Consider the following 115,343-nt stretch of genomic DNA (forward strand, 5'->3'; position numbering starts at 1 on the left):
GGACGGTCCGCGAGGTGAGGTGCCGGTGCAGCCTCACCAGCTGACCCACCTCCCGGCGCATGGTGGACGCGGTGGCGCGTACGTCCGGGAGCAGGTCCGGGCCGGGCTCCTGATCGGTCCTCGGCGCGCCGGCGCGGGCCTCGCGGCGGGTCGTCTCGACCCAGCAGGCGATGGCGACGAGACGTTGCCGGTCGGTCTCCCCCACGGCGTGCTCCGCGGCGTCGCGGAGCAGAGCGGGCGTCGCCCAGCCGTCGTGCAGGTAGGTGATGCTGTCGCGGATCTCGACGACCCGCTGGTGCAGCAATTCCCAGGCGTTGCCGCGGCCGGCGAGGTCGGCCGTCCGCGACACCGGCTCGTGCAGGACGAGGTCGGGCGTCGACTCCCTCAGCAGCGACCACAGGCCGTACAGCCGCTGCCGGCGTCCCCAGTACACGATGGCCTTTCTCATCGGTTCGAGGGCGGCGACGGAGCAGGCGAGGGCGACCACGACGAAGCGGGCGAAGGAGCACCAGAAACCGGCCACCGCGAGCTCCGCGGGGGTGCCCGGAACGAACCACCGGATGGCGCGGATCACCAGGTACGGCAGTTCGGCGCCGACGCCGACCGTCAGGGCGAGCATGCTGTAGCGCAGGAGCGGGCCGCGAATCGACCGGGCGGTACGCCAGAAGATGGCCGAGGCGGCGGTCGCGGTCACCGTCCCGTACGCGATCCAGGCGATGGCGTAGGCGATCCACCAGCCGTGGGCTTCCTTGCCGAACCGGTCGGCCTCGGGGGTGACGACGAACAGCAGGACGGCGGCCGTGGCCATCGCCCCGGCGGCCAGCAGCGGCGCCCAGCGGGCCGGGCCGGGGTGGGTGTCGCGGCGCAGATGCAGGGCGAACCACCACACGGCCGCGAAGTCGGTGAGCGCGACCAGGGACACGACCAGGTCGCTCAGGTGCGCCACCCCGGTCACGCCGTCGATCCACTGTGCGACGCCGGCCTGGATCACGACCGATCCGGTCGCCAGGCACAGCAGCACGATCCAGGCGGGCCGCTGTCGGCGCCGCAGGATCGCCGGGATCCGCAGGATCAGGACGGCCCAGACGACGACGAAAATGACGCCGCGGAGGTCTTCGACCCAGCTCGGCACGTCACGCACGGGAGGCTCCGAACAATTCCCCTGCTCGCCGTTCCGTCACGCTCAGGTCGCGCGGGGGCCGCTGGCCCGCCGCCCTCAACACCATCGAGGCGAAGGTCTCGGCGACCTCCTCTTCGATGCTGTCGCAGAGCCGGGCCCTGCCCTGCTCCGCGCGGCCCGCGGCGCCCGTCCGGGTCATCTCGGCCACCACCGCCGGTCGGGGCACGCCGTGTCCGGCGAGGATGTGGCACAGCTCGTGCAGGATGATGTGGTCCCGGTAGTAGCCGGTGGCCGAGGCACGGTGGATGATCCGGTCGCTGACGCCGTCGTCGTACCAGAGGCCCGATGGCAGGCCCCGCAGGGTGACCGCGTGCACGCTCAGCGGCCGGCCCCGCATCCGCGCCGCGTCCCGGCAGAGCGCCTCGATGCTCCAGGGCTCGGGCAACTCCGGAAGGCTGGCGACGAGCCTGCCGGCGATGGCGCGCGTGTACTTGGACGTCAAGATCCTCTCCGTTTCCCGCCCCGGAGGGCATCGCCGGCTCACCCTTGGTCGTTGCTGTCGCGCGCGTCCTTGACCATGTGGATGGCTTTTTCGATCGCCGCGAGTTCCTCCGGCCGCAGGGAGGAGAAACGCATCGCGAGAGTTTCGGCGGACGGCGTGCCAGCCGGCACCGGCTCCGACGAGGGCATGAGTGCGGTGGGAGGCACGCCGAGGAACCGGGCGAGGACGGCCCTCGTCCGGTCGGTGATGTTGACAGCGCCACCGCTGAGGATGTTGTGCATGTGACCGTGCGAGATGGTGTCGCCCTCGTTGGCGTCCCGGATGTGCCGGGACAGGACCCGCACGGACGGGACGCGGCCCCGGCCGTACCGGTCTTCCAGCAGCCTGAGGACCGTGCCGGCCAGCCAGAATCCTGACGTGTCGCCGGCGGGCGTGCTGCTCATGTGGTCACCTCGTCAGGTCGGATCGGCGCGGATGCCGGCGAACAGGTCCTGCTCGGGAAGCGATGCCCCGCTGCGATCCCAGGTGCGGATGTAGGTCTCGCGGCCGAGGACCGGCGGCAACTCCCCGGTGAAGAGCCGCTCGATCCAGGTGCCCCGGATCTGGCTGGCGTGGGCGAGGATGGCGGCCTGCTTGCGCGCCAGCACCGTCGTGACGTCGACGGTCGTGGTGACGCGCTCGTCCACCCGCAGCGTCTCGGCGCTGATCTCGGGCTCGGCGGAGGCGTCGCGGATTCCCGCCCGCACCGCCGCCTGGTGGATCTCGGTCCAGTACGACGCGCCGAGGGCCACCGCGTAGACCTTCCGCGGGATGCCGGTGCGCTCCACCGCCCGGTGGGTCGCCACGGCGGCGTGGGTGTGGTCGGGGTGAAAATGGACCTCGGGGTCGTAGGTCACCACCACCTGCGGGCGGTGCCGCTCGATGAGGGCGCCGACGCGGTCGGCGACGGTCTCGACGGGCACGTCGCGGAACGCCCCGGAGCGCGGCGATCCCTCGTCGTTCGTCCCGGAATCGCGGTAGCCGAGCAGTTCGAGGTGGTGCACGCCGAGGTGCCCGCACGCGTCGCGCAGCTCCGCGAGACGGACCTCGGCCACCGCCGACGGATCATGGTCCGGTTCGCCGGGCCGGGCGCCCGACGGGTCGGTGCCGAGCTCCCCGCCGGTGCAGGTGACCAGCACGACCCGCACGCCCTCGCGGGCGTAGTGCGCGAGAATGCCGCCGGTATTGGTGGACTCCGGCCCGGGGTGGGCGTGCACCACCATCAGCACCAACTCTTGCGGGGAGGCCATCGCCGGAACGGTCCTTTCGTAGGCGGACGCCACGGGGTGGTGTCAGTGTACGGTCCCGTCGATCCCATTCGGAGATCGACTACCTCGTATTCCACAACGGACAGAACGACGAGGCTGGTGGCGAAGGCCCCAGCCGCCGTCCACTGTGTCGTCTTTTGTACTTGACACTGCCGCGACGGCCTCCCTAGGCTCGATCGGGTCACCGGAATCGGGTCGCGATCACGATTTCGAAAATGACATTCTCGCTACATTCCTGTGACATTTCGCCATCGACACCGGTCACATCCACTTGTCGCCCTGGGCGCCACGGCGATCATCGGGGGCGTCGCGCTCAGGACGTCGAGTCGCGGCCGGTCGGACACCGCCTCAGGAGGTCTTCCCATGGCCAGACAAGTCATCACCGTGCTGACCGACGACCTTGACGGCGGCAGCGCCGACCGTACGGTCGAGTTCGGCATCGACGGCGTGAGCTACACCATCGACCTGTCCGACTCGAACGCCGGGCGGCTGCGGACGGCACTGGGGCCGTTCGTCACCGCCGCGACCCGCGTCGGCCACCGCGGCACCGACGGTCGCCGATCCGACCACCACGCCCCGGAGCCCCGGCACCGGAGCGGCCGTGACCTGAACCAGGCGATCCGCGAATGGGCCTGCCGGCACGGCTACACGGTCTCCGGTCGGGGCCGGATGCCCCTTTCGGTGGTGGAGGTCTTCCACCACGCGCACTGACGGCCGGTGCTCAGCCGCCGTACTCCTCGATGATCTGCGCCTCCGGCCCGTCGTCCCAGTACGCCGTGATGACCGAAGTGTGCGAAGGGCCGGTCAGCCGCACGACGACCACCGTGTCACTGTCGCGGCTCACGCTCGCCACGTACCCGAAGCTGGGCTCGGTGTCGATCACGTCGATCCGGGTCGACGAGTAGGCGACGATCGCGTCGCCGCCGTCGGCGGGGACGCGGTAGCGCGGGCGAGTGTCAGGCGTCGGGGATCGCGACGGGGTCACCGACGGGGTCGCCGTGGCCGGGCGGGACGTCGGCGGCGCGGCCCGGGTGGGGGTCGACGACGGCGTCCGGGTGGGCCGCGCCGACGAACGGCTGGGCTTCGGCTTGGTCGGAGCGGGGGTGACCGTGGGATCGGCCGGCCCGAAACGGACCTCCGTGTACCGTCTGTTCACATCGATGGCCACCGGCGCCTCGGCGGTGATCGCGGGGGCGATGCCGACCCGGACCCCGAGCCAGGACACCGTGACGGCCGCGCTCGCCGCCACCAGCCACGCAACGACGAATCTCCAGCTCCGGCCCATGATTACATTCTGCCTCAGCGATGAGAAGATTGTGAGCATGGCTCAGGTGCTGGTGATCGAGGACGACCGGGACATTCGGGAAGCCATCGACCGCTTACTGTCGGTGACCGGGCATGTCGTGCGGCTGTGCGCCGCCGCCCTCGACGGGCTGCGTGAGCTGGCCAGTTGGGAGCCCGACGTCGTGGTTCTCGACCTCAACCTGCCCGACCTCGACGGCGCGACGGTGCTGCGCCGCATCCGGGCCACCTCCGCGGTGCCGGTCGTCGTCGCGACCGCCCGCGGCGCGGAGAGCGAGATGATCCGCCTGCTCCGCGCGGGAGCGGACGACTACGTGGTCAAGCCGTACTCCGCCGAGCAACTCGAGGCGCGGATCGCGGCGGTGCTGCGGCGCGGGGCGGCGCCCGAGGCGTCCACGTTGACGCTGGGCGGCCTCGAGCTCGATCCGGAGGCGCGTACGGCCTCGCTCGACGGCGCTCCGCTGCAGCTCTCCCGGCTCGAGTTCGACCTGCTGGCCTATCTCATGCAGCGGGCCGGCAAGGTGGTGACCCGCCGCCAACTTCTCGACGAGGTCTGGTGCTCGGAGAGCCGGTCCCTCGAGACGGTCGACGTCCACGTCACCTGGCTGCGGCGCAAGCTGGGCGAGCGGGCCGCGGCGCCGCGATACCTGCACACCGTACGCGGGGTGGGCATCAGACTGTCCGCGCCGAGCGACGCGGCCTGAGCTACCGCCGGGCGTGCACCCCGGGCCTCGCGCCGCCGAGGCGGGACCACCACCGGCGCGGTCGCGGCGGTGCCGGCGCCTCCTCGGCGGCCATGCCGAGGGTCAGCACGACGCGGGCACCACCGAGATCGCCGCGGCCGACGGTGAGCCGGCCCCCGGTGTCGGCCGCGAGACGTCGGGCGATGTCCAGGCCCAGTCCGGTCGAGTCGGCGTCGCTGGCGCCGCGCGACACGGCCGCCTCGGGATCGCGGAAGCCGGGCCCGGCGTCCTCTACCGTCACCGAGGCCCCGTCGGGGTCGCGCCGCACGGACACCCGACACGCGGCCGAATCCGGCGTGTGGTGGAAGACGTTGCCCAACAGGACGTCCAGGGCCTCGGCGATGACCGAGAACGCCGCCGGCACGATGATGCCGCTCTCGGGCGGATCGGCCTGCCACGGCCGGCCTTGGTCCTCGGCCAGCGCGCCCCAGAATTCCGTCCGGTCGGCCACCACGGCGCCCAGGTCACACCGCAGCCGGGGCCGCGCCGCCAGGGGCCGGGCGGCCTCCACGATGACCGCGTTGATCTCGTTCTCCAACCGGTCGACCATCCGCACGTGACGGTCCCGGTCGGGGCCGGCGGGCAGCGTCTCGGTGTTCAGCCGCAGCGCCGTCAGCGGCACCCGCAGCCGGTGCGACAGGTTGGCCGCCAGCGCCCGCTCCGTCGCCAGCAGCTCGACGAAACGCTCGGCGAGGACGTTGAGCGCGCCGCCGACCTCCTCGATCTCCTGCGGTCCACTCGGCCGCACCCGGGCGTGCAGGCTGCCGCCGCCCAGGCTGGCGGCGGTCCGGGCGAGATCGCGGCTCGCGCGCACCACCCGCGCGGCGAGCCGGTCCGCGAGGAAGGTCGACACCCCCACCAGCACGATCGCCTCGCCGAGGAGCACCAGCCAGGCCAGGCCGACCCCCGAGCGGAGCGAGGCCGCCGGCACGTACACCTCGATCACCGCGATGAGCCCCTCGGGCAGGGCCACCGGCCGCAGATACGCCCGGCCCCCGTCCACCTCGACGGTCCCGGCGATCTGCTGCTGCCGGACCTGCGCGACGGTCGCGGAATCGACCCGCGAGGCGCCCACGGCGCCCAACGCCGGCAGGTGCGCGGCGAGCCGGCCATCGTGACCTGCCTGCGTGCTTTCGATGGAATTGAGGACGAGGTCGCGGTCCTTGGCGACCACCACGACGGCCGACAGGCCGAGCGCCTGCCGTTCCGCCTCGCGCATCGCGCGGTCCTGCGCCGCGGTGTAGACGAGCATGGCGAGGGGGATGACGAACGCCAGCGCCACCAGCGTCGTCACCGCGAGAGCGACGCGAACGTAACTACGTCTCATTCCAGAAGTACCGCCGGTCGAAAGATCAGGCGCCGACCATAGCGGTTGGGGGCGGCCCGTGCCCACCACGGTCCGCCCCCAACCTGTGCCCCTGACCTAGAAGGTCAGGCCCCAGGAACGCAATGTGCCGGTGTCACCCGAGAACAGGTCGCGCACCCGCAGCTTCCAGGTGCCGCTCGCCTGCTCCGCCGACGCGTCGACGGTCTGGCTGAGCTTGACGTCGTCGGCCCGGTCGAACCGGCTCGCCTTCTTGATCAGGTATGCCGTGCCGTCCGGCGCCACCAGGTGGATCTCCAGGTCACCCCGGAAGGGGTGTGCGATGTCGACGTCCACCGTCAGGGCGGCCGGCGCCGAACCCTGCCGCCGCACCGTGATCGGGGACTCGACGGCCGCCCGGTCACGGATTCCGAAATCCGCCTCGTTCGCGACCCGGGTGCCGGCCGGCTCCACCGGCGCCCGCACCCCGGTCAGCTTCCACGCGGCGTACGCGGCCACGTCGGTGTGGGTGTCCAGCGCGGCGGCGCCGACGTTGTCGAGCGTGTCGCAGTCCTTGTGGTAGCAGGGGTCGAACGGCTGCCCCGCCTTGCCGCCCCACCGCTGCGCCTGGGCCTGGCTCATCGACGGCGCGAGGCTCAGCGTCGCGGTGCCGCCGCTGGGGATGCCCGCCGCCATGAAGGAGGCGTGGTCCGACCGGCCGCGCAGGCCGACGCCCTCGGACTCGATGCTCTCTGCCGCGAAGCCCTCCTCGAAGGCCTCGGTGATGAACCCGCCCTTGGCGTCATCGTTGTAGACGAAGTAGCCCGGATTGGGCGAACCGATCATGTCGAAGTTGAGGTAGGCGGTGACCTTGGCCTTCTCGGCGGCGGACAGCGAGGCCACGTACGCCTTGGATCCGACCAGGCCCTCCTCCTCCGCACCCCACCAGCCGAAGCGGATGGCCTTGTCGCCCTTGGCGCCGGAGGCGGCGTAGGTCAGGGCGACCTCCAGGACGCCGGCGGAGCCGCTGCCGTTGTCGTTGATGCCGGGGCCCTCGTCGACGCTGTCCAGGTGCGCACCGAGCATCACGACCTGGTTCGGGTCTCCGCGATCGGGCAGGTCGGCGATCAGGTTGAAGCCGGTCTTGCCGCCGGAGGTGAACTGGTGGATCCGGGTCGTGTAGCCCGCGGCGTCCAGCTTCTGCTTGACGTAGTCGAGCGACGCCTTGTAGCCGGCGGTGCCGTGCGCCCGGTTGCCGCCGTTGTCCTCGGCGATGCGGGCGAACTCCCGCAGGTGCGCCTCGACCTTGGCGCCGTCGACGTCGGGCGCCGCGACACTCTCGTCGCCGGTCGTCGTGGGCGTCGAGGGCTTCGGAGCCGGGGTGGACGCGGACGGCGTGGGCTTCGGCGCGGGGTTGGTCGGCGGCGTGCACGTGGGGTCGTTCCGCGACGGAACGCTCACCGCGTCCCAGGCGGCCTTGACGGCGTCGAACTCGACGCAGCCGTTCGGGTGCAGCTCCCGGGTGGCGTCCAGGGTCGCCTTGCGGACCTGGGAGTACGTCCAGCCGGAGGTCTTACGCAGCAGCGCGTGGTAGTAGATCTCGCCCGCCTGCCAGAGGCCGATGCCGGTGACCGACTTGCCGTCGCAGGTGGGGCTGGCCGGCTTGCCCGCGGGCTTGGAACCCTCCGCGGCCAGGTAGAACCAGTGGTTCAGCGGTCCGGCCGCCGAGTGCACCTCGGTGCGCGGGATGGCCGTGGACCAGCAGTTCGGGTCGCCGCTCTTGGACGGGTCGAACATGGTACGAATCGGGCCGTCGCCGACCAGATCGACCTTCTCGCCGACGAGGTAGTCGGCCGGGTCGTTCGGGTTGGCGGCGAAGTGCTCGGCGAGCGTGCCGAAGATGTCGCCGGTCCCCTCGTTGATGCCGCCGGTCTCGTTCGACGTGCCCCGGCTGCCGCCCGGAGTGTGGCAGAACACGCCGTGGCCCAGCTCGTGCGCCACCACGTCGATCGAGTTGACCTGCCGGGCGTTGTCCTCCGTGTGCCCGTACTTGGTCTGGTCGCGGCTGGCGTCGCCGTTGCCGGCGCAGCTGTAGAACGCGTTGACGTCGTCCAGGCCGACGAACATGGTGGCGGTCCGCCCCTTGCCGTCGATGCCGTCCCGGTCGAACTTGCTCTTCAGCATGTCCCACATCGTGGCGCCGGCGAACTGGGTGTCGACCGCGCCGGTCACGAGGTCGGTGGCGCGGCCGTTGCCCCAGGTGTCGTCGGCGTCGGTGAAGGCCCGCCCACCGGACTCGTTCACGGTGCGCATGTTGCCGCGCGCCGGGTCGCGCATCTCGAACTGGCCGCCGCTGCCGGCCGTACCGATCTGCACCTTGCCGTTGTAGTGGCCGTTGCCGGTGCCCCCGGCGATCTCGTCCCAGGACCCGACGTAGGAGCCGGTCCGGGCGTCGACGAACGCGTGCACCCGGCTCGGACCGTGGTCGGCGTGGCCGTCGACGACGACCTCCCACACCAGCCGGCCGCCCTCCTCCGCGATCACCCCGAGCTTCGGGGCGCCACTGACGGCACCGGGGTGCTTACGCAGCGCGGTGGCGCTCGCCTTCTTCGCGGTCACCTTGGCCTTGGTGGACACCTTCAGCGGGCCGGCCCCGGCGGCGCTCCCCCGGACGATGCCGTCGCGGTCGGTGACCACGACGGCGTCACCACCGACGAAAACCGGCAGATCTTTATAGGTACGGGCGTAGCTGACGTAGTTCAGGCCGCGCCCGGTGGAGGTCACCTGCTGGCGGCTGAACTTCTCCTCCGCACCCTTCGTGAAACCTGTCGAGGCACCGGTGACGTACTGGTCGGCGGCGGCCATGCTGACGGCCAGCCGGTCAGCCGCATCCGGCGGCGCCGCCCCGGAGCTGAGCGTGTAGCCGGCGGTGACGACCGCACCCGCGCCGAGGACGGCGAGCGTGACGCCACCGAAGACGGTCGCACGGAGCGCCGCTCTGCTCTTCCTCGCATGTTTCACGAGTGTTCCTCCCCAGGCCCGAATCGATCATCGTGACGCTGGGAGTTTGGGCGGCGGCGCCTTAAGGGCACCGGAAGGTTCGCTATCGGAGCGGTAACGGCGCTACCGCTTCACGCCCCTGTCACCGATAGCTCACATAGGGTATCGACGGATCGCCGATCCTTGTTCGCGTCGTGGGCCCCGGTGTCGAACCGGGCCGTCCACCCTTATGAGGGGTGGCTGAGCAGCCAACGCTCTCCCACGTCCCACACTCTCCAGTGGATGGCGGTGCAGAGGCCTCGCCCGGAGTCGAACCGGAAGGGTCACCCGCTTTGCAGGCGGGGCGCTCCACCCGGAACGCCACGAGGCCGTCATTCACAGCGGAGGGTGCAGGGATCGAACCTGCGCAGGACGATCAGCCCTGTCGACGGCGTAGCAAGCCGCAGCCTTCCCACTCGGCCAACCCTCCAAAGTGCGTGCGTGGTACCCGAGACGCGATTCGAACGCGCACTGTGCTGGTTCTAAGCCAGCCGCCTCCTACCATTTGGGCTACCCGGGCGTGCGTGCCCTCGGCGCGATTCGAACGCGCACTGGACGGTCCCTCAGACCGTTGCCTCTGCCGTTGGGCTACGAGGGCGGGTGAGCTGCGAGCGGAGGATTCGAACCCCCAATCTCCCGGTTCAGAGCCGGGCGTGCTGCCGGTTGCACCAGCTCGCATCGACCGGCCGGCGGGGGTAGCGGTCCCGCCGGCCGGCCCGTCAGCGCTCGGTGAACGCGGCCCAGCCGGGAACCCAGGGAGAGGTCCGCAGCGCCATCCCGGCCTCGGCCGGGGTCCGGTCACCCTTGCGCTGATTGCAGCGACCACAGGCCGCCACGGTGTTCAGCCAGGAATTCGCCCCGCCGCGCGAACGCGGCAGAACGTGATCGATGGTGGCGGCCGCCTTGCCGCAGTAAGCGCAGTGCCGACCGTCGCGAGTCAACACGCCGGCCCGCGACCACGCCGGGCCACGACCATGCCGCCAGCGGGTCACCACGTACGCGACCAACCGCACGACCCTCGGCATCGGGTAGACACCGATCAGCCGGTCGGGCTCGGCATCATGAATCTCGGCGACCCGGCGGCACAACATCCGGATCGCGTGCTTGAGGCTGACCCGGTGCAACGGGCCGAGGTCGGCGTTCACCACGAGGACCGCGGTCACCGGGTCCACCTCCTTCCTATGTCATCGTCATCAATGCTGGACACGAGCGGCTACGGGGAGTCGAACCCCGGTCTCCGCCATGGCAAGGCGGCGCACTGACCGTTGTGCTACAGCCACAGATCGCACCTGAACGGCGCGAGGTTTCGGGTCAAGCCCGCCCGAACCGGGCGGTGCCTGCCACGTGGACCTGGACGGAATCGAACCGCCGACCCCCGGTCTGCCGAACCGGTGCGCTACCGCTGCGCCACAAGCCCCTTACGCCCGGCGGCCCTGTGAGAAAGAGCCGCCGGATATACCTGCCATCCACTGTTGAGTTGATAGAGAACAATTCCACTGAACCTATTCAGGGCACGCACGGGCGGCAGGATTCGAACCCGCAACCATCGGTGTTGGAAACCGGTGCTCTATACCGTTGAGCTACACCCGTAAGACAATTCCGGGCAACGAAAAAGCCGCCCGTTCCTCGAGGTCGGAGGTGGGCGGCGTAGGCGCAGACGCTGCTGCCCTATCCGCTCCACCGCTTCAGACCAAGACTGGGTTCGCCGCCTCGGAGCTGCGGCTTGACCGCCATGAGGGGCATGGCAAACCCACACGCCGCCCACGGCTGGGCGATGGCGCAACTCGGCTGCCACGACATGACGGTTCAACTCCCCTCGAGGTTTGCGGTGCGGTGCCGCCGTCAATGATGGCCGACGCCGCTGTTTCGGTCAACGCTTTTGTGAGCTGAATTTCATGCCCCGTCGGCGTTGGTGGATAGTCTGCCCAATGGGCCTGGCCCACGCCAACTATTTACCGCGGCAATCCGGAATGCCCGCCGGGCAAAGTTGCGTGCCGGGAAACTTCGGTGCCGATCTGACCCGCGGGCGGCTCTCGTGCGTACCGATGGGTGGCACCGACAGGCAGGGAGGCCACCGGAATGCAGGAGAGTCCACACACCGGAGACCACGCCGGCGAGTCCCCCGACCAGCCGGCACCACGACCGCCCGCTCCTTCGCAGGAGGCCGGCGGTCGGCTGGCCTCCTGGATGGCGACCGTCGAACACGCCAGCCCGCCCATCCTCGGCGACGTCCCCGCCGACCCGCCCGCGAGCTGTCCCGACGCGCCGTTGCCGGGCGACGAGCCCACAGTCGAGTGGCCCGTCATCACCGACTTCACCTCCGAGGACGACGACCCGCCCAGGGATGCCGCGCGCGAAGCTACGGCGCCCGAAACCAGTCCAGATGACGTGGGGACGGCATTGGTCGGCCGCCCGCGCGACCGGGCGCCGGGGCGACGCAGGCTGGTCGGGGCCGGCCTCGCCACCGCCGCCCTGCTGCTCATCGGCGTGAGCGTCACCCTGCTCGCCCGCGACACCGACGCCCCCGGCGGCGTCGGCGGCCGCCGCGGCCCGGTCGCCGCTGCCCCGGCTGACTCAGGCGCCCCGGCCCCCGCCCAACCCGACGAACCCCCCGTCGCGGACCGCCCCGCGCCGGGCCGTAGCACGACGGCGCCGCTGGACGGCCGCACGGCGGCGGGCTTCGAGGTGGTCGACGGCGCAACGGCCGTCACGCTGCGCACGACCGACCTCGGCGACCGCCTCTACACAGTCAGCACGCCACCGGACAGTGCCGTCGTGCCGCGCGCCGCCGAGCAGGACGGCCGGGTCCGGCTGTTCCTCGACCGGGCCGGAGGCCACCGCCCGGCAACGGTCGACATCGCACTGACCTCACGGGTGCGCTGGGACCTGCGGGTGGCGGGCGGCGCCAGCCTCAACACCATCGACCTGAGCGACGGCGGAGTCAGCGGGGTGGACCTGACCGGCGGCGCGAGCCGAATCAACCTGATCCTGCCGCGCCCCGACGGCACCCTCAGCGTGCGGATGACCGGCGGCGTCAGCCTCTTCGACGTCCGCACGGCCGACCGGGTCCCCGTGCGGGTACGCGTCGGCGGCGGCGCCGACCAGGTCGTGCTGAACGGCCACAGCCACTCACGGGTCGCCGCGGGGTCGCTGTTCACCCCGGCGAGCTGGGCCAGGGCCGCCGACCGCATCGACGTGGACGCGGCCGCCGGCATGTCCGCGCTCACCCTCGCCACCACGGAGCGGCCCTGACCGACGAAGGCCGATCACGACTCCCCGGCCTACGCTGACCGCATGGATCTTCTCGTGGTGGGCGGCAGCGGCTTCCTGGGCCGGGAGGTCGTCCGACAGGCTCGAGAGACCGGAGCCCGAGTCACGGCGACCTTCCACAGCCGAGCGTCGCCGATCTCCGACGTCGACTGGCGAGCACTCGACATCCGGCATCGCGACGAGGTGACCGCGCTGGTCACGCGCCTCCGCCCCGCCACGATCATCAACGCCGCGTACCGGCAGGCGGACTGGGCGACCACCGCCGACGGCGGCATGCACGTCGCGGTGGCGGCAGCGGCGGCCGACGCCCGGCTCGTGCACGTGTCCAGCGACGCGATCTTCTCCGGCCGGGCGGGCCGCTACGACGAGACGTCCCCGCCCGACCCCACCACGCCGTACGGCGCCGCCAAAGCCGCGGCCGAGACGGCGGTCAAGGGCATCGACCCCGCCGCCGTCATCGCGCGGACCTCACTCATCATCGGAGACGGCGACTCGGTGCACGAACAGTTGGTGCACGCGCTCGCGTCCGGCACTTCGACGGGCGTCCTGTTCACCGACGACATCCGGTGCCCGGTCCACGTCGGCGACCTCGCCTCGGCGCTGCTGGAGTTGGCCGCCTCCGCACACTCCGGCATCCACCACGTCGCGGGCACCGACGCCCTCAGCCGCCACCAACTCGGCGGCCTCATCGCCCGGCGCGACGGCCTCGACGAGGCCGCGCTACCCACCGGCCAGCGCGCCACGAACGGCCCACCCGGACCCCTCGACGTCCGCCTGGACTGCACCACGACCCAGTCCCGCCTCACCACCCGCCTCCGCGGCGCCCACGAATTCCTCAATCCGGCGCGTCGTGGCTAGTCATGCGGCTACTTGCAATACGCACAGTTGACGCTTCGCTATCTCACGCCTACCTAAAGTCCGGCTGTGATCGATGATCCAGCGACGGACAAGGCGAACCCTCGAATCCGGCGTGGATTCGTCGCACCAAGGCGGGCACCGTACGCGGCCTCCGTCGAGGACTTCCACGATGCCACCCGGCCCGGCACGCGGGACGCTCTCGTGGAGAGGCTGGCCGGCGGTGTCGAGCCGGGCAGGCGACGTGACATCGGCCAGCTCGGCGCCTGGACGGCCAGCCTGCCGGCACTGGCCGATGTCCTGGTCAAGGCGGGTCTGCAACGCTTGTGGGTCGGGTTGGAGTACCGGCCGTACCAGGCTGGCAACAAGCGGGCCGACGCCATTGTCGCGGGATTCTCTCCGGACGGGCGGCCGGCCTACCTGATCGTCGAGCTCAAGCAGTGGCAGCGGGCCGCCTGGGATGCCGTCGGCGAGCAGGTCACCGGGGCGATCGTGAGCAACGAACGGGTGAAGCATCCCTACGATCAGGCGCACGACTACGGTCAGTTCATCCGCAATTTCACCAGCGGGATGCACGACGAGGACGGCGTCACCATCGCTGCCGCCGCATATCTGCACAACGCCACCGAGAGCTCTGTCGAATCGCTGCGCACCGCGGGCATGCCACAGGCCCGAGGCACCTTCAGCGGAGATCCGGACGGGCGTGAGCGCTTCATCGAACTCCTCACCACGACGTTCGACGCCGGCCGGGACGGCTCACCGGCGTGGGACGCCCTGGCGTCGGCGGACTACCAGCAGGGTCCGACGCTTCTCGAAGCCGCGGCTCGGATCTTCGCCGACCGGGAACGGTACCCGCTGACTGACGAGCAGTATGACGTCTTCGGCCGGATCCAGAACGCCGTCTCGGACGCCATCAATCCGGCCGCCGATCGCGAGCAGGCCATCATCGTGGTGAAGGGTGGTCCCGGCACCGGAAAGACCTGGATCGCCCTCCATCTGCTCGGTGCGAACGCGCACGCCGGCCGCCAGGTTAGTTACTGCACCAACTCCGGATCGTTGCGGAACGCACTCCAGACGTCGGCCGGATTCAACAAACTCCTCGGTGGCGAGCGCGCCAAAAGGCTCATCACCTCGGCCCGCACCTATCACGACTTCCTGGAGAGACGCACCAAGCTCGACCTGCTGATCATCGACGAGGCGCAACGGCTCGAGCAATGGACCGTCCTCAGCGGGCACCACAACTCCCGCGCCCGGCAGGACCATCTCGAGGCCAACAACATCACCCAGCTCTTCGAGCTGAAGAAGTCCGCGAAGGTGCTCGTGTTGTTCATCGACGAAGACCAGGCAGCGACCTCCAAGGACTTCGTCACGATCGCGCGCGCCCGGGAGATCGCCCACCGCACCGGGGCGTCTCTCGAGGTCCTGGAGCTGACCGAGCAACACCGTAGCGGCGGTTCGCAGGCGTACGAGGCCTGGGTGGACGCCCTGGTCGACGGAGAACCGGCGATCTGGCACGACGAGGACACCTTCACCGTCAGCGTGGCCGACACCCCCACTGAGCTCGAAAGGACGGTCTTCGCCGGGTTCCCCCTGGGCGAGGCCCGGCTCGTAGCGGGCTTCTGCTGGGACTGGCGGAAGCCCACGGTTGACAGCATCCACCAGCTTCCGTTCGACATCGACATCGACGGCTGGAAGAAGCACTGGAACCTGCACAAGGCTCTCGACGGATACCCCAAGGACACCGACTGGGCCCGTACGCCGAGCGGCGCCAAGCAGGTGGGATCCGTCTTCACCGCACAGGGTTTCGAATTCCCTCAGGTCGGCGTCATCATCGGCCCCGATCTGGTGTGGGATGACACCGCCGGCCGCATGACCGTGCGGATGGAGGCGTCCCGCTACGCCAAGCTCGTCCAGTTGCACAACAGGAGTCCCCACGAGGACGTCCGCATCCGTAACCAGTACAGGGTGCTGCTCACCCGCGCCATGCGCGGCGTCGTCCTGTATTCCACCGATCCGGCGACGCGCGCCCTGCTCAGAAGAATCGTCAATCCCGCGTGAGATGGTGACGCAATGGATCTGGAGGACCTCCGCGACGAGGTGAAGGCCTTCGCCGTGCAACGGGACTGGCAGCAGTTCCACACGCCCAAGAATCTGGCCATGGCGCTGGCAGGGGAGGTCGGCGAGCTCCTCGCCGAGATGCAGTGGCTCACCCCGGAGCAGTCGAGTGCCCTCCAGGGCAGCGAGACCGGGGACCGGGTCCGCGCCGAGCTGGGCGACGTCATGATCTACCTCGTCCGGCTCGCCGACGTCCTCGGCATCGACCTGATCGCCGCGGCGACGGAGAAGCTGGCCGATTCCGCGCGAAGGTATCCCGTCGAGCGGGTACGCGGATCCGCCGTCAAGGCCCGCCGACCCGACGATCGCTGATCGACGAGACGGCACCCGCGCGGCGGACCTTGGGAATGATCAGGGGGGTGCCGCTCTCCGGGTCCTCGATCACCCGGCAGGCCAGCCCGTAGACCTCCCGCACGAGCTCGGCCGACATGATCTGCTCCGGCGGACCCTCAGCCACGACCCGCCCGTCCTTCAGGACGATCAGATGAGTGGCGTAGCGGCACGCGTGGTTCAGGTCGTGGAGCACGGCCACCAACGTCCGGCCCGCTTCGGCGTGCAGGTCGGCGCACAGGTCCAGGACCTCGATCTGGTGGGCGATGTCGAGGAACGTGGTCGGCTCGTCCAGCAGCAGCACCGGGGTCTGCTGGGCGAGCGCCATCGCCAGCCACACGCGCTGCCGTTGGCCGCCGGAGAGTTCGTCGACGTAGCGGGTGGCGAGGGTTTCGACGCCGGTGGCTCGTAGGGATTCGGCGACGATGTCGGCGTCTCGGGTGGACCACTGGCGGAGCATGGTCTGGTGGGGGTAGCGGCCGCGCGCGACGAGGTCGGCGACGGTGATGCCCTCCGGGGTTACCGCCGACTGGGGCAGGAGGCCCACTCGACGGGCGACTTCCTTCGAGGGCAGGGTGCGGATGAGCTGCCCGTCGAGGTGGACGGCGCCGTGGGACGGTTTCAGGAGTCTTGACAGTGCTCGCAGGAGGGTGGATTTGCCGCAGGCGTTGGGGCCGGCGATCACCGTGAAGGAGTGGTCGGGGATGCGGACGTTCAGGTGTTCGGCGACGACGCGGCCGTCGTAGCCGATCGTGACGTCCCTGGCTTCGAGGCGGCTCATGATCGGCCCTTTCGCGTGGTGACCAGCAGCAGCCAGCCCAGGTAGATGCCGCCCACGCCGGCGGTGATCACGCCGACCGGGAGTTCGCTGGGCGCGGCCATCCGTCGGGCGAGGAGGTCGCTGGCGACGAGCAGGGTGGCGCCCATCAGGCCGGCCGCGGTGAGCCCGGCGCCGGGCGAGCGGGTCAGTCGCCGGGCCAGTTGGGGCGCCGCGAGGGCGACGAAGGCGATCGGTCCGGTGGAGGCCGTCGCGACCGCGGTCAGGCCGACCGCGACGACGACGAGGCCGAGCCGGGCCTTTTCGAGGGGTACGCCGAGGGCTCCCGCCGCGTCGTCGCCGAGTTCGAGCAGCGGCAGGTAGCGGGCCAGCAGCACGGTCAGCGGCACCAGCACCAGCAGGCCGCCGCCGACGAGGTGGACGTCGCCCCAGCGGCGCTCGAAGAGGCTGCCGACGATCCATACGGTCGCCGCGCGGGCGTCGCGCAGGTCCGCGCGGCTGACGAGGTAGTTGATGATGGCGATGAGCACCGCGCTGACGCCGATGCCGACCAGCACGAGCCGCAGGCCGTTCACGCCGCCGCGGTAGGCGAGCAGGTAGACGGCGAAGGCGGCGATCAGGCCACCGGCGAGCGCGCCGCCGGCGACGCGGGTGGTGCCGCCGCCGAGGAACAGGATCACCATGATCGCGCCCGCGGACGCCCCGTAGCCGAAGCCGATGACGTCCGGGCTGCCCAGCGGGTTGTGGGTGAGCCGTTGGAAGATGGCGCCGCTGATCCCGAACGCGATGCCGGCGATCACCGCGACGAGGGCCCGGGGCAGTCGCCGCTGCATGACGAAGAGGTCGGCGAGCCGGCCACCCTCGCCGCGGAGTGCCGCCAGCACCTCGGGGAACGGCACCTCGTAGTCGCCGACGCTGAGCGAGACCAGCAGCAGCGCGGCGGTGGTCAGGACCAGCACGGCGCAGACCACTATGGTGCGGGGCTCGACGCGGAAGCTGAGCCGCTCGGAGGCGAGCCGGATGTCCCTCACAGCTGGGGCACCCGGCGACGGCGGACCAGGGCGATGAAGACCGGCGCGCCGACGAGCGCGGTGACGATGCCCGCCTCCAGTTCGCTGGGCGTGACCACGACCCGGCCGACGACGTCCGCGCCGAGCAGCAGCGCCGGCGCGAGCAGCATCGCGTACGGGAGCACCCAGCGCAGGTCGGCGCCGGTGATGGCCCGGGCGGCGTGCGGCACGGCCAGGCCGACGAACGAGAACGGTCCCGCCGCCGCCGTGGCCGCCCCGCAGAGCAGGGTCACGGCGGCGGCCGAGGCGAGTCGCGTACCGGCGAGGCTGACGCCGATCGCGCGGCCGGCGTCCTCCCCGAGGGCGACCGCGTTCAGCGGCCGGCCCAGCAGCAGCGCGACGACGATGCCCACGACGAGGAACGGCAGCACGTCGAGCAGCACCGACACGTCCCGTCCGGCGAGCCCGCCGACGATCCAGAACCGGAACTGGTCGAGCGCCTTCGCGTCGAGCATCTGCACCCCGTACGTGTAGGCGACCAGGGCGGCGCCGATGGACGTTCCGGCGAGGGCGAGCCGGACCGGACCGCCGGGGCCCCGCCCGCCCGACCCCAGCGTGTAGACGATGACCACGGCGATGGCCGATCCGCCGAACGCGAACCAGACGTAGCCGGACGCGGTCGTGATGCCGAGGAAGCTGATCGCCGACACGACGGCCGCCGCGGCACCCGAGTTGACGCCGAGCAGTCCGGGGTCGGCGAGCGGGTTGCGGGTCAGCGCCTGCATCACCGCCCCGGCCAGGCCGAGTGCCATGCCGACCCCCACGCCGAGCACCGTCCGCGGGACGCGTTGGCTGGTCACGACCACGGCGTCGGCGGAGCCGTCCGAGTGCCACAGCGCCTCGACGACGAGGCCGAACGGGATGTGGCGGGCGCCGATGGCCAGGCTGAGCAGCACGGCGAGCAGCAGCAGGACGGCACAGGCCAGCAGGCCGAGGAGCCGGCGGGGCGGGGAGGTCAGCACGCAGCCCGTGCCTCAGGCCTTGCCGAGGGTCTTCGTGAGGTCGTCCAGCACGATGCCGGCCGCGATCGGGCCGCCCCGGGAGGTCCACGGCACGCCGTCGACGGCGACGACCTTGTTGGCCTTGACCGCGGCGAGCTGGTTCCAGGAGGCGTTCTTCTTGGCCTGCTCCAGCGCCGCGGTGCCGTCGTTGTTGAGGGTGCCGAGGAAGATGTAGTCGCCGTCGAGAGTGTCGAGCTTCTCCAGGCTGACGGGCTTCGACGGGCCGGTGCCGTCGGTCTGCTGGGCCTGGGGGCGCTTCAGGCCGAGCTCCGCGACGATGGTGCTGGCGAAGTGCTGCTTCTGCAGGTACGTCGGGCCCTGCGGGTTCCACCGCACGAGGCTCACGCTGGCGCTGCCGTTCGCGGCGATCGCGGTCTTCGTCGCGGCGACCTTCTGGTCGTACGCGGTCAGCACCTCGGTGGCCTTCGCGTCCAGGTTCAGCGCGTTCGCCACGCCCTTGAGGCTGGCCTTCCAGTCGCTGGCGACCAGGCTGGTGACGACCGTCGGCGCGATCGCGTTGAGGTCCTTGAGCTGCGCCGGGTTCGGGTCGAGGAAGTGTCCGTAGAGGATCACGTCGGGCTTGGGGTTCAGCGAGGCGATCGCCTCGATGTTCGGCTCGGTGATCTCGCCGACCAGCTTGACCTGGGGCAGCTTCCCGGCGAGGTAGCCGGCCACCGTGTTGCCCTGACGTGCCTTGCTGGCGCCGACTGGGGTGACGCCGAGCGCGAGGGCCGCGTCCAGATCGGTCTCGGCGAGGGCCACGACGTTCTTCGGTGCGATGGGGACGGTCACCGAGGCGCCGGAGGCGTCGGTGATCGTGCGGGTGCCGGCCGCGGCGGGCGCGGCCTTGTCACCGGCGGCGGAGGTCGAGCAGGCGGCCAGGGCGAGCGCGGCCATCGCCGCGGCCATCAAGGCACCGGTGCGCTGTGTGAGGAGGCGGGACATCATGTTCTCCCGGGGCAGTCGGAATCGAGCGGCGGTGCCGCGCAGAAGTTCTATCACATCAGGTTAGGCTTACCTAAGGTGAGACGGACGCCGAGGTCGCCACCACTGTGGATTCCGTGGGGCCGTACGTGTTGAACAGTCGAGCCCCCGGCGCGATCCGCCGCCACGCGGCCACCCGGTCCGGCAGGGCCGCCTCCCCGCCGATGATCACCGTCCGCACCGACGGCGGGACGCTGAGGTTCCCACTGGTCATGGCGTGGACGAGTTCGTGCCAGAAGGCGGTCGGCAGGTCGAGCACGGTCAGCCGCAACTCGGCACACGCCCGCAGGAACGCCTCCGCCGAGGCGTGCATCTCCGCCGCCCGCAGGACGAGGGTTCCGCCCGTGGTCAGAGTGCCGAAGATCTCTTCCACGCTCGCGTCGAAGTGGAGCGCGGCGAACTGCAGCACCCGGTCGGTGTCGGTCAGTGCGTACCGCCGCGTCGCGGCCGCCACGAAATTCGCCAGCGCCCGGCGGCTGATCTCCACGCCGTTCGGGCGGCCCGTCGAGCCGGAGGTGTAGATGACGTAGGCGAGCGCGTCGTCGGGGGCGCCGCACCGCACCGTGCCAGCGCCGGGGGCGACCCGGTCGACGGTGAGGACCGGCCGGGCGTCGTCGAGCACCGCCTGGGTGCGTCCGATCGGGCCGTCCGGATCGACCGGCAGGTACGCCGCCCCGGCGAGCAGCACGCCCAGGATCGCGACGATCGCGTCCGGCTCGCGGCGCATGCGCACGGCGACCAGGGTGTCCACTCCGGCGCCCCGGTCGACCAGGTCCGCGGCCACCGCGCACGCGCGGCTCCACAGTTGGGCGTACGTGTAGCGCACCGCACCCTGTTCGACGGCGACCGCGGCCGGCGCGTGGTCGACCCACGCCGCGATCCGGTCGAGCACCGGGGTGGCCGGACGGCGCTCCGCCGGGCGCCGCGGCGCCGTCGGCGGGCCCAGCGGCAACCGGCCGAGCGCGACATCCGGCCGGTCCAACAGCCGCAGCCACCGGTCCAGGTGGGCGGCCAGGTCGGATTCGGCGTAGCGGGCCGGGTTGCCGTCGACCTCGAGGTGCATGCCGGTGCCGTCGCCGTGGTCCCGGATGCCCAGCGCCAGGTCCTCCACCGGACCGGCGGAGATGTTGTGCATCGTGCCGCGGGCCGCACCGAACCGCAGATCGTTGTCGAACGGCATGGCGTTCACCACCGGTCCGAACAGGCGCCTGTCGCTGCCGACCAGGCCGAGGTCGCGCCGAATCTGCTCGTGCCGGTAGCGGTGATGCGGCCGGGTCCGGCGGATCTCCGCGGTGATCCGCCGCGCCAGCTCGGGCACGCTCCGATCGGCCCGCACGCCGATCCGCAGCGGCACGATGTTCATGACGATCGCCGGGACCCTCAGCAGCGGGGTGCCGAGCCGGCCCATCACCGGCAGGCCCAGCACCACCTCGTCGGCGCCGGTCATCCGGTGCAGGTAGCCGGCGGTGGCGGCGACCATCAACTCCGGCCACCCCACCCCGAGCGCCTTCAGCTCGGCGGCGCGGTCCGGTCCGATCCTGGTGACCGAGCGTACGGTGTGGTCGGCGACCGGCGCGGGAGCGGCCAGAGCGGCGGGCTCCGGCATCCCGTCCAGATAGAACCGCCAGAAATCCCGGTCGGCGGCGTACTTCGGTGAGTCCGCGTACGCCGTCGCCACCTCGAGCACGGTGGGGAACGGGGCGAACGGGCGGCCCGCACCCGTGGTGTACAGCTCCGCGACCCGGCGGGCCAGCATCGAGAAGCCGAACCCGTCGATCGCGATGTGGTGGATCCGCTGATGCCACAGGTAGGTCTCGGGGCCGGTCTGGAACAACGCCTGCGCGAACAGCGGCCCCTCGGCCAGGTTCACCGGGGTACGGACGTCGGCGCGCATCCAGCTCAGCGCCTCCTGAGGCGCGCACGCCCGCACCGGGAACGGCCAGGGGCGCTCGTCGATCACCTGAAAAGGCCCGGCGTCGTCCGAGGAGTAGCGGGTGTGCAGCGACTGCGCCTCACCCACCGCCCGCCGCACCGCGGCCTCGAAGGCGGCGACGTCCAGCGGACCCTCGATCCGCACGTAGTCGGCGGTGTTGTAGGCCGGGCTGGCCGGGTCGAGCTGGTGGGCGTACCAGAGTGGCAGTTGGGCCGGTGACAGCCGCAGGGGTGAGTCGGTCATCGGTTCTCCCAGGTGCGGGCGAGTTCGGGGCCGATCAGGCCGAGCGCGGCCTGGTCGGTCATCTCGTCGTGGGTGGAGGGCACGGGCACGACCCGCACGGTGCCCGCGTGCGCCGCCCAGTCGCTCGCGCGGAACGCCGGGTCGTCCGGCTCCGCGTCCGCGGTGAACATCAGCAGTTCTCCGTCGAAGAAGCCGAGGTCCGCGCCGTGCAACTGGGCGCCGGCGGCGACCAGGTTGCTCTCGATCGCCTCCAGCGCCGGCCGGCCGATCCCGGCCAGGACGCCGGAGGTGTCGAGGGCGGAGAAAGCGGCGTCCCGGTCCGCGGGCAGCTCGCTCAGGCCGGCCAGATCCCGCAGGAATCCGAGGCCGTCGGCGGGTGCCGGGCCCGGATCCCGATGCGATGGGTACGCGTCCAGCACCGCGAGCCGCACCACGGCGCCGGTCCGGCGCAGCTCCGTCGCCATCACATGCGCGACCGTCCCACCCAGCGAATATCCGACGAGATGGTACGGACCCGTCGGCTGCACCTCGCGGACCAGCGCGAGATAGTCGGCCGCCATCTCGGCGACGGTCGGCGTGGGTCCGGGCTCGGTCAGGCTGCGCGCCTGCAGCGCGTAGAGCGGGCGCGGGGTGTGCCGGGCGAGCCCGGCGAACGACCAGCCCAGCCCGCCCGCCGGGTGCACGCAGAACAGCGGCTCGCCCCGGCCTTCGACCCGCAACGGCAGCAGGGGGCGCAGCGCGGCACCCGGCTCGGCGCCGGAGTCGAGCAGGCGGGCCAGGGCCGCCGGCGTCGGGTGGGCGATGATGTCCGGCACCGTGAGGCCCCGCAGGGCAGCCTGCACCCGGACCACCAGCAGTGAGTGCCCGCCCAGGTCGAAGAAGCTGTCCCGGACCCCGACCGCGCTCAGGCCGAGCACCTCGGCGAACGCGCCACAGACCAGATTCTCCGCCGGGGTACGCGGGCGGTCCCCGCTGCCGGGTGCGTGGTCCGGCGCGGGCAGGGCCTTGCGGTCCAGCTTCGCGTTCGGCGTCAGCGGCAGCGCGTCCAGCTCGACCACCGCCGCCGGCACCAGGTGTTCGGGCAGCGTGGCGGCGAGCCGGTCGCGCAGGTCGCCGGCCGGCCGGTCGAGCACCACGTAGCCGACGAGGCGTTGGAGACCGTTGTCGGTGCGCAGGACGACGGCGGCCTGGCGCACCTCGGGCTGCGCGGTCAGTGCCGCCTCGATCTCGCCGAGCTCGACGCGGAAGCCGCGGAGCTGGATCTGGTCGTCGGAGCGCCCGAAGAAGTCGATGTCGCCGTCGGGTCGCCAGCAGACCACGTCGCCGGTGCGATACATCCGTTCACCGGTCAGCCACGGGTTCGCGACGAACCGCTGCGCGGTCAGCGCCGCCTGGCCGGCGTACCCCCGGGCGAGACCGGGACCGCCCAGGTAGAGCTCGCCCTTCACCCCGACCGGGACCGGCCGCAGCGCCGAGTCCAGGATGTACGCCGTCGTGCCCGGGTCGGGCCGCCCGATCGGGACGCGGACCCCCTCCCACCCGGGCCGGTACTCCCACAGCGTGGAATTGACCGTCGCCTCGGTCGGCCCGTACGCGTCGAAGAACCGCATGCGCGCGCCCCACCGGCGGGCCAGTTCCGGGGTGACCGCCTCGGTGCCGCAGAGCAGCGTCGCCCCGGAAGGCAGTTCGAGGTCGGGTGGCAACGCCCCGAGCACCGCCGGCGGCAGCGCCAGATGGGTGACGCCGTTCGCCGCGATGTAGTCGGTCAGCGCCCGGTCGGCGACCCGCCGCCCGGCGGGCACGATGACCGACCGGGCGCCGGTGAGCAGGCCCATCGCCAGCTCGAAGAACGCCAGGTCGAAGCTGATCGACGCGAACTGCAGCACCCGGGACCGCGCGGTGACGCCGAACGACTCCCGGGCCGTGGCGAGCAACGCGGCCACACCCTCATGGGTGACGACGACGCCCTTCGGCAGGCCGGTCGAGCCGGACGTGTAGATGACGTACGCCGGGTTCCGCGGGTCGACGCGCACGTCGAGCGGACTGTCGTCGTGCTCCTCGATCTCCTCGATGAGCAGTGCGTCGACGCCGGGCAGCAGGGCCGCCGTCGCGGCGGTGGCGAGAACCACGACCGGCCGGCCGTCGGCGAGCATGTGCGCGATCCGGGCCGCCGGGTACGCCGGGTCGATCGGCAGGTACGCCGCCCCCGCCTTCGCCACGGCGAGAACCGCCACGGCCAGGTCGACGTCGCGCGGCAGCGCCAGGGCGACCGTCCGCTCCGGACCGGCTCCGTGCCGCCGCAGGACCCGGGCCAGCCGGTTCGAGGCGGCGTCCAGTTCCGCGTACGTGAGGGCGCGGTCCTCGCAGACCACGGCGATCTCCCATGGCCGCTGGTGTACGGCGAACAACTCACCGATGGTCTGAGGCGGGTAGCCGCCGGCGCGCCCCGTGAACGTGGCGAGCTGGGCGGTCTCCGCCTCGGTCAGCGTGCGGAGCCGGCCGAGTCGGAGGTCGGCGGCGTCGGGTATCGCCTCGCACAGGGCGCGCAGCCGATCGCCCAGCACTTGCGCCTCGGCGGCGGTGAACAGGTCGGGCCGGTACCGCACCTGGAGGACCAGCCTCTCGCCCGGGTGCGCCGCCAGGGCGAGCGGGTAGTGGGTGGCGTCCTCGCCGGCCACCCCGGTGATCGTCAGCCCGGCGACCGTCTGGCGGGCCCGGTCCGGGTCGATCGGATAGTTCTCGAACACGACAAGCGTGTCGAACAACTCCCGCACGCCGGCGGCCCGTTGGATCTCGGCCAGCCCGAGGTGCTGGTGGTCGAGCAGCCCGGCCTGGTCCCGCTGCACCGCCTGGAGGAACTCGGCGACGGTCCGGGCCGGGTCGATCCGGATCCGGACGGGCACGGTGTTGATGAACAGTCCGATCATCGCCTCGACGCCGGGCAGCCCGCCCGGCCGTCCGGACACGGTGGCGCCGAACACGACGTCGCCCGCGCCGGTGAGCTGGCTGAGCAGCAGGGCCCAGGCGCCCTGCACCACGGTGTTCAGGGTGACGCCGAGCCGCCGGGCGGTGGCGGTGAGCCGGTCACCGTCGGCGGCCACCTCGACGGTGGCGGGCAGCACGGTCGGCCTGGCGTTGGCGGGTCCGGCGACCAGAGTGGGGGTGACGTCGGCGAGCGCGGACCGCCAGGCCGCCCGGGACTCGTCGGAGTCGGTCGTGGCGAGCCAGCGCAGGTACTCGCGGTACTGCGGGGCGGCGGGCAGCTCCCGGCCCCGGTAGAGGTCGAACAACTCTCCGAGCAGGACCGGGGTGGACCAGCCGTCGAGCAGCACGTGGTGGTTGCTGAACAGCAGCCGGTGCTGCTCGGCGCCCTGCCGCAGCAGCGCGAAGCGGGCGAGCGGGGCGCTGGTGATGTCGAACCGGCGGGCCCGGTCGCGTTCCTCGTACCGCTCGTCATAGTCGGTCTCCCGCCACGGCACGTCCACGGTGGCCGGGATCGCGGCGACGGTCCGGCCGTCCTCGGTACGCGGGAAGGCGGCCCGCAGGTTCGCATGCCGGTCAAACAGCGTGTCCACGGCCCGGCGCAGCGCGGCCACGTCGAGCGGCCCGGTCAGGTCGAGGGCGAGCTGGCTGAAGTAGACGTCCGGCGCTTCCGCGTCGAGCTCGGAGTGGAACAGCAGGCCTTCCTGCAGCGGCGACAGCGGGTACACGTCGACCAGCCCGGGACCGAGCGCTTCGAGCTCGGCCTGCGTGACGTCGGCGGTGACGTCCGACGGGGTCAGCCCTCCCCCGGTCAGCGCGGCGAGCGCGGTCAGTTCGGCGAACCAGGCCTCGGCCAGCGCGCGGACGTCGCGTTCGGTGCAGATCCCGTCCGCCCAGGTCCACACCGCGGTGAGCGCGCCGCCCACGGTCGCGGCGTTCACTTCCACGGGATGCGGCAGGGGCATTTTCGGCGCGCCACCGCCGGCGGCGCGTTCCGGCGCGATCGCGAAGTCGGTGTCCTCGCCGGCGGACATCCGCCCGAGGTAGTTGAAGCCGACCTGGGGCGTCGCCGTGTCGGTCAGCTCGCCGCGCAGCCAGCGCAGCACGCCGTACCCGATCCCGTTGCCGGGCACGGCCCGCAGCTGTTCCTTGACGGCCTTGAGGCTCGCCGTCAGGTCTCCGGCGGCGGTCAGCCGGATCGGATAGACGGTGGTGAACCAGCCGACGGTGGCGTCGAGCCCGTCCGCCTCACGACCGTGGCCCTCGAGGTCGATGAGCGCGTCCGCGGTGCCCCGCCAGGCCTGCAACGCCCGGGCCAGGCCGGTGAGCAGCACGTCATTGGGGCCGGCGTAAAACGCCGAGGCGACGCCGAACAGCGGGCCGGTGACCTCGGCGGGCAGGGTCAGTGTGAGCTCGCGGGCGGTCGCGGTGGTGTCGAGCTCCGGATCGAGCGGCCGGGCGCCGAGCACGGGTTCGGCACCGTCCAGCACGGACCGCCAGTACGGCAGCTCGGCGGACCGGTCCTCGGCGGCCTGGGCCCGCGCGAACCGGCGGAACGACGTGCCGGAGCGCGGCAGGGGCGCACCGGCGTGCGCGGCCCGCAGGTCGTCCAGGATGATCCGCCAGGAGACGCCGTCCACGACGAGGTGGTGGATCACCAGGATCAGTCGGCCGGGTGCGGCACCGCCGTCGAGGTGGACGGCGCGGAGCAGTCGTCCGCCGGCCGGGTCGAGCCGGCCGGTCGCGGCGGCCGACTCGGCCTCGACCTGCGCGGCCACGTCGTCGCGCAGGTCGACCGTGGTGAACCAGTCGGTGGGCAGCTCGGCCGGCACGGTGAGGGCGTCGCCGTCGAGCCGGGCCCGGAGCAGATCATGGCGCCGCAGCACGGCGGTCAGCGCCGCCTCGAGGTCGGCGTGCGGCGGCGTGCGCAGCACCACGGACTGGTGGTAGCCGGCCGTGACCGGGCCGAGGGACGCCAGCCACGCCGACATCGGGGTCGCCGGCACGTCGCCGAGGGCATCGGCGGCGGACTCGACCGGGGCACCGCCGAGTTCACGGGCGACGGCGGCCAGGGCACGCGGCGTCTGGTGGGTGAACACGTCGCGCGGCGTCACCACGAGGCCGGCGCCACGGGCGCGGCTCACCAGCTGGATCGACGAGATGCTGTCGCCGCCCAGGTCGAAGAAGCCGTCGGTGACGCCGATGTCGGGTACGCCGAGCACGTCGGCGAAGAGACCCGCCAGGGTGGCCTCGGCGGCGTTGGCGGCGGCCGCGCTCTCCACGCTGAGGCGGGGGGCGGGCAGGGCGGCGCGGTCCAGCTTGTCGTTCGCGGTGCGCGGCAGCGCGTCCAGCACGACGACGGCGACGGGCACCATGTAGTCGGGCAGCCGTTGCGCCGCGTACGCCTTCAGCTCGGCGGGCTCCGCGACGCCCACCACGTACGCGACGAGCTGCCGGCCCCGTTCTTCCCGGACGATCACGGCGGCCTGCGACACCGCCGGGTGGCTGAGCAGCACGGCCTCGATCTCGGCGGGCTCCACCCGGAAACCGCGGATCTTCACCTGGTCGTCGGCCCGGCCGAGGATCCGCAGGACGCCGACGGAGTCGACGCGGGCCAGGTCGCCCGTGCGATACATCCGGCCGCCGCCGTACGGGTCGGCCACGAAGCGGGTCGCGGTCGACGCCGGGTCGCCGAGGTAACCGCGGGCCAGGGACGCGCCCGCGACGTACAACTCGCCGGTCACGCCCGCCGGCACGGGCCGCAATGCGCCGTCCAGCACGTACACCGCGCTGCCCGCGACGGGTGCGGCGCCGCCGTTCCACCAGGCGTAGGCGTCGACAGTGGTCTCGGTGGGGCCGTACTGGTTGACGGCGAGCAGGCCCGGCTGGGCGGTCAACCGGTCCCACAGCGCGGCCGGCACCGCCTCGCCGCCGACCGTGATGACGCTCGGGTGATCGCCGTCGAGCAGGCCCTCCTCGACGAGCTGCGCCAGATACGACGGGGTGAAGTCGAGGTAGTCGACGCGCTCGGTCCGCAGCAGAGCCAGCAACGCCGCCGGGTCCCGGTAGACGTCGTCGGCGATGACGTGCAGCGTGTTGCCGGCGGCCATCCAGAGGATCGGGTCCCACGACGCGTCGAACGTGAACGGCGCGGTGTGCGCGATCCGCAGCCCCGGTGCGGGGATCAGCCGCTCGGCGTGCGAGGCGTACAGCGCGCCGAGGCTGCCATGGGTGACCACGACGCCCTTGGGGATTCCGGTGGAACCCGACGTGAAGATCACGTATGCGGCACTGGCCGGATCCGGGAACGGCGGGGCGTCGCCGGGGCCGTCCAGCGACGGCAGCGCGTCGAGGGTGAGCAGCGGGGCGGCGGCCGCCGTCATCGTCGCGACGCGGTCGGCGGGGTAGGTCGGGTCGAGCGGGAGCGCGGCCGCGCCCGAGCGCAGCACGCCGAGCAGGGCGACGACGGCGTCCGTGCCGCGCGGCAACCGCAGCCCGACGATGGTCTCCGGGCCGGCTCCCCGCCCGCGCAGCCACGCCGCGAGCCGGCACACGGCGGCGTCGAGCTCGGCGAAAGTCAGCGGGTGAGCGCCGTCCGTGACGGCGGGCCGGTCCGGGGTGAACCGGGCCCGCGCCGCGAGGACCGCCGGCAGGGTCGGCGCGGTGCCGACGGCGGCGGGCACCGGTCGCTCGGCCGGGAGCAGGATGTCGAGCTCACCGATGGGGCGGTCCGGGTCGGCGACGGCCGCGGCGAGCAGCCGGGTGAACCGCTCGGCGAGCGCGGCCACGGTCGCCGGGTCGAACAGGTCGGTGCGGTATTCGAGGTAGCCGGCGAGACCGTCCACCCCGGGGGTCTCGGCGACGCTGACGGTCAGCTCGAACTTGGCGATCTGCGGCTCGGCGTACGCGATCGCCGTGGTCAGGCCGGGCAGGTCCGGCGCCCGCTGCATGCCGTTCTGATACGACAGCATCACCTGGAACAGCGGGCTGTGCGAGGCGGACCGGCGCGGGTTGACCGCCTCGACGACCCGGTCGAACGGCAGGTCGGCGTGGTCGTAGGCGGCGAGATCCCCGGCGCGGACCCGGGCCAGCAGCTCCCGGAACCCGGGGTCGCCCGACGTGTCGGTGCGCAGCACCACGGTGTTGACGAAGAACCCGACCAGCCGGTCCAGGGCGGCGTCGGCGCGGCCCGCGACCGGGACGCCGATCGGCAGGTCCGTGCCGGCGCCGAGCCGGGTGAGAAGCGCCCCCAGCCCGGCCTGCAGCACCATGAACAGGCTGGTGCCGGTGTGGTGGGCCAGGTCGCGCAGGCCACGGTGCAGGTCGGCCGGGATGCCGAACGCGTGCAGCCGGCCCGCGGCGGACGCGACGGCCGGGCGGGGCCGGTCGGTGGGCAGCTCGAGCGCCTCGGGTGCGCCGTCGAGCGCGGCCGTCCAGTAGGCGGTCTGCTCGGCGCCGACGCGGTCGAGCAGGTCGGCGTGCCAGAGCGTGTAGTCGGCGTACTGCACGGGCAGCGGATGGAACGCGGGAGCGCTGCCGGCGACCCGGGCGGTGTAGGCGGCGGCCAGGTCGGTGCAGAGCGGGTCGAGGGACCACTCGTCGCCGGCGACGTGGTGCAGCAGCAGGAGGAGCCGGTGCTCGTCCGGCCCGTCGGCGACCAGGGCGGCGCGCAGCGGCGGCTCCTCGGCGAGCCGGAACGGAGTGGCGACGGCGTCGGCGAGTCGGTCGGGGCTCAGCAGGGGCAGGTCCACCGGGGACGGCGGCAGGATTTCCTGGTAGGGCTCGCCGTCGGAGGTCCGCAGCACGGTGCGCAGGATCTCGTGCCGGATGGTCAGGTCGGTGACCGCCGCGGAAAGGGCGGTGACGTCGACCGGACCGGTCAGTTTCAGCAGCAGCGGCAGGTGGTAGGTGGCGCTCGGGCCGTCGAGCCGGTCCAGGAACCACAGGCGGCGCTGCGCGGCGGAGACGGGGAGCCGCTCCGGACGTACCCGGGAAGTCAGCGCGGGACGGTCCGGGCCCGGCGCGGTCAGGCGCGGCGCGAGCGCGGCGGGCGTCGGGGCCTCGAAGACGGCCCGCAGCGGGATCTCGGCGCCCAGGTCCAGGCGGACCCGGCTGACCAGGCGGGTGGCCAGCAGCGAGTGGCCGCCGAGGGCGAAGAAGTCGTCGTCGGCGCCGACCGTGGCGTGGCCGAGCAGGTCGGCCCAGATCGCGCACAGGGCGCGTTCCTGTGCGGTCTCGGGTGCCCGGCCGGTCGAGGTCAGCGCGGGCGCGGGCAGGGCACGCCGGTCGAGCTTGCCGTTGGGCGACAGCGGCAGCGCGTCGAGCACGACCATGACGGACGGCACCAGGTACGCGGGCAGCACCCGCCGCAGCGGCTCCGGGTCCACCGGCGTGACGGTGTAGCCGACCAGCACGTCGTTGCGCACGGCGACCGCCGCCGGACCGCCGGACACGGCGGTGAGCGCCGCCTCGACCTCGCCGGGTTCGATCCGCAGACCGCGCAGTTTGATCTGGTCGTCGGTGCGGCCGAGGTATTCGACGGACCCGTCGCGCCGCCACCGGGCGCGGTCCCCGGTGCGATACATCCGGCCGCCGTCGCGGGCAAAGGGGTCCGCGACGAAGCGTTCGGCGGTCAGAGCGGCCCGGCCCAGATAGCCGTACGCGAGCTGGACACCGGCCAGGTACAGCTCCCCCGGCACGCCCGGCGGGACGGGCCGCAGCGCGTCGTCGAGCACGTAGAGGCGGGTGTTCCAGAGGGGACGACCGATCGGGACGACCGCGTCGCCGGGCCCGCAGGCCCAGGAGGTGACGTCGACCGTGGCCTCGGTGGGGCCGTACAGGTTGTGCAGCTCGGCGGGGAGCAGGACCTGGCAGTCGGCGGCGAGGGACGCGGGCAACGCCTCGCCTGAGCAGATGATGCGGCGCAGCCCGGTGCAGGCCGCGGCCGTCGGCTCGGCGAGGAAGGCCCGGAGCATCGAGGGGACGAAGTGGACGGTCGTGATCCGCTCGTCATGGATCAGTCCGGCCAGGTACCTGGGGTCGCGGTGCCCGTCCGGCCGGGCGACCACGAGTGTCGCTCCCACCAGCAATGGCCAGAAGAACTCCCACACCGACACGTCGAAGCTGGCCGGGGTCTTCTGGAGCACCCGCTCGCCGGGGACGAGCCCGTACGCGTCCTGCATCCAGCGCAGCCGGTTGACGACGGCCACGTGCGGGACGAGCACGCCCTTCGGCCGCCCGGTCGACCCGGACGTGTAGATCAGGTACGCGGCGTCGTCGGGCCCGACCTCCGGAAGCGCGACGTCGGCGGGGTCGAGGTCGGTGTCGGTCAGCACGACGGCCGGGTCGGAGTCGGCGAGCATGAACGCGATCCGCTCGGCGGGCAGGTCCGGGTCGATCGGCAGGTATGCCCCGCCGGCCCGCTGCACCGCGTGCAACGCCACCACCAGGTCCAGGGAGCGGGGCATCCGCACGGCGACCACCCGGCCCCGGGCACCCCGGGCGACCAGACCGCGGGCGAGCGCCTCGACCCGGTCCCCGAATTCGGCATAGCTGAGCGTGTGGCCCTCGTAGGTCACGGCGGGCGCGTCCGGCGTCGCGGCGATCTGGGCCGCCACCAGAGTGGGAAGGGTGGCACGCTCGACCGGCCGGGCGGTGTCGTTCCACCGGTGCAGCACGGCGACGCGTTCGTCGTCGGTCAGCAGGTCGAGCGCGCCGATCGGCCGGTCGGGGGCCGCCACGGCCGCGGCGAGCAGGCGGGTGAACCGGTCGGCGAACGATTCCATCGTGGCGCGGTCGTAGAGCGCGGTGCGAAACTCCAGGCCGCCGCGCATGGGCTGGCCCGCGCCGCCGTCCACGACGCTGACCGTCAGGTCGAACTTGGCCTGCCCGGCGGGCGTCAGCGTGACGTCGGCGTGCAGGCCGGGCAGGTCGAGCGTCTCGCCGAGGCCCGCCCGATACACCAGCAGCAGCTGGAACAGCGGGTGGTGTGCCAGGGACCGGGTCGGGTTGAGCTCCTCGACGAGCCGTTCGAAGGGCAGGTCGACGTGGTCGAACGCGGCGACGTCGGCGCGGCGTACCCGGTCCAGCACCTCGGCGAACGTGGGGTCGCCGGACAGATCGGCGCGCAGCGCGAGCATGTTGACGAAGAAGCCGACCAGATCGTCCAGATCGGTGTCGCCGCGTCCCGCGACCGGCGTGCCGATGACGACGTCGGTGCCCGCGCCGAGGCGGGTGAGCAGCGCGGCGAGGGCCGCGTGCAGCACCATGAACACGCTTGACCCGGTGGCGGCCGCGCGCACCTGCTCGGCGAGGCCGGCGCTCAGCGCGAAGGAGACGGTCGCGCCCGCGTCGATGGCGACGGCGGGGCGTGGCCGGTCTGCGGGCAGCTCCAGGACATCCGGCGCGCCGGCCAGCGTGTCGCGCCAGAACGCGAGCTGGTCACGCTCGACGGCGGCGAGAAGGTCGCGCTGCCAGAGTGCGTAGTCGGCATACCGTACGGGCAGAGCGGTCCACTCCGGAGCGTGCCCGGCCCGACGGGCCCGGTACGCGGTGGCCAGGTCGGACATCAGCGGCTTCATCGACCACTCGTCGCCCGCGATGTGGTGCAGCAGCAGCACGAGATCGTGGGTGGTGTCGTCGACGCGGCCCAGCGCCACCCGCAGGGGCAGGTCCAGGGTCAGGTCGAACGGTTCGGAGATCGTCGCGGCGGCGTCGTCGGTCCGCGTGACGACCGGGCGCTCGGCGAGCACCCGCTGGTGGGGCACCCCGTCGGGCCCGACCGGGAACACCGTCCGCAGGGCCTCGTGCCGCTCGACCAGGTCACCCACGGCCGCGTCCAGCGCCGCCCGGTCGAGCGTGCCGGTAAGCCGCACGACCAGCGGCAGGTGGTAGGCGGTGGCGTCGGAGTCGAGCCGGCTCAGGAACCACAACCGCTGCTGCGCGTAGGACAGCGGCACCGTCGCGGGCAGCTCGCGGCGGACCAGCGCGGGACGGCTCGGCGCCGTGGACGCGCCGGCCACCCCGGCGGGCGTCGGGGCGGCGAACAGGTCCCGCAGGCTGACCTCCCGGCCGAGGTCGGCGCGCAACCGCCCGATCAGGCGGGTGGCGAGCAGCGAGTGGCCGCCGAGGGCGAAGAAGTCGTCGTCGGCGCCGACCGTGTCGAGGCCGAGGACCTCGGCGAACAGGGCGCAGAGGTCGCGCTCCAGCGGGGTCGCCGGGGCGCGGCCCACGACCACGGGCAGCTCGGCGGCGGGAAGGGCGCGCTTGTCCACTTTGCCGTTCGAGGTGAGCGGCAACCGGTCCAGCCGGACGATCACGGCGGGAACGAGGTAGTCGGGCAGGGTGGCGGCCAGGTCGGCGCGCAGGGCGACCGGCTCGACGTCACCGGCGACGTAGCCGACGAGGCGTCCCTCGACGGCGATGACGGCGGCCGCGGCCACGCCGGGCCGGGCCGAGAGGGCGGCTTCGATCTCGCCGGGCTCGACCCGGAAGCCGCGAATCTTGACCTGGTGGTCGGCGCGGCCGACGTACTCGAACTCGCCGTCGGGCCGGACGCGGACGAGGTCGCCGGTGCGGTACATCCGGTCGCCGGCCTCGCCGTACGGGTCGGCGACGAACCGCTGGGCGGTCAGCGCAGGCCGGCCCCGGTAGCCGCGGGCCAGCGAGTGTCCGGTGAGGTAGAGCTCACCGACCACTCCGGACGGCACCGGCTGGAGGCCGGCGTCGAGGACGTACGCACCGGTGTTGTCCAACGGGATCCCGATCGAGACGGCGGCGGACTCCCGAAGGTCAGTCATGTCGTGGCGCTCCCAGTCGACGCGGATATTAGGTGAGGCTAACCTACATTCTGCCCACCTCCACCTCCACCCGTAAGGAGATGCCGATGCGCCTCGGTGACCTCGTCATCGACGTGACGCCGCTCAGGGCGAGCCGGGACTTCCGCTTCCTGTTCGCCGCGCGTCTGGTGTCCGTCCTGGGCCTCGGCCTCACCCTGGTGGCGCTGCCCCTGCAGGTGTGGCAGCTCACCCGCTCGTCCTGGCAGGTCGGCCTGATCGGCGTGGTGAACATGGTGCCGATGCTGGTGGGCACGCTCGCCGGGGGCGTCCTGGCCGACCGGATGGACCGACGCCGGCTGATCCTGCTGGCCCGCGGCGGCGCGGTCGTCGTGTTCGCCGCCCTGGCGCTCAACGCCATGGTCGACACCCCGTACCTGTGGGTCATCTACGTGTGCGCGGCCGTCAACAGCATCCTCAATGGACTGAGCGTGACGGCCCTGATGGCCGCCACTCCCGCCCTCGTCGGTCGCGCCCACCTGAGTGCCGCGGGCGCTCTCATGGCCCTCACCGCCCAGTTGGGCGCGATCATCGGTCCCTCCGTCGCGGGCGGCCTCACCGAGCTCGCCGGTCTGCCGTGGAACTACGGGCTGACCGCCGCCGCCACGTTGGTGACGACCTGCCTGATCGCGTTCATCCGGCCGCTGCCCCGGACCGGCGGCAGGCCGCACGAGAGCCCGCTGCAGTCGATCGCGGGCGGCCTGCGGTTCGTGGCGGGAAACCGGCTGATCGCCGGGCTCCTGCTCATCGACGTGTGCGTGGCGGTGTTCGCCATGCCGTTCGTCATCTTCCCGGAGCTGACCGAGCGGGTGTACGGCGACGGCGGCACCATCCTCGGCCTGTTCTACGCGGCACCCGGCGTCGGCGCGATGGTGGCCGCCCTGACCAGCGGCTGGACCGGCACCGTGCGGCACACCGGCCGCTACCTGGCGATAGCCACCGCGGGCTGCGGCGTGGCCGTCGCCGGCCTCGGTCTCACCTCGGCCCACCTGTGGCCGGCGCTGTTCTTCCTGGCCGCGCTGGGCGCCGCCGACACGACCTCGGAGATCCTGCGCCGGTCGCTGCTGCAACACCACACCCCGGACCACCTGCAGGGCCGGATCAGCAGCCTGTGGCTGGCCCAGACCAACATCTCCCCCGCCGTCGGCGGCATCGAAGTGGGCCTGGCCGCTCGCGTGGCCGGCCCGGCGACCGCGTTGGTCGCCGGCGGCGTGCTCTGCGTCGTCGGGTCGTTGGCCGTCGCCGGGACGTTCCGGGACCTGCGCGACGCGAGCCTGCGCGACCCGAACGCCGAGCAGGTGCGGGCCGGCCGGCCCGCACCTGCCGGGGATGGTCAGTCCTCGTCGGGGGCGTGATGGTCGAGGTTCTCCACGCCGCGCTTCCAGTAGCCGTCGACGTCGACAGTCTCCGGGTGCAGTCCTAGACCGCGCAGGTGGCGCCGGATCGGCTTGAGCGTGGTGGCTTCCCCGGCGACCCAGGCGAACCCGTCGCCCGACGGCAGTTCGGCGGCCGCGATCGCGTCGAACAGCAGCGAGGTGGTGCCGGGCTCCGCACCGTCGCGGTGCAGCCAGGTCAGGCTCACGTCCGCGGCGTACGCGAGCTCCTGCTCCTCGGCGGCGTCCGCGACCTCGATGTACGCGAGGACGCGACACCCGGCCGGAAGCTGCTCCAACCAGCGCGCGATCGCGGGCAGCGCGGTCTCGTCCCCGGCGATCAGATACCAGTCGAGGTCCCGGGGCACCAGCACGGATCCTCGCGGCCCGAGCACCCCGACGCTCTGGCCCGGTGAAGCCCGCTCGGCCCAGGTGCTAGCCGGACCCTCACCGTGGATGACGAAGTCGAGGTCGATCTCGTCGTCCTCGGGGCGGTGGGCGCGGATCGTGTAGTCCCGGTAGACCGGCCGTGGCGACCCGGCGGGCGGCGGGACGAGGCCGTCCGGGCCCAGCGTCGGCATCAACGGCAGGTCGGCGTCCCCGATCGGGAAGAAGACCTTGACGTGGTCGGCCGGGGCGGGCCCCTGGAACCCAGCCAGGGCCGCGCCGCCGAGAGTCACCCGGACCAGGTTCGGGGTGACCCGCCGCGCGGCGCGCACCTGGAGCAGGCGCGGTGTCAGGTCGTATCGGACGATGGTGGGCGCGCCGGTGGGGCTGCTCACGTGGTGCTCTCCTCGGGTCGTCATGTCAGGCGTGCATGGCGCGGATCAGGCTGGCCGGTCGCATGTCCGTCCAGTTGTTCTCGATGTAGTCGAGGCAGTTCGCGCGGCTGTCCTCGGGGTGTGCGACGGTCCAGCCGGTCGGCACCTCGGCGAAGACCGGCCACAGGGAGTGCTGGCCCTCGTCGTTGACGAGGACGAGGTAGGTGGCGTCGTCGTCCTCGAACGGGTTCGTACTCATCGGATCAGGTCCTCCTTCTGCGAGGTCATCAGGGACCACCAGCCGTTCACGGTGGGCTGCTCGGCAAGGTCGATGAAGCCGACCCGCAATCCCCCGGCACGCCACCGCTCCACGAGGGTCATCAACCGGATCGAGTCGAGCCCGACGTCGAGCAGGTCGTCGTCGGGACCGAAACTGTCGGCGGGCTCGCCGAGCACCTCGGCGATCTGCGCCTGGAGCGCGGCGGCGGACGAGGGCAAACCGGTGGTCATGTGAGGTCTCCGGAGGTGACGAGGGTCCACGGCTCCGCGGCCGGGACGGGATGGCGGTCGGCCAGGTCGGCGGCGACGGAGGCGACGATCTCGCCGGAGCGCACCGCCACCGCGGACAGCAGCGTGGACGTGATGCCGTGGGCGTGCTCGGTTCCGCCCTGCAGGTAGACGCCCGCGTGCAGCGTCGGGTCGGTGACCACCCGGTAGTCGCGGCCGATCCGCAGCAGGCCTTCGGCGTCGCGCTGACAATGTGGCGCGGTGGCGCCCAGCAGCCGGGCCGCGTCAACCGGGCGATATCCGGTGGCGAACACGATGGCGTCGGCGGTCAGCGCGGTCAGCTCACCGGTCGGCAGGTGCTCGACCGTGAGCTCGACGCCGTCGGATCGCGGGCGCAGGTCGCTGACCCGCGAGGCGTTGAGCATCCGCAGCCGCGCACGACCCCCGAGCCGCTCCGCGTACGCCCGCCGGTACAGGTCCGTGATCAGTTCTCCGTCGACGACGGAGTAGTTGGTGTTGCGGTGGTAGTCGAACAGCATGCGCTTCACGTCGGCCGGGGCGTCGTAGTAGAGGTCGACGGCGGCCGGGTCGAAGATGCCGTTGGCGAAGTTGCTGTCGTCGGCCGGGCTGTATCCGTACCGGAAGAAGACCGAGCAGACCTCCGCGCCCGGGTAGCGCTCGTGCAGGAAGGCGACCGACTCGGCGGCGCTCTGTCCAGCACCGACCACGACGAAGCGCCGCGGCTCGGCGACGTCGAACGCGGCGGCCCGGTGCAGGATGTCGAGGTTGTGCCAGACCCGCTCGCTGGGCGTGACCCCGGGCGGCAGGCTGGACTCCAGGCCGACCGCGACGACCACGTTGCGGGCCCGCACCACCCGGGTGCCGCCCGCGTGGCGGGTGATCACGTCGACCGCCCAGGCCTCGCCGTCGACGGCGACGACCGGGACGACGTCGGTCACCGTGTGGCCGTACGCGACGCTGCCGCGCAGGCGGTCGGCGGCCCAGCCGAGGTAGTCGTGGAATTCGATCCGCAGCGGATACATCGACTTGTAGTTGATGAAGTCCGCCAGCCGGTCCCGCGCGTGCAGGTAGGAGACGAAGCTGAAGTCGCTGGTCGGGTTGCGCATGGTGACCAGGTCCTTCAGGAAGGACACCTGCATCGTGGCGTTGGCGAACAGCATCCCGCGATGCCAGCCGAAATCGTCCTGCTTCTCCAGGAAGACGGCCTCGACGCGGTCCTCGACACGCTCGCACCCGGCGTTGTGCTCCTCGACGGCGATGGCGAGGGCCAGGTTGGACGGTCCGAAACCGATGCCGACCAGGTCGTACACACCCGCGTCCGAGGGGATCACGACAGACCCTTTCGCGGGTACGCCATCAGCGCGGCGCTCTTGTGGCCCAGGTCGACCTCGGCGATCGGGTCGAAGCCGGCGGCGGCGAACATCCGGCGGGCCCTGTCGTGTCGCACGTCGGGATCGGCGAGCACCCGCTCGCAGCGCGGATCCGCGGCGAACAGGCCGGCGGCGACCGCCCGCATCAGCTCACGGCCGAGTCCCCGCCCGGTGGCCGGCAACGGCCCGACGGCGACATGCACGCCGAGGTCGTGGGGTGCGGCCGGATAGTGGCGGCCGACCACGTCGCGCGGCGTCCGGTAGACCTCCAGATAGGCGAGGTCGACACCGTCACGCGCGGCGATCAACGGCCGAGTGCAGGCGCCGGCGAGCTGCCGCCGCAGGACCGCCGCCCAGCGCTCGGCGGGCCAGGCCTGCTCCCAGAAGAGGTCCACATGCGGCTGAGCCATCCAGTCCGCGATCAGGCCGGCGTCGCCGGCCTCCGGGTCGGCGATCCTGACCCGCCACGGTTCACCCAGTTCGGGCACGGGCGGCGCGCCGAGCGCGAGCACCACGGGATCGAGGTCATCCAGCTGCTCGCGAAACGACTCCGGCGACCAGGCTTCCGCGCTCATGTGGCTACTGAGGACGGTGCGTCGACATAGACAGGCATCATAGAATTACCCTTACGTGTTAGGTTCGCCTAACCTAAAAGATGGCGCTGGGCGCCACCTCTCGGGGGGCTACGAGCACTGCGTCCCATCATCCTGTACAGTCCGCCTTGTTAGGCAAGCCTAACCTAACAATGGCATGGACGGGAGCAGTGTCGTGACTTCGGACGGCATCGCCGGCAGGACCGCACTGGTGACTGGCGCGGCGCACGGCATCGGGGCAGCCGTAGCGGCCGCCCTCACCGCCCACGGCGCCCGGGTGGCACTGACCGACCTGGACGGTGCGGCCGTCGCCCGGCGGGCCGCGACGCTGGCCGACGCCCGCGGCTACGCCCTCGACGTGACCGACGCCGCCGCGGTCGAGCGGGTCTTCACCCTCGCCGAGCAGGAGCTGGGCACAGTGGAGATCTGCGTCTCGGTGGCCGGCATCCTGCGGCCCGGCCGGATCCTCGAGACCACCGACGAGGACTGGCGGGCCACCTTCGACGTCAACACCTCGGGCGTGTTCCACGTGCTGCGCTGCGCCGGCCGTCGGATGGCCGGGCGTGGCCGCGGCGCGGTCGTCACGGTCAGCTCCAACGCGGCCGGCGTCCCCCGCGCCGGGATGGCCGCGTACGCCGCGTCCAAGGCCGCCACCACCATGCTGACCAAGTGCCTCGGCCTGGAGCTGGCCCAGCACGGCGTGCGGTGCAACGTGGTCGCACCCGGCTCCACCGACACCGCCATGCAGCGGTCGCTGTGGGACGGCGCCGACGGGGCCGACGCGGTGATCGCCGGTTCGCCGGAGAACTTCCGGACCGGCATCCCCCTGGGCCGCATCGCCGAGCCCGCCGACGTCGCCGACGCCGTCGTCTTCCTCGCCTCCGACCGGGCCCGACACATCACCATGCACGACCTGTACGTCGACGGCGGCGCGACGCTGCGCGCCTGAGAACCCTGGAGACCGCCGATGACCACCGCACAGTCCGACGCGGCGTATGACGCCCTCGCTCTGCTCGCCGAGTACCGCCCGAAGTCACCCTTCTTCTTCGCCTCGCCGCGCGGCACGATCGCCACCGAGGGCGAGTACTTCGCCGTGCCCAGCGCGGCCGACCTCCCCGCGGCGTTGCAAGGCGTCCTGGACCTGTGCCGCGACGACGGACACGAGGACCCGATCGTGGTCGGTGCCGTCCCGTTCGACAGCTCCGCGCCGCCTCGGCTGACCGTTCCCGTCCGTACGCACCGCGCCGGGCGGCTTCCCATGCGACTCGCGCCGCCCGCCGCCACGGCCGCCGCCGACGCCCGTACCGTCGAGGTGCCCAGCGGGGCCGCGTACGCCGAAGGGGTTCGCCGGGCGGTCGCCCGGCTGCGGGCCGGAGAGCTGGACAAGGTCGTGCTCGCCCGGGCCCTCGACGTCACCACCGAGACGGCCGTCGACATCGGACTGCTGCTGCGCCGGCTCGCCGCCCGCGACCCGTCCGGCTACACCTTCGCCGTCGACCTCGGCGCGGGCACCCTCGTCGGCAGCAGCCCGGAACTGCTCGTCTCGCGGCACGGCGACGTCGTCACCGCGAACCCGCTCGCCGGCTCGCTGCCGCGCAACCCGGACCCGATCGAGGACTTCGGGCAGGCCCGCGCCCTGCTCTCCTCCCGCAAGGACCGCCGGGAACACGCCCTGGTCGCCGAGGCGGTGGCCGAGTCGCTGCGCCCGTACTGCCGCGAACTGCGGGTGCCGGCCGAGCCGTCGCTGGTCCGGACCCACGCCATGTGGCACCTCTCCACGGTCGTCACCGGGCGCGTCGTCGACCCCGCCGTCAGCTCGCTGACCCTCGGCACCGCCCTGCACCCGACCCCGGCCGTGTGCGGCACCCCCACCGGCGACGCCCGGGCCGCGATCGCCGAGTACGAGGACTTCGACCGCGGCTTCTACACCGGCGTGGTCGGCTGGGAGAACGACGCCGGAGACGGCGAATGGGTGGTGGCGCTGCGCTGCGCGGTCGTCGAGGGCAACAGCGCCCGGCTGTACGCCGGGGCCGGCATCGTCGCCGACAGCGATCCCGACGCCGAACTGGCCGAGACCACCGCCAAGTTCCGCACGATGCTGGCGGGGCTGGGCCTGTGACCGACCTGACGCCGTGGCCGCGCGAATTCGCCGAGCGCTACCGGGCCGCCGGCTACTGGCAGGGCCGATCGTTCAGCGCGGCCCTGCGCGACTGGTCCGCGAGGTACGGCCCCCGCACCGCGGTGGTCGACGGCGACCTGCGACGCTCCTATGCCGACCTGGACGAGCGCGCCTCCGAGTTCGCGGCCGGTTTCGCGGCCCGCGGCCTGCGCGCCGGCGACCGGGTCGTGGTCCAGCTGCCGAACACCGCCGACTTCTTCGACATCGTGTTCGGCCTGTTCCGGCTCGGCGCGGTGCCGGTGTTCGCGCTGCCCGCCCACCGCGAGAGCGAACTGGGCTACTTCTGCCGGCACTCCGAAGCCGTCGCGATCGTGCTGCCCGGCGTCCACGAGGGCTTCGACCATCAGGGCCTCGTCCCCTCGATCCGTGCCGCCGCCCCCGCTCTGCGGCAGGTCTTCCAGGTCGGCGACGACCTCGGCGCGGACCCGACCGACCTGAGCGACCCGGGCGCGGACACCCTCGCCTTTCTCCAGCTCTCCGGCGGCAGCACCGGCCTGCCCAAGCTGATCCCCCGGACGGCCGACGACTATCTCTACAGCGTGCGGGAGAGCGCGAGGATCTGCGGCCTGTCGACCGCGTCCGTCTACCTGTGCGCCCTGCCGGTGGCGCACAACTTCACGCTCAGCTCCCCGGGTGTCCTCGGCGTCCTGCACGCCGGCGGCACCGTGGTGATGTCCCCCCGCCCCAGCCCGGAGGTGGCGTTCCCGCTGATCGCCACCGAACGGGTCACGATCACCGCCCTCGTGCCGCCGCTGGCGCTGGTCTGGTTGACCGCCGCCGAACGACCGGACCACGACCTGTCCAGCCTGGAGCTCCTCCAGGTGGGCGGCGCCAAGTTGTCCGCCGACGCCGCGCGCCGCGTCGGTCCCGTGCTCGGCTGCGCGGTCCAACAGGTCTTCGGCATGGCGGAGGGACTGGTGAACTACACCCGGCTCGGCGACCCGGCCGCGCTCGTCGAGCAGACCCAGGGCAGGCCCATCTCTCCCGACGACGAGCTGCTGATCGTCGACGACACGGGCGCGCCGGTGGCACCCGGCGAGACCGGGCAGTTGCTCACGCGGGGGCCGTACACGATCCGCGGCTACTTCCGGGCCGACGAGCACAACGCCGTCGCCTTCACGCCCGACGGGTTCTACCGCACCGGCGACCTGGTCCGGCTCACCCCGGAGGGCTACCTGGTCGTCACCGGTCGCGCCAAGGACCAGATCAACCGGGGCGGCGAGAAGATCGCCGTCGAGGAGATCGAGAACCACCTGCTCGCCCACCCCGCCGTGCACGACGCCGCGGTCGTCGCCGTGCCGGACGCCTACCTCGGCGAACGCACCTGCGCCTTCGTGACGTTGCGGGCGGGCGACCAGCCGCCGACCGCGCCCCAACTGCGTGCGTTCGTCCGCTCCCGCGGCCTGGCCGCCTACAAGGTGCCGGACAAGGTCCGTATCGTCGACGCTTTCCCGGTCACCGGCGTCGGCAAGGTCAGCCGTACCGATCTGCGCGCGGCCCTGCGCGCCCTGTTCACCGAGGAGTCCTGAGCCGGTGTCCCTTCCCCAGATTCCCTCCTACCGGTTGCCCGGCGAGAACGACCTGCCCGCCAACCGGGCCGACTGGCGCCCGGACCCCGCCCGGGCCGTGCTCCTGATCCACGACATGCAGCGCTACTTCACCGCCGCGTTCGCCGGCGCCGAGCCGCTCGCCGGCGCCGCGGCCACCATGGCCGGCCTGCGCAAGGTCTGCGCCGACCAGGGCATCCCGGTGATCTTCACCCGCCAGCCCGGCGGCCAGAGCCGCGCCGACCGCGGCCTGCTCCTGGACATGTGGGGCTGGGGCCCACCCGCCGACGAGTCGGCGATCGCCTTCCACGAGGACCTGATCCCCGGCGAGGGCGACACGGTGCTGGAGAAGCGGCGTTACAGCGCCTTCGTGGACAGCCCGCTCGCCGACCTGCTCCAGGGACGCGACCAGCTCATCGTCACCGGCATCTACGCACACATCGGCGTCGTCGCGACGGCCTGCGACGCCTTCATGCGCGGCGTCCAACCGTTCGTCGTGGCCGACGCCACCGCCGACTTCAGCCGCGCCGACCACCTGGGCGCGCTGGGATACGTGGCGAAGAGGTGCGGAATGGTGCTCAGCGCCGCCCAGCTGCGCACCGCGCTGAGCTGAGCCGACCCCGCTCAGGTGGTGAACCTGGCCACGATGTTACGGAGCCGTTCCGCGGTGTGCGTGAGCTCCTGCGCCGACCGGGCCGTCGAGTCGGCGCCGGCGGTGGTGCGGTTGGCCTCCTCGGTGACCGAGCCGACGCCGGCGGTGATCCGCTCGGCGCCGGCCGCCACCTCGTTGAGTCCGTAGGTCATCTCCGACGTCGTGGCCGACTGCTCCTCGACGGCGGCGGCGATGGTGGACTGGAACTCGTTCACCCGGCTGATGACGTCACTGATCTGCTGGATGGCGTTGACGGCGTCCAGCGCGTCGGCCTGGATGGCCTCGATCCGGGCCGCGATGTCCTGGGTGGCCTGTCCGGTCTCCTGCGCCAACTCCTTGACCTCACCCGCGACGACCGCGAACCCCTTGCCGGACTCTCCCGCGCGGGCCGCCTCGATGGTCGCGTTGAGGGCGAGCAGGTTCGTCTGGGTCGCGATCCCGGCGATGACCTTCAGCACCTCGCCGATCTGCGCGGAGCTCGAGCTGAGCCGGCCGATCGTGTCCTCGGTGTTGCGGGCCGCGGTGACCGCCTCGGTGGCCACCATCGCGGCCTGGCTCGCGCCCTGCGAGATCTCGCTGATCGACGCGGACATCTCCTCGGCACCGGCCGAGACCGCGGTGAGATGGTTGGACACGGAGTCGGCGACCGCGCCAGCCTGCCCCGCCTTGGTGGCCGTCAACTCGGCGGTGGCCCGCATGTCCTCGCTGACCTCGGACAGCTTGGTGGAGGTGCCGGCGACCTCGTCGGCGTCGGCGCGTAACGCGTGGATGGCCTCGCGGACCCGGGTGAGAGCGTCGTTGAAGGCGGTGCTCATCTGCGCGACCTCGTCGCGGGTGTCGACCCGCACCTGCTGGGTGAGGTCGCCCTCGGACAGGGCCCGCAACGCGGTCACGATCCGCCGCATGGGCACCGTCGCGGAGAGGTAGAAACCCACCAGGAGGTAGCCGACCAACAGCAGGGCACCGAAGGCCGCCGCCTCGACGATATAGGCTTTTGTCTTGAATCCCGCGATTCTGGTCGTCAGTAGCGCGTCCAGCTGCGGAATGAGTCCGTCCGCCAGCTTGACCACGGTGGCCCAGGCCGCTTCCCCCGCCGCGGGGGTGATATCGGCCAGACGCCCCGACGCGACAGCACTGTCGACCTGGGTCAGCAGCGCGGTGAGGGCCTGATGCTCGGCCTCGATCAGCGGCCGCATTTCGGCCAGCTCCGGCCGAGCGGTCTTGGCGAGGGAGGTGGCCATCCCGGTGTCGACCGCCTGCTGGGTGCTCGCCAGCGCACCGGCGGCCCTGGACAGCCGAAGCTGGGTGGCGTGAACCACGGCCGGCGGGCGCCCCGCCGCCAGGATCGACTCGTCGACGGTCTGGCCGGCCTGGTCGAGCAGCCCCGGCAGCCGGAAGACCAGGGTGTCCATCAGGTAGTAGGAGTCGAGGTCGGGATCCAGGGTGAGATTCGAGGCGTCGGAGACGGCGACCACCAGATTGAGCAGGCCGGTCAGGGCCTTACCGTATGCGTCGTACGCGGCCTGGCCGGAGCCGGATTTCGCGGCGGCCGCCACGTCGGCCTTGGCGGCCGACCACGCCTGGCTGACCCCGAGATCCGCGCCGTAGGTGCGGTCGACGGCGTCCACCTCGCTGGTCGAAATCTCAGGGGGTTGGCCGCCGGAGACTGCCAGGTGCCGGGCCTGCACTGCGGTGGCGGTCAGGGTGAACAGCGGACGCAGGTAGGCGACCCCGTCGCGCTCCTTGGCGCTGAACGCGACCTGGCTGGTCTGGATCCCGACGTAACCCCAGGTCACGAAGCCCAGAGGCAGCAGGAGCACGACCGTCATCAGAACGATCTTGTACGCGTACCGTAACCGCCCCAACAACAGGCTCGCCGGTGAGAACATTGCCACCGCCTGGCTTCCATCGGATTCATGCTCCTCCAGAAAATCGGCATTTCGCCTAAGTATCTGGATAACAGCACTTTCCAGGCCAGGAAGCCCGGCAACGACTATGCTGTCCGCTCGCGGTCGCCGCGTCCGGTCTTTGGTCAGACTAAACGGCGGCGACGGTCTCTCGGGCGCTATCGAGCGGTCGGCTCGAGGAGCTCCAGGCGGTTGCCATGGCAGTCACTGCTGGAGAACCGGCGCGTCATTGCCCGCGCGGGCCGCCCTCGGCCAGCACCTCGCGCAGCCGGGCCGCGAACTCCTCGGGCTTGCCGGCGTAACCGAACTCGCCGCCGAGGAAGCCGCCGTGATGGCTCGGGAACACCGTCGCCTCCTGGCCGAGCAGCGCCGCGGTGCCGCGGGCCGTACGCGCCGTAAAGGTCTCCCCCGACTCCTCGCCGACCGCGATGACGATCCGGGTCGGTGCCGCCTTGAGCGCGGCCACATCGGGGCGGTAGTCGGTGACCGCCCACGACTTCTTCGACAGCAGCGGATCGTCCCGAGTGCCGTCGTCGCCGGCCGGCATGCCCATCGTCGCCGGATCGGGCGCCGGCTGGGCGAAGTAGGCGTCGGTGAACTCCCCCTGCCACGCGGCCATCGCGAGGAAGGCGGCCATGCCCGCGCCGAAGCCCTTCTGCTGGTACGCCTCGTGGAAGCCGGCCCGGGCGCGAACGGCCGCCGCGGCGTCGGGCAGCACCGAGTTGATCGGCGGCTCGTGCGCCACCAGCGTGGCGACGTCGCCGGGATGGGTCGCGACGAGCTCGAGCGCCGTCACGGCACCGCCGCTGCTCGCGAACACGTCGACCGGGCCGCATCCCAGGTGCTCGATCAGCAGATGCAGGTCGGCGGCCTGGTCCCGTGGGGTGTGCTCCGAGCGGCCGTCCTTGCGGGTGCTGCGACCCAGCCCGCGCGGGTCGTAGGTGACCACCGTGCGGTCGGCGAAGTGGGCGGCGAGCGCGCCGAAGCCCTCCGCGGTCATCGGCTGGCCGATCATCAGCAGCGCCGGCCGGCCGTCGGTCGGCGGAAGCGGGCCGCGGACGTCGTAGACCAGGTCGACATCGGACGCGGTGAGGGTGTGTGACTGCGTCGGCGTCATGCCGCAGACACTACGACAGCAGCCCAGACGACACACCGCCGGAAGGTACGCTGCGTCGGTGCCGACACAGAACGACAGCGACAAGGGCAGCACCAAGCGGTCCGCACGTTCGCGACTGAAGGAACTGCTCATCCTCGCCGTCGTCGGCGTGCTGGTCGCCGTGGGCGTCCGGACGTTCCTGCTGCAGACCTTCTTCATTCCCTCCGGGTCGATGGAGCAGACCCTGCTGATCGACGACAAGGTGCTGGTCGACAAGATCAGCTACCGGTTGGAGCGCCCCGCCCGGGGCGAGATCGTGGTGTTCCGGCCGCCGTCGAGCTGGAAGGCCGGCTCGGGTCAGGAGTACATCAAGCGGGTGGTCGGGGTGGCTGGCGACCACGTGGTCTGCTGCGACGACAGCAAACGGATCACCGTCAACGGCCGCGCTCTCAACGAGGACTACCTGTTCCCCGGCGAGACTCCCTCGGAGCGGCCGTTCGACGCCACCGTGGCGGCCGGGTCCGTGTTCGTGCTCGGCGACCATCGCGGCCAGTCCGCCGACTCACGCTTCCATCTCGACTCGGACAGCGGATCGGTGCCGGTGGACAACATCGTGGGCCGCGCCTTCGCCACGTACTGGCCGCCGTCGAGAATGCGCATGCTGTCCGTTCCCGACACCTTCGCCGACGTACCCGCCCCGCGCTAAAGGCCGGTCACAGGGCGGGCAGGATGCGGCCGCGGACCTCGCCGAGGCCGACGCGCGCGTCGCCGGGACCCGGCGCGGTCGCGGTGATCACGACCTCGTCGCCGTCCTCGAGGAAGGTGCGGGTGGTCGCGTCCGGCAGCTCCAGCGGCTCGGAGCCGCCCCAGGACAGCTCGATGAGCGAACCCCGCTGGTCGGGACGTTCGCCGCTGATCGTGCCGGAGGCGTAGAGGTCGCCGCCGCGCAGCGACGCTCCGTTGGCGGTCATGTGCGCCAGCATCTGCGCGCCGGTCCAGTACATGCCGTCGAACATCGGGCGCGAGATGACGTGGCCGTTGAGCCGCACCTCGAGCCGTACGTCGAGGCCCCACGGCGGCGTCGCGGCGTCGTCGAGGTAGGGCAGCAGCGGCACGGTGCGCTCCGGTGGCGCCACGCGGGCCGGGCCGAGCGCGGCCAGGGGCAGGATCCAGGGCGAGATCGAGGTCGCGAAGGACTTGCCGAGGAACGGGCCGAGGGGAACGTACTCCCAGGCCTGGATGTCGCGGGCCGACCAGTCGTTGACCAGGCAGACGCCGAAGACGTGCTCCTCGAAGGCGGACAGGCTCACCGGCCGGCCCAGCCGCGACCCGGCACCGACGACGAAGCCCAGCTCGGCCTCGATGTCGAGGCGCTGGGACGGCCCGAAGGAGATCTCACCGTCGGCGCCGCGGCGCTGGCCCCGGGGGCGGACGATGTCGGTGCCCGAGGCGACGACGGTGCCGGCGCGTCCGTGGTAGCCGATCGGCAGGTGCTTCCAGTTCGGCGTCAGCGGGTCCTGGCCGGGCCGGAACATCCGTCCCAGGTTGGTCGCGTGCTGTTCCGACGCGTAGAAGTCGACGTAGTCGGCGACCGTGAACGGCAGGTGCATGACGGCGTCGGTGGCCGGCACGAGGTGCGGTTCGAGGTGCTCGCGGTGGGTGTCGTCGGTCAGCCAGGTGGTCACCAGGGCGCGCAGTTGCGACCAGGCCCCGGGGCCGGCGGCGAGCAGGCTGTCCAGCGACGGCCCCGCGACGGCGGGCGCCAGCTCCGGTGCTAGCCGGCGTACGACCGGTGCCAGGTCCAGGATCAGCTCCCCGATCGCGACGCCGATCCGGGCGCTCGGGTCGGCGGCCGTGCCGAAGGCCCCGTAGGGCAGGGCGGCGACGCCGAACGGATGATCCGCGGGAACCTCGAGCCAGGTTGAGGGAGAGACGGTGGTCAACGCAGATCCTCCGGGAGAAGTCCGTGGTGCAGCAGGCCGTCGATCGGCTCGGTGACGCTGCAGGTGCCGAAGCTGACGAAGTGCCGGCGAACGAGTGCGGCCTGGGAGTCGTCGATGCGGGCGACCGCCGCGGCCACCCGATCGCCGTCCTGGTCGGCCAGGGCCGCGGTGACGGCGTCGACGGCGGCACCCTCGACCGCGCGGGCGGTCGCCAGCATGACGTTCAGGAATCCGTGATGCTCGAATCCGGTGGTGGAATCCCGGTGCCGGATCGGGTCGTGCAGGCCGGCGGTGAGCTTGAAGGAGATGTCGCCCCGCACGGCCGACCAGAGTGCGGCGGCCAGCTGCCGCTCGTCGGGGAAGGCCGTGGCGGCGACACCCCCGGTGCGGATCTTGAGGCGCAGGCCGGCGGCGGTGAGCGCGGCGACCTGCGACGCGGTGACGTCGGCCCAGGGCAGCTCGACGTAGCTGTGCACCGAAGAGGGCGCGTGCCGTTCGAGGGTCGCCACCAGGCCGGGCAGCGTGCCGGCGGACGCCGCGATCTCCAGGGCGACCAGGGCTACCCGGGGCTCCGACCGCGCCCGCGAAACCGCACTGGCGACGTCCTCGGCACCGCCGGGAACGGTGAGCGAGACCGGCAGCGGGGATCCGCCTTCCAGGGCCTGCGTCAGCTCCCCCCACCGGGGCAGGGAGCAGATGAACGGGCCGAGCAACGGCGCCAGCGGCGACGCCTGGCGGGCGAGGTGGGCCCGCACGGCCTCGGGCACGTCCAGATCGCCCGGCGGGAAGATGGCCGCGTCGTCGAACAGGGTGAGGAACAGCCGGCCCGGCGCGGTGGTCGTGTCGCTCACGAAGCCGGGCCTCGTCCCGACCAGGTCCAGGCGTACTTGCCGTCGTCGCTGACCCGTCCGGCCTCGCCGAGCCCGAGGGGGCGGAAGGTGTCCACCATGACGGCGAGCTCGTCGAAGAACTCCGCGCCGAGGCTGCCCTCGATGGCGCCCGGCTGCGGGCCGTGGGAGTGACCGCCCGGGTGCAGCGAGATGGAACCGACGTTGATGCCGGAACCCTTGCGGGCCTCGTAGTCGCCGCCGACGTAGAACATGACCTCGTCGCTGTCCACATTCGAGTGGTAGTACGGAACCGGCACGGCCAGCGGGTGGTAGTCCACCTTGCGCGGGACGAAGTTGCAGATGACGAAGTTGGTGCCCTCGAAGACCTGGTGCACCGGCGGCGGCTGGTGGACCCGCCCGGTGATCGGCTCGAAGTCGGCGATGTTGAACGCGTACGGGTACAGACAGCCGTCCCAGCCGACCACGTCGAACGGGTGGTGCGGCAGCACGTGCACGGTCCCGGCGAGCCCGGCCGGGCCGTCGCCGCGATGTTTGATGTAGACCTCGACGTCCTGCTCGTCCACCATCCGGGGCGCGGCCGGCGTCCGCAGGTCCCGCTCGCAGTACGGCGAGTGCTCGAGGAACTGGCCGTACCGCGAGAGGTACCGCTTGGGCGGGCCGATGTGGCTGTTGGCCTCGATGGCGTACAGGCGCAGCGGCGCGTCGCCCGCCGGCACCCAGCGGTGGGTGGTCGCCCGCGGCAGGATCACGTAGTCGCCGGCCCCGACCTCCAGGTCACCGAAGATCGTCTCCACGGTGCCGGAGCCGGCCTCGACATAGACGCACTCGTCGCCGGTGGCGTTGCGATACAGCGGCGAGACCTCGCCGGCCACGACGTAGGCGATCCGCACGTCGGCGTTGCCGAGGACCAGCCGCCGGTCGCGCACCGCGTCACGGGACTTCCACTCCTGCTCGCCGAACAGCCCGTGCAGCTTCAGGTGTCGCGGCAGCAGCGGCTGGTTCGGCACGGTCGCCTGGTCGGGAAGCTCCCAGGCGCGCGCGTCGACGATGGCCGACGGGACGTGCCGGTGGTAGAGCAGGGACGAGTCGGAGGAGAAACCCTCCTCGCCCATCAGCTCCTCGTAATAGAGGGCGCCGCCCGCGTCGCGGTGCTGCGTGTGACGTTTGGCCGGAATGCTGCCGGCCCGCTGGTAGTGCGCCATGGCGTAACTCCGTTCGCCCGATCCTCAAGACAGGTCCGAGGGTGGGGGCGGCCGGCGAGGCCGCCCCGACGCCGATCAGAAGTTACCGCGCCGCTCCTGCTCGCGCTCGATGGCCTCGAAGAGCGCCTTGAAGTTGCCCTTGCCGAAGCCGAGGGACCCGTGCCGCTCGATCAGCTCGAAGAAGACCGTCGGGCGGTCACCGATCGGCTTGGTGAAGATCTGCAGCAGGTAGCCGTCCTCGTCGCGGTCGACCAGGATGCCGCGCTTCTGCAGCTCGTCGATCGGCACCCGGACCTCGCCGATGCGCGCCCGCAGCTCCGGGTCCTCGTAGTACGAGTCCGGCGTGTTGAGGAACTCGACGCCCTCGGCGCGCAGCACGTCCACGCTGCGCAGGATGTCGTTGGTCGCCAGCGCCAGGTGCTGGGCGCCCGGTCCACCGTAGAACTCCAGGTACTCGTCGATCTGCGACTTCTTCTTGCCCATCGCCGGCTCGTTGAGCGGGAACTTCACCCGGTGGTTGCCGGAGGCGACCACCTTCGACATCAGGGCGGAGTAGTCGGTGGCGATGTCGTCGCCGACGAACTCGGCCATGTTCGTGAAGCCCATGACCCGGTTGTAGAACTCGACCCACTCGTCCATCGCGCCGAGCTCGACGTTGCCGACGACGTGGTCCAGGGCCTGGAAGATCCGCTTCGGTGCGCCGTCGCGCTTCTGGAACGACGAGGTACGCGTCACGTAGCCGGGCAGGTAGGGCCCGGAGTAGTTGGCCCGGTTGACCAGGGTGTGTCGGGTCTCGCCGTACGCGGCGATCGCGGCCATCCGGACGGTGCCGTGCTCGTCGGAGATGTCGTGCGGCTCCTCGAGAACCGTGGCGCCCTGCGCCCGGGCGTGCGCGACGCACTTGTCGACGTCGGGCACCTCGAGCGCGATGTCGGTGATGCCGTCACCGTGCTTGGCGTGGTGGGCGATGACCGGGCTGTCCGGCCGCACGCCGCCCTGGATCACGAACCGGACCGCGCCGCTCTTGAGCACGAACGACAGGTGGTCCCGGTTGCCGGTCTCGGGACCGGAGTACGCCACCAGCTCCATGCCGAACGCCGACTGGAAGAAGTGCGCGGTCTGCGTGGCGTTCCCGACCGCCCACACGACCGCGTCCCAGCCCGTGACGGGGAACGGGTCGCTGCCGGAGTCGTACTCGACGAGCCCGACGAGTTGCTTGAGGGTGTCGAGGTCGAGCTCCGCGAGCCGCTCCTCGTTGGTGAGCGTGTCGTGCACGGACATGGCGCTGGTCTCCTTCAGCTGAGGTCGGCTGACGCCTCCAGCTTGGTGAAAGCGCCAAGGCTGCACAACACGCACAGTTTGCGGCGAACAGATTGTTCAGAGTGACCGAACTGGCGCGGCTGTCGCTGAACAATCTGCCCACCATCGTCTCACTTCGCCGCCGAGCCGGAGCGGCGTTCCCGCAGGTAGCGCCAGATCAAGCGGGCCAGATTCCAGGCGAAGAGCACCGTCAGCGGGGCGGCCACCAGGTAGGCGGCCCACTCATGACCCTCCGCGCGCCACCCGACGAACGCGTCCGTGCCGAAGGCGATGCCGACCGCCATGGTGAGCATCTCGGCGGGCGCGGTGCGCCACCAGGGGTCACGCCGCCGCGGCTCGTGCTCGGCGAGGCGCCGGGCATAGTCGTCGACCGCGCCGAACTCCCGCTCCGGATCGGCCGCCGAGGCGGACAGATGCGCCCGCGCCTCCCGGACGAGGTCGGCGGCCCGCTCCGGCGGCAGGTCGAACCGCCCGATCAACAGCCCGGCGAGCCGCTTGAGCCAGCTCTCGACGTCGGCGGGCCCGGCCTCGCGGCCCCGAGGCGTGGGCGAGGTGTGCGAGACGGCCGGCTTCGGCTTCGTCTGGCGCAACGAGACCATGATCAGCAGGACCGCGCCCGCCACGATGCCGAGCACCGGAATCCGGGCCACCTCGTGACGGGGAAGCGTCATGAACGCGGTGGCGCTGGCGCCGGCGAGCACGACAGCGAGGACGAAGCACCACCGGACCAGCTCGGGACGGCCGGCTGCCCTGAGCGCGCCGGGGAGTGCACCGGTCACGAACAAGCCCAGGGTCAGCAACGCCAGGCCGGTCAGGATGGCCGGAGTCGTGGGGAAGGCCAGGGTCCGCTCCAGGACGGCGAAGAAGAGGGACGCGACCAACGCCAGCAACGCCAGGAAGAACACCTGACCGCTGAGGTAGTCGGTCCAGGTGAGCCCCTGCCGATCCACCTTCTCCAGCGCCTCCGGCGACTGCTCGGCCGCGGCGACGGCGGCGAAGTCCTCCGGCTCACCGAACGCCTCGGCGGGGCTCTCCCCCGAGTACGCGCAGTGCTCCTTCACGTCGGCGATGATCGGAGTGGCCAGGTGGTCTCCGACACCGCGGTCCGCGAGTGCGAGCCGGGCGCGGACCTCCCACTGCTCGAACGGCTCTGTCATGGCTGTGCCTCCCCAGGGTGGGTGTCCGGCGCGTGGTCCGCATCGAGCAGGCGAGCGAAGGCCGTGGCGAACTCGTGCCACCGGACGCGTTCGGCGACCAGCCGGTCGCGCCCGTCCGCGGTGATCGCGTAGACCTTGCGGCCCGGCCCGCCCTCGCCGGGCTGCCAGGTGGCTCGCACGGCACCGGAAGCCTCGAGCTTGCCGAGCACCGGGTAGAGCGCACCGCCGCGCACCGCGCCCAGCCCTTCCTCCGCCAGGCGGTGGGCCAGCGCGTAACCGTGCCGATCCTCCTCCGCGAGCACGGCGAGCACCGCCAACTCCAGGGCGCCGCGCAACCATCCGCTCATCGGATCCGTGGCTGCCACCGCACTCTCCTCGATTCGAACTAGTCTCGTTTCAGACTAGCCGCGCACCGCAAGAGCCGCAAGAGCGCCGGCATGGCCGGCCCATCCGGGGTCTCGGTGGTCATCAAGGGCGCCCCAGACGGAAACCAGCGGCTCTATGCGATGCGTGACCGAGATGCCGTCACCCGTGACCTTGATCCACTGCATCGGCGCATCGTAGGGCCGATGCGGTGGACGTCCCTATGCGGAAACCGCGGCGGGCACCACGGCCACGGCGGAAGCCCGCACGGTGCCGATCACGCCGGCCGCCTCGAGGGCGAGGAACTGGTCCACGAGGTGCGAAGGGAACTGCACACCCCGGCAGCGACGCAGCTCGGCGCGGGCCTCCTCCACCGAGAACCCCAACGTCGGGCCGGGCACGCGCATGACGGCCCAGGCGGCGCAGATGCCGGACACCACGCTGGCCGGCACCGGCACCGCATCGGGGCGCTGGCGGGCGGCTTCGCCCACAACCGTCGCCCACTCCTGGATGTGACGATCGAGCTCCTGCGTCTCGTCGCGGGGGGTGTCTTCCGCGGCGGTCGGTTCCGCACGCTGCGCCGGATCGGCGATCACCACGCGGTCACGACCACCGCGCTTGGCCGTGTAGAGGGCGGCGTCGGCGGTGTTGACCAGTTCGTCCGCGGTGAGCGCGTGCGGGGGCACGGCGGCGATACCGCCGATCGACACGGTCACCGCGACCGGGGTGCGGCCGTCGACCAGGATCGGCGTCTCGTTCATCCGCGCCCGGAGGCGTTCGGCCAGGACGGCCAGGTTCTCCAGATCGGTGGCCGGGGCCAGAACGGCGAATTCCTCACCGCCGAAGCGGGCCACGACATCGCTGGCCCGGCAGGTGCTTCGCAGCCGCCGGGCGACCTCGACCAGGACCTGGTCGCCGGCCGGATGACCGTACGTGTCGTTGACGCGCTTGAAGTGGTCGACGTCGAGGAGCAGCAGGGCGAACGAGCCGCCGTACCGGGCCGCCCGGTCGCTCTCCGTCCGCAGCTGTTCCGACAGGAAGCGGCGCGTGTAGAGGCCGGTGAGGGCATCGGTGATGGCCAGCCGGCGCTGGGCCGCGATGAGGCCCGCCATGCGCAGCAGGACGAGGAGGAACAGCACCGCCGACGCACCCACCACGACGAGGTCGGACTGGGCCGCGCCCCGCAGGGTCTGCACCACCAGCACCGCCGGAGCCATCGCGGTGGCCACCCCGAGCAACACCACGCGGTACGGGGTGGCGCCCGAGCGGGCCTCCACCGGGTCGCTCAGGTGCCGCATCGACGGATGGAGCCCGGCCGCACCCAGCGCGACGTAGCCGATCAGCCAGGTCGCATCGGTCCAGCCGCCGTCGGCGAACGAGCCGGCCAGCGTGAGCAGGCCGTACGAGGTGTCGCCCAGCAGGTTCAGGCCGAGGAAGGCGAGCAGCAGCTGATAGGCCGGCTGCCGGACCCCGCCGCTGAGCATCAGCCGGATGGCCACGGTGAGCACGCACAGGTCCATCACCGGATAGGCGGTGGCGGCGACGCGGTCCAGCATGCCGATGGACGGGTCGGTGATGGTCGGGTAGACGAGGAACACCCACCACAACACCGCGGCGCCCACGGCGAGGATCGCGGTGTCGACCAGCGCGGCCGTGTTGCGCTGCGGGGAGCGCCGCCGGGTGAGCTTCACCAGGGCGGCGGCGACGAAGAGGTACTGGGAGAGATAGAGAACGTTGGCCGCCACCGGGTAGGTGGCGTCGTTCTGCGACGTGATGTAGTAGACGGCGTCGCCGGAGGAATATGCCACCTGGCCGGCGGCCAGGAGCCACCAGGTCGACCGGGTCTCCGGCCGGTGCCCCCGGATGCCCAGCGCGAGCGCGCCCACGGTCGACATGCTGACCAGCATGTAGAGCAAGGCCTGCGCCGTGGGTCCGCCGCCGAGGGCCGGCACCGTGTAGTAACCGACCACGGGCAGCGAGGCGCAGACCGACCAGACGATCCATGCCCTGGACCACGTGGACGTCACCGTGGGCGCAGCCGCGCCGCCTACCGAGCGATCCAGAGATGTCACGACACCAGAACACCACCGGGGCGTGGTTCGCCGGTTGTCCCCCGGTTGCGCGACGGGAGCCGTCGACCGGGTTCAGGGTTGGTCGAATTCGAACGAGACCGTCCGGCCCTCGTCGCGGTGCCAATCCCGCACGGTCCCCGTCGTTGTCATCGCATCACTCTCCCATCGCGATGGGAGCACCACCGGTACCCGCCGTGGTGACGAGCCGTGAGGTCAGCGTGACGCGGACGTCGCGGGCGGCGGCCAGCGCCGCGTTGTACGCCAGGCTCGCGCTGCCCGCGCGGGCGCGGATCTGACAGACCGCGCCCCGGTGGTCCCTCGGCGGGTACACCTCGTCGCCGGGTCCGGCGTTCCACACGACGTCGGTCACGAAAGGCGACCGGCCCGCCGCGTCCCGGTCGGGCAGCGTCGCCACGACGCCGGACTCGGCCGGGTAGACCGTGACGGTGCTGGCGTACAGGCCGTTGTGCGCCACGTCGGGCAGCCGCTCACCGAGCGCGCCGCGGCACAGCAGCTCCCAGCACGACACGGTGAGGCAGTCGTTCATCATCAGGGCCAGCAGGCCTCCGCCGAGCCGGGCGTTGACCTCGACCAGCACCGGGCCCTCGGCGGTGAGCACGAACTCGGAGTGCAGGAAGCCGTGCGTGAGCCCGAAATGCTTGGCGCAGGCCTCGACCGCGCCGACCATCTCGTCGGCGTCGGCGCCCGGTACGGCCGCCGGGAAGGTGTACGACACCTCGCAGAAGTGCGGGCGCGGGCCGAGCTGCCGGTCGGTGATGCCCAGGGTGACGGCGCGGCCGTGGTCGACCACCGTCTCGATGCTGTAGAGCGGCCCGGTGACGAACTGCTCGGCCATCAGGTCGCCGCCGAGGTAGCGCTGCCGGTCGGCCAGCGTCGCGTGATGCTCGCGCACCTCCGCGGGGGTGCGGCACAGCAGCACGTCGAGGCTGCCGGAGCCCTTCACGTTCTTGAGCACGATCGGGCCGTCGACGGCGTCGAGCAGCGCGAGCGCGTCGTTCACGTCGTCCGCCGGGGACCAGCGTGGCGAGCGGATGTCGAGGGCCTCGTAGTGTTCCCGGGCCACCCGCTTGTCACGCAGCACGGCGATCGCGTGCGCCGGGTGGAAGGGCACGCCGAGCTCCTCGGCCAGCGCCGCCGCGTACGGAAGGTGACGGTCGCCGATGCAGACGACGCCGTGCGGCGTGCCGCTGGCCCGGACCCAGTCGACCAGGCCGGCGTCCAGGGCCTGCGTGTCGGTGTCGGCGCTGCGGAACACCCGGCCCCGCTCGGACAGGCCGGGCAGCAGGTCGCCGGCGGGAACGTCGGCGTACTGCTCGGGGGCGGTGCTGACCAGTCCGACGTCCAGGCCGTTGTCGACGGCCCAGGCGAGTGCGGACAGGCCGGTGCCGGCGATGCCGGCCTCGATGAAGACGAGCATGGTGGCCTTCTCTCTGTGACGCTAGGAGGCGAGGTCGGCGGCGGCGCGCTGCCGCCGGGCAACGAGCGCGGACAGGGGAGCCACGAGCACGATGAGCAGGACGGCGGCGCCGGCCGACAGCAGCAGGAACGTCTGCAGGCGCCCGGTGGCCAGGTAGCTGCCGAGCAGCAGGGCCACCACGGCGCAGACGGCGCGGTCGATCAGGGACTCGATCGAGAGCAGCGTGGCGCGGTAGCGGGAGTCGGTGATCGCCTCGTTGAGCAGCTTGCGCTGGACCGGATAGACCAGGCCGGCCACCAGCGAGAACGCGCACAGGCACACGATGGTGAAGACGCCCGGGGCGGGCACCACGAGGGCGAGGCTGGCCGCCATCACCACCGTCAGGACGGACACGGCGGCCAGGTCGCGGGTGTTGCGCCGTACCCGGTGGCTTGCCGCGGCCCCGGCAACCTCGAAGACCGTCATCGCGGCAAGCACGGCGCCGTGCCAGACGACCGGCGTGTCCTTGACTGTCAGGATGGGCTGGAACAGGTTGACCTGCAGGATGCGCGACAGGGTGAAGACCGCGATGCCCTGCACCATGATCAGGATCAGCAGCGGGGACCGCCGCAGGAACCGGGCCGCGCCGCCGACGGTCCGCCACGTCGACGCCGGCCGCGCCGTCGCGTGTGGATGTTCCGGATCCGCGCCGAGCAACGCCGGCAGGCGGAGCGCCAGGACCAGCGCCACGGCCGCGTTGAGGGCGGTGAGCCAGTAGACACTGGCCGGCAGCCACGCCATCAGCACGCCGGCCGCCGGCCAACACACGATCTTGCCGATGAGACTGTACGCCCGCGCGTTGCCTTCGGCACGCTGATAGAACCAGGCCGCCTCGTGCCGTTGCAGGTACTCGTAGAGGTACGCGCTCGCGGCGCCCGACACCAACGACCGTGCCAGCGCGATGAGCAACCAGTGGGCGAGGAAGCCGGCGTAGCCGGGCGCGGCCACCGGCACCAGGTTGGCCAGCAGCAGCACCGCCGCCCCGCCGATCATGCTGCGTCGCAGGCCCAGGCGGTCGGCGAGGAGCCCGGTGGGGATCTCGAACAGGCAGAACGCGATGTAGTAGATGCTCTGGATGCCGAAGATCTGCCGGTCGTCGAGGCCGACGACGCGCTGGTAGGTGTAGAACACCGGGACCCAGACCAGCAGGCCGAAGAAGAACTGGAAGCCATAGTGGGTCCAGACCACCCGGCGTACGGGCGCGGGTGCCCCGCGGGAGGTGGTCGGTGGCGGCGCGGCGGTGGCGGTGGACATGGCGGCTCCCACGGTCACGCCGAGTACGGACGGAGCTGGACGATCGCGATGCGGTCGTCGTCGGCGACCCACTCGATGTCGACCGGCGCCGAGAACGTGTAGTCGGGCGAGAAGTGCGCCTGCAGCAGGCGCCCGACCACGGCGAGCCGTTGCAGCCGGGCCCGGTCGGCCTCGGGCAGATCCCGCTCGGCGTCGCCCAGCGACACCGTGCGTCCGCCACCTTCCACCGTGTTGAACAGGTACTGCATCGGCGCGTGCGAGCCCGCCACCACCTCGGTCACCGACCGCGTGGACACGTTGAGGTAGACGTTGCGGAAGTCGGCCAGCGCCAACGGGTTCGTCGTCACCATGACGCCGCCCATGCGCGAGGCGACCTCCTCCTGGATCACCACACCCATGTACGAGTCGTCGAGCGAGATGCCGGCCTGCTGGCGCAGCCGCACGCTCCGCGGCGACAGCAGCGACGCCCACACCGTCTTGAGGCTGTCCATGACGTGGTCGGCGGTGGTGACGTGGTTGACCGACTCGTAGATGCCGGCGGCCGAGAACCCGGCCAGATCCTCGGCGTTCGACGAGCTGCGCACCACGAAGCTCGCCACCCCGCCCAGGTGGGTGACGAGGGCGTCGTCCACGCGGGAGCGGATGGACTCGGGAACGCGGGTCCGGCGCACCAGGCGTTGCAGCTCGAGGCAGAGCGGCTCCACCTCCCGCGCGTCGAGCTCGAGCGCCATCTTCAGCTTGCCGATGGTCTGCTGGATGGCCGGCGACGACTCGAGGAACTCGCGCTGGAGGGAGAACGGCAGGGCGATGCCGCGCGGCACCCAGACCAGCTCGCGCAGCAGCCCGTTCGCGGCCTGCGACAGGCCCGCCGGCCCGGGGGCGTCCAGGAGCTTCCGCAGGTAGCCGATCAGGTCTTTGCGCGGCGGCCGCGGTGTGCGATAGAAGCCGAGCAGGCGCTCGGAACCCCGGGAGAGCACGTGGTGCAGCTCGCCGAGGTTGGCGGCCTTGGTGCCGTACCGGTAGCGGTCGGCCGCCCGGATCTCGTCGAGGCCGGCGATCGGGCTCAGGTGGACCTCGGGCTCCTCGACGGTGACCTGCTGCGCCACCCAGGCGGGGCGCCGGTCCAGGTCGTCCGGCCGCTCGATCGGCGTCAGCGCGATGGCGTCGGCGCTCGCGGCGACCTCGTACCGCACCCAGGCGCCGTCGAGCCCGGCGGACTCGATGCGGGTGAACGCGTCGAGCTGGATCGCGTTGGGGATCGCCCAACCGGCGGCCAGCACGTTGGTGTGCGACAGCGGCGTCGTGTGCTCCGCGTTGATGATGCCGGCCAGTCGCGGGATGTCGTCGGGGACCCGGTCCATCGCGATGATGTCGTACCACTGCAGCGGCGGGTCGGCCCGGCGGTAGGCGTCCTCGTCGCGGAAGGCCCGCAGCCGCCCCTTCGCCACGCCGGGCTGGAGCGCCACGAACGAGGCCGCGGAGAAGATCTCGTGCGCCGCGATGCGCGGCATCTCCGTGGCCGGCACGTCGGTGAGCTGCTGTTCCTGGCGGTGAGTCGCGGGCTTGAACAGCAACGGCAGGCCGGGGTCGACGCTGTCGGCGACGAACGCGTAGAAGTACCGCAGCATCTCGGTGGACATCGTGTCGACCTCGACGGTCTCCAGGCACAGGAACCGCCGGGCGCCGGTGTCGTCCTCGCGCGTGTGCATCGACAGCAGGCCCAGGTAGAGCCGCCGGTCCTCCTCGGCGTAGAAGGCGTGGTTGTACTCGTCGACGTTCGCCTCCAGCTCCTGGCGCGTGATGCGCAGGATGTGGTCGGCGATGTAGTAGCCGTGGAACGCGTACTGGCGGTTGTCGATGAAGTGGATGACACCGGCGGGTCGGTCCACCACGACCTTGACGAACCGGTGGCCCGACAGCGTGCCGGCGAGCTGCTCGAACGCCTCGACGGTCAACCGCTCTCCGACGAGCGCGGGCGGTGCCTGGTAGTCCTGGGGGGTCAGAGTGTCCACTGTCGTCATTCCTTCTCGGCTGGCCGTCATGAGGGGTGGTTTCGACGGCGCGCGGGCACCACCGCACGTGCGTGCTCGCTGTGCGGGCCGCACGGGGTGGAAGGGTTCACAGACGCCCGTCGGGCGGGCGGAGACGCCGGTCACGCTGCCGGAGCGCTCCTGGCGGGGTGCCTATGGGCACGCCTCGCGGCATTCACGGACGCGTCGGGCGAGTCGCGGCGGGCGCGTCAGGGCGCGGTCGCGGCTCCGAGGTGCGGTTCGCGAGCGGAACGGTGGACAGTCGAACGTCCGAGAGTCGGCAGATCGGCAGCGGTCATGGCGGTGATCGCGGCAGGCCCGGACAGTGCGATGCGCTTGGTGAAGTGCAACGTCTCTCCTTGAAGCGATGACGGCGGACAGGTCATGTCGCCGATTCGATGACTCTAGAGATCGACTCGGTCGCTCTCCGCAAGCTCCCCCCTCCGATCGACATATCTATCTTTGTTAAGGGTCACCGGCTCGGCGTCGCTACGCTGCGCGAATGATCAAAGACGCGCGGTTCCTGGGAATCCCTACCCTGGACGCGGACGCGGAAACCGTGGTCGTCATCGACGTCATGCGAGCCTTCACGGTCGCGGCATGGGCGTTCGCGCGGGGAGCCGAGCGCATCCTGCTGGCCTCCGATGTCGAGCACGCCCTCGCCCTCAAGGCGAAGCATCCCGAGGCGCTCACGTGCAAGGACGGCCCGCCCGCCGAGGGATTCGACACCGTGAACTCCCCCGGCCACATGTCCAGGCTGGACCTGACGGGCCGCACCCTGGTGCAGACGACCACGTCGGGCACGCGCGGCGCGCTCGCCGCCCGGCACGCCCGCCGGGTCCTGTGCGCCGGCTTCGTGGTCGCCGCCGCGACGGCCCGTACGCTGCGAAAACAGGGATCGACCGGCGTGACGTATCTCATCACCGGCGACGACGGCACGGCCGAGGAGGACCTCGCCTGCGCCGAGTACATCGCCGCGCTCGTCGAGAACCCCGCGACGCCCGCGGCCTCCTTCCTGCGGCGCGCGAGGGTGTCACCCGCGGCGAACACCCTGATCGAGGGCGTACGGCGGGGCTACCGCGGCATCCACCCCGACGACGTGGACCTGTGCCTGCAAGCCGACCGGTTCGACTTCACCATCCAGGTCGAGGACCGGGACGGCACCGCGCGGTTGACGCACTTCGAATGATCTTCGTACCGGATATTTACGTTCTTCCCCTTGACTGTGCGACGCCGCACGACGGGAGGGCTGGAACATCGTGGGTCACCGAGACTGGGCGGTCGTCAATGTGAAGCAGGTCGCGGCGCCGCGGCCGGACGAGCCGGTCACCCCACCGCGATCGGTGCCGCTGTACGTGCTGGCCGTCCTGCTCGTCGAGTTCAGCATGATCGCCGCGTTCGACCTGTTCTACTGGTCCGACCAACGCCGCCAGGCCGGGAGCGCCCTCGAATGGGTCCTGCCGCTCCTCGGCCCGACGGCGGCGTTCGCCATCGGCTCCCACGCGGTCGAGACCCGCCGCGGGCGTTTCGGGATCGGCACGGTAATCACCGTCCTCGGCGCCGTGGTGTCTCTCCCGGCGGCGGTGCTGATCACATTGGTCAGCGCGGCCGACGGCTGCGAGACCATCCCGCCGGACGTCGCCTGGTATCGCGCGCCGATCCTGCTCATCGGCGTCGCCCTGGCCCTGGGCCTCGCCGCCGGCCGCGCGACGGCCCTGGCCGCCCGCCGGGCCGGACCGCTGATCCGGTACGCCCTGAGCGTGGGCGTCACCGCGACCGTCGTCTTCGGCTTCCTCGCCCCGCTCCTGGCGACCACGGCCACCTGCTCCGGAACGGGCTCCTGACGCTCGACACCGATAGCGATATATCGCTATCATGGCCGCATGCGTCCCCCGCTGCCGCCGGAACCGCCGCTGCCACCCGCGCCCCCGCCGCCCCCACCACGAGCCGGTTCGAGGGTGCGCAAGGGCAACGTCCGCATCGCACTGATCGGGCTGCTCGACGAGTCGCCCAGCAACGGCTACCAGCTGATCCGGTCGATCGTCACGCGCAGCGCGGGACGGTGGCGTCCCAGCGCGGGTTCGATCTACCCCACCCTCGCCCAGCTCATTGACGAAAGGCTGGCGACCATCCCGGCCGGTGATCCGGAGCGCCGTCACCGTCTGACGCGACTCGGCCGGGCGGTGGCGGCGGAACAGCGGGCGCAATTCGCCGGACTCTGGCCCGCGGAGCCGCCGTCGCCGGCCTCCGACGCCGCCCACCTCCAGGAAATCTGCCGCGAGCTCCAGCTCGTCGCCGCTCGACTAACCGATGCGGCACCACCGGAACGCCTGGTCCGGGCGGCGTCGATCCTCGAACACGCCCACCACGAGCTGGAGCGCCTTCTCCGATCCTCCACACAGGAGAGCAGATGACCGATCAAGCCGGAACCACGCTGCCACCGCTGCGCAGGAACAAGGACTTCCAGCTGCTCTGGGGCGGATCGGCCTTCGCCTTCCTGGGCAAGGAGGTCACCGACCTGATCTACCCCCTGGTGGTGCTGGGCGTGACCGGATCGGCCGCCTGGGCCGGCGCGTTCGGAGGCCTGCAACTGTTCGTCGCCCTGCTCGTAGGACTACCCGCCGGCGCACTGGCGGACTCCTACGACCGACGCGCGCTCCTCGTCATCATGGAAAGCGTCCGGGCCCTGGCCTCGGTCAGTGTGCTCGTCGCCGTCCTGGCCGACGCGCTGACACTGCCCCACCTGCTCATAGTGGCGGCCACGGTGGGCGCCGTGCAGCCGCTGGGCGGCGCGGCCCGCATGCTGCTGGTGCGTGCGGTGGTGCCACCACAACACCTCACCGCGGCGCTCACCCAGGAAGAGGTCCGCACCCATGCCGCCGGCCTCGCGGGACCACCGCTAGGCGGCCTCCTGTACGCGGCGGCGACCGTGCTGCCCTTCATCGCCACCGCGCTGACCTTCCTCGTCTCACTCTTCTGCGCCCTGTTCGTCCGGTTGCCGAGCACACCCGCGGTTCCCCGGTCGAAGGGCATCTCAGCGGGCCTCACCATGCTCTGGCGCACCCCTGTGCTGAGACACAGCACAATCTTCGCCACGGCGCTGAACGCGGTGACCGCACCGCTGATCCTGATAGTGGTCGTCCTGCTCCACCGGGCCGGCGCGTCCCCGACCATGATGGGCCTCACGTCGATCGGGCTCGCACTGGGCGGGCTCGCGGGCACGGTCCTGGTCAAGCCGCTGCACCGAGCGTTCTCGCCGGGCTCCCTCATGCTCCTGCTGGGCTTCACCGCGGTCGCCTTCATCGCCTCGCTGGCGCTGCCCTGGGGAGCGTGGTGGCTCGCGACGGCGCTGTTCCTGCTGGGCCTCGGCGGGCCGTCCATGCGGGTCCTGGTCGACGTCCTGATCTTCCGCCAGATACCCGACGAGCAGCGCGGCCGCGCGTTCACCGCTTTCATGACGGTGCTCGGTGCCGGCGCGTCGGTCGGAGTCTTCGGCTCCGGGCTGTTGCTGGAGCTGTTACCGGGGGCCGGGGCGGTGGTCCTGCTTGCCGGCGTACTCGCCGTCACCCTCACCTGGGCCGCCGCCGATCGGCGAATCCGCGAGGCCCGCTGGCCGACCAGCGGCACGTCAGCGGGGCAACGGCACGGGTGATGACGAGCTGCAGGCTTGTGACCTGGGAACCCTTTCTATGTCGCTCGCCCAGGACGTGGTGGGTGCGCTGGCCGCGGCCAGCGCCGTGCCCGGCCGTACCCCCGCGCAGATCGCCGCCGAAGTGGGCGTCGAGGGCACCCAGCACACCAGCCCGGCCTACCCTGGCAACTCCGCGGACTCGCACGACATCGCCGTGATCACGTTCAACCAGAACCAGAGCGCCAGGCTCGACAGCCGCTGGTCGTTCACCCCGACCAAGCTGCCGGCCCGCAATCAACTGGCCAAGCTGGGCGCCCGCGCCCTGGACGCGTCGCAGTGGCTGACCGTCGGCTACGGCACCGAGGAGGCCCAGCGGGGCCCCGGCGGTCACACGCACCCGGGCGGCGGCGTGCGGAGGAAGGCGCTGGTGGGCTTCAACGCGCTGAACCCGACCTGGGTACGCCTGGCGATGAACGAGAGCCGTGGGTTCGGCGGCGCCTGCTACGGCGACTCCGGCGGGCCGAACTTCCTGACCGTCGACGGCAAGCGGATGCTGGCCGCGACGACGGTCACCGGAGACTCGCCCTGCTACGCCACGAACGTGGTGTACCGCATGGACACGGACACGGCCCGCACCTTCCTCGGGCAGTACGTCACGCTGCCGTAGCACCGAGGCACCGTGAACCACGTCCCCTGAACGCCACCTAAGCCGTTTCTTAGATCTTCCTGTGCCGGCTTCCGGGGGTCACCGACCCCCGGAAGAGTACCGGGGTCCGCGCCGATGCGACGCCGGCGATCCGTCCCGGATCGTCACGCTCGGTGACGGCTCGCCGGCGTCCGCCGGTGGGGTGCGGTGGGGGAAAGGTGGAGCATGCAGGCGAGACGGATCGTCGCGACGGTGGCAATGGTGTCCGCGGCGGGCCTGGCGGTGGTGTTGACCGTCCCGGCCCTGGCGGGCACCGAGGCGAAGTCGGAACGATCGTCCGGCGCCGTGCGGGCACCGGGGGCTGGGCAGGGCAGTGCCGGCCCGGCGGACGGGTTGCTGGCCGCCATGGAACGGGACCTGAAGCTGAGCCGCAGCGACGCGGAGCAGCGGCTGGGAGCGGAAGCGGTCACGCCGGAGCTCGAGTCGAAGCTGCGTACGGTCACCGGTGACGCCTTCGGCGGCGCCTGGATCAGCTCCGGGACCCGGAAGCTGACGGTTGCCGTGACCGATCCCGCCCTGGCCGACAAGGTACGCGCCGCGGGTGCGGACGCGAAGGTGGTCGAGCAGAGCCGCGGTGAGCTCGAGGCGGCGCAGGGCCGGCTCGACGGCCGGGCGGGCAAGGCGCCGGCGCAGGTGTCCGGTTGGTACGTCGACCCCAGCACCAACACCGTCACGCTGCTGGCCCGCGACGGCGGGGAGAAGAAGGCCCGTAGCTGGGCCCGCAAGGCCGGACTCGACAGCGACGCGGTGCGCGTCCAGAGCGTGCCGGCCGACTTCACCGCCATGTTCGACGTACGCGGTGGGGACGCCTTCATCATCAACCGTTCGTCGCGCTGCTCGGTCGGTTTCCCGGTGACCACCGGGTTCGTCACCGCCGGCCACTGTGGAAACCGGGGCGCCACGACGGTCGCCTCGAACAACGCCCAGGGAACCTTCCGGGTGTCGAACTTCGGCAACAGCGGCGGCAACGACTACGCCGTTGTCGACGTCAACCGCAACTGGACGCCGAAGCCGGTGGTGGCCACCACCGGTGGCGAGGTGCCGATCGCCGGGTCGAAGGAGGCTCCGGTGGGTGCGTCGGTGTGCCGGACCGGGTCCACCACCGGCACCCGCTGCGGGGTCATCACCGCCCGCAACGCCAGCTTGACCGTGAGCGGGCGTGCCGTGCGAGGCTTCGTCATCACCAGTGCCTGCGCCGAGCCCGGCGACTCGGGCGGTTCCCTGCTCGCCGGCAACCAGGCGCAGGCCGTGCTCTCCGGCGGGTCCGGCAACTGCCGCGGCGGCCGGGCGAATTCGGTCTACCAGCCGATCAACCCCGTGCTGCGGGCCGAGGGTCTGCAGCTGGTGACCACCGGCGGCGCCGCACCGGCACCGCAGCCCACGCCTACCCCGACCTCCCCGAAGCCCTCCCAGCCGCCGACGGGTGGCGGGTCCGCCACGGCGAAGGCCGAGGCCGAGGTCGTGCGCCTGGTCAACCAGGAGCGGGCAAAGGCCGGGTGCTCCGCGCTGACCGTCGACGCGCGGCTGGCCGGAGCGGCGCGGGCCCACTCGCGGGACATGGCGGCGAAGAGGTTCTTCTCGCACACCAACCCGCAGGGCAAGAGCGCGTCCCAGCGGGTCACCGCAGCCGGCTACCGGTTCCGGCTGACCGGTGAGAACATCGCGTTCGGTCAGGCCACCCCGGCCGCGGTCATGAGGGCGTGGATGAACAGCTCCGGGCACCGCGCCAACATCCTCAAGTGCGGCTACAAGAACATCGGTGTGGGACTGGCCTTCCGCAACGACTCCGGTCGTCAGGTGCCGATGTGGACGCAGGAGTTCGGCGCCACCTTCTGACATCGCCCGTACCCGTACCGTCCGCCCGCCCGATCTCAGGGCCGGGCGGGCGGTACGGCCGTCTCGGACGTCGACGGCCGCCGAAAGAGCACCACGCCGAGGGCGACCACCCAGAGTGCCCACGCGGTGCTGCCGACGAGCCCGGCGAGGTCCCAGACCGGGAAGCCAGGGATCGCGGTGGCCAGCACATCGGATGACCGTCAGCCGCCAGTGATCGACCAGTGCCACGGCTCCGAGGGCAGGTTCACGTACCCGTACTTGCTGGCGTTCGCGGACAGCCACCGGAAGCCGGCGCTGTTCGCGGTGAGCGACCTGCCGCCGGACGTGATGTCGACGGCCAGGCCGAGCTCGTGCAGCGACTGGCCGGGAATCGCCGTCGGCACCCGGCACGACGAGGCCGGCGCCTTCCAGACGTCGGGGCAGCCGTTGATCTTCCGCAGCTCGATCTGGCGCTGCTTGGTCCGGAACCCGCCACCGGAGAGCACGACTCCGTCGGCCTTCGCGTCGGCGAGCATCCGCCGGAACGCGAACGAGACGCTCTTGTGCACGGTGACGCCGTTCACGCTCGTCGTGTCGGCGACGACGAACCTGGAGCGGACGTCGGTGACGACGTTCCGGCTGATCGCGGCGGCCTGACCGGCGAGCTCGGCGGACTTGTCGAGCTCGATGAGCCTCTGCTGGTTCGTCCGGATCGCCGCGGAGGTCCTCTGCCAGGCGGCGATCGCCCCGTCCAGGCGGGTGGTGGCGGTCCGGGAGGCGGTCTGCGCCGCCTTCAGCGCCGCGGCGGCCCTGCCGGCCTGGCCCCTGCGGGCGGCCGTCGTCTTCGCCGTGGCGGTGACGACGGTCTTCGCCGCGGCCACGGCGGCGGCGTTGCGCGGCCGCTGCTGCGACGCCAGGGTCAGCCTGTTCCTCGCGCTGGCCAGCGCCTCCCGCGCGATCGCATATTGGGTACGGGTCGCCTCGTCGGCGGTGATGGCCGTGGTCAGCGCGGACTGGGCGGCGGCATGCGCGGTTCTGCCCGTGCCGATCCGCTCGGACCACGTCACGAGGCTGGCCCGCTGGGCGGCGAGGGTCTTGCGGAGCTGGACGTACTGCGGGGTCGGGGTGAGGCTGTGGAACATCAGCGAGGCCCACCGCTGCGCGGTGCGAGGGACCGAGGCGGATGCCGGGCTGGGCGCGCCGGCGACCGTCAGGACCGTGGCGAGAGCCGCGACGGCCGTTGCGGTGAAAATCCAGCCGGGTCGATGTTCCCGTCGTGTCGTCATCTGTGACATACGCTCCTCGGCCTCGATCGGTCAGGGCGGTACGGACGGCAGCCCAAGGGGCGGCCTGTGGGCACAGGGCCTGGTCAAGTGGTGTTCCGTCGAGTCTCGTGACCGACGGGTGCAGTCGCGGCCCGGTCGGGGAGCGGGCAGGTTGCGCCCCGCACATGCGCAAGCGAGGAGAAAGATTCCCCCGCCTCGGCTGCATACGATCGCGGCATTCGGCGATCAGGGGGAGCCGTCACACCATGACCAGCACACCGGCACCGACGACGTCCGCCGCCCAGACCCTCTCCCGGCTGCTCGTCGGCAACCAGCTCCAGCAGGCCGTCTACGTGGCGGCGAGGCTCGGCATCGCGGACGAGTTGCGGGACGGGCCGCGGGACAGCACCGAGCTCGCGGAAAGTGTCGGCGCTCATCCCGACGCCCTGCACCGGCTGCTGCGCGCACTGGCCGGCCACGGGATCCTCGCCGCCGACGGTGAGCGCAGATTCTCCCTGACGCCGCTCGGTGAGCAGCTGCGCTCGGACAACCCGCGATCGGTGCTCCCGTTCGCGCTCTGGTCCGGCGGCGTGAGCTACCAGGCGTGGGGTGCGCTGGAGCACAGCGTGCGCACCGGCGAACCCGCCTTCGAGAACCTGTTCGGCCAGGAGTTCTTCACCTACCTCGCCGAGCACCCCGAGTCCGGTGCGGTGTTCGACGAGATGATGTCGCGGCACACCGTACCGGTCGCGGCCGCCATCGCCGGATACGACCTCGCCGGTGTCGAGGTGATCGTCGACGTCGGTGGCGGCCACGGCGAACTGCTCGCCGCCATCCTCAAGAACCGTCCCGACATCCGGGGCGTGCTGGTGGAACAGGCGCGCGTGCTCGACGACGCCCGCCGGGTGTTCGCCCGGGCCGGCGTCGCCGAGCGCTGCGACGCCGTGATCGGCGACATCCACCAGGACCTTCCGGCGGCCGACGTCTACGTCCTCAAGAGCGTCGTGCACGGCCTGCCCGACGACGAGTCGGTCGAGGTGCTGGCGAACTGCCGCCGCACGCTGCTTCCGGGCGGCCGGCTGCTCATCGTCGAGTTCGTACTGCCGACCGGCGGTGGCCCGAGCCCGGCTCTGCTCATGGACCTGCTGATGCTCATCGGCTGCCACGGCCGCGAGCGCACGGCGGAGGACTTCGCGAAGCTCCTGGGCGCCGCGGGCCTGCGGTTGGCCGGGATCACATCGACCAAGCACGGTTACAGCGTCATCGAGGGTCGGGAGCCGTAACGATGCTAACGAAGTCGCGTCTGATGTACGTCACCCTCTACGTCCGCGATCTCGCGGAGTCCCGGCGGTTCTACGAGGAGGTGCTGGGCCTTCGCGCCCTCGATCCCCAGGCCACGTCGGTGAGCTATCCGGTCGGCCACGTCATCCTGAGCCTGCAGAGCGCGCCGGACTCCGACGTTACCCTGGGCGACCCGGACCGCTCCCTGACGCTGGCGTTGCTCGTCGACGACGCGCAGGCCACGGGTGCTCAGATGCGGGAGCGGGGCGCGAAGGTGCGGCCCTCCCAGACGTCCCGGGCCGGCACGATGGTGGAGTTCTACGACCCGGACGGCCACTGGCTCTCGCTCTACGAGGTGTCCACCGGGGCGATGGGCTGGGCCAGCGGCCGCAAGATCGAGGCGCTGCGCGACGCGTACGCCCCGCACCGCACCAGCGAGGACGGCCACCAGGAACTGCTCTACGTGTTCCTCTACGTCCAGGATCTGAAGGCGACGGAGGACTTCTACTCCGGCACGCTCGGTCTCGTACCCATGGAGGTCAACACCTGTCACCGCGGCGTGACAAGCGTCGCCGACGGCGTCGTGAAATACGACGCCGGAGGTGTTCTTCTGACCACCCACCACGTCGGCGAGGGTGAGCACGCGGCGCTGCACAAGGTGGCCACCGAGGGGTCGAAGGGTGTCGCGTTCGGCTTCCACACCGCCGACCTGGCGGCGTCCACCGCCGAACTGTCCGCCCGGGGGCTCACGTTCACCGGCGAACTGGCGACCCCGATCGGGGCGACCGCCACCTTCTCGGATCCGGGCGGCTACCGCTACTACCTGTGCGAACCGTCCGAAGAGGCCATGACCCGGTCCGTCGGGGCGGAGATCCGCAGGATCCTCGACGCGGACCTCTGAGAGCGGGCCACCATGGATTTCAAGGATCTCCGCGCCGCGCTGGCGGCCCTCGCCGAGAACGGGTCCCCGGCCGAGCCCCGCAAGGCGATCAAGGACCTCCAGATCGCCGCCTATGCCGCGCTCGCCGGCGAGGACGCCTACGACGAGTTCTGCAAGGCCTTCGTCACGAAGGACACCGAGGAGATCGCCGACGTCATCCGGTATCTCACCGGCACGGCCTCCCCGCCCGCGGCGGCCGTGGTCCTGTCCCTGATCCGCGACGCCGTCGGCGACGATCGCTACGAGACCGCGCTGCGGACCGCCGGCCTCGGCAGCTACCTGGACATCCCCTACACCAGTACGGGCGCGGAGCTGACCGGCGAGGCGGAGGAGCGCTACGTCCTCGAGGTGTTGCGCAGCAAGAGACTCTGGCGATATGAGGTGCCCACCGCCCGCTCGTTCGTGGGGCGCTTCGAACAGGCGGCGGAAGCGCTGTTCGGCGTCAAACACGTGCACGCGACGGTCTCCGGCTCCGCGGCGCTCACCGCGGGGCTGCTGGGCATCGGTGTCGGCCCCGGCGACGAGGTCATCCTCCCGGCCGTCACCTGGGTCGGCTGCGCCGACGCCGTGATCCTGTGTGGCGCGGTGCCGGTCATCGCCCAGGTGGACGAGACGCTCGGCCTGTCCGTCGCCGACGTGGAGCGCAACATCACCGAGCGGACCCGGGCCGTGATGGCGGTCAGCCTCTTCGGCGCACCCTGCGACATGGGCGGCCTGCGCGCGCTCGCCGACAAACACGGCATCGCCCTGCTCGAGGACAACGCCCAGGCGGTCGGCGTGAGCTATCGCGGCCGCCGGCTGGGCGGCATCGGCGACGCGGCCACCTTCAGCACGAAGTTCATGAAGTTCCTGGCCGCCGGGGACGGCGGCTTCTTCGCGACGAACTCGGACACGCTCTATCAGTTCGCGGTCCTCTACACCGGCGGCCGGACGATGCCGGCCCGCAAGCGGGAACTGACGCTCAGCGACCGGATCATGCCCGCCACCGGCCTGCGGATGAACGAGCTGACCGGGGCGGTGGCGCTGGCGCAGCTCGAACGGCTCGACGAGCTTCTCGGCCGGCTCCGGGTGGCACGCGATCTCATCTTCGACCTGGCCGGACCGGCGCGAACCTACCGGCGGGTGCCCGGCAACGACCCCACCGGGGACTCGGGCTGGATGACTCCGCTCATGTTCGCCGACGAGGACGCCTGCCAGGCCTTCTGCCGAGCCGTCCGGGCTCGCGGGATCCGCCACGTCACGACCTCGCGCGAGCTGTTCGCCGGCGGCGAGATCGAACACTGCTACGCCGCCATGAGCACGGACCGCTACCTCCCGACGACCGGCGCGCACTGGGCGACGAACTTCCGGGCCATGGTCAGCCAGGTCGGCATCGATCCGCGGAGCAATCCGTGGACGTACTCGCCGGGCCGCGAGTATCCGCCGGGATTCATGGACGAGAGCCTCGCCCTCCTCAAGCGGATCGCCTTCGTGCAGACCAACCCGCTGCTGGAACCCGAGCATTGCGCCGCCATCGCCCGAGCACTCACCGAAGCGGACGCGGAGTGCGCGGCCTAGTAGGGGGTCGAGAATGGACCTGGGAATAGATCTGCTGACCTCGGGGCCGCACGCCAGCGTCGACGCGATCGTCCGCATGGCCCGGGAGGCCGAGATCCTGGGCTACGGCGCGGTGTGGACCCACGAGCGGGTCCTCTGTCCCGCGGGTGACGTCGACCAGCCGCCGGGCCCGCCGCGACCCCTGCCGATGTACTACCAACGGACCTTCGAACCGCTCGACACGCTGTCCTTCGTCGCCGCCCGCACGAGCACCCTCCAACTCGGCACCAGCGTGCTGACCGCGCCGTTGCACCACCCGATCATGATGGCGCGCCGGCTGGCCACGCTCGACCAGTTCAGCCGGGGGCGCCTCGTCGTCGGCCTCGGCCAGGGCTGGATGCGGGAGGAGTATGAGGCCGCCGGCGTGCCGTTCCGGCAGCGGGGTGCCCGGCTGGAGGACTTCGTGGCGGCGTTACGGGCGGCGTGGTCGCCGGACCCGGTCTCCTATGACGGCCGGTTCTATTCCATCCCGCTGTCCCATGTCGATCCCAAGCCGTTCCGGCGCGGCGGTCCGACGATCCTGGTGGGCGCCGCCTCCCCCGCCGCCATCGACCGGGCCGCCCGGATCGCCGACGGGTTCAACCCGACCTCGATGACGCTCGAACGGCTGACCGCGGCGATCAACGCGTTCCGGATCTGCGCCGACCGCGCCGGGCGCGACCCCGACCGGCTGTCGATCGTGGTGCGGGCGGCGACGCCGCTGACGGAATCGGCCGTCGGCCTGGGCCGGCCCTTCCTCGGCGGCTCACCTGACCAGGTCGTCGAGGACCTCCGGCGCCTCGAGGATCTCGCCGTCGACCACGTGCTGTTCACCAACGTGCGCCAGCCCCCGCTCGACGAGCAACTCAGTCTGCTCGAGCGCGTCAAGACGGCCGCGGACCGCGCCCTGTCACCGGATCGAGTTAGTTGAACAAGCAAGTTAAGAGAAGCTTGTCGCGGGTGGACTACCTAGGCTCTGCAGGCGTACGAGAATGCGGATTTTCCGCGAGATCGACGAATGCAGGGAGGTTGGACAATGGCACCCGCAGAAAGGCAGAAGAATCACGAAAAAGCCATTCAACGGATGACCGAGGCCTTCAACTCGGGTGACGTCGACATTGTCGACGAGCTGGTGGAGACCACCGAGGACATCGAGAAGACCCCCATGCCCGGGACGTCCCGGGACAGGTTGGGCCTGAAACTGAAGATCGAACACCTACGCGCGGCGTTTCCCGATGGCAAATTCAGCATCGAGGAGATCAAATCCGATGGCGACAAGGTCACGTTCAAGTGGAAGTTGGAGGGCACCCATCGGGGAAGGTTCCTCGGCAAGAAGGCGTCGAACCGGAAGGTCAGCTTCACCGGGCAGGACGAGGTGACGTTCCGCGACGGCAAGATGGTCGAACACCGCTCCTTGGACAACAAGGGCGGAATGCTGCGGAGCAGGTTCGAGTAGCCGCCGGCCGCCCTACGGCGATGCGGGCGCCACCGGAACCGCGCCGCCCCCGACGCGCTCCCGATGCGCCCGCATGTCCCTACGACGCGCGGCAGTGACGGCTCAGCCGTGTGCCGACGGGTGACGTGGCTCGTACATGCCGATCTTGCCGCCGCTGGGCAGCGGGATCGAGGTCATCAGCCCCCAGCCCTTGTCGTCGACGTCGCCGCTCATGTCGACCCCCTTCTCGCGCAGTTCGGCGATGGTCGCCTTGACGTCGTCGCACAGCAGGTAGAACTCGCTGAGATCGCCCGACTCCCCCCGGGGCACGTTCTCGGCCGGGTGCAGGGCCGCGTCGGCCGGGGGCAGGGCGAAGATGAGCCAGCCGCCTCCGCCGTCGGTCGCGGCGAGGCCGAGAGTGTCGCGGAGGAAGGCGCGGTCAGCGTCCGCGTCGGTGCTGTACAGGACGACGTGTGATCCTGTGATCATGGGTGCTCCCCATCTCGTGAGTACGTCCGTCCTGACCAGAGTGGCACTAGATGGACGTTCCGGATAGCCGCAACCCCTAACGAAGCAAGAGAGGAGAAGCCACCGGGACGGCCCGTGCCTAGGCTCTGCGCAGGTACGGACAGCGAGGAGTTCCGGTGACTTTTCGAGATCTGCCACTGCTGTACGTCTTCCTCGAGGCGCACGACCTGGCCGCCCAGCGCGCGTTTCTGGAGCACCGGCTCGGCCTGGACGTCATCGAGACCGACGATGATCCCCGCCACCGTCACGGCGTCGTCAAATACGACGCGGGCTCGGTGATCCTCTCGCTCAACCTCTCCCCCGAGTCCCGCTTCGATCCGTCCGGTTCGGACGGACTGACCATCGGCTGCGCCGGAGCGACGACGCTGATGACCGACCCGCACGGCCACCACTTCCGGGTCGGCGGCCCACCCACGACGGTCGCCGAGCTGCGGCTGCGGGTCCCCGACGTGTCCGCGTCCGTCGACTTCTACGCCAAGGTGCTGGGGCTGCGCCAACCCGACCCGGCGGTGCCGACCGTCGCCACCGGCTCGGTGCCGATCGTGCTGGACCAGGCAGCGCTCGCCGTGGACGGCCGCCACATCCGGCACGACACCTACCTGCTCGTGTTCCATACCCCGGACATCGACCGCAGCACGGCCGAGTTGGCCGCGGCCGGGCTGACGTTCACCGGACGCGGCGTCGGCTCGAAGGAGATCGGCCGGACCATCCGGTTCACCGACCCGTCCGGGCACCGGTTCTGCCTCTACGAGCCGTCGGACGCCTCGCTCGCGAACAGCAGCGGCGCCACCCTCCGCAAGATCCTGGCCGGCCGTTGATGCCCGCCGGTGGCATCGACCGGTGGCTCACCGGTGACCGCCTTCTGCTCGCCGGCGAGGACGCACTCCGGTGGACGACCGCGCTCACCCGCCCCGGCCGCACGATCGGCGTCTGGCCGCCGGAGCCCGGGGCACCGGAGTCCGACGCCGTCGTCTGCGCCGGGTGGCGCTGGCGGGGCGACGAGGCGGCACACCGGCGGTTCCTGGCCGAGATCCGCCGCCGGCTGCGGCCGGACGGCCTGCTGCTCATCGACCAGGCCGCCGCGTCCGGCGACGAGGCCGCGCGCTTCGATCCGCTGACCGGACGCGGTGGCCCGCTTCGCTTCTACCACCCGACCGAGCTGGCCGGGCTCGTCCGCGCCGCCGGCTTCCGGGTGGAGCACGTGGAGCTCACCTCCCCCACGGATGGCGCTGCCCCGCCCGGCTCGCTGGTCGTGGCACGGGCACTGATCGCGCCGCCCGCCTCCCTGGCCGTCGCCGAGTGGGGCGAGACCGTCGAGGACACCCGGCTGGACCTGCGATACGCCGACGACGAGACGGAGCTGCTGGATCCCGCCCCGGCCGCCGTCTGGGCCGGGCTCGCCGCCGAGGCGGACGGCCTGGCCGGCCACTACCCGGTCGACGACCCGTTCGGAAGCCTGCGCGGCGCGCCGGTGGTCAGCCGCTACTTCGACCGGACCGTGACGCCCGCCCAGTTGCTCTTCGGCGCCGGGGTGACCTCGCTGCTGCGTGACCTGGCCGGGCTCGCGGACGGCGGCCCGATCCTCGCGCCCGCGCACACCCATCCGGACCTGCAGGCCTGGGCCGCGTTCCGCGGCGCGGACATCCGGATCATCGCGGGGCAGACGCTCGCGGCGATGACGGCGGAGATCCGACGGGTACGCCCGGCGCTGGTGCACCTGGACCGGCCCGCGTTCGACGCGACCATCGTCGAGACCGGAGACCTGGTCCGGCTCGCCGGGGCCGCGGCGGAGGTGGGCGCCGCCGTCATCGTGGACGAGAGCGCGGCGGCCTATCTCGGCCCGGCCGGCAGCGCCGCCACGGTGGTGGGCGACGTGGGCAACCTCATCGTGCTGCGCGGCTTCACCAAGGCCTACTCGTGGGGCGGCCTGCGGGCCGGGTTCGCGGTCTGCTCCCCGGCCGTCGCCGTCCGGGTCCGCGAACTGGTGACCCCGATGCTCATCGGCGAGTTGGCGCTGCGGGCCGCGCTGGAGGTGCTCGCCGCCGGTGATCCGCTGGCCGCGCTGCGGCGCCGCGTCCGTACGGTGAAACCGCCGTTCATCGACCGGTTGACCACGGCCGGGTTCGCGGTCGCACCGGGGCACCCCGACATCCCCTGGGTGGTGGTCGCCGACCCGGTCGGCGCCGCGGAGCAGGCATTGGCCGCATGCGGCATCCGCGGACTGCTTCCCGCTCCCGCGCCGGTCCCGACACCACCGGGGACCGGGCGGCTGCACCTCACCGTGCCGCTGTCCGACCGGCGGATCAAGCTCTTCGACACCCTTTTCGACACGGTACGAGAGGACGTTTCGCGATGAGTCTGTCCCAGCGGCCACCGGCGAGCCCCGCCGAACCCACCGTCCGCCGCTCGCCGGCCCTCCTGCCGGTCGTCATCGGCCTGGCGATCGGTGTGATCCTTGCCCTGGTCTGGTCGTTCAAGCTGGTCGACGGCGTCATCGGCGACACCACCGCCAACTCGCTGCTCGGCTACGACGCCAAGGAGACCGCCATCAGCGGCGCGGCGGCCGGCATCGTCTTCGCGTTCGTCTCCGGCCTCGCGGGCACGTTCACCGCCTGCAACATCGCCGTCTTCGGTGCGCTGCCGCAGCTGACGGGCAATTCCACCAACCGCACCCGCGCCACGATGACCGCGCTCGGCTGGCTGGCGGCCGGCATGGTGGCGGTCTCCGCCGTGTACGGCGCCATCGCGGTGCTGCTCGGCGACCGGCTTCCGCAACTCTCCGAACGCGTGCTGGCGGGCGGCGTGCCGGTGCGCCTGGTCCAGTCGTTCGTCGTCTTCGGGTTGATCGGCCTGGCGTTCGTCTACCTGGGACTGTGCACCCTCGGCGTGCTCCGCGACCCGTTCGCCCACCGGCCGCGGGCCCGCCTGGTGACGCTCGGCGCGTTGATCGGCGGCTTCCTCATCGGACGCCCGTACCCGCTGTTCGACAAGCTGATCGAGTTCGCGGCGGAGACCCGGAACCCGCTCTACGGCGCCCTGGCCTTCGTCCTGCAGTCGCTCGGCAACCTGCTGATCGTCGCCGTGCTCGCGGGCATCATCGCGCTGATCGCCCGCGCCACCGCCGAGCGACGCGCCGACCGGCCACGGCGTCCCGAGCGGATGATCCAGATCGCCGGTGTCGCCCTGATCGCCCTGGGCACCTTCCTCGTCGTCTACTGGGACGTACGCGTGCCCTCGATGTTCGGATTCGGCGCGTTCCCCACCATGCCCTGGAACTGACTCGGCCGCACCACCGTCCCTGAAACCACGATGACCAGCACGGCCCCATGCTCGGCGGGGTCGTGCTGGTCCCGCGCGAGCCGTCCAGCGCAGTCCAGGACGATCCAGAAGCGTTCAACCCGACCGTGTTTGGCTTCGGGTCGAGTGTTCCCGGGAGGGACGAACATGACCGGATCGAAGATGAGCTGGCGACGGCCGCTGGTGCTCAGACACTCCCTCGTCGACTTCCAGGCACGCGGATTCGCGAGGGAACCGGCCGCCACCCGAGCGACGCTGGAAGCGGCGGCCGGCTCGTTCCTGGACGGCTTCAACGCCGAACTGGCCACCGCCGTCGACGACGCTCCCGACCTTTCCTCCGTGCCGGCGGACCGGCGGGGGCTCGCGGCCGAGGGCGCGGCCATGGCCGCCACCCTGCTGGACGCCGCACGACCCTCGGGAACCCGGCGCACCGCCGCCCTCGAAGCGGCATATGGCGAGCGATACGCCTACCTGATCCATGTCGGCAGCGGGTGGGCGCTGGCCAAGCTGCGACGCCGGCGACTCGGCCGGATCGGCGCCGGGGCGCCGCTGCTGCGCTGGCTGGCCTACGACGGCAAGGGGTTCTGCGAGGCGTTCTTCGCCGGACCCCGAGCGTTCGACCGTTGGCGGACGCACGCCCACAAGTGCTCGGCGATCTGCGAGATCGAGTACCAGGGTCTGGGCCGCTCCCTCTGGTTCCGCGCCTGCGGCGATCCGGACCGGCTGGCCGCCCTGGTCTCCACGATGCCGCCGCACCATCAGGGTGACGTGTGGAGCGGGGTGGCGCTGGCCTCGGTCTATGCCGGCGGAGTCGGGCCGGACACCTACCGGCTCCTGGCCGAGCGGGCGGCGGGACATCGCGCGGCGATCGCCCAGGGTGCGGCGTTCGGCGCCGAGGCCTGGCGGTTGAGCGGCTTCACCCCCGCGCATGCCGAGGTCGGGGTGCCCATCCTGGCCGGGGTCGCCCCGGCCGCGGCCGCGCAGTGGACCTGGACCGCGCGGCACCAGCTGAGCGGCCCGAACCGGGACGCCCACGACTATCGCGAGTGGCGGATGCACACCCAGCGGCTGGCGACCACGGCCGCCGTCGGCCCGACCGGTGCGGAGGACGCGGCATGAAGGCATGGCGGAGCGGACGGACGGCGCTGGTGGCCGTGCTCGCCGCGGGACTGTCCGTGGGGGCCGGCTGGTTCACCCGGGTGCCGGCCGCGCCGGCCGCCGACACCGAGGCGCTGGCCCAGCGGTTCGCGTTCGCGATCAAGGACGTCAACGGGGATCCGGCGGGAGCGCGGACCGAACGCGTGGTGCAGCCGGCGCTAGAGCACATCCGGGCCTGGATCTCCGCGGTCGGCGCCTCGGCCGGACTGGCCGATCTGGACGACGACGGGCTGCCCGGCGAGGCCTGCCTGGTCGACCCGCGCGACGACTCGGTCACCATCTCGCCCACGCCCGACCGCGCCGGCCGCTTCGGGGTGTTCCCGCTCCTGCCGACCGGCCTGGCCTACGACGCGGCGACCACGGCGCCGATGGGCTGCGTGCCCGCCGACCTCAACGAGGACGGCTGGATCGACCTGCTCGTGCATTTCTGGGGGCGGACCCCGGTCGCCTACCTGCGCCTGCCCGGCGCGCCGCTGACACCGAGCGCCTTCCGCGCCGTCGACATCGCGCCGCGGCCCACCGAGATCTGGAACAGCTCCACGGCCAACGTGCTGGATCTGGACGGCGACGGCCGCCTCGACCTGGTCATCGGCAACTACTTCCCGGACGGCGCCCGGGTGCTGGACGGCGCCGCCGACGACGACCCGCTCATGCGCATGCACGATTCGATGTCCGCGGCGGCCAACGCCGGGACCAATCGCATCCTGCGGCTCGACCGGGTGGACCTCGTCAACGGCGTCGGGGTGCCGCACTACGCCGACGCCTGGACGGCCCTGACCCCCACCCAGGCGCGCTCCTGGACGCTGGCCACCGGCGCCCAGGACCTGGACGGCGACGGCCTGCCCGAGCTGTACGTGGCCAACGACTTCGGACCGGACCAGTTGCTGCACAACATCTCGGCGCCGGGCCGGATCGCGTTCACCGAACTCGGCGGCGACCGCGAGCTCGACACCCCCAAGTCCAAGGCGCTGGGCGACGACTCGTTCAAGAGCATGGGCGTCGCCTTCACCGATCTGAACACCGACGGCCGCGCGGACATCGTGATCAGCAACATCACCGTGCAGCGCGGCCTCGAGGAGAGCAACTTCGCGTTCGTCAGCACGTCGACGGGCCCGCTCCGTGACCGTCACGCGCCCTACCGCGACGACAGCGAAGCGCTCGGGCTGTCCCGCAGCGGCTGGGGCTGGGACGTGAAGGCCGCCGACTTCGACGGCGACGGCACCGACGAGCTGGTCCAGGCGGTCGGCTTCGTCCGTGGCCGGGTCAACCGCTGGGCCAACCTGCAGGAACTCGCCATGGCCAACGACGACGTGCTGCGGTTCCCGAAGGCGTGGCCGAACTTCGAATCCGACACCGACATCTCCGGCCGGGAACGGGACCCCTTCTTCGTCCGCGACACCGACGGCCGCTTCGTCGACATCGCCCGGCAGCTCGGTTTCGCCAACCACGGACCGAGCCGGGGCATCGCGATCGCCGACGTCGACCACGACGGACGCCCGGACGCGCTGATCGCGAATCAGTGGGCCCGCTCCCAGTTCCTGCACAACACCGGCACCCCGCGCGCCTACCTGGGCCTGCGGTTGCTGCTGCCGCCCACGGCGGCGAACGGCCGGCCCCGCCCGGCCATCGGCGCCTCGGTCGCCGTCACCCGCGCCGACGGCACGGTGCTGCGCTCCCAGCTCTATCCGGCGAACGGGCACAGCGGAGTGAACTCGCCCGAGCTGCTGTTCGGGCTGGGCGCGGCCGCCGACAGCGCGGCTCTGACGTCCGTCGCGGTCACCTGGCGCGACGCTACCGGTCTGCACACCACCACCCGCACGCTGCCACCCGGCTGGCACGACTTGACCCTCGGCGCCTGACGCAGCCGGCACCGACGCCGCAGGAGGACCGCGATGACCACGACTTCCGTACCCACCCGATCCGCCAAGGGACTGACCGCGCTCCGCCGGTTCGCCATATCCATCACCGTGTTCACCATCGTCGGGCACTGGTTCCTAGGCTTCGAGCAGGCCTACCTGACGCCGATCGTGGCGGTGCTGGTGGCATACGCCCTCAGCTTCCTGTTGGAGACCGTGGACGCCTGGGCCCAGCACCGGCCGGCCCGCTACCGCGGCGGCACGGTCAACATGATCAACTTTCTGCTGCCCGCGCACATCGCCGCGCTCGCGTGCGCGATGCTGCTGTACGGCAACCAGCGCCTCATGCCGACCGTGTTCGCGGTGACGTGCGCGATCTCCAGCAAGTACCTGCTGCGCATCCGGATCGGCGGCGTGCCGAAGCACTTCTTCAATCCGAGCAACTTCGGCATCAGCGCCACGTTGGTGCTGTTCAGCTGGGTGGCCATCGCGCCGCCGTACCAGTTCACCGAGAACGTCGGTTCGGTCATCGACTGGGCGCTGCCGGGCGCGATCCTGATCGCCGGGACCATGATCAACGCCAAGCTCACCGACCGGATGCCGCTGATCCTCGGCTGGGTGGGCGGATTCGCGATCCAGGCGGTGATCCGGTGGGCGCTCGGCCCGGACTCGCTGCCGTCCGGCCTGCTGGTCATGACCGGTGTCGCGTTCATCCTGTTCACCAACTACATGATCACCGACCCGCAGACCTCGCCCTCGCGCCCGCGCGACCAGGTGCTCTTCGGCGGTGCCGCCGCCGGCGTGTACGGCGTCCTGGTCGCCCTGCACATCACCTTCGGACTGTTCTACGCGCTGACCATCGTGTGCGCCGGCCGGTTCCTGATCACCGGTGTCCGTGAGCTCCGCCGCCGCCGTGACGAGAGCGCGGCACCGCCGCGGCCGTCGGTCGTCGCGGCACCGGAGCCGGAGGCGGCTCACGTCGCCGGCTAGGAGGATCCGCATGGCCGAGAGAATCGCCGTCGTCGGGATGGCCTGCCGCTATCCGGAGGCCGACTCCCCGCACCAGCTGTGGCAGAACGTCATGTCCCGGCGGCGGTCCTTCCGTCGGCTGCCGCCCGGGCGGTTGCCGCTGGCCGAGTACGGCGGCGACGGACCGGACCAGACGTACGTCACCCGGGCCGGCCTCATCAGCGACTGGACGTTCGACCGGCAGCGCTTCGGCGTCGCCGGCCCCACGTTCCGGGCGGTGGACACCACCCACTGGCTCGCGCTCGACGTGGCCGCGGCGGCGCTGGCCGACGCCGGGTTCCCGGACGGCGACGGGCTCGACCGTGCCCGCACCGGCGTCGTGCTGGGCAACTCGCTGACCGGCGAGTTCACCCGGGCGACCACGCTGCGGACCCGCTGGCCATACGTGCGGCGATCGGTGCAGTCCGCCCTGAACGGCTCGGCGGTGCCGGCCGACGAGCAGGCCGCGCTGATCTCGGCGATCGAGCGCGCCTACAAGGCGCCGTTCCCGGAACCGTCCGACGAGACCCTCTCCGGCGCGCTGGCCAACACGATCGCCGGCCGGGTGTGCAACCACTTCGACTTCCACGGCCTCGGATACACCGTGGACGGCGCCTGCGCGTCGTCGTTGCTGGCCGTGTCCACGGCCGCCTCGGCGCTGGTCGACGGCCGGCTGGAAGTGGCGCTGGCCGGCGGCGTCGACCTCAGTCTGGACCCGTTCGAGCTGGTGGGCTTCGCCCGGGTGGGCGCGCTGGCGCACGGCGACATGCGGGTGTACGACCGGCGGCCGACCGGCTTCCTGCCCGGCGAGGGCTGTGGCGTGCTGGTGCTCTGCCGGGAGTCGTTGGCCCGCGACCGGGGCCTGCGCACGTACGGCTACCTGCTGGGCTGGGGAATGTCGTCGGACGGCAGCGGCGGCCTGACCCGCCCGGAGTCGGCCGGTCAGAGCCTGGCGCTGCACCGGGCGTACGAGCACGCCCGGATCGACTGCGCGACGGTGGGCCTGATCGAGGGGCACGGCACCGGCACCGCGGTCGGCGACCAGGCGGAGCTCGAGGCGCTGCGACACCTGCGCCGCCACGCCGAGCGCCCGGCGGCGCTGGGCAGCGTCAAGGCCAACATCGGACACACCAAGGCGGCGGCCGGAGTGGCCGGCCTGCTCAAGGCGGTCCTCGCGGTCCACCATGGTGTGCTGCCGCCGACCACCGGGTGCGAACAGCCCCACCCACTGCTGACCGCGCCCGGCTCCGGCCTCGAGATCCTCGACGAGGCACGGCCGTGGCCGGTCGGGCGGCGGCATGCCGCGGTCAGCGCGATGGGCTTCGGCGGCATCAACGTCCACGTGGTGCTCGGCGGCGCCGCGGCCGCCCGGCGCCGCCGACTCACCCCGGCCCACCAGCGGCTCGCCGCCCCGCCCCCGAGTCACGAGGTGGTGGTGTGCGCCGCCGCCGACCGGGCGGCGCTGGCCGCGAAGCTCGCCCGGATCGGCGAGGTGAGCGGCACCCTGACCCGCGGCGAGCTGGGCGACCTGGCGGCGACCCTGGCCGACACGTCGGCGGACGGGCCTTACCGGTTCGCCGCCGTGGTCGCGGATCCGGACGAGCTGGCGACCGCTGTCCGGCGCGCCCGTGACCACCTGGCCGCCGGCGGCACCACGCTGGTCGATCCGCCACGCCGATTGTTCCTGGGCGGCCCGGACCGGCTCCGGGTCGCGCTGCTGTTCCCCGGGCAGGCGGCGCCCTGCTACCGGGGGCCCGGCGCGCTGGGTGGGCTGCTGGGCACGCTGCCACCCGGGTACGACGACCGGCTCCCGCTGCCGGAGGACCCGCACACCGCCGTCGGCACCGACGTGGCGCAGCCGGCCATCGTGCGCGGCATCCTCGCCGGACTGCGCTGGCTCACCGCGATCGGCGCCGACGCAGATCAGGCGGTCGGGCACAGCCTCGGCGAGCTGGGCGCGCTGGTCTGGGCTGGCGCGTTGCGGGAGGCGGACGCCTACCTGCTGGCGGGGGTCCGCGGCGCGGCGATGGCCGAGGCCGACCCCACACCGGCCGGCATGGCGAGCCTGCACACCGATCCGGAGACCGCTGCCGACCTGTTGCGCGGCACCGACGTGGTCATCGCTGCGGACAACGGCGAGCGCCGCACCGTGGTGTCCGGCAGCCGCACCGAGGTGGGCCGGGTCATCGACGGTGCCACCCGGGCGGGCATCGGGGCGACCTGGCTGCCGGTCGCGCACGCCTTCCACTCACCGGCCATGGAGCCGGCCGCGCCCCGGCTCAAGGCCGCCGCCGCGGCCCTGCCCTGGCGTCCGCCGCGCCGGCCCGTGGCCTCCACCGTCACCGGCGACTGGCTGGCCGGCGAGGACCTGGTGGAACTGCTGGTCCGGCAGCTGACCGCGCCGGTGCGCTTCGCGCAGGCGCTGAGCCGCCTGTCCGCCGATCTGTTCGTCGAGGTCGGACCGGGCCGGATGATGGCCGGCCTGACCTCGACGGCGACGGTGTCCCTGGACGCCGGGTCGCCCTCCGCCGAGGGTGTCGCGTCGGTGACCGCCGCGTTGTTCGCCGCCGGCCGGTGCGGCACGCTCGCGCCCTGGTTCGCGAACCGCCCCACCAGGCCGTTCAGCCTCGACCGGGACCGGGTGCTGCTGATCAACCCGTGCGAGGCCGTACCGCCCGTCCCGACCGACGTCGCCCCAGCCCGGACGACTCCGGAAGCGGACGACAGCGACCCCCTGGGCGTCGCCATCACCTGCGTCGCCGAAGCCCTGGAACTGGACGCCGACGCCATCGCCCCGGACGCGCGGCTGCTCGCCGAACTGCACCTCAGCTCGCTGCGGGTGACCCAGATCGCCGCGGCGGTGGCGGCACGGCTGGGCCGGGCCATGCCGGCCGCGCCCCTGGCCCTCAGCACGGCGACGATCCGCGAGCTGGCGGAGACGATCGGCGACCTTCCGGCCACCGATCAGCGGGAGGCCCTTCCGGCGGGAGTGGCCAGCTGGGTACGCGCGTTCGCGCCCCGACTCGTGCCGGAGACACCGCCCGATCCCTCGGTGACCCGATCGTTCACCGTGATCGGCGAGCTCACCGGTCACCCGCTGGCGGACGAGATCCGATCCGCCTTCGGCCAAAGCGACGGCGCCCCGGCCTACCTGCTCGCACTGCCGCCGTGGCCCGCGCCGGCGCCGCCGGAGGACGTCGTGACCGCCCTGCGGGCGGCACACCGCGACCGCATCCCGCTCGTGGTCGTGCATCACGGCGGTGTCGGCGCGGCCGTCGGTCGCAGCCTGAGCGCCGAGAGCCCCCAGGTCCCGGTCCTGGTCGTCGAGGTGCCCGCCGACCCGTCCGGCGTAGCGTGGGCCGCCGCCGAGGCGCGTCGCGAGCTGGCGTCGTACACCGAGGTGGTGTTCGCCGGCGATGGCCGGCGCACCGTGCCGATGATGGAGCCGGTGCCCCTGGCGCCGGCCGACGCCGAGCGTGTCCCGCTGCGGCCCGGCGACGTCTGCGTGGTGACCGGGGGCGCCAAGGGCATCGGCGCCGAATGCGCCGTCGCGCTCGCCGGCCTGACCGGAGCCCGGATGGTGCTGCTCGGCCGGGCGCCGCTGACCGACCCGGCGGTGCGGGCCACGCTGTCTCGGCTTCCGGACGCGGTCTACCACGCGGTCGACATCACCGACGCCGGCGCGGTCACCGCGACGCTCGACGCGGTGCGACGGCACCACGGCGAGATCCGCGCGCTGGTGCACGCCGCCGGGCAGAACACGCCGGTGCTCATCCCGGATCTCGACGTCGCGGCGATGCGGGCCGCGGCGGCGGGAAAGGCCGACGGTTTCGACCGGGTGCTGGCCGCCCTCGACGTCGGCGAGCTGCGGTTCGCGGTCACCTTCGGTTCGGTGATCGCCCGCACCGGGCTGGCCGGCGAGGCGCACTACGCCGTGGCCAACGAATGGCTCGCCCGGCGCTGCACCCAGCTGGCCCGGGAACAGCCCGGCGTCCGTTGGCTCAACATCGAATGGTCGGCCTGGTCGGGCGCCGGCATGGGGGTACGCCTGGGCGTCCTCGACGCCCTGATCCGGCAGGGCCTCGACCCGATCCCGGTAGACGCCGGGGTCGCCACCCTGCTGCAACTGCTGTCCACACCGGACCTTCCCCCCACCGTCCTGGTCGCCGGCCGGTTGCCCAGCGGGCCGGTGCTGCGCTGGCGCGGCGACGAAACCGCGCTGGCGGGACGGTTCCCGGAGACGCCTCTGGTCCACACTCCGGGGACCGAGCTGGTGGTGGCCGCCGACTTGTCCACCGGCACCGATCCCTACCTGAGTGACCATCGCATCGACGGGGCGGCCGTGCTGCCCGCCGTGCTGGGACTGGAAGCGATGGCCCAGTGCGCCCTGGCGCTGACCGGAGACACCGAGGCGACGCAGTTCACCGACGTCCGGCTCAGCCACCCGGTCACCGTCCCCGACCGGGACCGTCGGACGCTGCGGGTCGCCGCCCTGACCCGCGACGACGGCGCGGTCGACGTGGTGCTGCGCAGCGACGAGACCGGCTATGCCACCGATCACTTCGCCGCCCGCTTCGGCGGGGTCACCACCGATCCACCGAGCGACGCGCCGCTGTCCGGCATCGAGATGCCGGCCACGCACCTGTACGGGCCGCTGTTCTTCCACGGCCCCCGCTTCCACCGCGTACGGGGCTACCGAGCGGTCGGCGCGTACCGCTGCGTCGGCGTCGTCGACGCCACATCGCGCGAGCCGTGGTTCTCCGCGTACCTGGACCAGCGTCTGGTCCTGGGCGACGCGGGCGCCCGCGACGCTTTCCTGCATCTGTTGCAGGCGTGCGTGCCGGACCGACTGGTGCTGCCGGTGGGTGTGGACCGCATCCGGATGCGTCGACCGCCGGCCGGTCGGCTCCTCGTCGCCGCCCGTCAGCGGTCGGAGGACGCGTCCGGGTTCGTCTTCGACGTGGCCGTGACCGATCTGGCGGGCGAACCCGTGGAGGACTGGACCGGCCTGCGACTGCGGGCCGTACGGGCCACGGGGCTCGACCGGTGGCCGCTGGAGCTGGTCGGCGCGCACCTCACCCGGGCGCTGGCCCGGCTGCGGCCGGCGCCGGCGGTGGAACTGGTGACGGCGCGGGCGGACCGGTCCGATCCGGCACACACGGCGGCCGTGGCCGGCTGGCTGGCGGGCACGCCGGTCACCCACGCCACGGACGGCCGGCTGGTGACCTCGCCGGGGTCCGTGTCGGCCAGCCATCTCGACGACCTTCTGCTGGTCGCCGCCGGGCCCGGCCGGGTCGCGGTCGACTGGACCCGGGTCGGCGAGACGGCGCCACCGCTGCCCCCGGCGGACACGGCGGTCGCGGCCGAGGCCGCCCGGGTCGCGCGGGAGAGCACCGAGCTCGCGGCCTTCCGGGTCTGGACCTGCCGTGAGGCGCTGGGCAAACTCGGGGAGCCGCCGGCCGCCCCGCTCACCGTGACCGGGATCCAGGACGGCTGGACCACCTTCGGCTCCGGGGACCTGACCCTGCACAGCATCGTCCTGACCAGCACCACCGGTCCGGTGGCTGTCACCGTCGGGGTGGGGTGAGCGACGATGGCCGGGCACTATGTCCACCAGCACCTGGTGACCTTCGACGAGACCAACCTCGTGGGCAACGTCTACTTCGCCCACTACGTGCGATGGCAGGGGCACTGCCGCGAGCGGTTCCTGCTCGACCGGGCACCCGGCGTGCTGGCGCTGCTGACCGGCGACCTGGTGCTGGTCACCGTGGACTGCGCGGTCGAGTTCTACGCGGAGGGCTTCGCCGGCGACCAGATCGAGATCCGGATGGGGCTGGACCGGATGACCGGCAACCGGGCGGCCATGACGTTCGACTACGTACGCCGCCGGGACGGCCGGGAGGAACTCCTGGCCCGTGGCCGGCAGACCGTGGCGTGCATGCGCCGGGCCACGCACGGGTTGGAGCCGGTGCCCATCCCGGACGAGCTCCGCGCGGCCCTGGCCCCGTTCGATCCGGCCGGCTCCCCGGCCGGCCGGTGATCGGAGAGCACCATGATGAGGCTGGGAATCATCGGCGCGGGCCGGATGGGGACCGCGCTGGCCCACGCGCTGGACGACGCCGGCGTGCCGACCGCCCTGTGCACGGCCCGCTATGACCACGGCCCGGCCGTCGACCTGCCGCCGGACTGCACGCCCGCGACGCTGGACACCGTGCTCCGGCACACCGGCCCGGTCCTGCTCGCACTGCCGTTCCCGGTGGCCATCGGACTGATCTCCGGACCGGCCGGCCGCTGCGGCGGCGGCCGCACCCTGATCGACGCCACGAACCCGGGCTTCTGCCGGGACCGGGTGGTGCCGCCCGGCCTGTCCGGCGGCGAACTCATCGCGGCCGCGGCGACCGGCTGGCGGACCGTCAAGGCGTTCAACACCGTCGCCGCCGAGCACCTGGGCGCCACCCGGATCGGCGGCGGCACGGTGACCCTGCCGGTGGCGGGGCCGGCGGACGCCAAGCCGCTCGTCTTCGACCTGGCCCGCGGTCTCGGGTTCGATCCGTTGGACGTCGGCGGCATCGAGAGCAGCCGGGAGATGGAGGCGCTGGCGGTGCTGATGGCGCGGGTGAGCGCGGCGCACGACCTGCACGGGCGCATCGGCGTGCGGATCGCCGAGCTGGACCGCTCCCCCGTCGGCCGGGGCGTCGACGTGGCCGGCTGATCAGGTGATGGTGATGGCGGAGGCGTCGACGTGACGTCGCTCGGTGACCCCGAGATCGGTCGCCAGCCGGTGCAGCAGCCGGAGCTTGCCGAACAGCGGCCCGGCGAGATCATGCCGGACGTAGAGCAGCGACTTCTCGGCCAGGCGCATGAGCATCAGCCGACCGTCCACCGGACCGTACGGCGCCGGGGCCCAGACGGCCTCGGCCTGCTCGGCGCGGAAGGTCAGTGGCAGAGCGCCGAGCCGCAGGAAGCACCACCGTTCCTGCTGATCCAGGCAGTGCAGGCTGCGCAGCAGCGCGGCCTGCAACGTCCGGTGGTGCACCGGCTGGCCCCGCCGTGGCGGCTTCAGCTCGCGCAACGGATCGTCCAGGCGCCGGACCAGTTCGTCGAGCGTCTCGGTGGCGAGGCACTCCGCGGCGAGTTCCACCGCGAGAGGCAGATCATCCAGCCGCGCGCACAGCTCGGCGACCGTCGACAGGTCGTCCGCGCCGAGCCGGAAGCCGGGACTGACCTGCGCGGCCCGGCGCGCGAACAGCTGGACGGCCGGCGTCTCGGCGCCCCACCGCGCCTCGTCTCCGCTGGACACGCCCAGCGGCCGCAGCCGCCAGACGGTCTCGTACGGCACACCCAACGGCTCGCGCGACGTGACCACCACGGACACGTTCGGGCAGGCGCGGACCACGTCGTCCACCACCTCGACGCAGGCGTCGATCACGTGCTCGACGTCATCGAGGACGATCAGCATCTGCTGGTCGCCGAGCAACCGCGACGGCGCGGTGCCCGGCTCCGCGCCCAGGAGCATGCTCAGCTGCCGGTCCAGCCGATCCGAGGACGTGATCTCCGCGCAGTCCAGCACCGCGACGCCACCGAGGAGGTTGTCACGCAGGCAGGCGGCGGCGCGCAGCGCCAACGTCGACTTGCCACACCCGGGCGGCCCCGTGACCGTCAGCAGCCGCTGCTCGGCCAGCAGGGACATCACGGCGTCCAGATCCCGTTCCCGGTAGATCAGCGGGCCCAGACCGGGGCCTCGGCCGTACCAGGGCGGCCGGACCTGCTCGGTCCCGGGGACACCGGCCCGGCCGGGGGTGTCGTCGCCGGCGAGCACCGCGCGGTAGGCGTCGGACAGCTGGGAACCCGGCTGCACGCCGAGCTCGGCCTTGAGCATCACCCGGATGTCGTCGAAGTGCCGGACCGCGGCCGCGCGGCGGCCCGTCTGCTCGAGCGCGACGATGTACAGCGCCTGGGCCGTCTCGTTCATCGGCTCGGTGATCGCCAGCCGGCGGGCGGCCGGCAGCACCGCCGCGGCCTGCTTGAGGTCGAGACCGCACCGCACGTAGTCCAGCGCGGCCTCGGACCAGCGGCGACGCAGCAGATCCAGCGCCTCCGGGGAATTCAGCAGGGCGGTGAGTTCGGCCAGTTCGGGGTCTCGCCACAGGCGCATCGCCTCGCTGAGCAACTCGAAGGCCCGCTGGGGCTCGTCGGCGCACAGAAACTGCTTCGCCTGCCGGTAGAGCAGCTCGAACCGCGTGACGTCGACGAGCTCCCGGCTGGTGACGAGCCGGTAGCCGCCGGGCTCGGAGCTGATGATGTTGGTGCGGCCCCGGGGCGGCAGGTCCGGCTCGAGCAGCCGGCGCAGCCGGGCCACATAGGTGTGCACCAGCTGCCTGGCGCTGACCGGCTGCGCCGGCCCCCAGACCATGCCGAGCATGTAGTCGGTGGAGACGGGATTGCCGACGTGCAGGGCCAGCGCCGCCATCACCGCCCGCTGCTTGGCCGGTCCGAGATCGATCGGCACTGGCCCGCGGTGCACCTGCATCGAACCCAACGCCGAAATACGTACGATCGCCCTGGAATCGGACATCGACCGCTCCCCCGTCGAAGTCGTCACCGGCGGTGGGTCGTCGAGCACCCGTCCCGCCGGTCCGCATAGAGAGTGTGCCCTTCAGCTATCCATCGGATCGAGTGGCCGATCATCCAAATCGTCTGTCCACTGGGGCCCGAGGCCGGCGCGTCACCCGAGCGTGCCGGGCAGTCGAGCCAGCGGCAGCAGGGCCGTGACCGGCGGGTCGGTCGGTGCCGGCCAGCGCAGCCCGGTCCGCACCGCGGGTGGTGGCGGATGCGCGGGAATCGACAGGCCGACGCGGCCGACGCGCAGGCTGCCGGGCACGTCGTCGACCAAGGCGTCGACGACGCGCGCGCCCGCCGGGATCACCAGGCAGAACGCGGCGTACTCACCGCACGGCGGCGGCGAATGGAGCGGGACCCACGGCGACCCGGTGGAGGGGGTCCAGCGGCCGCGGTGGACGCGCAGGCTGCCGGCCGGCACCAGGCACACACAGACCAGCGAGCCGGGATCGGGCGCGCGGGACAGGATCATCGTCGGGGCGCCGTCGAGCGAGGGCCGGCGCGGTCGCGACCACCAGCCCGCCTCGGCCGCCCGGACGTCACCGAGCCCGCGGGCCTGAGCGCGGAAGCGCGACGGCGGTGTGCCGGTCAACTGGGCGAACTGGGCGGAGAACGTGCCCGGGCTGGTGTAGCCGACGAGGGCTCCCACCTGCCGAACCGGCAGGTTCGAGTGCAACAGCAGCCGCCGGGCCTCGGCCATACGCAGCGCCGCCAGGAACCGGCCCGGGGTCACGGCGGTGATCTCCCGGAAGATCTGATGAAAGTAGAAGGGACTGAACGCGGCGGCGTCGGCGAGCAGCCGCAGGGGCTGTGGATAGGCGAGCCGTTTCCGCATGAGCGCGATCGCCCGGGTGACCGCCTCGAGGTGCGCCACCCGCGTGTAGCTGCTGGAGGTCTCCGTCGCCGTGGACACGATCCCCCTTCGCGTCGGGCTGCTGAGACATCGAAGTCTGCCTCAGTCACCTTGACGGGTTCTTGACTGCGCCGAGCACCAGGTCTTCCAGCTTGGGGTCTCGGTCGCGGCGCCTTGCCCCGGCCCTCGTCGCGTCGTTGAATCGGCCGGGACAGCTCGGCACCGCAGTCCGCCGGAGGCCCGCATGGCGCCCACCGTCCCCTGGCCCGTCCTGGTCACCCGCCTGAGCACCTGGGCCCTGGCCGGCGCCGGTCTCCTCGCCACCACGGGTTCCCGATGGGCCGTCGGTCGGGCCCTGCGCCGCCCGCCGCAGGGCCCTCCCGGGCGATCCGTCGTGCCCACGCTCGTGCGTCTCGGGCCCACCTTCGTCAAGGGCGGCCAGTTGCTGAGCACGCGGGCCGACTTCCTGCCGCCGGCGTTCTGCGCGGCACTGGCCCAGCTCACCGACCGGATGGAAGCCATGTCCGCCCAGGACGTCCGCCGGGCGCTGGCGTGCGCGTACCCCGGCGACTGGCCCTTCGCCGAGTTCGACTACACGCCGGTGGCGAGCGGCAGCATCGCCGGCGTCTACCGCGCGCGGCTGCGCGACGGGCAGCAGGTCGCGGTCAAGGTGCGACGGCCCGGCCTCGATCGCCAGATGCTGGCGGACTTCCGCCTCTTCGGCCTGTTCGCCAGGGTGGGCGAGCGGATGCCGGGACTGCGCGGTCTCCCGGCCCAGCGCATGATCGATCAGCTCGGCCCGGCCGTGCTCAACCAGCTCGACCTGGCGCGCGAGGCCGTCATGCTGGAACGGCTGCGGACCAACCTCGGCTCCTGGGTACGGATACCGGCGACCGTGCCGGCCGCGGCCGGCGAGGGCGTGCTGGTGATGGAGTTCCTCGACGGGCTGGAACGGTTCGGGCCGGCGGCCTTCACCCGCGAGCAGCGAAGCACGATCGTGAAGCAGATCCTCCGCGCCGTCTTCCAGATGTTGTTCCTCGACGGCCTGGTGCACTGCGACATGCATCCCGGCAACCTCTACTTGAGACCGAGCGGCGAGGTGGTGATCCTCGACGCCGGCTTCGTGGTCGAGTTGAGCCCCAAGGTGCGCAAGCTGTTCGCCCAGTTCTTCCTCAACCTGGCGCTCGGCCGGCCCGACGAGTGCACGGAGATCGTGCTCAGCAGCGCCAACACGGTGCCGGTCGACGCGGACCTGGCCGGCTTCCGGCGCGACCTGGGCCGGCTGGTGACCGAGAACCACGGGCGACGGGCGGGCCAGTTCCGGCTCGGGCCATTCGCCGCCCAGCTCTTCGACATCCAGCGCCGGCACCGGATCTCCGCCGACCCGGAGTTCGTGTTTCCGCTGCTGTCGCTCCTCGTCCTGGAAGGCATGATCAACGACTTCGACGTGCAGGTGGACTTTCAAGCCCAATCCATTCCCGCGCTGTTCGAGGCGTTGCGGAGTTGACCGCCGCCGGGCGGAGAGGAGAGGTCATGGAGCTGACATCGACCGCGGGACGACCGGTCACCGAGCGCACCGCGGACCTGTGGAGCCAGGCCGTCCTGAGGTCCATCGGCACCATGCGCGAGCATCTGGGCGACGACCTTTCCCTGCGTACGCTGGCCCAGGCCGCCTGGCTCAGCCCGTTCCACTTCCACCGCGTATTCCACCGGCTGACCGACTCCACACCGGCCCGGTTCCTCGCGGCGTGGCGGATCGCCGAGGCGAAGCGGCTCCTGGCCTACAGCGACGACAGCGTCACCGACGTCTGCATGCACGTCGGCTATGCCAGCCTGGGCACCTTCACCTCCCAGTTCACCCGGGTGGTCGGCGTGTCGCCCGGGCGGTTCCGCCGGCTCGTGCAGGCCTACGCGGACGTGCCGTTCCACGAGATCCTGGTACGGCTCGACGAGGCGATGCCGCAGCCGGAGCACGCGACGGTGACGGTGACGGTCGACGGGGGCCCGGACGACGGCGCCCTGACCGCGGTCGGACTCTTCGAAAGCGCCATCCCGCAGCGTCGCCCGGCCGGCTGCGCCGTGGTCCGAGCGCCCGGCACGGGCCGGCTCGTCGTGCCGCCGGAGGCGCTGTTCCAGCCGCTCGCGATGTGCTTCGACCGATCGGTGACGGTCCGCGAGGCGGTGGCCGCGACCGACCTGGACCGCTGCTACGTCGCCGCCGCGCCGGCCGCCATCCAGGTGCCGGACGGCGCCGTCGCGCCGGTCACCGTGGCGCTGACGCTGCGCCGGCGCCTGCCGACCGACCCGCCGATCCTGCTGGCGTTGCCGCTGCTGATGGCGGTCGCCGGCACGGACCTGGCCGCCGCCGAGGGCTGAACGGGGTTTGGTGCGCCCTCAGCCGATCTCGATGCGCCGGAAGTGTTCGGCGTAGCGATATCCGGGAGTGCGGCCGGCCTGACGCATCCACCCGAACACCCACTCGGGCGGCTCACCCCCGGTCTGGCTCCGGTGCTGCCGCAGCGCCTCGCCCTTGCGATCCACGTACGGTGTCGCGTCGACGAAGTGGTTCGCCCGCTCGTATCCCGGCACCCACACCTCGCGCACCTTGTGCGGTTTGAGGCCCGCCCGCGCGAGCTCCGGGAAGGCCCGGGCGTTGTCCGCGTCCGGATAGACGGCCGCCAGCGTCGCCTCGCCGACCGCGATGTGGTCGGGATGCGACGCCTCGATCGGGATGTCCAGCACCCGGCGGGGATAGTGGGTGAGCACCAGGACCGGCCGGTCCCGGCGGATCTGCGCCGTGATCTCCCGACGCAGCTCGAGGGTCGGCTCCAGCTGTCCGTCCGGCAGTCCCAGAAATCGGACCTCACGCACACCCAGCACCGCCGCGGCGGCACGCTGCTCGGCCATGCGGACCGTGGCCACCCCGCCCTCCGGCGGGCCGTCACCCGGCTCGCCCTGGGCGCCGTCGCTGCACACCAGGTAGCGCACGTCGGCGCCGCCGTCGGTCAGCGCCGCGATGGTGGCTCCGAAGTGAAATTCCGCGTCGTCCGGGTGAGCGGTCACCACGAGCACGCGCGCGTCTGGCTCAAGCATCGAAACTCCAGGGTGCTCCCGGGATCCAGCAGGCGTCGCCGGCCCGTTCCAGGAGCCCGGCCAGCCGTGGATCGGCCGGCAGGGCGGCGAGGTCGACCGGCACCGCCACGGCCGGCACCCCGGCGGGCGGCAACCGCTCCGCCCACTGCGCGGCGGGCGACCGGCACAGCCGGCCACGAACCTCGGCGTCGGTGGCCGTCGCCGACAGGCCGCAGGCGGCGCGGAGCCGGCGGGCGGTGGCCGGGTCGGTGGCGGCCACCACGAGATGACCGTCGGTCGTCGTCAGCGGGCCGTCCAGGGGGCCCCAGGGTTCGGCCGCGGACGCCGCCAGGGTCGCCGCCGCCCGCACCAGGGAGCTGCCGATCCGGCAGCCCCGGCCGGTTCGTTCCCGGTGGAAGAGCCCGGCCAGCACGGCCTCGGCGGCCAGCAGGCCGCCGGCCACGTCGATCAGGGTGAGCCGGCTCGGCACGGGTGCGGCGCCGGGCGGATTCAGCAGGGCCCCCGACCCGGCGTACGCCTGCACGACGAAGTCTCCGGCGATCGGGCACGGCGGGTCGGTGATGCCGTCCCAGCCGGACGCGTAGGCGTACACCACGGCGGGGTTCGTCCGGGCGACGGCGGCCGCGTCCAGACCCAGCGCCTCGGCCCGACCGGGCCGCCAGTTGTGCAGGAAGACGTCGGCGTCCGAGGCGAGCTCACCCAGCTCGGCGAGCCCGGCGGCGTTCTTGTAGTCGATCTCGACGACCCGCTTGCCCTCGTTGTACGCCAGGTACGCGGCGCCGCTCTCCCCGGCCATCGGCGGGCTGTGCCGGCCGAAGTCGCCGCCCGGCGGTTCCACCTTGGTCACCTCCGCGCCGAGCTGGCGCAGCAGCCGGCCCGCCAGGGGGCCCTGCAGCCGCGAGGTGACCTCGACGACGCGCAGACCGGAAAGCGGAGCGTCCGGCGACGACGGCCCGGGGGCCCGCCCGGCGACGGTCACCGCGGCGTGGGGGTGCAGCGTCCACGGCTCGGTGACGCCCGAGGGCGGCGTCACGCGGACGGCGACGACCGCGACGCCGCAGGCGGCGGCGGCCGTGCGCACCTCGGCCAGGGTGTGTCGGGCGAACGCGGCCGGCAACTCCGGCGGCACCCGGCACTCGCCGGCCAGGTAGCGGTAGACGAACGGCAGCCAGGCGGCGCCGACCACGCTGGCGCCGTCCAGCCCGAGCCGCCGCCAGAAGGCCGCCCAGTCGTCGCCGGCCAGCACCTCGATCTCCGCCCACACGCCGTCGGCGGTCCGAAACGGTGGACCGGGCACGCCGGCCGGCCGGAAGGGGAACGCGCCGCCGCCGGTCGCTATCGCGAGCTGATGCCGGACGAACTGCAGGGCGCCCGCCGGGCCGCGTACCGTCACACCGCCCACCGGCAGCCCGCGGAGCCCGCCGATCAGGCCGGCGAGCGCGCCCTGGGTGGCGAGAATGCCGTTGGCCACCGTGGCGAGGTCGAGGCCGAGCCGGCGCGGTGCACCGGCCTCACGGCCGTGAATGGTCATCAGCCCGGCGCGCGCCTGGGCCACCGCCTCCGGCTCGGGGAGGTCCGGCGGTGGATCGACGCGTACCCGAACCCGCCCGTCGACCAGGCCGTCCTGGACACCGACGCCGAGCCGGGCGAGGTGGTCGGCGACGAGCTCGGTGGCTTCCACGGATCACCGCCGGGCCAGGCGCTGGGTCGGTGCCGTCGCGGCCACTTCCCGCAACCGGGGCAGGTCGACCTTGCCGATCGCCGTACGCGGAATCTCGTCGACCAGGCACAGCTCCTCGGGCAGCTTGAACGGCGCCAGCCGCTCGCCGAGCTCCGCCCGCAGCTCGGTCAGCTCGGGATGCCGGCCGGCCGCGGGGCGCACGCAGGCGCACACCGTCTCGCCGACCACCGGGTCCGTCCGGCCGAACACCGCGGCGTCCACCACGTCCGCGCAGCGCAGCAGCGCCCGCTCCACCTCGACCGGGTCCACCTTGAGCCCGCCGCGGTCGATGCGGTGGGCGAGCCGGCCGTGAATGTAGAGGCGGCCCTGCTCGTCCAGCCGGCCCAGATCACCGGAGTAGTACCAGGGGTCCTCCGGCGGAGTCTCGCCGTAGTAGCGCACCGGGAAGGTGTTCCGGGAGAAGGCGACCTCTCCCACCGAGCCGACGGGCAGCGGCTCGTGGTCCGGGTCGACGATCCGCACCGAGCCCGGATCGGGACGCCCGACCGAGCCGCGAAGCACGTCCTCGGCGTCCTTGGTGGCCACCCCGATGCCTTCGCTGGAGCCGTACATCACCATCAGGTCGACCGCCAGCCGCTCCCAGATCTCGTTCACCAGTTCCGGCGGGAAGGAGCCCGCGGTGCCGACGCTGAACCGCAGCGTGTCCACGTGGTGCACGGCCGGGTCGAGCCGGTCCAGCAGCAGGGAGAAATGCGCCGGCGCGCCGTTCAGCACGGTGACACCGTGCGTGCCGCAGGCCTGGAGGGCGGCGTCGGGCGAGAACCGGTCGACCAGCACCAGCGAGCCGCCGGCCAGCAGTCCGGCGAGCGCCATCATCATGCCGAACCCGTGCGACAAAGGCAGTTGTGCCAGGTGCACGTCCTCCGGCCGGAATTCCAGCCAGCCGGCGAGTCCCCGCCAGCGGCCGGCCAGGTTGCCGTGGAAGCCGACGGTCGTCTTCGGCGTCCCGGTCGTGCCGGAGCTGACGAACACGACCGCGGGATCGGCCGGCGCCGGGCCGGGGCCGGGGTCCGGCTCGCCATGGTCGTCGACCGTCCAGCGCGTGAACTCCGCCGGGGCGAGATGGTTGGTCACCACGATCAGTCGCAGATCCGGGTGGCGGCGCCGCAGCGCGGCCGGCGTCAGATACGGATTCATCCGCTCGTCGGCCGGCTCGTAGATCAGCAGGCGGGCGTCGGTCTTGGTGATCACCGCGTCCAGCTCCGGGACGGTGAACTTGTGGTCGGTGGCGACGTGGATGGCGCCGCGGCTCCAGGCCGCCAGCATCGCCACGAGGTGTTCGCAGCGGTTTCCCACCGAACAGGCCACCCGGTCGCCGGGACCGACGCCGAGCCGCCGGTAGATCCCGGCCAGGCGCTCGGCCGCCGCGACCAGGTCGGCGTGCGTCATCCGGTGCCGGGGGCAGATCAGGGCCGCCCGGTCCGGCCATCGCCGCGCCGTCGCGATCAGGGCGGCGGACAACGTCGGTGCTGGTTCGGCACTCATGGCCGCTCCCGGAGTTCGTGGATGCTCGTCACACCAGCCTTCGCGGTGACCGCGAGGGGTGTCTTCTCGGCACTTGCGGTTGTCCCGGCCTCGGCCGGGGGGATGTTCTGGTTCAGGTGGAACACGTTGGCCGGGTCGTACCGGGCCTTCACCGCGCGCAGCCGCGACCAGCTCGCCGGGTGGTACGCCGCCCGTACCCGCTCCGGTCCCTCATCGCCGAGCTCGTTGACGTAGACCCCGTCGGTCGACGGACGCAACCCGTCCCACAGGTCGTGCACCCACTCCCTGTGTGCGCGCGCTTCGGCGGGACGCCGCCACACCGCGTCCACCGAGATGCTGAAGGCCGCGTTGCGATGGCCGACCGCTGTCTCGAATTCCCCTACCCGGGCGACCGCCCCACCGAGCGGCGAGATCATGATGATGCAGTGCGGCGACGGGACCGCTTCGGCACGGCCGTCGAGCACCTCGATCGCGCGGTCGTCCAGGGCCGGCAGATAGCCGGCGCGGCCGTACACATAGGAGCCGAAGCGGCCCGCCATGTCGTACAGGCGCTGCAGCGAGGTGTAGCGCATCCGGCTGATCCGGCGCAGCAGTGGTGGGCCGAGGTCGTCGAGCGCGGCCAGGTCACGCTCGGCGTCGGTCTCGGCGCCGAGGTGGCACACGGCGACGGCCACCGCCGGTCGGCCGTGCAGTTCCACCGGAACGAACGGCGCGGGCGGCAGCCTCAGCAGGTTGCACTGCGCGGACAGGGCGTCCGGTGCCACGGCGATGAAGTCGCGATACCACCGGAGCACCCGGCCGGCCGCCGCCGCCGGATAGAACGCCGCTCCCCCGGTCACCCGGGGACCCACCGGATGCAGCCGGAACTCCAGGGAGGTCGCCACGCCGAAGTTGCCGCCCCCGCCCCGCAACGCCCAGAACAGCTCCGCGTCGGTGCCCGCGTCCACCCGCGACGTCCGGCCGTCCGCGGTGACCAGCTCCACCGCCGCCAGGTTGTCGGCGGCCAGGCCGTAGCGGCGCATCAGCCAGCCGAAACCGCCACCCAGGGTCAGCCCGGCCACGCCGGTGGTGGAGATGCGCCCGCCGGTGGTCGCCAGGCCGGCCTCCTGCGCGGCGGCGTCGAAGTCGCCCCAGAGCACCCCGGGCCGCACCACCGCGGTCCGCCGGTCCGGCTCGATCCGGATCCCGCGCATCCCGGACAGGTCCAGCGTGAGCCCGCCGTCGCTGATCGCGCAGCCGGTGACGTTGTGCCCGGTGCTGCGGATCGACAGCTCGATGCCGTTGCCGACGGCGTAGCGGACCGCGGCGGCGACATCGTCGGTGCCGGCGCACCGCACGATCACCATCGGCCGGCGATCGATCCCGCCGTTCCAGACCCGGCGTGCCGCGTCGTATCCGTCCTCGCCCGGGCGCAGCAGCAGGCCGCGCACCAGGCGTCGGAGATCCCGGTACGCGGCCTCGCCGCCGGAGCCTGCCACGGCTCAGTACGTCCGGGAGATGATCGTCCGCAACTTCTCGCCGCTCGGCGTGCGCAACGCCTCTTCGGACGGTTCGTACAGGAAGTAGACGTGCCCGGACGGATCGGTGTAGCGGACCGTCGCGCCGATCTCGGAACGGACGATGCCCTCCGACGACTGGACCCCGCGCTCGGCCAGGTCCTTGACCGCGCCCTCGATGTTCGGCGCGTGGAACACCACCGCCTTGCCGCCCATCTCGAGCGGGTTCACGGTGCGGGGCGGGCAGGGGTGGTCGATGATCTCGTGGTCGTCGCGCACCGTCTCCAGCGAGTGGGTGGTCAGGATGATCCCGCCGGTGTCGTACTTGATCACGCCTTCCTCGTCGGCCGTGGAGGCGCGGCTGCACGGCCCGCCCTCCAGGTCGCGGATCGCCAGGCCCTCGGCGTAGACGTTGACCGCCTCCTCGGCGTCGCGGATGAACAGGAACAGGTAGATCAGCGGCTTGCCGTCCAGGCTGAACTCCGGTCCGCCGTGCGGCCCGCGCAGGCCCGGCTTGCCTTCGGCCTCGTACAGCTTGCGAACCGCCTGGATCCGGTCGCCGCTCGGCCAGGTCAGCGACTCCTCGGAGGTCTCGTACAGGGTGAACCAGTGCCCGTCCGGGTCGTAGAAGTCGCTGATGCCGCCGATCTCGTAGTTGTGGGTCTCGGTGAACACCACGCCCCGCTCCTCCAGGGCGGCGCGCGCGGCGTCGAGGTCCTCGACCAGGAAGACGATGTCGGTGGAGTGGTCGGGCTCGTTCGGCAGCGCGATGCCGTAGTCGTCGGCCCGGTTCAGCGCCAGGATCACCTCGCCGGTGTCGTACTTGACGGATCGGTCGTCCTCCTCGAGCACGCGCAGGCGCAGGGCACGCTCGAAGAAGTCCCGCGACACGGCCAGGTCGCGGACATAGAGGAAGAGGTAGACGACACGGCGCTCGGTCAGCGTGGCAGCATCGGTCGGCATGGCGGGCTCCCTTGCTTTGTGCGGCGCTTGCTCTCAGCGCTTGCTCTGTTCGGCGGCGGGTAGGGCACGGTGGGTCATGAGTTCCATGACCTTGTCGGCGCTGCCCCAGGTGAGGCTCTCCGCCGACGGCTGGTAGAGGCAGAAGACATGGCCCGCCGGATCGCGGAAGCGCGCCGTGCCACCGATGTCGCTGAATCCGGCGCCCTGCGAGAACGTCAGGCCCCGCTCGCGCAGGTCCCGCTCGGCGGCCACCACATCGCCGGTGTAGAACACCATCAGGCACGCGTTGTAGCGGATCGGCCGCCCGTCCGGGCCCTGCTCGGCGCGATAGATCGTCAGATCGAGCGATCCCGTACGGAAGGACGCGGCGTCCTCGGTGACGGCGACCGGCCGAAGCCCGAGCACGTCGGCATAGAACGGCACGGCGGCGGTGAGGTCGGGCACCGCCACCCGCAGCTCGCAAATCTCGGCGCGGAGCCCGGGATCGACGGGCGGGTCGGCGGCGAACCGGTAGTGGTGCCCGTCCGAGTCGGTGAAGTCCCGGCCGGCACGGCGGCCGTAGGCGTCCAGCGGTGGCAGCCGGTCCGGCTCGGCGACCCGGCAGACGAGTGTGACGCCGTCGGCGTCCGGATGCTGGAACTTGCGCTCGGCGAACAGGTTGACCGCCAGGATGGTGCCGCCGGCGTCGTACTTCACCAGTCCGTGGTGCTCGTGCGGCGGGTGGAACTGGTTCTCGATGACGCGGAAGCCGAACACGTCCTCGTACAGCCGGCGGTGCCGGGGCAGCGAGGACACGTCGAGGAACACAAACATCAGCGGCGAGTCGGCCAGGCCGTCGGTCTTGACGCTCATCGTTTTCCCTCCTGGTGGCCGGGCAGCGCACGGGCCGGGTCGAACGCGGGCTCCAAACCGGTCCGGCGTCCGGTGTCCATCGCCTCGGCGAGACCTCGGCCGGCGGCGATGCCGGGCGGCAGACCGTGACCGCCGAAGCCGGCGATCACCCACTGCCGGTTCCCCCACGGCACAGCGCCGATCAACGGCTTGCCGTCGGCGGTCTGATCCATCACGCCCGCCCACCGCCGGCGCACCTCGAACGGGGGAAAGCCCGCAAACGCGCCGGGGAGGAAGCTTTCCAGGGCCTCCTGCACCGGCGGGTCGAGGTGTTCGTCCGCGTGATCCGACGTGGACGCCGAGCGGCAGCCGCCGATGACGATCGACCCGTCCGGCGCCTGCCGCCAGTAGACGCTGCCGAAGTCGACGGCCATGCCCGGCGCGAAGAGCGGGGGCAGGGCGGAGGTCTGAAGGACCTGTCCGCGGACCGGCCGGACGAACCGCCGGAGCGTGGGGCAGAACCGGGTGACCTCGGTGTTGCAGGCGTAGACCACGTGGCCGGCCCGTACCGTGCCGCGGGTCGTGCGTACGCGCAGGCCCGCGTCGCGGTCGCGCACCAGGCGCAGGGCCCGGGTCCCGGTGCGGATCCGGGCGCCGTGCCGCCGGGACGCGGCGGCCAGTCCCCGCACCAGCAGCGCCGGTTGGATCACGTGCCCGTCCGGCATCCACCGGCCACCGGCGAAATGCGGCGCGATCGGCATCCCGAGCAGGTCCGCACAGCCCTTCCGGCCGAGCGCGTGCAGCGGGGTGGCCGTCTCCGGCCGCCTCGCCACCTCGGCGCGGAACTGCTCCCACACCTCGGCCGACGACGCCAGGGCCAGGTGACCGGTACGCCGGTAGCCCGGGTCGAAACCCTCCTCGCTGAGCACCTTCCGGAGCACCGTGTCGTCCTCCATCGCGTGCAGTCCGGCCAGGAAGATTCCGGCGTTGCGGCCGCTCGCCCCCCACGCCAGCCGGCGGGCCTCGAGCAGCAGCACCGAGCCGCCCCGGCGGGCGATCCAGTAGGCGGTCGACACGCCCATCAGACCTCCGCCGATCACGACGACGTCGGCGCCGGACGGCAACTCCTGCGGTGCCGGGAACGGATCCGGGTCGGAGGCCGCCAACCACGGGGTCGGCGGCCTCTCTTCGTCGGTCACATCACGCCGTCGGTCGCTCCCGCCACCACCGGCTTGACTTCCTGGTCACCCATCCGCGCCTGCCACTCCGCCATGACCTCGAAGATGTCGGCGGGCGGGGTGTTGAGCACGTCGGCGTAGATCTCGTCGTCCTTGGTCACGACGATGTCGAAGGCGGTCAGCTCGCCGGGCGTTAGCGTGCCCACCCGGGCGCCGGTCTCCTCGTGCACCAGGGCCACCGGTCCGGTCGGCGAGTGGAAGTGCGTGCCCACCGGCGGGTAGTGGTTGACCGTCGCCGGCCCGAAGATCAGCGGCTGGTCGGGGTCGGTGAGCACCGGGCCCAGCGGGGTGTGGATCTTCCACGACACGCGCCAGATCGCCGTGGCCGGGAAGTCCGACCCGTCGGGGCTGTTGGACTTCACGATGCCGTCGTTGGGCCGGTTGAAGTTCTGCTCGACCCGGATGGGTCCGAGCGCGGCCTGGATGATCTCGCCGCCGTGCATGAGGATCTTCAGGTACATCTCGTTCTTGCCGTCGCCGTCGAGGTCCATGCGGGGACTACGGTGCATGAGCACGATGCCGTTCTTCACGCTCATCTGGTAGTCCTTCACCACCCCGTCGATGGTGAGCAGGCAGGAGCAGACGCCCTTGAGCAGTTCCACGCCGCCGATCGGCGGGAAGTTGTGGTTGAAGCCGCGTACGGCCTGGGTGAAGGATTCCTTCGGGCCCTCGGTCGCGGTGAGCGAGGAGATCCGGCCGGCAAGCGCGACGTAGTCGGGGTCGTTCTGGGCATTGATGCGGTCCTGGATGGACTTCCACCGGAACACCTCGACGACCTTGATGTTGCCGCCGTTGCGGCCGCCGCGGAGGACCTCGATGGGGTAGTCGCCGGCGAAGCCGTGCTCCCGCAACAGCGACCACTTGGCGCGGACCTGCTCGACGAGCTCGTCGACCTGGGCCGGCTCGGCTTCATAGGTCTCCATCTGGACCAGGGATTCATTGCGGTACACGTTGACGGGCATGGTTGTTTTCCCTCTCTGCTGTGCATCGGGAGTGCCACGAAGTCGTCTCATGAAATTGTTTCAGCGGACGGTGCTGGCGCCTTCTCGCCGGTTGCTCTGCTCGGGCGCGATCGCCGACGTCCGCTCCAAGAGGAAGAAGGGGTGGCCGAAGGGGTCCTCGAACCGCGCCAGCGTGCCGGCGGCTTCCTCCCGCGGGCCGTCCGGGAACGCCACGCCGCGAGCGGTCAGCTGCCGGACCGTCGCCGCGACATCGTCGACCAGGAACACCGGCGCGATGCCCTGGCCGTGCGCCGGGGTGAACTCGCGCGGAGAGTACGGCCGGCCGAGGTCGTCGAAGACCATGCTCTTCTCGTGCATGTGGTGCGTAGCGAGCAGCACGTCGCCACCGTCGTACTTGCCGATCCCCTCGATCTCCTCGTCGCAGTCCTGGTTGCAGCAGTGCACCCGCTCCAGCAGCTCGAGACCGAGCTGGTCGCGATAGAAGTCGAGGGCGGCGGTCTGGTTGTTCTCGAACATGAACAGATAGACCAGCGGGTCGCCGGCCAGGCCGGTCTCCGCGGGTGTCCCCAGCGCGGGGCCGGCGGAGGGCCCGATCACGTCCGCACCGCCGCGGCCGTGCGACCGCCATACCTCGCGGACCTTGGGCCCGCTCGGCCACCCGAGCGAGGTCGGCGACGGCTGGTAGAGCATCAGCCGGTGCCCGCTCGGATCGTAGAAGTCGGTCACCGAGCCGATCTCGTAGCTGCGCCGCCGCTCGAACTGGATCCCCCTTCCCTCGAGCGCGATCCGGGTGGCTTCGATGTCCTCGACCAGGAACACCACGTCGGACGAATCGTCCCTGCGCCCGAACAGTCGCACGCCGTGCTGACCCGCGGGACGCAGCCACAGATCGATGCCGCCCGCGCCGATCCGTGCCTCGTTCGGCTCGGCCGGGAGCCGGGGCAGGCCCAGCCGACGGGTGTAGAAGTCCGCGGATTCGGCGACGTTGGACGCGTACATCACCAGGGAGACAAGGGGAGCACCGGTCAGCATTCGCTACCTCCAGGCGGGGAGCCGTCACCGCAATGCTCTGGCGGTGGTCCCCTTTCCGCCTTCTCTCCTGTTGCTCTTTCGGCTTGCGCCTTCAGCCACGGAGACGCCACGCCGCGGGAGTCGGTGGTTGCGGGCACGGCCGCCAGGGCGTACGACTGTTTCCATGACCGGGGATGAGATGCTCGCGTACTGCCTGGCGAAGCCGGGAGCCTGGCAGGACGAACCGTGGGAGGGCGACGTGGTCGCCAAGGTGGGCGCGAAGGTCTTCGCGTTCCTCGGCTCGGAGATCACCTCCGTCGGCGTCAAGTGCGGCAAGGACCGCGACGCCGCCGACGAGTGGGTGAAGCGCTATCCGGAGGACGCCTCGCCGTCGTCCTACATCGGCCGGTACGGCTGGAACTCGCTGCGGCTCGGCGGCGCGATCCCGGACGACGAGCTTCGCGAGGCGGTGGACGCCTCCTACGACGCCGTCGTCCGTACCCTGCCGAAGAAGGACCGGCCGACGTAGGAGCCTTTCAGCAAGCTGAGAGTACCTACGCCGCGAGGGCAGCTTGCACAATGTGAGGACGACCCCGCACAAGGAGCCTCAGGTGGCGACGCACCCACGGACCATGCGCTTGCACGCCTCACGCCACGACGTCGCGGCGTCGCGGCACCTCCTCGAGGACGCCCTGCGGCTGCGGGCCGTCGGCGAGGACGCGAAGTCGATCAGCTACGACGCGGGAGACGTCGTTCTGATGCTGGACTGGGGCCTCGACCACACCGCGACGGCCGTGGAGAACACTCCGCGCCGGGAGGTTGTCCTGCTGGTCGACGAGATCGATGCGGTCCGGGCGGCACTGGAGGCGCGCGGCGTACGCTGCGACCCGTCCGCGACCGACGTGAGCTTCAGCTTCGCGGTAGCGGGCGGGCCGAGGTTCGTCCTGCTCTGCATCGCCGACGAGTGTCTGATGTGGCCGAGCGTCGGATGGCGGGCCGGTCCGTCCGCGGTGGTCCGGCTCCCACCAAGATCAGCGGGGTAACGCGTCCTGGTCGCTTTCCTGGGGCTGACCGTCGCCTGCCGGGCCGGGTTGGCGGTCGGCCCGCGGCAGTCGCCAGCGTCCGTCGGCGCGGGCGCGCACCCGTGGCCGCCGGAACACGAGGCCGAGCACGACGACGACCAGCACCCCGTTGCCGGCGAGCACGAGTGTGTCCGCCGGGCCCGTCCCCGCGTGCTGGTGCGTCGCGGCCGGTTCGTTGGTGGGTTGCGCGCTGTTCGCACAACCCACCGTGAACATCACCGCGAAGGCGCTGGCTGCCAGCGACGCCGGCAGCCATCTCGCGCGCGGGCGCATGCCCCGACTCAGCGGGCGGACGCCGGAGCCGACACGGATCCCGGACGGACGTCCGGCAGCGCCGGCCGGCAGCTGCACCGCATGCGCCGCGCCTGCGCCTCGCTGGGCCGCAGATGGAGGTAGACGGCGATGACCATCGGAATGAAGACCACGGTGTTGTAGAACAGGTGCAGCTCCACCCGAGGTGCGATCAGCTGCACGATGCTGGTCGGCACCGCCTGGCCGAACAGCGGCCGGCCGGTCTGCGCCTGCAGCAACAGAAGTAGGTGCTCGACGTGGTGCCACGCCTGGATGCCGAAGGCGAGCAGCCACCAACGGCGCGACGCCCCGGTGAAGCCGTCGCGAAGCATCCACAAGCCGGCCAGCATGACCAGCGCGTAGCCGTAGTGCAGCCACTCCGACGAGACCAGCCAGGGGAACGGCACGCCGAGAACGCCCCGTGCCTGCGGGCGCGGCCAGCCCAGACCCCAGATCTGCACGGCCTGGACAAGGTGTTCGGCCCAGTGTGCCAGCACGATCAGCATGAAGATGTTGAGCGCGGCGCGGTGGTGAGTCTCGTTGAGGGTCCTAGGGGCGAGGAAGCCGCCGTTCGCCATGGAATACGCTCCTTCCGACCGAGCATGCCGCCACGACGATATGGCCGCCGTCCGCAGTGGAGTTCTCGTTTCTTGCTCTTTTGGCGAACGTTCCCGCGACGGGGTGGCCCCTCGTCAGATGTCGAGATCCTCGATGACGGGATCCTCCCGGATGCTCCGCACCGCGATCGCGTAGAGCTCCGGCGGAAGCTGCGCTTCGAGCTCCTCCACGGTGTCCACGACCACGAAGGTGGCCTGCGCCGGTGTCCGCAGCCACGCCTGGTCCGGCGACCAGTCCCCCAGCCAGCCGCGCCAGCCGGTCGACCACTTCCTGCTCCGCTCCGCGTTCGGACCGACCGGCGTGGAGAGCTCCGACTGGGCGTGGTGCACGGCGAAGCGGCCCTTGCTGGTGCGAAACAGCGAATAGGTCTCGGTGCCGGAGCCGGTCTCCGAGGTCCACTCGCCGAGCGCCGTGCCGAGGAAGCGTTTCACGAAGGCGGGCCCGGCGCCGACCTTGACGGTGATCTCCTCGAAGCCGGCCGACTTGGCGTCCTCGACCTCCACCAGCCGGCGCAGGGCGGTGACGATCGTCGCCGACAGGGTGCCGCCGGTGACCTCCTGAGCCCGTTGCAGCAGCGGAAGATCTTCGTCCGCCACGTAGATGGTTTTGTTGGGCATGATCCCTCCCGTTCACGCCGAACTGCGTATACGTACACTACTACGTAGATGGCCCTGAGGGAACCGGCCGTCCGACAGGCTTCGTATTCTGTAGATATGGACGAAGACCTGCTCGAGACCGATGCGGGCTTCGCTGCCCTGGGACTACGCGCCGAGTTGCTGCTCGCGCTCAACGGCCTCGGCTACGAGGAACCGACCCCGATCCAGCGGGAGGCGATCCCGCCCCTGATCGCCGGCAAGGACCTCGTCGGCCAGGCCGCGACCGGCACCGGCAAGACCGCGGCGTTCGCGTTGCCCCTGCTCCAGCACCTGACGGCCGGCGGGCGGGGCGGCCCCGCGTCGCTGGTTCTCGTGCCGACCCGGGAGCTCGCCGAGCAGGTGTCGCAGGCGGTCCACCGCTACGGCCGGGACCTGGAGGTCCGCGTCCTCCCGGTCTACGGAGGCCAACCGATCAGCCGCCAGTTGCAGGTCCTGCGGCGCGGCGTGGACATCGTCGTCGGCACGCCGGGCCGGGTCCTGGACCACATCGAGCGGGGCACCCTGCAGCTCGGCGAGATCCGCGCCGTCGTGCTGGACGAGGCCGACGAGATGCTGGACATGGGCTTCGCCGAGGACATCGAGGCCATCCTCGCCGAGACCCCGCAGACCCGCCAGACGGTGCTCTTCTCGGCGACCATGCCGCCGCGGATCGACGCCATCGCCCGTCGCCACCTGCGCGAACCGCTCCGCATCCGGATGGGCCGTGACACCGCGGCCGCCGACACCCTTCCCCGGGTACGCCAGAGCGCGTACCTGGTCGCCCGGGCGCACAAGCAGCCCGCGCTCGGACGGGTGCTGGATGTCGAGGCACCGCAGGCGGCGATCGTGTTCTGCCGCACCCGGGAAGAGGTCGACGAGGTCACCGAGAGCCTGAACGGCCGGGGTTATCGCGCCGAGGCGCTGCATGGCGGCATGAGCCAGGACCAGCGCGACCGGGTGATGGGCCGGCTCCGCGGCGGCAGCACCGAACTGCTGGTCGCCACCGACGTCGCGGCCCGCGGCCTCGACGTCGAGCAGCTGACCCACGTCATCAACTACAACGTGCCGTCGGCGCCCGAGGCGTACGTGCACCGCATCGGCCGGGTGGGCCGGGCCGGACGCGCGGGCGCGGCCATCACGCTGGCCGAGCCCCGCGAACAGCGGATGATCAAGGCCATCGAGCGGCTCACCGGCCAGCGGATCATCGCCGAGCAGCTCCCCACCGTGACCGACCTTCGGGCCCGGCGCCTGGAACTGACCCGCACCGCCGTGCGCGAGGCCGTGGAGACCGACGACCTGGACCGGTTCCGGCCGATCCTGGAGTCGCTCACCGACGACGCCGACCTCGAATCGATCGCGTTGGCCAGCCTGAAGCTGCTCCACGAGGCGAACGGCGGCGACATCGACGAGCCCGAGATCCCCTCGGCGATGCCGGCCCGCGAACGCGACAACCGGCGCGACGCCCGCCACCCGGAGAAGCGGTCGGGCGCCGACCGCTCCGGCGGCGATCGGCCCGGCCGCCCGGCGCGCACCCGGTCGTCCGGCGCCGACGTCACCCGGGTGTTCGTCGGTCTCGGCCGGCGGGCGGGCCTGCGACCCCAGGACCTGGTGGGCGCGATCACCGGCGAGGCGGGCCTCGCCGCCCGCGACGTGGGTGCCATCCAGATCACCGACCGCTTCGCGTTGGTGGAGGTGCCCGAGGCCTCCGCCGACCTGGTGATCCGGGCACTGCAGCACAGCACCATCCGGGGACGGCGGCCGACGGTGCGCCGCGAACGCTACGACCGTTAACAGGCCCTACGGGAGGAAACCTTCCGCGTCGAGCCACGCCTCACACGCCCGGGCCCACTGCGCCGTGTGGGGAATGTGGATGTCACCGTGCCCGCCGTACGCGACCCCGTTCGCCAGGCCGAGCCCGTGCCATCCTCGCGGATAGATGTGGAGTTCCACCGGGATCCCGGCCTCGAACAGCGCGGACGCGTAGGCGAGAGAATTCGGGAACCCGGGCGGATCCTCGGCGGTGGCCCAGAGGAACGTCGGGCAGGTGTCGCCGTCGATGTTCCTCGCCGGCGACAATTCCTCGCGCCATTCCATTCGTCCGTCGAGAATCCACTCCACCGGCTCGTCCGGCAGCAGGAAAAGATCCGCCGGCGAGTACGCGAGAACCGCGAAGTCCGGCCGCGGCGGCGGCGCGGCGAGTCGTTCCGTCGACAGCACCGTGCCGGTCGCCAACAGGCCGGCCAGGTGCCCACCGGAGCTCGAGCCGATGACGCCGACGTGCTCGCCGACATTCAATCCGTGCTCGCCCCCACGAATCCATTCCAGGGCCGCGCGGCAGGACTCGAGCGGCGCGGGAAAGCGGTGTTCCGTCATCAGCGGGTATCGCAGCACAAAGGCGTGCAGCCCGATATCGCTCAACCAGCGGGCGTAGCCCTCGCCCTCATGCTCAGGGTGGAATCGATAGGCGCCGCCCGGCAGCACCAGCACCGCCGGCCGAGGGCCGTGGAAGCGCTCATGCGCGGGGTAGGTGGTGACGTCGAGCTCGCCGGAGGCGTGGTCCCGCCGTTCGGCCGCGGTGCTTGTCGTCGTGTCCGTGGTCATCTGTCCCTCTCGTCATCGGTGATGACGACGGAAGCGGCAACAACACGCCAAAGAGTTTCGAGCCATGAACGGGCACCACGCACCACCGGCGCGACAAAAGGCGGGTGGAAAGCGCGGAAAGAAAGTCCGGATAGGCTCGACCGCTCAGCGGCGGCTGAAGTTACTGCCTCCATCGTGTCGGCCCATCCGGGGCACGCCGCAAATCTTAGACGATCGACAACGGCAGCGTCCACTCGTCTGACTCCCTTTTGGTCAGGAAGCGCGCTTCTTCGCCGTGGCCTTCTTCGCCGCCGTCTTCTTGCCCGCGGCTTTCTTCGCGGTCGACTTCTTCGCGGTCGGCTTCTTGGTGGTCGGCTTCTTGGTGGTCGGCTTCTTGGTGGCCGGCTTCTTCGCCGCCTCCACGCTGCGCCGCAGCACCTCGAGCAGGTCCGTCACGTTGGTGGGCTCGGGCGCCTCCGCCGCCACCGTGACCTCCTTGCCGGCCCGCTTCGCCTTGATCAGCTTCTTGACCCGGTCGGTGTAGGTGTCGCGGTAGTCCGCCGGCTTCCACGGACCCGACATGGAGTCGATGAGCTGGGCGGCCATGCTGAGCTCCGCGGGCTTCGCCTTCGACGCCCCCGGAACCCGGTCCAACTCCTTCGCGGGATCACGGACCTCGTCGGCGAAGAACATGGTCTGCAGCACCAGCAGATTGCCGTCCGGACGGATCGCGGCAAGGTACTCCTTGCCCCGCATCACCAACGTGCCGATCGCCACCCGGTTGGCGTCGCTCATCGCGTCGCGCAGCAGTGCGTACGTCTTGACGGTCTCGTCGCTGCCCGGAGCGAGGAAGTAGGTCTTCTGGTAGAACACCGGATCGATCTCGTCGAGGCCGACGAACCGGTGAATCTCCAGGCTGCGCGAGCGCCCGGGCGCCACCGCGTCGAGCTCCTCCTGGTCCAGCATCACCAGCTTGCCGCGCCCGACGTCGGTCCCCTTGACGATGTCGTCGAACTCGACCTCGTCACCGGTCCGCTCGTTGACCCGCTGATAGCGAATCCGGTCGGCGGTCCCCTTCTCGAACTGATGGAACGACACCTCATGCGCCCGCGTAGCCGAGTACAGCCCCACGGGCACCGACACCAACCCGAAGGTGATCGAGCCGGTCCAGATCGGTCGCGCCATGACCCCTCCCCGACCTCACCGGCCCCCTGGCCGCCGTTCGCCCGACCTCCGACGGTTTCCCCGCGTCGGCCGACCGAAACGGATCACGCGTGAGGGTGGTCATATCGGCTGGACGACCCACCTTGCCCGGCTGCTAGCCTCGACGATAGGTCATGAGCGCCAGCGTCAAGCCCCGGCTCGCTGGCCGGCAACCCTCCTCCGCGGTGGGGTGCCCCGGGTGAAGACCAGGCACCGGAGCAAGCTCCCGTGCAAGCGTGGCCTGGTCCCCAGGTCATCACCGACCTAGGAGAACCATGTCTTCCCGCAACTGTGCCGCACCGCTCGGTGCTGCCCCGGATCCGGCGGTCTCGTGTGCGACGACGCCGGTCCTCACGCGGCGCCGGCACGTGGACATGATGCGGGTCTGCAGCGCCGCCTGTCGTCTCGGCGCTGCGCGCTAGGCGCGTCTCACCCCTTTTCAGTAGCGCCTGTCCGCGGCGGACGACTGTTCCCGCCGCATCGAACACCCCTTCATAGGAGACCCCTGTGCGATTTCTGCCTGCCCTCACCCGGGCCGCGGCCCTCGGCATCACCGCGATCCTCGGCGCCACCCTGCTGACCGCCTGCGGCGACGACACGGCGTCCGGCTCGGCCGACAACCCGTACGGGTTGCAGCAGCCCGGTGTGCTGCGGACCGGGACTCTCACCGACGCCCCACCGAACGTCTATCTCAAGGACGGCAAGTTCACCGGCTTCGACAACGACCTGCTCACCGCGGTCGCTGCCAAGATCGGTCTGAAGGTGGAGTTCGTGGGCACCGACTTCTCCGCCTTGCTGTCGCAGGTCAACAACCGGAAGTTCGATGTGGGCAGTTCCTCGATCACCGTGACGGAGGCTCGCAAGAAGACCGTCGACTTCGGAAACGGCTACGACTTCGGCTACTTCGGACTCGATGTCCCGGCGAATTCCGCCATCACCGGCTTCGACCAGCTGGCCGGCAAGCGGGTCGTGGTGGTGCAGGGCACCGTTCAGGACGACTACGCCACGGGCCAAGGGCTCAACCCGGTGCGGGTGCCCGACTACAACGGCGCCGTCAACCAGCTCAAGGCCGGCACCGCCGACGCGTGGATCGCGCCCGCCGAGATCGGCGAGAAGTCGGCCGCGGAGAGTGGATCCAAGATCAAGGTGGCGGCCAAGCAGCTCAGTCCCGCGCCGACCGCCTACGCCGTGGCGAAGGGGAACAACGCGCTGCGCGAGGCGCTGAACAAGGGTCTCGACGAGGTCATCGCCGACGGCACCTGGAAGCGGCTGCAGGACCAGTACTACCCGGGCCGTCCGATTCCGGCCGGCTTCACGCCGGGCAGCGGCAAGGCCCCGGCCGCGCCGGGCACGTCGGCATCCGCGCCCGCGCCGGGCACGTCGGCATCCGCGCCCGCGCCGGGCACGTCGGCATCCGCGCCGGCGCCGGGCACGTCGGCGTCGTCCTGAGGCCGGACTCATGGATTCTCTGAGCACCCTGTGGGAGACCTTCTTCGACTGGCCGTCGATGCGTGCGGCGCTGCCGGAGATGGTGACCGTCGGCCTGCGCAACACGCTGGTGCTGGCGGTTTCCGCCGCGCTGCTCGGCTCGGTGCTCGGCCTGCTGCTGGCCGTCGCCGGCATCTCGCGGACCCGGTGGTTGCGCTGGCCGGCCCGGGTCTACACGGATGTGTTCCGCGGTCTTCCGGCCGCGGCGACCATCCTGTTGATCGGGGTGGGGCTGGCGCCGCTCGGCATGCAAGTCTGGGGGCCCAATCCGTACCCTTTGGGAATCCTGGCGCTGTCGCTGATCGCCGCGGCGTACATCGGTGAGATCTTCCGGGCGGGCATCCAGTCGGTCGAGGCCGCCCAGCTCGAGGGGGCCCGGGCGTTGGGCTTCTCCTGGCCGGAGGCGATGCGCCTGGTGATCATCCCGCAGGGCGTCCGGCGGGTCCTGCCGGCCTGGGTGAACCAGCTGATCGCCCTGATCAAGGACTCGAGCCTGGTGTACTTCCTCGGCCTGGTGGCCAGCCAGCGGGAGCTGTTCCGGATTGGTCAGGACCACGCCGCCACCACCGGCAACGAGTCGGCGCTGCTGCTGGCCGGGCTCTTCTACCTGGCGTTGACCGTGCCGCTGACCCACGTCGTCAACTGGATCGACCGGCGGCTGCGGCACGGTCGGCCGGCGACCTCGCCGGACGACGACACGGATCTGGCGCTGTCCGGCGCGGTACGGGGGAATGAACGATGACGCGGACCGCAACCACCTCGGTGAGCCTGGGTTTGCGCGACGTCCACTTGGCATTCGGGCCGAACCGGGTGCTGCGGGGTGTCGACCTCGACGTGGCTCGCGGGGAGACCGCCTGTGTCATCGGCCCCTCCGGCTCCGGCAAGTCGACGCTGCTGCGAGTCATCAACCGCCTGATCGAACCGGATCGCGGTGACGTGCTGCTGGACGGGCGCAGCGTGCTGGGCGAGAACCCGGACCGGCTGCGGCAGCGGGTCGGCATGGTGTTCCAGCAGTTCAATCTCTTTCCGCACATGACCGTGCTGCGCAACATCACCCTGGCCCTGAGGCGGCTCAAGAAGCTCTCCGAGGACGAGGCGGTGGCGATCGCCCGCGCCCAACTGGAATTGGTGGGGCTGACCGCCAAGGCCGACGCGCGACCGGCGCATCTGTCCGGCGGGCAGCAGCAGCGCGTCGCGATCGCCCGCGCCCTGGCGTTGCAGCCGCAGGTGATGCTCTTCGACGAGGCCACGTCCGCGCTCGACCCCGAACTGGTCAAGGGCGTGCTGGGCCTGATGGCCGAGCTGGCGGCCGAGGGGATGACCATGGTCGTGGTCACCCACGAGATGGGGTTCGCCCGGGAGGTCGCCGACACCGTCGCCTTCATGGACCGCGGTGTCGTGCTCGAGGCCGGCGAACCGGCCGCGATCTTCGAGCGGGCCGCCCATCCCCGGCTGCGCCAGTTCCTCTCGCAGGTGCTCTAGACAGCGCCGTCAGACCCGGAATTGTCCGACGACCTGCCGCAGGTCGTCGGACATGTCCGCGAGTTCGACCGCCGTGCGCCGCGACTCGGACATCCCGGCGGCGGTGCCCTGCGCGGCCGTGGCCAGAGCGTGGATGTTCACCGCGATGTCGCCGGACGCGGTGGCGGCCTCGGTGATGTTGCGGCCCATCTCCGCGGTGGTCGCCGTCTGCTCCTCGACCGCGGCGGCGATCGTCGTGACGTGCTCGTTCACCTCGCCGATGATCTCGGAGATCCGGTCGATCACGCCGACGGCGGCCTCGCTGTCCGACTGGATGGCGGTGACCCGGCTGGTGATGTCCTCGGTCGCCCGAGCCGTCGCCTGGGCGAGTTCCTTGACCTCTCCGGCCACGACCGCGAAGCCCTTGCCGAGCTCGCCCGCCCGGGCGGCCTCGATCGTGGCGTTGAGGGCGAGCAGGTTGGTCTGCTCGGCGATCGTGGTGATCAGCTTGACGACATCGCTGATCTCGCTGCTGGATCGGCCGAGGCGACCCACCGTGGAGCCCGCCTCCTGGGCGCTCGCCACGCCGTTCTGCGCCACCCGGGCGGCCAGCCCGGCGCTGCTGGAGATCTCGCTGATGGCCGCCGTCATCTCCTCGGTGCCCGCGGCGACGGTCTGCACATTGGCGGAGACCTCCTCGGCCGCCGACGACGCGCGGTCGGACTCCCCCGCGGCGTCCTGCGCGGCCCGGGCCACCTGCTCGGACGCGGCGGTGAGCTCCTGGGAGCGTCCCGCCAGGGTGGTGCTGCTGGTGGAGATGGTCTGCAGGGCGGCGGTGAAGACGTCGAGCGTCCCGTTGACCGCCCGCGCCATGGTGCTCAGCTCGTCGCGGCCGATTACCGGGACGCGTACGGTCAGATCCTTGGCGACGACCCGGTCGAGGGCCGCGACGGTGGCGGCCAGGGGTCGGGTGATGGACCGGGTCACCAGCAGGGCCAGCAGGGCCGCCAGCAGCAGGGCGGCGGCGCCGGCGACCATCATCAGCGTCTCGGACCTGGCCGCCGCGTCACCCGCCTCCGCCTCGGCCCGCGCGGAGGCCGCGGTGGTGGAGGCGACCAGTTCGTCGATGGTGCCGATGATGGTGCCCATCCACTCCAGCGACTCACCCGACGCCAGCTCGTTGGCGCGGGCGATGTTGGCCGCCCCGCCCTCCCGGTACGCGGTGATGATCTTGTTGTCGACCGCCATGAAGGACGCGAACGACGCCCGGAGCGACTCGACCGCCTTCTGCTGCTCGGCGGTGAGCGAGTGGGCGGCGACCCGGTCGAGATCGGCCTGGAAGGCGGCCGTCGAGGCGAGGAATTCCTTGCGCTGGCCGACGTCGTCCTTGGTGGCGCCGGGCATGCCGCGCAGCGTGTCGAAGGAATATCCGGTCTGCCAGCCGGCGAAGTCGGCGGTGCGGAATTTTCCGACCAGTGCGTCCGCCCGCAGTTCCTCGCTCTGCGCCAGAGTGTGGGTCGCCCGCTGGGCGGTCTGCTGCCCGGCCAGGCCGACCCCGATGGCGCCGACCATGAGCAGACCGACGATCACGAACGCCGCGCCCAGGCGCACCCCGATGCCCACGTTGCCGAATCGCCGCATGCCCCCGCCCGATTCTCTGCCGACGACAGAGCCGTATTGCCCGGCCGCACCGTTCAGTCTGGCATCGGGCAGGAGAGGCCGAACGCGAAATTGGCGCGGGGTGCGGCAGAAAACCGCGATGCATCATGCAGTGGTGCTCCGCCCCGCGCATACTCGGATCACCGCACGGGTGATCCTGCCGAATTCAATGGCGTCCCTGGTCCGATAGAGCTGAACCGGTGACCCTTGATAGTCCGCCCAGAGTTGGTATTCCGCCGGACGCCACCAGGCCCGCGCGGCGGCCAGGGCGGCCGGAACAGCCACCAGAATTCCGGCCAGAACCAACACCCCGCCGGCAGGGACGAACCAGCCACTCACGATGACGACCGGCATGGACAGTGCCGCACTGCCCGCAGCCCGCCGCGCCAGGCGATCGGCTGGTCCCCGCGCCCTTCGGAAGTTGTCCAATTGGCCCAGGGAATACCGGCACCTGGCGAAAGACAAAGATCTTTCCGTGATGCGTACGGAATCGCGCTCATAGAAGGTGGTCATGCCCCAGCGTCGAGGCGCGGGGTCCGAACCGGGCCGTAGCAATCCCGTAGCGTGGGGCGACGGGTGCCGACCTGAGCGGGAGCCAGCGTGTGGGAGCTGCGGCTGTTGGGCGATGTCGCCGTCCACTACGGCGGCCGCCGCGTCCCGTTGGGGTCGCGGCAGCGCGCGGTGCTGGCAGTCCTGGCCTTCCATGCCAACCGCGTGGTGAGCCGCCCGGACCTGGTCAGGCTGGCCTGGGGCGCGGGGACGGACGGACCGCCGGCGACGGTCGACCGGCTGGTCACCGACTACGTCTCCCGGCTGCGCACGGCGTTTCGCCAGACGGGCGGCGGTGAGCGGGCGCGGCTGGTGTCCCGCCCGCCCGGATACCTCCTGGAGGTGGATCCGGCGCTGGTGGACTGGCTCCGGTTCCGCGACCTCGTGGATCGTGCCAGGGCGGCCCGACTGGTCGGCGACGACGCCCACGCCGCCGACCTGTGGCGCCGAGGGTTGAGGCTGTGGAGTGGCCCCGCTCTCGCCGATCTTCCCAGCAGGTCACTCGACCCGCTGCGCGATCGCATGAGCGACCTGCGGCTCGCCGCGGCCCAGGACTTCGCCGCCGGTGAGCTCGATCGAGGCGGCGGCGCGGAGGTGATCGAGCTGCTGGCCGAGCTGACCGCCGGGCATCCCGGCCGGGAAGGACTCGCGGCGCTGCTCATCCGCGCGTTGCACACCGCCGGCCGCCGCGACGAGGCCCTGGCGGTCTACCAGCGCACCCGCGCCCACCTGACCGGCCACCTCGGCGTCGACCCCACCGCCGTCCTCGAGGACGCCCACCGGACCGTGTTACGCGGGGCGGCGCCACCGCCGAACCGTGACCGCGCGGTGAGCGGGGGCCGTCCGGCACAGCTTCCCGCCACCACCGGGGTCTTCACCGGCCGCCACGCGGAGCTCGCCGAGCTGATCACCGCGATCCCCGACGCCGCCACCGCGCCGCGGGGGGTGGTGGTGATCTGCGCGGTGGACGGCATGGGTGGCGTCGGCAAGACGACGTTGGCCGTGCACGCCGCCCACCGGCTCGCCGACCGGTACCGCGATGGATGCCTGTTCATCGACCTGCACGGCTACACCCACGCCGTCGACCCCGTCGACCCCGGGCAAGCACTGCGGCGGCTCCTGCGCGCCCTGGGCGTGCCCGCCGAGCGGATTCCGGCCGACGTCGACGACCGGGCCGCGCTCTACCGCAGCCAGCTGGCCGGCCGGCGCATGCTCATCCTGCTCGACAACGCCCGTACCGCCGAGCAGGTGCGACCGCTGCTGCCGGCCGATCCCGGCTGCCTGGTCCTGGTCACCAGCAGGCGTCGACTCACCACGCTGGACGAGGCCCGGTCCCTGTCGCTGGACGTGCTGCCGCTCCCCGACGCGACCGCCCTGTTCACCGCGATCGCGGGGCCCGGTCGTACGACCGGCCACCCAGCAACGATCGAGCGCGTCATCGAATCGTGCGGACGACTGCCGCTGGCTGTCCGCGTCGCCGCCGCGCGGCTGCGGGCTCGCCCGGCGTGGACCGTGGCGGACCTGGCCGATCGACTGACCGGTCAGCACGGCCGGCTGGGGGAACTCGACGACGGGGAACGCGGCGTCGCCGCCGCCTTCAGCCT

Annotated in this window: 94 protein-coding genes, 8 tRNA genes and 1 riboswitch (2 of these 103 running past the window's edge); of the genes, 41 read left to right on the forward strand and 61 right to left on the reverse strand. The window is 71.9% G+C overall.

Going from position 1 to position 115,343, the window contains the following annotated elements; genetic code table 11:
* The 4 genes in view from AB0M36_RS23355 to AB0M36_RS23370 are tightly spaced (at most 38 nt apart) and all read right to left on the reverse strand, a layout consistent with a single transcriptional unit that may run on beyond the window.
* On the reverse strand, window positions 1-1,141 hold the 5' portion of the coding sequence (locus AB0M36_RS23355) for an MAB_1171c family putative transporter (protein WP_364160818.1). The gene continues 50 nt to the left of window position 1, outside the view; the window shows 1,141 of its 1,191 coding nt (coding positions 1-1,141); it begins with the start codon at window positions 1,139-1,141; its stop codon lies off the left edge, out of view.
* Window positions 1,134-1,622 carry a hypothetical protein gene (locus AB0M36_RS23360; RefSeq protein WP_364160820.1) on the reverse strand — a complete coding sequence of 163 codons (489 nt, stop codon included), beginning with the start codon at window positions 1,620-1,622 and terminating at the stop codon, window positions 1,134-1,136. The genes AB0M36_RS23355 and AB0M36_RS23360 overlap by 8 nt, the downstream gene beginning before the upstream one ends.
* Before the next feature lie 38 nt (window positions 1,623-1,660).
* Window positions 1,661-2,065, reverse strand: coding sequence for a hypothetical protein (locus AB0M36_RS23365; protein WP_364160822.1), 405 nt, complete (start codon window positions 2,063-2,065; stop codon window positions 1,661-1,663).
* 12 nt (window positions 2,066-2,077) lie between these two features.
* Window positions 2,078-2,911, reverse strand: coding sequence for a PIG-L family deacetylase (locus AB0M36_RS23370; protein WP_364160824.1), 834 nt, complete (start codon window positions 2,909-2,911; stop codon window positions 2,078-2,080).
* Window positions 2,912-3,292: 381 nt separating this feature from the next.
* Here AB0M36_RS23370 and AB0M36_RS23375 point away from each other — a divergent pair, with 381 nt between their 5' ends.
* Window positions 3,293-3,640, forward strand: a complete 348-nt coding sequence (locus AB0M36_RS23375) for an Lsr2 family protein (protein ID WP_364160826.1) — start codon at window positions 3,293-3,295, stop codon at window positions 3,638-3,640.
* A gap of 10 nt (window positions 3,641-3,650) precedes the next feature.
* Here the strand turns inward: AB0M36_RS23375 and AB0M36_RS23380 are convergent, their stop codons facing one another.
* The gene (locus AB0M36_RS23380) at window positions 3,651-4,214 is read right to left on the reverse strand and encodes a hypothetical protein (RefSeq protein WP_364160828.1); all 564 of its coding nucleotides are present in this window, start codon (window positions 4,212-4,214) and stop codon (window positions 3,651-3,653) included.
* A gap of 46 nt (window positions 4,215-4,260) precedes the next feature.
* On the opposite strand from AB0M36_RS23380, the gene AB0M36_RS23385 reads away from it, so the two are divergent.
* Window positions 4,261-4,935, forward strand: coding sequence for a response regulator transcription factor (locus AB0M36_RS23385; RefSeq protein ID WP_364161062.1), 675 nt, complete (start codon window positions 4,261-4,263; stop codon window positions 4,933-4,935).
* A 1-nt stretch (window position 4,936) separates the two neighbouring features.
* Here AB0M36_RS23385 and AB0M36_RS23390 read toward each other — a convergent pair whose 3' ends face one another.
* From AB0M36_RS23390 to AB0M36_RS23440, 11 genes are all read right to left on the reverse strand, one after another.
* Window positions 4,937-6,301 (reverse strand): HAMP domain-containing sensor histidine kinase, encoded by a 1,365-nt coding sequence (locus AB0M36_RS23390; RefSeq protein ID WP_364160830.1) that lies wholly within the window; start codon window positions 6,299-6,301, stop codon window positions 4,937-4,939.
* A 96-nt stretch (window positions 6,302-6,397) separates the two neighbouring features.
* Entirely contained in the window at window positions 6,398-9,298 is a 2,901-nt protein-coding gene (locus tag AB0M36_RS23395) for a M28 family peptidase (protein WP_364160832.1), read from the reverse strand.
* A 273-nt stretch (window positions 9,299-9,571) separates the two neighbouring features.
* A tRNA-Cys gene (locus AB0M36_RS23400) sits at window positions 9,572-9,647 on the reverse strand.
* Between the two features lie 11 nt (window positions 9,648-9,658).
* A tRNA-Ser gene (locus AB0M36_RS23405) sits at window positions 9,659-9,746 on the reverse strand.
* 12 nt (window positions 9,747-9,758) lie between these two features.
* Window positions 9,759-9,836 (reverse strand) — tRNA-Leu (locus AB0M36_RS23410).
* Between the two features lie 5 nt (window positions 9,837-9,841).
* Window positions 9,842-9,914, reverse strand: a tRNA-Leu gene (locus tag AB0M36_RS23415).
* A gap of 7 nt (window positions 9,915-9,921) precedes the next feature.
* Window positions 9,922-9,994, reverse strand: a tRNA-Gln gene (locus AB0M36_RS23420).
* A gap of 41 nt (window positions 9,995-10,035) precedes the next feature.
* Complete coding sequence (locus tag AB0M36_RS23425) at window positions 10,036-10,479, reverse strand: HNH endonuclease (protein WP_364160834.1); 444 nt, start codon at window positions 10,477-10,479, stop codon at window positions 10,036-10,038.
* A gap of 45 nt (window positions 10,480-10,524) precedes the next feature.
* A tRNA-Gly gene (locus AB0M36_RS23430) sits at window positions 10,525-10,596 on the reverse strand.
* Between the two features lie 65 nt (window positions 10,597-10,661).
* Window positions 10,662-10,733, reverse strand: a tRNA-Ala gene (locus AB0M36_RS23435).
* Between the two features lie 99 nt (window positions 10,734-10,832).
* Window positions 10,833-10,906, reverse strand: a tRNA-Trp gene (locus AB0M36_RS23440).
* Between the two features lie 489 nt (window positions 10,907-11,395).
* Here AB0M36_RS23440 and AB0M36_RS23445 point away from each other — a divergent pair.
* The 4 genes from AB0M36_RS23445 (at window position 11,396) to AB0M36_RS23460 (ending at window position 15,868) form a co-directional block, all read left to right on the forward strand.
* The gene (locus tag AB0M36_RS23445) at window positions 11,396-12,568 is read left to right on the forward strand and encodes a hypothetical protein (RefSeq protein ID WP_364160836.1); all 1,173 of its coding nucleotides are present in this window, start codon (window positions 11,396-11,398) and stop codon (window positions 12,566-12,568) included.
* Between the two features lie 42 nt (window positions 12,569-12,610).
* Window positions 12,611-13,444 (forward strand): sugar nucleotide-binding protein, encoded by an 834-nt coding sequence (locus tag AB0M36_RS23450; protein WP_364160838.1) that lies wholly within the window; start codon window positions 12,611-12,613, stop codon window positions 13,442-13,444.
* Between the two features lie 66 nt (window positions 13,445-13,510).
* A complete protein-coding gene (locus AB0M36_RS23455) occupies window positions 13,511-15,499 on the forward strand; it encodes a DNA/RNA helicase domain-containing protein (protein WP_364160840.1) in 1,989 nt (662 codons plus the stop codon).
* 12 nt (window positions 15,500-15,511) lie between these two features.
* Window positions 15,512-15,868 (forward strand): nucleotide pyrophosphohydrolase, encoded by a 357-nt coding sequence (locus AB0M36_RS23460; RefSeq protein ID WP_364160842.1) that lies wholly within the window; start codon window positions 15,512-15,514, stop codon window positions 15,866-15,868.
* Here AB0M36_RS23460 and AB0M36_RS23465 read toward each other — a convergent pair.
* The 6 genes from AB0M36_RS23465 to AB0M36_RS23490 all read right to left on the reverse strand — a co-directional run bounded on the left by AB0M36_RS23465 (window position 15,840) and on the right by AB0M36_RS23490 (window position 33,675).
* Window positions 15,840-16,667 carry an ABC transporter ATP-binding protein gene (locus AB0M36_RS23465; protein WP_364160844.1) on the reverse strand — a complete coding sequence of 276 codons (828 nt, stop codon included), beginning with the start codon at window positions 16,665-16,667 and terminating at the stop codon, window positions 15,840-15,842. The genes AB0M36_RS23460 and AB0M36_RS23465 overlap by 29 nt on opposite strands.
* Window positions 16,664-17,695 carry an iron chelate uptake ABC transporter family permease subunit gene (locus AB0M36_RS23470; protein WP_364160846.1) on the reverse strand — a complete coding sequence of 344 codons (1,032 nt, stop codon included), beginning with the start codon at window positions 17,693-17,695 and terminating at the stop codon, window positions 16,664-16,666. Before AB0M36_RS23470 ends, AB0M36_RS23465 begins: the two co-directional genes overlap by 4 nt.
* Window positions 17,692-18,696 carry an iron chelate uptake ABC transporter family permease subunit gene (locus AB0M36_RS23475; RefSeq protein ID WP_364160848.1) on the reverse strand — a complete coding sequence of 335 codons (1,005 nt, stop codon included), beginning with the start codon at window positions 18,694-18,696 and terminating at the stop codon, window positions 17,692-17,694. Before AB0M36_RS23475 ends, AB0M36_RS23470 begins: the two co-directional genes overlap by 4 nt.
* A 12-nt stretch (window positions 18,697-18,708) precedes the next feature.
* The gene (locus tag AB0M36_RS23480) at window positions 18,709-19,680 is read right to left on the reverse strand and encodes an iron-siderophore ABC transporter substrate-binding protein (protein ID WP_364160850.1); all 972 of its coding nucleotides are present in this window, start codon (window positions 19,678-19,680) and stop codon (window positions 18,709-18,711) included.
* 73 nt (window positions 19,681-19,753) lie between these two features.
* Window positions 19,754-21,895: an AMP-binding protein gene (locus AB0M36_RS23485; protein ID WP_364160852.1), complete on the reverse strand. Its 2,142-nt coding sequence runs from the start codon at window positions 21,893-21,895 to the stop codon at window positions 19,754-19,756.
* Window positions 21,892-33,675: an amino acid adenylation domain-containing protein gene (locus tag AB0M36_RS23490; protein ID WP_364160854.1), complete on the reverse strand. Its 11,784-nt coding sequence runs from the start codon at window positions 33,673-33,675 to the stop codon at window positions 21,892-21,894. The genes AB0M36_RS23485 and AB0M36_RS23490 overlap by 4 nt, the downstream gene beginning before the upstream one ends.
* A 32-nt stretch (window positions 33,676-33,707) precedes the next feature.
* Here AB0M36_RS23490 and entS point away from each other — a divergent pair, with 32 nt between their 5' ends.
* Window positions 33,708-35,066, forward strand: a complete 1,359-nt coding sequence (gene entS / locus AB0M36_RS23495; protein WP_364160856.1) for an enterobactin transporter EntS — start codon at window positions 33,708-33,710, stop codon at window positions 35,064-35,066.
* On the opposite strand, the gene AB0M36_RS23500 is transcribed toward entS, so the two are convergent.
* From AB0M36_RS23500 to AB0M36_RS23520, 5 genes are read right to left on the reverse strand one after another with little or no spacing between them, the layout of a single operon-like run.
* A complete protein-coding gene (locus AB0M36_RS23500; protein WP_364160858.1) occupies window positions 35,045-35,866 on the reverse strand; it encodes a siderophore-interacting protein in 822 nt (273 codons plus the stop codon). The genes entS and AB0M36_RS23500 overlap by 22 nt on opposite strands.
* 25 nt (window positions 35,867-35,891) lie before the next feature.
* Entirely contained in the window at window positions 35,892-36,104 is a 213-nt protein-coding gene (locus AB0M36_RS23505; RefSeq protein ID WP_364160860.1) for an MbtH family protein, read from the reverse strand.
* Window positions 36,101-36,355, reverse strand: a complete 255-nt coding sequence (locus AB0M36_RS23510; protein WP_364160862.1) for a phosphopantetheine-binding protein — start codon at window positions 36,353-36,355, stop codon at window positions 36,101-36,103. The genes AB0M36_RS23505 and AB0M36_RS23510 overlap by 4 nt, the downstream gene beginning before the upstream one ends.
* On the reverse strand, window positions 36,352-37,704 hold the full coding sequence (locus tag AB0M36_RS23515; protein ID WP_364160864.1) for a SidA/IucD/PvdA family monooxygenase: 1,353 nt from the start codon (window positions 37,702-37,704) through the stop codon (window positions 36,352-36,354). The genes AB0M36_RS23510 and AB0M36_RS23515 overlap by 4 nt, the downstream gene beginning before the upstream one ends.
* Entirely contained in the window at window positions 37,701-38,318 is a 618-nt protein-coding gene (locus tag AB0M36_RS23520) for a GNAT family N-acetyltransferase (protein ID WP_364160866.1), read from the reverse strand. Before AB0M36_RS23520 ends, AB0M36_RS23515 begins: the two co-directional genes overlap by 4 nt.
* A gap of 175 nt (window positions 38,319-38,493) precedes the next feature.
* On the opposite strand from AB0M36_RS23520, the gene AB0M36_RS23525 reads away from it, so the two are divergent.
* The 4 genes from AB0M36_RS23525 to AB0M36_RS23540 are packed head-to-tail and all read left to right on the forward strand — an operon-like array spanning window position 38,494 to window position 42,675.
* Window positions 38,494-39,285: a 2,3-dihydro-2,3-dihydroxybenzoate dehydrogenase gene (locus AB0M36_RS23525; RefSeq protein ID WP_364160868.1), complete on the forward strand. Its 792-nt coding sequence runs from the start codon at window positions 38,494-38,496 to the stop codon at window positions 39,283-39,285.
* An 18-nt stretch (window positions 39,286-39,303) separates the two neighbouring features.
* Window positions 39,304-40,455: an isochorismate synthase gene (locus AB0M36_RS23530; protein ID WP_364160870.1), complete on the forward strand. Its 1,152-nt coding sequence runs from the start codon at window positions 39,304-39,306 to the stop codon at window positions 40,453-40,455.
* Complete coding sequence (locus tag AB0M36_RS23535) at window positions 40,452-42,044, forward strand: (2,3-dihydroxybenzoyl)adenylate synthase (protein WP_364160872.1); 1,593 nt, start codon at window positions 40,452-40,454, stop codon at window positions 42,042-42,044. The genes AB0M36_RS23530 and AB0M36_RS23535 overlap by 4 nt, the downstream gene beginning before the upstream one ends.
* Before the next feature lie 4 nt (window positions 42,045-42,048).
* Entirely contained in the window at window positions 42,049-42,675 is a 627-nt protein-coding gene (locus AB0M36_RS23540; protein ID WP_364160874.1) for an isochorismatase family protein, read from the forward strand.
* An 11-nt stretch (window positions 42,676-42,686) separates the two neighbouring features.
* On the opposite strand, the gene AB0M36_RS23545 is transcribed toward AB0M36_RS23540, so the two are convergent.
* Window positions 42,687-44,543 (reverse strand): methyl-accepting chemotaxis protein, encoded by a 1,857-nt coding sequence (locus tag AB0M36_RS23545; protein WP_364160876.1) that lies wholly within the window; start codon window positions 44,541-44,543, stop codon window positions 42,687-42,689.
* Between the two features lie 304 nt (window positions 44,544-44,847).
* On the reverse strand, window positions 44,848-45,738 hold the full coding sequence (locus tag AB0M36_RS23550; protein WP_364160878.1) for an alpha/beta hydrolase: 891 nt from the start codon (window positions 45,736-45,738) through the stop codon (window positions 44,848-44,850).
* 58 nt (window positions 45,739-45,796) lie between these two features.
* Between AB0M36_RS23550 and lepB the strand changes: the two genes are divergently transcribed.
* The gene (gene lepB, locus AB0M36_RS23555; RefSeq protein ID WP_364160880.1) at window positions 45,797-46,423 is read left to right on the forward strand and encodes a signal peptidase I; all 627 of its coding nucleotides are present in this window, start codon (window positions 45,797-45,799) and stop codon (window positions 46,421-46,423) included.
* Window positions 46,424-46,430: 7 nt separating this feature from the next.
* Here lepB and fahA read toward each other — a convergent pair whose 3' ends face one another.
* The 11 genes from fahA to AB0M36_RS23610 form a co-directional block, all read right to left on the reverse strand.
* Complete coding sequence (fahA, locus tag AB0M36_RS23560) at window positions 46,431-47,660, reverse strand: fumarylacetoacetase (RefSeq protein WP_364160882.1); 1,230 nt, start codon at window positions 47,658-47,660, stop codon at window positions 46,431-46,433.
* A complete protein-coding gene (locus tag AB0M36_RS23565; RefSeq protein WP_364160884.1) occupies window positions 47,657-48,511 on the reverse strand; it encodes a hypothetical protein in 855 nt (284 codons plus the stop codon). Before AB0M36_RS23565 ends, fahA begins: the two co-directional genes overlap by 4 nt.
* The gene (locus tag AB0M36_RS23570; protein WP_364160886.1) at window positions 48,508-49,713 is read right to left on the reverse strand and encodes a cupin domain-containing protein; all 1,206 of its coding nucleotides are present in this window, start codon (window positions 49,711-49,713) and stop codon (window positions 48,508-48,510) included. Before AB0M36_RS23570 ends, AB0M36_RS23565 begins: the two co-directional genes overlap by 4 nt.
* A gap of 75 nt (window positions 49,714-49,788) precedes the next feature.
* Window positions 49,789-50,994 carry a 4-hydroxyphenylpyruvate dioxygenase gene (hppD, locus tag AB0M36_RS23575; RefSeq protein ID WP_364160888.1) on the reverse strand — a complete coding sequence of 402 codons (1,206 nt, stop codon included), beginning with the start codon at window positions 50,992-50,994 and terminating at the stop codon, window positions 49,789-49,791.
* A 149-nt stretch (window positions 50,995-51,143) separates the two neighbouring features.
* Window positions 51,144-52,190 (reverse strand): hypothetical protein, encoded by a 1,047-nt coding sequence (locus tag AB0M36_RS23580; protein ID WP_364160890.1) that lies wholly within the window; start codon window positions 52,188-52,190, stop codon window positions 51,144-51,146.
* Entirely contained in the window at window positions 52,187-52,555 is a 369-nt protein-coding gene (locus AB0M36_RS23585; protein ID WP_364160892.1) for a PadR family transcriptional regulator, read from the reverse strand. The genes AB0M36_RS23580 and AB0M36_RS23585 overlap by 4 nt, the downstream gene beginning before the upstream one ends.
* Before the next feature lie 36 nt (window positions 52,556-52,591).
* Window positions 52,592-52,741, reverse strand: coding sequence for a hypothetical protein (locus AB0M36_RS23590; RefSeq protein WP_364160894.1), 150 nt, complete (start codon window positions 52,739-52,741; stop codon window positions 52,592-52,594).
* A 33-nt stretch (window positions 52,742-52,774) separates the two neighbouring features.
* Window positions 52,775-54,625, reverse strand: coding sequence for a GGDEF domain-containing protein (locus AB0M36_RS23595; RefSeq protein ID WP_364160896.1), 1,851 nt, complete (start codon window positions 54,623-54,625; stop codon window positions 52,775-52,777).
* A 154-nt stretch (window positions 54,626-54,779) separates the two neighbouring features.
* Entirely contained in the window at window positions 54,780-56,063 is a 1,284-nt protein-coding gene (locus AB0M36_RS23600) for an ATP-grasp domain-containing protein (protein WP_364160898.1), read from the reverse strand.
* Window positions 56,064-56,084: 21 nt separating this feature from the next.
* Window positions 56,085-57,356: an MFS transporter gene (locus AB0M36_RS23605; protein ID WP_364160900.1), complete on the reverse strand. Its 1,272-nt coding sequence runs from the start codon at window positions 57,354-57,356 to the stop codon at window positions 56,085-56,087.
* A 14-nt stretch (window positions 57,357-57,370) separates the two neighbouring features.
* Entirely contained in the window at window positions 57,371-59,368 is a 1,998-nt protein-coding gene (locus tag AB0M36_RS23610; RefSeq protein WP_364160902.1) for a PEP/pyruvate-binding domain-containing protein, read from the reverse strand.
* Window positions 59,369-59,888: 520 nt separating this feature from the next.
* On the opposite strand from AB0M36_RS23610, the gene AB0M36_RS23615 reads away from it, so the two are divergent.
* From AB0M36_RS23615 to AB0M36_RS23640, 6 genes are all read left to right on the forward strand, one after another.
* Entirely contained in the window at window positions 59,889-60,575 is a 687-nt protein-coding gene (locus tag AB0M36_RS23615) for a 2-phosphosulfolactate phosphatase (protein WP_364160904.1), read from the forward strand.
* Between the two features lie 70 nt (window positions 60,576-60,645).
* Window positions 60,646-61,230, forward strand: a complete 585-nt coding sequence (locus AB0M36_RS23620) for a hypothetical protein (protein WP_364160906.1) — start codon at window positions 60,646-60,648, stop codon at window positions 61,228-61,230.
* 39 nt (window positions 61,231-61,269) lie between these two features.
* Window positions 61,270-61,800, forward strand: coding sequence for a PadR family transcriptional regulator (locus AB0M36_RS23625; RefSeq protein ID WP_364160908.1), 531 nt, complete (start codon window positions 61,270-61,272; stop codon window positions 61,798-61,800).
* Window positions 61,797-63,038 (forward strand): MFS transporter, encoded by a 1,242-nt coding sequence (locus AB0M36_RS23630; RefSeq protein ID WP_364160910.1) that lies wholly within the window; start codon window positions 61,797-61,799, stop codon window positions 63,036-63,038. The genes AB0M36_RS23625 and AB0M36_RS23630 overlap by 4 nt, the downstream gene beginning before the upstream one ends.
* A 37-nt stretch (window positions 63,039-63,075) precedes the next feature.
* On the forward strand, window positions 63,076-63,684 hold the full coding sequence (locus tag AB0M36_RS23635; protein WP_364160912.1) for a hypothetical protein: 609 nt from the start codon (window positions 63,076-63,078) through the stop codon (window positions 63,682-63,684).
* Between the two features lie 204 nt (window positions 63,685-63,888).
* Window positions 63,889-65,559 carry a CAP domain-containing protein gene (locus AB0M36_RS23640; RefSeq protein WP_364160914.1) on the forward strand — a complete coding sequence of 557 codons (1,671 nt, stop codon included), beginning with the start codon at window positions 63,889-63,891 and terminating at the stop codon, window positions 65,557-65,559.
* A 35-nt stretch (window positions 65,560-65,594) separates the two neighbouring features.
* Here AB0M36_RS23640 and AB0M36_RS23645 read toward each other — a convergent pair whose 3' ends face one another.
* Together AB0M36_RS23645 and AB0M36_RS23650 are read right to left on the reverse strand one after the other, a co-directional pair.
* The gene (locus tag AB0M36_RS23645; protein WP_364160916.1) at window positions 65,595-65,747 is read right to left on the reverse strand and encodes a hypothetical protein; all 153 of its coding nucleotides are present in this window, start codon (window positions 65,745-65,747) and stop codon (window positions 65,595-65,597) included.
* Window positions 65,748-65,759: 12 nt separating this feature from the next.
* Complete coding sequence (locus AB0M36_RS23650; protein ID WP_364160918.1) at window positions 65,760-66,824, reverse strand: D-alanyl-D-alanine carboxypeptidase family protein; 1,065 nt, start codon at window positions 66,822-66,824, stop codon at window positions 65,760-65,762.
* 245 nt (window positions 66,825-67,069) lie between these two features.
* Between AB0M36_RS23650 and AB0M36_RS23655 the strand changes: the two genes are divergently transcribed.
* From AB0M36_RS23655 to AB0M36_RS23675, 5 genes are all read left to right on the forward strand, one after another.
* Entirely contained in the window at window positions 67,070-68,086 is a 1,017-nt protein-coding gene (locus AB0M36_RS23655) for a methyltransferase (protein ID WP_364160920.1), read from the forward strand.
* Between the two features lie 2 nt (window positions 68,087-68,088).
* Window positions 68,089-68,985 (forward strand): VOC family protein, encoded by an 897-nt coding sequence (locus tag AB0M36_RS23660; RefSeq protein ID WP_364160922.1) that lies wholly within the window; start codon window positions 68,089-68,091, stop codon window positions 68,983-68,985.
* 12 nt (window positions 68,986-68,997) lie between these two features.
* A complete protein-coding gene (locus tag AB0M36_RS23665; protein ID WP_364160924.1) occupies window positions 68,998-70,581 on the forward strand; it encodes an aminotransferase class I/II-fold pyridoxal phosphate-dependent enzyme in 1,584 nt (527 codons plus the stop codon).
* 13 nt (window positions 70,582-70,594) lie between these two features.
* Window positions 70,595-71,530 carry a TIGR03619 family F420-dependent LLM class oxidoreductase gene (locus AB0M36_RS23670; RefSeq protein WP_364160926.1) on the forward strand — a complete coding sequence of 312 codons (936 nt, stop codon included), beginning with the start codon at window positions 70,595-70,597 and terminating at the stop codon, window positions 71,528-71,530.
* A gap of 153 nt (window positions 71,531-71,683) precedes the next feature.
* Window positions 71,684-72,055, forward strand: coding sequence for an ester cyclase (locus AB0M36_RS23675; RefSeq protein ID WP_364160928.1), 372 nt, complete (start codon window positions 71,684-71,686; stop codon window positions 72,053-72,055).
* 102 nt (window positions 72,056-72,157) lie between these two features.
* Here AB0M36_RS23675 and AB0M36_RS23680 read toward each other — a convergent pair whose 3' ends face one another.
* Window positions 72,158-72,523 carry a VOC family protein gene (locus tag AB0M36_RS23680; protein WP_364160930.1) on the reverse strand — a complete coding sequence of 122 codons (366 nt, stop codon included), beginning with the start codon at window positions 72,521-72,523 and terminating at the stop codon, window positions 72,158-72,160.
* Between the two features lie 155 nt (window positions 72,524-72,678).
* On the opposite strand from AB0M36_RS23680, the gene AB0M36_RS23685 reads away from it, so the two are divergent.
* The 9 genes from AB0M36_RS23685 to AB0M36_RS23725 all read left to right on the forward strand — a co-directional run bounded on the left by AB0M36_RS23685 (window position 72,679) and on the right by AB0M36_RS23725 (window position 86,593).
* Window positions 72,679-73,380 carry a VOC family protein gene (locus AB0M36_RS23685; protein WP_364160932.1) on the forward strand — a complete coding sequence of 234 codons (702 nt, stop codon included), beginning with the start codon at window positions 72,679-72,681 and terminating at the stop codon, window positions 73,378-73,380.
* Window positions 73,380-74,918, forward strand: coding sequence for an aminotransferase class I/II-fold pyridoxal phosphate-dependent enzyme (locus AB0M36_RS23690; protein WP_364160934.1), 1,539 nt, complete (start codon window positions 73,380-73,382; stop codon window positions 74,916-74,918). Before AB0M36_RS23685 ends, AB0M36_RS23690 begins: the two co-directional genes overlap by 1 nt.
* The gene (locus tag AB0M36_RS23695) at window positions 74,915-75,841 is read left to right on the forward strand and encodes a hypothetical protein (protein WP_364160936.1); all 927 of its coding nucleotides are present in this window, start codon (window positions 74,915-74,917) and stop codon (window positions 75,839-75,841) included. Before AB0M36_RS23690 ends, AB0M36_RS23695 begins: the two co-directional genes overlap by 4 nt.
* Window positions 75,842-76,006: 165 nt before the next feature.
* Window positions 76,007-76,978, forward strand: coding sequence for a DUF1702 family protein (locus tag AB0M36_RS23700; protein WP_364160938.1), 972 nt, complete (start codon window positions 76,007-76,009; stop codon window positions 76,976-76,978).
* On the forward strand, window positions 76,975-78,876 hold the full coding sequence (locus AB0M36_RS23705; RefSeq protein WP_364160940.1) for a CRTAC1 family protein: 1,902 nt from the start codon (window positions 76,975-76,977) through the stop codon (window positions 78,874-78,876). The genes AB0M36_RS23700 and AB0M36_RS23705 overlap by 4 nt, the downstream gene beginning before the upstream one ends.
* A 33-nt stretch (window positions 78,877-78,909) precedes the next feature.
* The gene (locus AB0M36_RS23710) at window positions 78,910-79,863 is read left to right on the forward strand and encodes an enediyne biosynthesis protein UnbU (RefSeq protein WP_364160942.1); all 954 of its coding nucleotides are present in this window, start codon (window positions 78,910-78,912) and stop codon (window positions 79,861-79,863) included.
* A gap of 10 nt (window positions 79,864-79,873) precedes the next feature.
* Window positions 79,874-85,468, forward strand: coding sequence for an SDR family NAD(P)-dependent oxidoreductase (locus tag AB0M36_RS23715; protein ID WP_364160944.1), 5,595 nt, complete (start codon window positions 79,874-79,876; stop codon window positions 85,466-85,468).
* Window positions 85,469-85,474: 6 nt separating this feature from the next.
* Window positions 85,475-85,921, forward strand: coding sequence for an acyl-CoA thioesterase (locus AB0M36_RS23720; RefSeq protein WP_364160946.1), 447 nt, complete (start codon window positions 85,475-85,477; stop codon window positions 85,919-85,921).
* Window positions 85,922-85,933: 12 nt separating this feature from the next.
* A complete protein-coding gene (locus AB0M36_RS23725) occupies window positions 85,934-86,593 on the forward strand; it encodes an NAD(P)-binding domain-containing protein (protein WP_364160948.1) in 660 nt (219 codons plus the stop codon).
* Here the strand turns inward: AB0M36_RS23725 and AB0M36_RS23730 are convergent, their stop codons facing one another.
* Window positions 86,594-88,390, reverse strand: a complete 1,797-nt coding sequence (locus tag AB0M36_RS23730) for a BTAD domain-containing putative transcriptional regulator (protein WP_364160950.1) — start codon at window positions 88,388-88,390, stop codon at window positions 86,594-86,596.
* Between the two features lie 216 nt (window positions 88,391-88,606).
* Window positions 88,607-89,413 (reverse strand): AraC family transcriptional regulator, encoded by an 807-nt coding sequence (locus AB0M36_RS23735; protein WP_364160952.1) that lies wholly within the window; start codon window positions 89,411-89,413, stop codon window positions 88,607-88,609.
* 184 nt (window positions 89,414-89,597) lie between these two features.
* On the opposite strand from AB0M36_RS23735, the gene AB0M36_RS23740 reads away from it, so the two are divergent.
* Together AB0M36_RS23740 and AB0M36_RS23745 are read left to right on the forward strand one after the other, a co-directional pair.
* Window positions 89,598-90,860, forward strand: a complete 1,263-nt coding sequence (locus tag AB0M36_RS23740; RefSeq protein ID WP_364160954.1) for an AarF/UbiB family protein — start codon at window positions 89,598-89,600, stop codon at window positions 90,858-90,860.
* A gap of 26 nt (window positions 90,861-90,886) precedes the next feature.
* On the forward strand, window positions 90,887-91,729 hold the full coding sequence (locus AB0M36_RS23745) for an AraC family transcriptional regulator (protein ID WP_364160956.1): 843 nt from the start codon (window positions 90,887-90,889) through the stop codon (window positions 91,727-91,729).
* An 18-nt stretch (window positions 91,730-91,747) separates the two neighbouring features.
* Here AB0M36_RS23745 and AB0M36_RS23750 read toward each other — a convergent pair whose 3' ends face one another.
* The 9 genes from AB0M36_RS23750 to AB0M36_RS23790 are packed head-to-tail and all read right to left on the reverse strand — an operon-like array spanning window position 91,748 to window position 102,194.
* Complete coding sequence (locus AB0M36_RS23750; protein WP_364160958.1) at window positions 91,748-92,446, reverse strand: PIG-L deacetylase family protein; 699 nt, start codon at window positions 92,444-92,446, stop codon at window positions 91,748-91,750.
* Entirely contained in the window at window positions 92,439-94,127 is a 1,689-nt protein-coding gene (locus AB0M36_RS23755) for a CoA transferase (protein ID WP_364160960.1), read from the reverse strand. Before AB0M36_RS23755 ends, AB0M36_RS23750 begins: the two co-directional genes overlap by 8 nt.
* 3 nt (window positions 94,128-94,130) lie before the next feature.
* Window positions 94,131-95,672: a class I adenylate-forming enzyme family protein gene (locus AB0M36_RS23760; RefSeq protein WP_364160962.1), complete on the reverse strand. Its 1,542-nt coding sequence runs from the start codon at window positions 95,670-95,672 to the stop codon at window positions 94,131-94,133.
* A complete protein-coding gene (locus tag AB0M36_RS23765) occupies window positions 95,669-97,150 on the reverse strand; it encodes an FAD-binding oxidoreductase (RefSeq protein ID WP_364160964.1) in 1,482 nt (493 codons plus the stop codon). Before AB0M36_RS23765 ends, AB0M36_RS23760 begins: the two co-directional genes overlap by 4 nt.
* A 3-nt stretch (window positions 97,151-97,153) precedes the next feature.
* Window positions 97,154-98,131, reverse strand: coding sequence for a VOC family protein (locus AB0M36_RS23770; protein WP_364160966.1), 978 nt, complete (start codon window positions 98,129-98,131; stop codon window positions 97,154-97,156).
* A 33-nt stretch (window positions 98,132-98,164) separates the two neighbouring features.
* Window positions 98,165-98,983 carry a VOC family protein gene (locus AB0M36_RS23775; protein WP_364160968.1) on the reverse strand — a complete coding sequence of 273 codons (819 nt, stop codon included), beginning with the start codon at window positions 98,981-98,983 and terminating at the stop codon, window positions 98,165-98,167.
* A complete protein-coding gene (locus AB0M36_RS23780) occupies window positions 98,980-100,161 on the reverse strand; it encodes an FAD-dependent oxidoreductase (protein WP_364160970.1) in 1,182 nt (393 codons plus the stop codon). The genes AB0M36_RS23775 and AB0M36_RS23780 overlap by 4 nt, the downstream gene beginning before the upstream one ends.
* Window positions 100,158-101,162, reverse strand: a complete 1,005-nt coding sequence (locus tag AB0M36_RS23785; protein ID WP_364160972.1) for a hypothetical protein — start codon at window positions 101,160-101,162, stop codon at window positions 100,158-100,160. Before AB0M36_RS23785 ends, AB0M36_RS23780 begins: the two co-directional genes overlap by 4 nt.
* Window positions 101,163-101,222: 60 nt before the next feature.
* The gene (locus AB0M36_RS23790) at window positions 101,223-102,194 is read right to left on the reverse strand and encodes a VOC family protein (RefSeq protein ID WP_364160974.1); all 972 of its coding nucleotides are present in this window, start codon (window positions 102,192-102,194) and stop codon (window positions 101,223-101,225) included.
* Between the two features lie 163 nt (window positions 102,195-102,357).
* Between AB0M36_RS23790 and AB0M36_RS23795 the strand changes: the two genes are divergently transcribed.
* Window positions 102,358-102,702 carry an MmcQ/YjbR family DNA-binding protein gene (locus AB0M36_RS23795; protein WP_364160976.1) on the forward strand — a complete coding sequence of 115 codons (345 nt, stop codon included), beginning with the start codon at window positions 102,358-102,360 and terminating at the stop codon, window positions 102,700-102,702.
* Window positions 102,703-102,784: 82 nt separating this feature from the next.
* Window positions 102,785-103,216, forward strand: a complete 432-nt coding sequence (locus AB0M36_RS23800) for a hypothetical protein (protein WP_364160978.1) — start codon at window positions 102,785-102,787, stop codon at window positions 103,214-103,216.
* Here the strand turns inward: AB0M36_RS23800 and AB0M36_RS23805 are convergent.
* The 3 genes from AB0M36_RS23805 to AB0M36_RS23815 all read right to left on the reverse strand — a co-directional run bounded on the left by AB0M36_RS23805 (window position 103,205) and on the right by AB0M36_RS23815 (window position 104,781).
* Complete coding sequence (locus AB0M36_RS23805) at window positions 103,205-103,528, reverse strand: hypothetical protein (RefSeq protein WP_364160980.1); 324 nt, start codon at window positions 103,526-103,528, stop codon at window positions 103,205-103,207. The two genes, AB0M36_RS23800 and AB0M36_RS23805, sit on opposite strands and share 12 nt — an antisense overlap.
* Window positions 103,529-103,536: 8 nt before the next feature.
* Entirely contained in the window at window positions 103,537-104,124 is a 588-nt protein-coding gene (locus AB0M36_RS23810) for a hypothetical protein (RefSeq protein ID WP_364160982.1), read from the reverse strand.
* 114 nt (window positions 104,125-104,238) lie between these two features.
* Entirely contained in the window at window positions 104,239-104,781 is a 543-nt protein-coding gene (locus AB0M36_RS23815; RefSeq protein WP_364160984.1) for an EXLDI protein, read from the reverse strand.
* 96 nt (window positions 104,782-104,877) lie between these two features.
* Between AB0M36_RS23815 and AB0M36_RS23820 the strand changes: the two genes are divergently transcribed.
* A complete protein-coding gene (locus tag AB0M36_RS23820) occupies window positions 104,878-106,590 on the forward strand; it encodes a DEAD/DEAH box helicase (RefSeq protein ID WP_364160986.1) in 1,713 nt (570 codons plus the stop codon).
* Between the two features lie 6 nt (window positions 106,591-106,596).
* On the opposite strand, the gene AB0M36_RS23825 is transcribed toward AB0M36_RS23820, so the two are convergent.
* Together AB0M36_RS23825 and AB0M36_RS23830 are read right to left on the reverse strand one after the other, a co-directional pair.
* On the reverse strand, window positions 106,597-107,400 hold the full coding sequence (locus tag AB0M36_RS23825; RefSeq protein ID WP_364160988.1) for an alpha/beta hydrolase: 804 nt from the start codon (window positions 107,398-107,400) through the stop codon (window positions 106,597-106,599).
* Window positions 107,401-107,652: 252 nt separating this feature from the next.
* Window positions 107,653-108,564, reverse strand: coding sequence for a Ku protein (locus tag AB0M36_RS23830; RefSeq protein WP_364160990.1), 912 nt, complete (start codon window positions 108,562-108,564; stop codon window positions 107,653-107,655).
* 148 nt (window positions 108,565-108,712) lie between these two features.
* A riboswitch (SAM riboswitch) is annotated at window positions 108,713-108,825 on the forward strand.
* Between the two features lie 264 nt (window positions 108,826-109,089).
* Between AB0M36_RS23830 and AB0M36_RS23835 the strand changes: the two genes are divergently transcribed.
* Genes AB0M36_RS23835 through AB0M36_RS23845 form a run of 3 tightly spaced genes read left to right on the forward strand, consistent with a single transcriptional unit; the run spans window position 109,090 to window position 111,552 of the window.
* Window positions 109,090-110,031: a transporter substrate-binding domain-containing protein gene (locus tag AB0M36_RS23835; protein ID WP_364160992.1), complete on the forward strand. Its 942-nt coding sequence runs from the start codon at window positions 109,090-109,092 to the stop codon at window positions 110,029-110,031.
* Window positions 110,032-110,041: 10 nt separating this feature from the next.
* The gene (locus tag AB0M36_RS23840; protein ID WP_364160994.1) at window positions 110,042-110,812 is read left to right on the forward strand and encodes an amino acid ABC transporter permease; all 771 of its coding nucleotides are present in this window, start codon (window positions 110,042-110,044) and stop codon (window positions 110,810-110,812) included.
* Complete coding sequence (locus AB0M36_RS23845) at window positions 110,809-111,552, forward strand: amino acid ABC transporter ATP-binding protein (protein WP_364160996.1); 744 nt, start codon at window positions 110,809-110,811, stop codon at window positions 111,550-111,552. Before AB0M36_RS23840 ends, AB0M36_RS23845 begins: the two co-directional genes overlap by 4 nt.
* A gap of 9 nt (window positions 111,553-111,561) precedes the next feature.
* Here AB0M36_RS23845 and AB0M36_RS23850 read toward each other — a convergent pair whose 3' ends face one another.
* Complete coding sequence (locus tag AB0M36_RS23850) at window positions 111,562-113,172, reverse strand: methyl-accepting chemotaxis protein (protein WP_364160998.1); 1,611 nt, start codon at window positions 113,170-113,172, stop codon at window positions 111,562-111,564.
* 123 nt (window positions 113,173-113,295) lie between these two features.
* Window positions 113,296-113,703 (reverse strand): DUF6232 family protein, encoded by a 408-nt coding sequence (locus tag AB0M36_RS23855; protein ID WP_364161000.1) that lies wholly within the window; start codon window positions 113,701-113,703, stop codon window positions 113,296-113,298.
* Between the two features lie 87 nt (window positions 113,704-113,790).
* Here AB0M36_RS23855 and AB0M36_RS23860 point away from each other — a divergent pair, with 87 nt between their 5' ends.
* Window positions 113,791-115,343, forward strand: the 5' portion of a protein-coding gene (locus AB0M36_RS23860) for a tetratricopeptide repeat protein (RefSeq protein WP_364161002.1). It continues 1,348 nt past the right edge of the window; 1,553 of the gene's 2,901 nt are visible here — the first part of the coding sequence; the start codon lies at window positions 113,791-113,793; its stop codon lies off the right edge, out of view.

Source organism: Actinoplanes sp. NPDC051346 (assembly GCF_040682215.1).
Lineage (GTDB): Bacteria > Actinomycetota > Actinomycetes > Mycobacteriales > Micromonosporaceae > Actinoplanes.

What these genes read in the sequence shown, in the direction of transcription:
- AB0M36_RS23605 (WP_364160900.1), bottom strand. Translation starts at nt 57,356, where the DNA reads ATGTCCACCGCCACCGCCGCGCCGCCACCGACCACCTCCCGCGGGGCA.
- AB0M36_RS23390 (WP_364160830.1), bottom strand. Translation starts at nt 6,301, where the DNA reads ATGAGACGTAGTTACGTTCGCGTCGCTCTCGCGGTGACGACGCTGGTG.
- AB0M36_RS23450 (WP_364160838.1), top strand. Translation starts at nt 12,611, where the DNA reads ATGGATCTTCTCGTGGTGGGCGGCAGCGGCTTCCTGGGCCGGGAGGTC.
- AB0M36_RS23830 (WP_364160990.1), bottom strand. Translation starts at nt 108,564, where the DNA reads ATGGCGCGACCGATCTGGACCGGCTCGATCACCTTCGGGTTGGTGTCG.
- AB0M36_RS23480 (WP_364160850.1), bottom strand. Translation starts at nt 19,680, where the DNA reads ATGTCCCGCCTCCTCACACAGCGCACCGGTGCCTTGATGGCCGCGGCG.
- AB0M36_RS23510 (WP_364160862.1), bottom strand. Translation starts at nt 36,355, where the DNA reads ATGACCACCGGTTTGCCCTCGTCCGCCGCCGCGCTCCAGGCGCAGATC.
- AB0M36_RS23820 (WP_364160986.1), top strand. Translation starts at nt 104,878, where the DNA reads ATGGACGAAGACCTGCTCGAGACCGATGCGGGCTTCGCTGCCCTGGGA.
- AB0M36_RS23715 (WP_364160944.1), top strand. Translation starts at nt 79,874, where the DNA reads ATGGCCGAGAGAATCGCCGTCGTCGGGATGGCCTGCCGCTATCCGGAG.
- AB0M36_RS23720 (WP_364160946.1), top strand. Translation starts at nt 85,475, where the DNA reads ATGGCCGGGCACTATGTCCACCAGCACCTGGTGACCTTCGACGAGACC.
- AB0M36_RS23590 (WP_364160894.1), bottom strand. Translation starts at nt 52,741, where the DNA reads ATGCAGTGGATCAAGGTCACGGGTGACGGCATCTCGGTCACGCATCGC.
- AB0M36_RS23710 (WP_364160942.1), top strand. Translation starts at nt 78,910, where the DNA reads ATGACCACGACTTCCGTACCCACCCGATCCGCCAAGGGACTGACCGCG.
- AB0M36_RS23700 (WP_364160938.1), top strand. Translation starts at nt 76,007, where the DNA reads ATGACCGGATCGAAGATGAGCTGGCGACGGCCGCTGGTGCTCAGACAC.
- AB0M36_RS23640 (WP_364160914.1), top strand. Translation starts at nt 63,889, where the DNA reads ATGCAGGCGAGACGGATCGTCGCGACGGTGGCAATGGTGTCCGCGGCG.
- AB0M36_RS23635 (WP_364160912.1), top strand. Translation starts at nt 63,076, where the DNA reads ATGTCGCTCGCCCAGGACGTGGTGGGTGCGCTGGCCGCGGCCAGCGCC.
- AB0M36_RS23545 (WP_364160876.1), bottom strand. Translation starts at nt 44,543, where the DNA reads ATGACGGTCGTGCTCCTGCTGCCTCTGGGCTTCGTGACCTGGGGTTAC.
- AB0M36_RS23490 (WP_364160854.1), bottom strand. Translation starts at nt 33,675, where the DNA reads ATGACTGACCTTCGGGAGTCCGCCGCCGTCTCGATCGGGATCCCGTTG.
- AB0M36_RS23600 (WP_364160898.1), bottom strand. Translation starts at nt 56,063, where the DNA reads ATGCTCGTCTTCATCGAGGCCGGCATCGCCGGCACCGGCCTGTCCGCA.
- AB0M36_RS23745 (WP_364160956.1), top strand. Translation starts at nt 90,887, where the DNA reads ATGGAGCTGACATCGACCGCGGGACGACCGGTCACCGAGCGCACCGCG.
- AB0M36_RS23380 (WP_364160828.1), bottom strand. Translation starts at nt 4,214, where the DNA reads ATGGGCCGGAGCTGGAGATTCGTCGTTGCGTGGCTGGTGGCGGCGAGC.
- AB0M36_RS23530 (WP_364160870.1), top strand. Translation starts at nt 39,304, where the DNA reads ATGACCACCGCACAGTCCGACGCGGCGTATGACGCCCTCGCTCTGCTC.
- AB0M36_RS23670 (WP_364160926.1), top strand. Translation starts at nt 70,595, where the DNA reads ATGGACCTGGGAATAGATCTGCTGACCTCGGGGCCGCACGCCAGCGTC.
- AB0M36_RS23850 (WP_364160998.1), bottom strand. Translation starts at nt 113,172, where the DNA reads ATGCGGCGATTCGGCAACGTGGGCATCGGGGTGCGCCTGGGCGCGGCG.
- AB0M36_RS23825 (WP_364160988.1), bottom strand. Translation starts at nt 107,400, where the DNA reads ATGACCACGGACACGACGACAAGCACCGCGGCCGAACGGCGGGACCAC.
- AB0M36_RS23770 (WP_364160966.1), bottom strand. Translation starts at nt 98,131, where the DNA reads ATGCCGACCGATGCTGCCACGCTGACCGAGCGCCGTGTCGTCTACCTC.
- AB0M36_RS23570 (WP_364160886.1), bottom strand. Translation starts at nt 49,713, where the DNA reads ATGGCGCACTACCAGCGGGCCGGCAGCATTCCGGCCAAACGTCACACG.
- AB0M36_RS23520 (WP_364160866.1), bottom strand. Translation starts at nt 38,318, where the DNA reads ATGAGCGCGGAAGCCTGGTCGCCGGAGTCGTTTCGCGAGCAGCTGGAT.
- AB0M36_RS23370 (WP_364160824.1), bottom strand. Translation starts at nt 2,911, where the DNA reads ATGGCCTCCCCGCAAGAGTTGGTGCTGATGGTGGTGCACGCCCACCCC.
- AB0M36_RS23630 (WP_364160910.1), top strand. Translation starts at nt 61,797, where the DNA reads ATGACCGATCAAGCCGGAACCACGCTGCCACCGCTGCGCAGGAACAAG.
- AB0M36_RS23365 (WP_364160822.1), bottom strand. Translation starts at nt 2,065, where the DNA reads ATGAGCAGCACGCCCGCCGGCGACACGTCAGGATTCTGGCTGGCCGGC.
- AB0M36_RS23580 (WP_364160890.1), bottom strand. Translation starts at nt 52,190, where the DNA reads ATGACAGAGCCGTTCGAGCAGTGGGAGGTCCGCGCCCGGCTCGCACTC.
- AB0M36_RS23775 (WP_364160968.1), bottom strand. Translation starts at nt 98,983, where the DNA reads ATGAGCGTCAAGACCGACGGCCTGGCCGACTCGCCGCTGATGTTTGTG.
- AB0M36_RS23615 (WP_364160904.1), top strand. Translation starts at nt 59,889, where the DNA reads ATGATCAAAGACGCGCGGTTCCTGGGAATCCCTACCCTGGACGCGGAC.
- AB0M36_RS23750 (WP_364160958.1), bottom strand. Translation starts at nt 92,446, where the DNA reads ATGCTTGAGCCAGACGCGCGCGTGCTCGTGGTGACCGCTCACCCGGAC.
- AB0M36_RS23550 (WP_364160878.1), bottom strand. Translation starts at nt 45,738, where the DNA reads ATGACGCCGACGCAGTCACACACCCTCACCGCGTCCGATGTCGACCTG.
- AB0M36_RS23375 (WP_364160826.1), top strand. Translation starts at nt 3,293, where the DNA reads ATGGCCAGACAAGTCATCACCGTGCTGACCGACGACCTTGACGGCGGC.
- AB0M36_RS23660 (WP_364160922.1), top strand. Translation starts at nt 68,089, where the DNA reads ATGCTAACGAAGTCGCGTCTGATGTACGTCACCCTCTACGTCCGCGAT.
- AB0M36_RS23805 (WP_364160980.1), bottom strand. Translation starts at nt 103,528, where the DNA reads ATGCGCCCGCGCGCGAGATGGCTGCCGGCGTCGCTGGCAGCCAGCGCC.
- AB0M36_RS23680 (WP_364160930.1), bottom strand. Translation starts at nt 72,523, where the DNA reads ATGATCACAGGATCACACGTCGTCCTGTACAGCACCGACGCGGACGCT.
- AB0M36_RS23665 (WP_364160924.1), top strand. Translation starts at nt 68,998, where the DNA reads ATGGATTTCAAGGATCTCCGCGCCGCGCTGGCGGCCCTCGCCGAGAAC.
- AB0M36_RS23690 (WP_364160934.1), top strand. Translation starts at nt 73,380, where the DNA reads ATGCCCGCCGGTGGCATCGACCGGTGGCTCACCGGTGACCGCCTTCTG.
- AB0M36_RS23760 (WP_364160962.1), bottom strand. Translation starts at nt 95,672, where the DNA reads ATGAGTGCCGAACCAGCACCGACGTTGTCCGCCGCCCTGATCGCGACG.
- AB0M36_RS23625 (WP_364160908.1), top strand. Translation starts at nt 61,270, where the DNA reads ATGCGTCCCCCGCTGCCGCCGGAACCGCCGCTGCCACCCGCGCCCCCG.
- AB0M36_RS23525 (WP_364160868.1), top strand. Translation starts at nt 38,494, where the DNA reads ATGGACGGGAGCAGTGTCGTGACTTCGGACGGCATCGCCGGCAGGACC.
- hppD (WP_364160888.1), bottom strand. Translation starts at nt 50,994, where the DNA reads ATGTCCGTGCACGACACGCTCACCAACGAGGAGCGGCTCGCGGAGCTC.
- AB0M36_RS23855 (WP_364161000.1), bottom strand. Translation starts at nt 113,703, where the DNA reads ATGACCACCTTCTATGAGCGCGATTCCGTACGCATCACGGAAAGATCT.
- AB0M36_RS23815 (WP_364160984.1), bottom strand. Translation starts at nt 104,781, where the DNA reads ATGCCCAACAAAACCATCTACGTGGCGGACGAAGATCTTCCGCTGCTG.
- AB0M36_RS23675 (WP_364160928.1), top strand. Translation starts at nt 71,684, where the DNA reads ATGACCGAGGCCTTCAACTCGGGTGACGTCGACATTGTCGACGAGCTG.
- AB0M36_RS23785 (WP_364160972.1), bottom strand. Translation starts at nt 101,162, where the DNA reads ATGCCCGTCAACGTGTACCGCAATGAATCCCTGGTCCAGATGGAGACC.
- AB0M36_RS23810 (WP_364160982.1), bottom strand. Translation starts at nt 104,124, where the DNA reads ATGGCGAACGGCGGCTTCCTCGCCCCTAGGACCCTCAACGAGACTCAC.
- AB0M36_RS23845 (WP_364160996.1), top strand. Translation starts at nt 110,809, where the DNA reads ATGACGCGGACCGCAACCACCTCGGTGAGCCTGGGTTTGCGCGACGTC.
- AB0M36_RS23655 (WP_364160920.1), top strand. Translation starts at nt 67,070, where the DNA reads ATGACCAGCACACCGGCACCGACGACGTCCGCCGCCCAGACCCTCTCC.
- AB0M36_RS23695 (WP_364160936.1), top strand. Translation starts at nt 74,915, where the DNA reads ATGAGTCTGTCCCAGCGGCCACCGGCGAGCCCCGCCGAACCCACCGTC.
- AB0M36_RS23650 (WP_364160918.1), bottom strand. Translation starts at nt 66,824, where the DNA reads ATGACGACACGACGGGAACATCGACCCGGCTGGATTTTCACCGCAACG.
- AB0M36_RS23460 (WP_364160842.1), top strand. Translation starts at nt 15,512, where the DNA reads ATGGATCTGGAGGACCTCCGCGACGAGGTGAAGGCCTTCGCCGTGCAA.
- AB0M36_RS23485 (WP_364160852.1), bottom strand. Translation starts at nt 21,895, where the DNA reads ATGACCGACTCACCCCTGCGGCTGTCACCGGCCCAACTGCCACTCTGG.
- AB0M36_RS23505 (WP_364160860.1), bottom strand. Translation starts at nt 36,104, where the DNA reads ATGAGTACGAACCCGTTCGAGGACGACGACGCCACCTACCTCGTCCTC.
- AB0M36_RS23840 (WP_364160994.1), top strand. Translation starts at nt 110,042, where the DNA reads ATGGATTCTCTGAGCACCCTGTGGGAGACCTTCTTCGACTGGCCGTCG.
- AB0M36_RS23445 (WP_364160836.1), top strand. Translation starts at nt 11,396, where the DNA reads ATGCAGGAGAGTCCACACACCGGAGACCACGCCGGCGAGTCCCCCGAC.
- AB0M36_RS23725 (WP_364160948.1), top strand. Translation starts at nt 85,934, where the DNA reads ATGATGAGGCTGGGAATCATCGGCGCGGGCCGGATGGGGACCGCGCTG.
- AB0M36_RS23790 (WP_364160974.1), bottom strand. Translation starts at nt 102,194, where the DNA reads ATGCTGACCGGTGCTCCCCTTGTCTCCCTGGTGATGTACGCGTCCAAC.
- AB0M36_RS23795 (WP_364160976.1), top strand. Translation starts at nt 102,358, where the DNA reads ATGACCGGGGATGAGATGCTCGCGTACTGCCTGGCGAAGCCGGGAGCC.
- AB0M36_RS23740 (WP_364160954.1), top strand. Translation starts at nt 89,598, where the DNA reads ATGGCGCCCACCGTCCCCTGGCCCGTCCTGGTCACCCGCCTGAGCACC.
- AB0M36_RS23465 (WP_364160844.1), bottom strand. Translation starts at nt 16,667, where the DNA reads ATGAGCCGCCTCGAAGCCAGGGACGTCACGATCGGCTACGACGGCCGC.
- AB0M36_RS23705 (WP_364160940.1), top strand. Translation starts at nt 76,975, where the DNA reads ATGAAGGCATGGCGGAGCGGACGGACGGCGCTGGTGGCCGTGCTCGCC.